This window comes from Nocardia wallacei, from assembly GCF_014466955.1.
Lineage (GTDB): Bacteria > Actinomycetota > Actinomycetes > Mycobacteriales > Mycobacteriaceae > Nocardia > Nocardia wallacei.
Window position 1 is genome coordinate 1,753,674 of record NZ_AP023396.1, and the last position, 115,343, is coordinate 1,869,016.

Annotated in this window: 100 protein-coding genes, 7 pseudogenes and 1 other annotated feature (2 of these 108 cut by a window edge); of the genes and pseudogenes, 66 read left to right on the forward strand and 41 right to left on the reverse strand. The window is 65.7% G+C overall.

Annotated features, from left to right (window positions below; translation table 11 throughout):
* Nucleotides 1-1,029: the 5' portion of an MFS transporter gene (locus tag NWFMUON74_RS08135; RefSeq protein WP_054811359.1), read on the reverse strand. Its footprint begins 609 nt before the window's first position; only the first 1,029 of its 1,638 coding nucleotides appear in the window; its start codon is at nucleotides 1,027-1,029; its stop codon lies off the left edge, out of view.
* 54 nt (nucleotides 1,030-1,083) lie between these two features.
* Nucleotides 1,084-1,419, reverse strand: a complete 336-nt coding sequence (locus tag NWFMUON74_RS35910) for a DUF4873 domain-containing protein (protein WP_014349813.1) — start codon at nucleotides 1,417-1,419, stop codon at nucleotides 1,084-1,086.
* Between the two features lie 256 nt (nucleotides 1,420-1,675).
* On the opposite strand from NWFMUON74_RS35910, the gene NWFMUON74_RS08145 reads away from it, so the two are divergent.
* The 5 genes from NWFMUON74_RS08145 (at nucleotide 1,676) to NWFMUON74_RS08165 (ending at nucleotide 7,240) form a co-directional block, all read left to right on the forward strand.
* A complete protein-coding gene (locus NWFMUON74_RS08145; RefSeq protein ID WP_014349814.1) occupies nucleotides 1,676-2,662 on the forward strand; it encodes an AurF N-oxygenase family protein in 987 nt (328 codons plus the stop codon).
* A 198-nt stretch (nucleotides 2,663-2,860) separates the two neighbouring features.
* The gene (locus NWFMUON74_RS08150; RefSeq protein WP_081597586.1) at nucleotides 2,861-4,459 is read left to right on the forward strand and encodes a flavin-containing monooxygenase; all 1,599 of its coding nucleotides are present in this window, start codon (nucleotides 2,861-2,863) and stop codon (nucleotides 4,457-4,459) included.
* The gene (locus NWFMUON74_RS08155; protein ID WP_036542664.1) at nucleotides 4,456-5,313 is read left to right on the forward strand and encodes an SDR family NAD(P)-dependent oxidoreductase; all 858 of its coding nucleotides are present in this window, start codon (nucleotides 4,456-4,458) and stop codon (nucleotides 5,311-5,313) included. The genes NWFMUON74_RS08150 and NWFMUON74_RS08155 overlap by 4 nt, the downstream gene beginning before the upstream one ends.
* A 45-nt stretch (nucleotides 5,314-5,358) precedes the next feature.
* Nucleotides 5,359-6,390 (forward strand): ferredoxin--NADP reductase, encoded by a 1,032-nt coding sequence (locus tag NWFMUON74_RS08160; protein ID WP_014349817.1) that lies wholly within the window; start codon nucleotides 5,359-5,361, stop codon nucleotides 6,388-6,390.
* 106 nt (nucleotides 6,391-6,496) lie between these two features.
* The gene (locus tag NWFMUON74_RS08165) at nucleotides 6,497-7,240 is read left to right on the forward strand and encodes a TetR/AcrR family transcriptional regulator (RefSeq protein WP_051016986.1); all 744 of its coding nucleotides are present in this window, start codon (nucleotides 6,497-6,499) and stop codon (nucleotides 7,238-7,240) included.
* Between the two features lie 476 nt (nucleotides 7,241-7,716).
* On the opposite strand, the gene NWFMUON74_RS08170 is transcribed toward NWFMUON74_RS08165, so the two are convergent.
* Nucleotides 7,717-8,373 (reverse strand): TetR/AcrR family transcriptional regulator, encoded by a 657-nt coding sequence (locus NWFMUON74_RS08170; RefSeq protein ID WP_174184796.1) that lies wholly within the window; start codon nucleotides 8,371-8,373, stop codon nucleotides 7,717-7,719.
* Nucleotides 8,374-8,595: 222 nt separating this feature from the next.
* On the opposite strand from NWFMUON74_RS08170, the gene NWFMUON74_RS08175 reads away from it, so the two are divergent.
* The 4 genes and pseudogenes from NWFMUON74_RS08175 to NWFMUON74_RS08190 all read left to right on the forward strand — a co-directional run bounded on the left by NWFMUON74_RS08175 (nucleotide 8,596) and on the right by NWFMUON74_RS08190 (nucleotide 12,791).
* A complete protein-coding gene (locus tag NWFMUON74_RS08175) occupies nucleotides 8,596-9,126 on the forward strand; it encodes a PaaI family thioesterase (protein WP_048833156.1) in 531 nt (176 codons plus the stop codon).
* A gap of 38 nt (nucleotides 9,127-9,164) precedes the next feature.
* A complete protein-coding gene (locus NWFMUON74_RS08180) occupies nucleotides 9,165-10,343 on the forward strand; it encodes a cytochrome P450 (RefSeq protein ID WP_178128353.1) in 1,179 nt (392 codons plus the stop codon).
* Complete coding sequence (locus tag NWFMUON74_RS08185) at nucleotides 10,337-11,377, forward strand: BtrH N-terminal domain-containing protein (RefSeq protein WP_054811360.1); 1,041 nt, start codon at nucleotides 10,337-10,339, stop codon at nucleotides 11,375-11,377. The genes NWFMUON74_RS08180 and NWFMUON74_RS08185 overlap by 7 nt, the downstream gene beginning before the upstream one ends.
* Nucleotides 11,378-11,544: 167 nt before the next feature.
* A pseudogene (locus tag NWFMUON74_RS08190) lies at nucleotides 11,545-12,791 on the forward strand (IS3 family transposase).
* Nucleotides 11,826-11,957, forward strand: a sequence feature (AL1L pseudoknot). Its footprint overlaps the pseudogene before it by 132 nt.
* A gap of 29 nt (nucleotides 12,792-12,820) precedes the next feature.
* Here the strand turns inward: NWFMUON74_RS08190 and NWFMUON74_RS08195 are convergent.
* From NWFMUON74_RS08195 to NWFMUON74_RS08205, 3 genes and pseudogenes are all read right to left on the reverse strand, one after another.
* Nucleotides 12,821-13,204 (reverse strand): hypothetical protein, encoded by a 384-nt coding sequence (locus NWFMUON74_RS08195; RefSeq protein ID WP_127516259.1) that lies wholly within the window; start codon nucleotides 13,202-13,204, stop codon nucleotides 12,821-12,823.
* A gap of 25 nt (nucleotides 13,205-13,229) precedes the next feature.
* A pseudogene (locus NWFMUON74_RS08200) lies at nucleotides 13,230-14,743 on the reverse strand (MFS transporter); the annotation flags it as partial.
* 259 nt (nucleotides 14,744-15,002) lie between these two features.
* Nucleotides 15,003-16,337, reverse strand: coding sequence for an NtaA/DmoA family FMN-dependent monooxygenase (locus tag NWFMUON74_RS08205; RefSeq protein WP_043737848.1), 1,335 nt, complete (start codon nucleotides 16,335-16,337; stop codon nucleotides 15,003-15,005).
* Nucleotides 16,338-16,569: 232 nt separating this feature from the next.
* Here NWFMUON74_RS08205 and NWFMUON74_RS08210 point away from each other — a divergent pair, with 232 nt between their 5' ends.
* A complete protein-coding gene (locus tag NWFMUON74_RS08210; protein WP_043737874.1) occupies nucleotides 16,570-17,760 on the forward strand; it encodes an IS110 family RNA-guided transposase in 1,191 nt (396 codons plus the stop codon).
* A gap of 262 nt (nucleotides 17,761-18,022) precedes the next feature.
* On the opposite strand, the gene NWFMUON74_RS08215 is transcribed toward NWFMUON74_RS08210, so the two are convergent.
* The 7 genes and pseudogenes from NWFMUON74_RS08215 to NWFMUON74_RS08250 form a co-directional block, all read right to left on the reverse strand.
* Nucleotides 18,023-18,721, reverse strand: coding sequence for a nitroreductase (locus NWFMUON74_RS08215; RefSeq protein WP_043737850.1), 699 nt, complete (start codon nucleotides 18,719-18,721; stop codon nucleotides 18,023-18,025).
* Nucleotides 18,722-19,075: 354 nt separating this feature from the next.
* Nucleotides 19,076-19,983 (reverse strand): annotated as a pseudogene (locus NWFMUON74_RS36840) (SMP-30/gluconolactonase/LRE family protein).
* 69 nt (nucleotides 19,984-20,052) lie between these two features.
* Nucleotides 20,053-20,646, reverse strand: coding sequence for a TetR/AcrR family transcriptional regulator (locus tag NWFMUON74_RS08230; protein ID WP_043737852.1), 594 nt, complete (start codon nucleotides 20,644-20,646; stop codon nucleotides 20,053-20,055).
* 1,021 nt (nucleotides 20,647-21,667) lie between these two features.
* Nucleotides 21,668-22,476, reverse strand: a protein-coding gene (locus tag NWFMUON74_RS08235) for an IS5 family transposase (RefSeq protein ID WP_098085337.1) whose coding sequence is annotated in 2 segments (ribosomal slippage) — nucleotides 21,668-22,126 and nucleotides 22,129-22,476 — 807 coding nt in all. Because the reading frame shifts where the segments join, the coding sequence is not laid out codon by codon here.
* Nucleotides 22,477-22,501: 25 nt separating this feature from the next.
* Nucleotides 22,502-24,280: a recombinase family protein gene (locus NWFMUON74_RS08240; RefSeq protein ID WP_187687319.1), complete on the reverse strand. Its 1,779-nt coding sequence runs from the start codon at nucleotides 24,278-24,280 to the stop codon at nucleotides 22,502-22,504.
* Nucleotides 24,281-24,418: 138 nt separating this feature from the next.
* Nucleotides 24,419-24,775 carry a hypothetical protein gene (locus NWFMUON74_RS08245; protein ID WP_068049976.1) on the reverse strand — a complete coding sequence of 119 codons (357 nt, stop codon included), beginning with the start codon at nucleotides 24,773-24,775 and terminating at the stop codon, nucleotides 24,419-24,421.
* A gap of 360 nt (nucleotides 24,776-25,135) precedes the next feature.
* Nucleotides 25,136-25,741 (reverse strand): GNAT family N-acetyltransferase, encoded by a 606-nt coding sequence (locus tag NWFMUON74_RS08250; protein ID WP_232110912.1) that lies wholly within the window; start codon nucleotides 25,739-25,741, stop codon nucleotides 25,136-25,138.
* Between the two features lie 205 nt (nucleotides 25,742-25,946).
* Here NWFMUON74_RS08250 and NWFMUON74_RS08255 point away from each other — a divergent pair, with 205 nt between their 5' ends.
* The 6 genes from NWFMUON74_RS08255 (at nucleotide 25,947) to NWFMUON74_RS08280 (ending at nucleotide 31,950) form a co-directional block, all read left to right on the forward strand.
* On the forward strand, nucleotides 25,947-26,936 hold the full coding sequence (locus NWFMUON74_RS08255) for a cytochrome P450 family protein (protein ID WP_156371219.1): 990 nt from the start codon (nucleotides 25,947-25,949) through the stop codon (nucleotides 26,934-26,936).
* Nucleotides 26,933-28,114: a GAF domain-containing protein gene (locus tag NWFMUON74_RS08260; RefSeq protein WP_138456825.1), complete on the forward strand. Its 1,182-nt coding sequence runs from the start codon at nucleotides 26,933-26,935 to the stop codon at nucleotides 28,112-28,114. Before NWFMUON74_RS08255 ends, NWFMUON74_RS08260 begins: the two co-directional genes overlap by 4 nt.
* Before the next feature lie 148 nt (nucleotides 28,115-28,262).
* Nucleotides 28,263-28,709, forward strand: a complete 447-nt coding sequence (locus NWFMUON74_RS08265; protein WP_138456826.1) for a hypothetical protein — start codon at nucleotides 28,263-28,265, stop codon at nucleotides 28,707-28,709.
* 90 nt (nucleotides 28,710-28,799) lie between these two features.
* Nucleotides 28,800-29,306: a hypothetical protein gene (locus tag NWFMUON74_RS08270; protein WP_043735740.1), complete on the forward strand. Its 507-nt coding sequence runs from the start codon at nucleotides 28,800-28,802 to the stop codon at nucleotides 29,304-29,306.
* Nucleotides 29,303-30,511, forward strand: a complete 1,209-nt coding sequence (locus NWFMUON74_RS08275; protein WP_043735742.1) for an MAB_1171c family putative transporter — start codon at nucleotides 29,303-29,305, stop codon at nucleotides 30,509-30,511. The genes NWFMUON74_RS08270 and NWFMUON74_RS08275 overlap by 4 nt, the downstream gene beginning before the upstream one ends.
* Nucleotides 30,512-30,516: 5 nt before the next feature.
* Nucleotides 30,517-31,950, forward strand: a complete 1,434-nt coding sequence (locus tag NWFMUON74_RS08280; RefSeq protein ID WP_086007582.1) for a cytochrome P450 — start codon at nucleotides 30,517-30,519, stop codon at nucleotides 31,948-31,950.
* 70 nt (nucleotides 31,951-32,020) lie between these two features.
* On the opposite strand, the gene NWFMUON74_RS08285 is transcribed toward NWFMUON74_RS08280, so the two are convergent.
* The 4 genes from NWFMUON74_RS08285 to NWFMUON74_RS08300 all read right to left on the reverse strand — a co-directional run bounded on the left by NWFMUON74_RS08285 (nucleotide 32,021) and on the right by NWFMUON74_RS08300 (nucleotide 35,376).
* Nucleotides 32,021-33,328, reverse strand: coding sequence for a DUF2130 domain-containing protein (locus NWFMUON74_RS08285; protein ID WP_054814853.1), 1,308 nt, complete (start codon nucleotides 33,326-33,328; stop codon nucleotides 32,021-32,023).
* A gap of 91 nt (nucleotides 33,329-33,419) precedes the next feature.
* Complete coding sequence (locus NWFMUON74_RS08290) at nucleotides 33,420-34,121, reverse strand: class I SAM-dependent methyltransferase (RefSeq protein ID WP_051047160.1); 702 nt, start codon at nucleotides 34,119-34,121, stop codon at nucleotides 33,420-33,422.
* A gap of 132 nt (nucleotides 34,122-34,253) precedes the next feature.
* Complete coding sequence (locus tag NWFMUON74_RS08295) at nucleotides 34,254-34,916, reverse strand: hypothetical protein (RefSeq protein ID WP_043735744.1); 663 nt, start codon at nucleotides 34,914-34,916, stop codon at nucleotides 34,254-34,256.
* 127 nt (nucleotides 34,917-35,043) lie between these two features.
* Nucleotides 35,044-35,376: a hypothetical protein gene (locus NWFMUON74_RS08300; RefSeq protein ID WP_043735745.1), complete on the reverse strand. Its 333-nt coding sequence runs from the start codon at nucleotides 35,374-35,376 to the stop codon at nucleotides 35,044-35,046.
* Between the two features lie 514 nt (nucleotides 35,377-35,890).
* On the opposite strand from NWFMUON74_RS08300, the gene NWFMUON74_RS08305 reads away from it, so the two are divergent.
* The 9 genes from NWFMUON74_RS08305 (at nucleotide 35,891) to NWFMUON74_RS36845 (ending at nucleotide 44,892) form a co-directional block, all read left to right on the forward strand.
* On the forward strand, nucleotides 35,891-36,391 hold the full coding sequence (locus NWFMUON74_RS08305) for a hypothetical protein (protein ID WP_138456828.1): 501 nt from the start codon (nucleotides 35,891-35,893) through the stop codon (nucleotides 36,389-36,391).
* A gap of 20 nt (nucleotides 36,392-36,411) precedes the next feature.
* Nucleotides 36,412-37,137, forward strand: coding sequence for a DUF8176 domain-containing protein (locus tag NWFMUON74_RS08310; protein WP_138456829.1), 726 nt, complete (start codon nucleotides 36,412-36,414; stop codon nucleotides 37,135-37,137).
* Nucleotides 37,138-37,211: 74 nt separating this feature from the next.
* Entirely contained in the window at nucleotides 37,212-38,981 is a 1,770-nt protein-coding gene (locus NWFMUON74_RS08315; protein WP_054814851.1) for a BTAD domain-containing putative transcriptional regulator, read from the forward strand.
* A 1,001-nt stretch (nucleotides 38,982-39,982) separates the two neighbouring features.
* A complete protein-coding gene (locus NWFMUON74_RS08320; RefSeq protein WP_043735057.1) occupies nucleotides 39,983-41,158 on the forward strand; it encodes an AAA family ATPase in 1,176 nt (391 codons plus the stop codon).
* A 43-nt stretch (nucleotides 41,159-41,201) separates the two neighbouring features.
* A complete protein-coding gene (locus tag NWFMUON74_RS08325) occupies nucleotides 41,202-42,902 on the forward strand; it encodes a VWA domain-containing protein (protein WP_054814850.1) in 1,701 nt (566 codons plus the stop codon).
* A gap of 81 nt (nucleotides 42,903-42,983) precedes the next feature.
* Nucleotides 42,984-43,229, forward strand: a complete 246-nt coding sequence (locus NWFMUON74_RS08330; protein ID WP_043736129.1) for a hypothetical protein — start codon at nucleotides 42,984-42,986, stop codon at nucleotides 43,227-43,229.
* Between the two features lie 170 nt (nucleotides 43,230-43,399).
* A complete protein-coding gene (locus NWFMUON74_RS08335) occupies nucleotides 43,400-44,092 on the forward strand; it encodes a hypothetical protein (protein ID WP_156371218.1) in 693 nt (230 codons plus the stop codon).
* Nucleotides 44,093-44,168: 76 nt separating this feature from the next.
* Nucleotides 44,169-44,630 (forward strand): hypothetical protein, encoded by a 462-nt coding sequence (locus tag NWFMUON74_RS08340; protein ID WP_043736127.1) that lies wholly within the window; start codon nucleotides 44,169-44,171, stop codon nucleotides 44,628-44,630.
* Nucleotides 44,631-44,652: 22 nt separating this feature from the next.
* Entirely contained in the window at nucleotides 44,653-44,892 is a 240-nt protein-coding gene (locus NWFMUON74_RS36845) for a DUF4314 domain-containing protein (RefSeq protein WP_218017685.1), read from the forward strand.
* A 201-nt stretch (nucleotides 44,893-45,093) separates the two neighbouring features.
* Here NWFMUON74_RS36845 and NWFMUON74_RS08350 read toward each other — a convergent pair whose 3' ends face one another.
* The 3 genes from NWFMUON74_RS08350 to NWFMUON74_RS08360 form a co-directional block, all read right to left on the reverse strand.
* Nucleotides 45,094-46,047, reverse strand: a complete 954-nt coding sequence (locus NWFMUON74_RS08350; RefSeq protein WP_138456831.1) for a hypothetical protein — start codon at nucleotides 46,045-46,047, stop codon at nucleotides 45,094-45,096.
* A 309-nt stretch (nucleotides 46,048-46,356) separates the two neighbouring features.
* Nucleotides 46,357-47,712: a cutinase family protein gene (locus NWFMUON74_RS08355; protein WP_043736125.1), complete on the reverse strand. Its 1,356-nt coding sequence runs from the start codon at nucleotides 47,710-47,712 to the stop codon at nucleotides 46,357-46,359.
* A 523-nt stretch (nucleotides 47,713-48,235) separates the two neighbouring features.
* Nucleotides 48,236-48,904 (reverse strand): hypothetical protein, encoded by a 669-nt coding sequence (locus NWFMUON74_RS08360; protein WP_051047221.1) that lies wholly within the window; start codon nucleotides 48,902-48,904, stop codon nucleotides 48,236-48,238.
* Between the two features lie 546 nt (nucleotides 48,905-49,450).
* Here NWFMUON74_RS08360 and NWFMUON74_RS08365 point away from each other — a divergent pair.
* On the forward strand, nucleotides 49,451-49,843 hold the full coding sequence (locus NWFMUON74_RS08365; protein ID WP_043736124.1) for a hypothetical protein: 393 nt from the start codon (nucleotides 49,451-49,453) through the stop codon (nucleotides 49,841-49,843).
* A gap of 505 nt (nucleotides 49,844-50,348) precedes the next feature.
* On the opposite strand, the gene NWFMUON74_RS08370 is transcribed toward NWFMUON74_RS08365, so the two are convergent.
* The 7 genes from NWFMUON74_RS08370 to NWFMUON74_RS08400 all read right to left on the reverse strand — a co-directional run bounded on the left by NWFMUON74_RS08370 (nucleotide 50,349) and on the right by NWFMUON74_RS08400 (nucleotide 61,576).
* Nucleotides 50,349-51,362 carry a C40 family peptidase gene (locus NWFMUON74_RS08370; RefSeq protein ID WP_051047220.1) on the reverse strand — a complete coding sequence of 338 codons (1,014 nt, stop codon included), beginning with the start codon at nucleotides 51,360-51,362 and terminating at the stop codon, nucleotides 50,349-50,351.
* Nucleotides 51,362-52,243 (reverse strand): replication-relaxation family protein, encoded by an 882-nt coding sequence (locus NWFMUON74_RS08375; RefSeq protein ID WP_197986985.1) that lies wholly within the window; start codon nucleotides 52,241-52,243, stop codon nucleotides 51,362-51,364. Before NWFMUON74_RS08375 ends, NWFMUON74_RS08370 begins: the two co-directional genes overlap by 1 nt.
* 186 nt (nucleotides 52,244-52,429) lie before the next feature.
* A complete protein-coding gene (locus NWFMUON74_RS08380; RefSeq protein WP_082393322.1) occupies nucleotides 52,430-54,946 on the reverse strand; it encodes a type IV secretory system conjugative DNA transfer family protein in 2,517 nt (838 codons plus the stop codon).
* Between the two features lie 12 nt (nucleotides 54,947-54,958).
* Complete coding sequence (locus NWFMUON74_RS08385) at nucleotides 54,959-57,991, reverse strand: PrgI family protein (RefSeq protein ID WP_082393304.1); 3,033 nt, start codon at nucleotides 57,989-57,991, stop codon at nucleotides 54,959-54,961.
* Nucleotides 57,988-59,988: a TrbL/VirB6 family protein gene (locus NWFMUON74_RS08390; protein WP_479687449.1), complete on the reverse strand. Its 2,001-nt coding sequence runs from the start codon at nucleotides 59,986-59,988 to the stop codon at nucleotides 57,988-57,990. Before NWFMUON74_RS08390 ends, NWFMUON74_RS08385 begins: the two co-directional genes overlap by 4 nt.
* On the reverse strand, nucleotides 59,916-60,323 hold the full coding sequence (locus NWFMUON74_RS08395) for a pilin (RefSeq protein WP_228792423.1): 408 nt from the start codon (nucleotides 60,321-60,323) through the stop codon (nucleotides 59,916-59,918). The genes NWFMUON74_RS08390 and NWFMUON74_RS08395 overlap by 73 nt, the downstream gene beginning before the upstream one ends.
* Nucleotides 60,314-61,576 (reverse strand): replication-relaxation family protein, encoded by a 1,263-nt coding sequence (locus NWFMUON74_RS08400; RefSeq protein ID WP_162240368.1) that lies wholly within the window; start codon nucleotides 61,574-61,576, stop codon nucleotides 60,314-60,316. Before NWFMUON74_RS08400 ends, NWFMUON74_RS08395 begins: the two co-directional genes overlap by 10 nt.
* A gap of 536 nt (nucleotides 61,577-62,112) precedes the next feature.
* Between NWFMUON74_RS08400 and NWFMUON74_RS08405 the strand changes: the two genes are divergently transcribed.
* The 9 genes and pseudogenes from NWFMUON74_RS08405 to NWFMUON74_RS08445 all read left to right on the forward strand — a co-directional run bounded on the left by NWFMUON74_RS08405 (nucleotide 62,113) and on the right by NWFMUON74_RS08445 (nucleotide 71,822).
* Nucleotides 62,113-62,781 (forward strand): hypothetical protein, encoded by a 669-nt coding sequence (locus NWFMUON74_RS08405; protein WP_043737879.1) that lies wholly within the window; start codon nucleotides 62,113-62,115, stop codon nucleotides 62,779-62,781.
* Between the two features lie 104 nt (nucleotides 62,782-62,885).
* The gene (locus NWFMUON74_RS08410) at nucleotides 62,886-63,839 is read left to right on the forward strand and encodes a TRM11 family SAM-dependent methyltransferase (protein ID WP_082393303.1); all 954 of its coding nucleotides are present in this window, start codon (nucleotides 62,886-62,888) and stop codon (nucleotides 63,837-63,839) included.
* Between the two features lie 81 nt (nucleotides 63,840-63,920).
* Nucleotides 63,921-64,445, forward strand: coding sequence for a hypothetical protein (locus tag NWFMUON74_RS08415; protein ID WP_138456832.1), 525 nt, complete (start codon nucleotides 63,921-63,923; stop codon nucleotides 64,443-64,445).
* Nucleotides 64,446-64,579: 134 nt separating this feature from the next.
* The gene (locus tag NWFMUON74_RS08420; protein WP_082393302.1) at nucleotides 64,580-65,179 is read left to right on the forward strand and encodes an NUDIX domain-containing protein; all 600 of its coding nucleotides are present in this window, start codon (nucleotides 64,580-64,582) and stop codon (nucleotides 65,177-65,179) included.
* Nucleotides 65,151-65,660, forward strand: coding sequence for an AAA family ATPase (locus NWFMUON74_RS08425; protein ID WP_043737884.1), 510 nt, complete (start codon nucleotides 65,151-65,153; stop codon nucleotides 65,658-65,660). The genes NWFMUON74_RS08420 and NWFMUON74_RS08425 overlap by 29 nt, the downstream gene beginning before the upstream one ends.
* Before the next feature lie 280 nt (nucleotides 65,661-65,940).
* A complete protein-coding gene (locus tag NWFMUON74_RS08430) occupies nucleotides 65,941-66,375 on the forward strand; it encodes a GNAT family N-acetyltransferase (protein ID WP_068049986.1) in 435 nt (144 codons plus the stop codon).
* Between the two features lie 64 nt (nucleotides 66,376-66,439).
* Nucleotides 66,440-67,546 (forward strand): DUF4238 domain-containing protein, encoded by a 1,107-nt coding sequence (locus NWFMUON74_RS08435; protein ID WP_157227746.1) that lies wholly within the window; start codon nucleotides 66,440-66,442, stop codon nucleotides 67,544-67,546.
* 128 nt (nucleotides 67,547-67,674) lie between these two features.
* Nucleotides 67,675-68,583, forward strand: a complete 909-nt coding sequence (locus tag NWFMUON74_RS08440) for an IS5 family transposase (RefSeq protein WP_043737886.1) — start codon at nucleotides 67,675-67,677, stop codon at nucleotides 68,581-68,583.
* A 223-nt stretch (nucleotides 68,584-68,806) separates the two neighbouring features.
* Nucleotides 68,807-71,822 (forward strand): annotated as a pseudogene (locus tag NWFMUON74_RS08445) (Tn3 family transposase).
* A gap of 19 nt (nucleotides 71,823-71,841) precedes the next feature.
* Here NWFMUON74_RS08445 and NWFMUON74_RS08450 read toward each other — a convergent pair.
* Nucleotides 71,842-72,489 carry a TetR/AcrR family transcriptional regulator gene (locus NWFMUON74_RS08450; protein ID WP_043737888.1) on the reverse strand — a complete coding sequence of 216 codons (648 nt, stop codon included), beginning with the start codon at nucleotides 72,487-72,489 and terminating at the stop codon, nucleotides 71,842-71,844.
* A 188-nt stretch (nucleotides 72,490-72,677) separates the two neighbouring features.
* Between NWFMUON74_RS08450 and NWFMUON74_RS08455 the strand changes: the two genes are divergently transcribed.
* The 4 genes and pseudogenes from NWFMUON74_RS08455 to NWFMUON74_RS35915 form a co-directional block, all read left to right on the forward strand.
* The gene (locus NWFMUON74_RS08455) at nucleotides 72,678-74,201 is read left to right on the forward strand and encodes an MFS transporter (protein ID WP_210747209.1); all 1,524 of its coding nucleotides are present in this window, start codon (nucleotides 72,678-72,680) and stop codon (nucleotides 74,199-74,201) included.
* The gene (locus NWFMUON74_RS08460) at nucleotides 74,198-74,641 is read left to right on the forward strand and encodes a universal stress protein (protein ID WP_043737890.1); all 444 of its coding nucleotides are present in this window, start codon (nucleotides 74,198-74,200) and stop codon (nucleotides 74,639-74,641) included. Before NWFMUON74_RS08455 ends, NWFMUON74_RS08460 begins: the two co-directional genes overlap by 4 nt.
* Before the next feature lie 21 nt (nucleotides 74,642-74,662).
* Nucleotides 74,663-75,190, forward strand: a complete 528-nt coding sequence (locus NWFMUON74_RS08465; protein ID WP_051047383.1) for a PaaI family thioesterase — start codon at nucleotides 74,663-74,665, stop codon at nucleotides 75,188-75,190.
* A 138-nt stretch (nucleotides 75,191-75,328) separates the two neighbouring features.
* Nucleotides 75,329-75,454 (forward strand): annotated as a pseudogene (locus NWFMUON74_RS35915) (recombinase family protein); the annotation flags it as partial.
* A 94-nt stretch (nucleotides 75,455-75,548) separates the two neighbouring features.
* On the opposite strand, the gene NWFMUON74_RS08475 reads toward NWFMUON74_RS35915, so the two are convergent.
* The 3 genes and pseudogenes from NWFMUON74_RS08475 to NWFMUON74_RS35925 all read right to left on the reverse strand — a co-directional run bounded on the left by NWFMUON74_RS08475 (nucleotide 75,549) and on the right by NWFMUON74_RS35925 (nucleotide 78,958).
* The gene (locus NWFMUON74_RS08475; protein ID WP_051047384.1) at nucleotides 75,549-77,771 is read right to left on the reverse strand and encodes a tyrosine-type recombinase/integrase; all 2,223 of its coding nucleotides are present in this window, start codon (nucleotides 77,769-77,771) and stop codon (nucleotides 75,549-75,551) included.
* Nucleotides 77,768-78,109: pseudogene (locus NWFMUON74_RS35920) on the reverse strand (tyrosine-type recombinase/integrase); the annotation flags it as partial. The pseudogene NWFMUON74_RS35920 and the gene NWFMUON74_RS08475, both read right to left, overlap by 4 nt.
* A 54-nt stretch (nucleotides 78,110-78,163) precedes the next feature.
* Nucleotides 78,164-78,958 carry a site-specific integrase gene (locus NWFMUON74_RS35925; protein WP_232110913.1) on the reverse strand — a complete coding sequence of 265 codons (795 nt, stop codon included), beginning with the start codon at nucleotides 78,956-78,958 and terminating at the stop codon, nucleotides 78,164-78,166.
* Nucleotides 78,959-79,318: 360 nt separating this feature from the next.
* Between NWFMUON74_RS35925 and NWFMUON74_RS08485 the strand changes: the two genes are divergently transcribed.
* The 5 genes from NWFMUON74_RS08485 (at nucleotide 79,319) to NWFMUON74_RS08505 (ending at nucleotide 83,212) form a co-directional block, all read left to right on the forward strand.
* Nucleotides 79,319-79,873: a GNAT family N-acetyltransferase gene (locus NWFMUON74_RS08485; RefSeq protein WP_043737892.1), complete on the forward strand. Its 555-nt coding sequence runs from the start codon at nucleotides 79,319-79,321 to the stop codon at nucleotides 79,871-79,873.
* 341 nt (nucleotides 79,874-80,214) lie between these two features.
* Complete coding sequence (locus NWFMUON74_RS08490) at nucleotides 80,215-81,000, forward strand: phosphotransferase (RefSeq protein ID WP_253807870.1); 786 nt, start codon at nucleotides 80,215-80,217, stop codon at nucleotides 80,998-81,000.
* A gap of 17 nt (nucleotides 81,001-81,017) precedes the next feature.
* Nucleotides 81,018-81,746, forward strand: coding sequence for a HalD/BesD family halogenase (locus NWFMUON74_RS08495; protein ID WP_054814845.1), 729 nt, complete (start codon nucleotides 81,018-81,020; stop codon nucleotides 81,744-81,746).
* A gap of 42 nt (nucleotides 81,747-81,788) precedes the next feature.
* A complete protein-coding gene (locus NWFMUON74_RS08500; protein ID WP_232110914.1) occupies nucleotides 81,789-82,553 on the forward strand; it encodes an alpha/beta hydrolase in 765 nt (254 codons plus the stop codon).
* A 41-nt stretch (nucleotides 82,554-82,594) separates the two neighbouring features.
* Entirely contained in the window at nucleotides 82,595-83,212 is a 618-nt protein-coding gene (locus NWFMUON74_RS08505; RefSeq protein WP_232110915.1) for an acyltransferase, read from the forward strand.
* 13 nt (nucleotides 83,213-83,225) lie between these two features.
* On the opposite strand, the gene NWFMUON74_RS08510 is transcribed toward NWFMUON74_RS08505, so the two are convergent.
* Together NWFMUON74_RS08510 and NWFMUON74_RS08515 are read right to left on the reverse strand one after the other, a co-directional pair.
* A complete protein-coding gene (locus NWFMUON74_RS08510; RefSeq protein WP_043737899.1) occupies nucleotides 83,226-83,960 on the reverse strand; it encodes a glycosyltransferase family 25 protein in 735 nt (244 codons plus the stop codon).
* A complete protein-coding gene (locus NWFMUON74_RS08515) occupies nucleotides 83,957-85,177 on the reverse strand; it encodes a hypothetical protein (protein ID WP_082393300.1) in 1,221 nt (406 codons plus the stop codon). Before NWFMUON74_RS08515 ends, NWFMUON74_RS08510 begins: the two co-directional genes overlap by 4 nt.
* A gap of 401 nt (nucleotides 85,178-85,578) precedes the next feature.
* On the opposite strand from NWFMUON74_RS08515, the gene NWFMUON74_RS08520 reads away from it, so the two are divergent.
* Genes NWFMUON74_RS08520 through NWFMUON74_RS08530 form a run of 3 tightly spaced genes read left to right on the forward strand, consistent with a single transcriptional unit; the run spans nucleotide 85,579 to nucleotide 91,046 of the window.
* A complete protein-coding gene (locus tag NWFMUON74_RS08520; protein WP_043737901.1) occupies nucleotides 85,579-86,583 on the forward strand; it encodes a PqqD family peptide modification chaperone in 1,005 nt (334 codons plus the stop codon).
* Nucleotides 86,584-86,607: 24 nt separating this feature from the next.
* Entirely contained in the window at nucleotides 86,608-88,002 is a 1,395-nt protein-coding gene (locus NWFMUON74_RS08525; protein WP_051047388.1) for a radical SAM protein, read from the forward strand.
* Nucleotides 87,999-91,046 (forward strand): glycine--tRNA ligase, encoded by a 3,048-nt coding sequence (locus NWFMUON74_RS08530; RefSeq protein WP_051047389.1) that lies wholly within the window; start codon nucleotides 87,999-88,001, stop codon nucleotides 91,044-91,046. Before NWFMUON74_RS08525 ends, NWFMUON74_RS08530 begins: the two co-directional genes overlap by 4 nt.
* Before the next feature lie 116 nt (nucleotides 91,047-91,162).
* Here the strand turns inward: NWFMUON74_RS08530 and NWFMUON74_RS08535 are convergent, their stop codons facing one another.
* Nucleotides 91,163-91,573, reverse strand: a complete 411-nt coding sequence (locus tag NWFMUON74_RS08535) for a DUF397 domain-containing protein (protein WP_051047393.1) — start codon at nucleotides 91,571-91,573, stop codon at nucleotides 91,163-91,165.
* Nucleotides 91,574-91,575: 2 nt separating this feature from the next.
* Nucleotides 91,576-92,457 (reverse strand): helix-turn-helix domain-containing protein, encoded by an 882-nt coding sequence (locus tag NWFMUON74_RS08540; protein WP_197986986.1) that lies wholly within the window; start codon nucleotides 92,455-92,457, stop codon nucleotides 91,576-91,578.
* A gap of 480 nt (nucleotides 92,458-92,937) precedes the next feature.
* Between NWFMUON74_RS08540 and NWFMUON74_RS08545 the strand changes: the two genes are divergently transcribed.
* Nucleotides 92,938-93,756, forward strand: coding sequence for a hypothetical protein (locus NWFMUON74_RS08545; RefSeq protein WP_147265986.1), 819 nt, complete (start codon nucleotides 92,938-92,940; stop codon nucleotides 93,754-93,756).
* Nucleotides 93,753-94,088: a hypothetical protein gene (locus NWFMUON74_RS08550; protein WP_157112997.1), complete on the forward strand. Its 336-nt coding sequence runs from the start codon at nucleotides 93,753-93,755 to the stop codon at nucleotides 94,086-94,088. Before NWFMUON74_RS08545 ends, NWFMUON74_RS08550 begins: the two co-directional genes overlap by 4 nt.
* Before the next feature lie 29 nt (nucleotides 94,089-94,117).
* Here the strand turns inward: NWFMUON74_RS08550 and NWFMUON74_RS08555 are convergent, their stop codons facing one another.
* Entirely contained in the window at nucleotides 94,118-95,053 is a 936-nt protein-coding gene (locus NWFMUON74_RS08555; protein WP_082393299.1) for an SUMF1/EgtB/PvdO family nonheme iron enzyme, read from the reverse strand.
* A gap of 66 nt (nucleotides 95,054-95,119) precedes the next feature.
* Nucleotides 95,120-95,899 carry an aminotransferase class IV family protein gene (locus NWFMUON74_RS08560; RefSeq protein ID WP_043737908.1) on the reverse strand — a complete coding sequence of 260 codons (780 nt, stop codon included), beginning with the start codon at nucleotides 95,897-95,899 and terminating at the stop codon, nucleotides 95,120-95,122.
* A 200-nt stretch (nucleotides 95,900-96,099) separates the two neighbouring features.
* Here NWFMUON74_RS08560 and NWFMUON74_RS08565 point away from each other — a divergent pair, with 200 nt between their 5' ends.
* From NWFMUON74_RS08565 to NWFMUON74_RS08630, 15 genes and pseudogenes are all read left to right on the forward strand, one after another.
* The gene (locus NWFMUON74_RS08565) at nucleotides 96,100-96,303 is read left to right on the forward strand and encodes a hypothetical protein (RefSeq protein WP_043737910.1); all 204 of its coding nucleotides are present in this window, start codon (nucleotides 96,100-96,102) and stop codon (nucleotides 96,301-96,303) included.
* A gap of 6 nt (nucleotides 96,304-96,309) precedes the next feature.
* Nucleotides 96,310-96,591: a hypothetical protein gene (locus tag NWFMUON74_RS08570; protein WP_068048176.1), complete on the forward strand. Its 282-nt coding sequence runs from the start codon at nucleotides 96,310-96,312 to the stop codon at nucleotides 96,589-96,591.
* Nucleotides 96,569-97,537: a nucleoside hydrolase gene (locus tag NWFMUON74_RS08575; protein WP_157227750.1), complete on the forward strand. Its 969-nt coding sequence runs from the start codon at nucleotides 96,569-96,571 to the stop codon at nucleotides 97,535-97,537. The genes NWFMUON74_RS08570 and NWFMUON74_RS08575 overlap by 23 nt, the downstream gene beginning before the upstream one ends.
* On the forward strand, nucleotides 97,537-97,764 hold the full coding sequence (locus NWFMUON74_RS08580; protein ID WP_043737912.1) for a hypothetical protein: 228 nt from the start codon (nucleotides 97,537-97,539) through the stop codon (nucleotides 97,762-97,764). Before NWFMUON74_RS08575 ends, NWFMUON74_RS08580 begins: the two co-directional genes overlap by 1 nt.
* 28 nt (nucleotides 97,765-97,792) lie before the next feature.
* Entirely contained in the window at nucleotides 97,793-98,587 is a 795-nt protein-coding gene (locus tag NWFMUON74_RS08585) for an SAM-dependent methyltransferase (protein ID WP_054814843.1), read from the forward strand.
* 92 nt (nucleotides 98,588-98,679) lie between these two features.
* Nucleotides 98,680-99,222: pseudogene (locus tag NWFMUON74_RS35930) on the forward strand (D-sedoheptulose-7-phosphate isomerase); the annotation flags it as partial.
* A 96-nt stretch (nucleotides 99,223-99,318) separates the two neighbouring features.
* Nucleotides 99,319-100,683 carry a PfkB family carbohydrate kinase gene (locus NWFMUON74_RS08590; RefSeq protein ID WP_232111129.1) on the forward strand — a complete coding sequence of 455 codons (1,365 nt, stop codon included), beginning with the start codon at nucleotides 99,319-99,321 and terminating at the stop codon, nucleotides 100,681-100,683.
* Entirely contained in the window at nucleotides 100,680-101,657 is a 978-nt protein-coding gene (locus NWFMUON74_RS08595) for an NAD-dependent epimerase/dehydratase family protein (RefSeq protein ID WP_043736640.1), read from the forward strand. Before NWFMUON74_RS08590 ends, NWFMUON74_RS08595 begins: the two co-directional genes overlap by 4 nt.
* A 14-nt stretch (nucleotides 101,658-101,671) precedes the next feature.
* Entirely contained in the window at nucleotides 101,672-102,781 is a 1,110-nt protein-coding gene (locus NWFMUON74_RS08600) for a hypothetical protein (RefSeq protein WP_138456835.1), read from the forward strand.
* Between the two features lie 152 nt (nucleotides 102,782-102,933).
* Complete coding sequence (locus tag NWFMUON74_RS08605; RefSeq protein ID WP_138456836.1) at nucleotides 102,934-104,058, forward strand: cytochrome P450; 1,125 nt, start codon at nucleotides 102,934-102,936, stop codon at nucleotides 104,056-104,058.
* On the forward strand, nucleotides 104,055-105,329 hold the full coding sequence (locus NWFMUON74_RS08610) for a PLP-dependent aminotransferase family protein (protein ID WP_051047262.1): 1,275 nt from the start codon (nucleotides 104,055-104,057) through the stop codon (nucleotides 105,327-105,329). Before NWFMUON74_RS08605 ends, NWFMUON74_RS08610 begins: the two co-directional genes overlap by 4 nt.
* A 122-nt stretch (nucleotides 105,330-105,451) precedes the next feature.
* Complete coding sequence (locus tag NWFMUON74_RS08615; RefSeq protein ID WP_067510745.1) at nucleotides 105,452-106,477, forward strand: glycosyltransferase family 9 protein; 1,026 nt, start codon at nucleotides 105,452-105,454, stop codon at nucleotides 106,475-106,477.
* 4 nt (nucleotides 106,478-106,481) lie between these two features.
* Entirely contained in the window at nucleotides 106,482-108,206 is a 1,725-nt protein-coding gene (locus tag NWFMUON74_RS08620) for a carbamoyltransferase family protein (RefSeq protein ID WP_051047263.1), read from the forward strand.
* The gene (locus NWFMUON74_RS08625; RefSeq protein WP_051047264.1) at nucleotides 108,203-109,573 is read left to right on the forward strand and encodes a GDSL-type esterase/lipase family protein; all 1,371 of its coding nucleotides are present in this window, start codon (nucleotides 108,203-108,205) and stop codon (nucleotides 109,571-109,573) included. Before NWFMUON74_RS08620 ends, NWFMUON74_RS08625 begins: the two co-directional genes overlap by 4 nt.
* On the forward strand, nucleotides 109,570-110,271 hold the full coding sequence (locus NWFMUON74_RS08630) for an HAD family hydrolase (RefSeq protein WP_043736648.1): 702 nt from the start codon (nucleotides 109,570-109,572) through the stop codon (nucleotides 110,269-110,271). Before NWFMUON74_RS08625 ends, NWFMUON74_RS08630 begins: the two co-directional genes overlap by 4 nt.
* Before the next feature lie 156 nt (nucleotides 110,272-110,427).
* Here the strand turns inward: NWFMUON74_RS08630 and NWFMUON74_RS08635 are convergent, their stop codons facing one another.
* Both NWFMUON74_RS08635 and NWFMUON74_RS08640 read right to left on the reverse strand, forming a co-directional pair.
* Nucleotides 110,428-110,787, reverse strand: a complete 360-nt coding sequence (locus tag NWFMUON74_RS08635) for a hypothetical protein (protein WP_043736650.1) — start codon at nucleotides 110,785-110,787, stop codon at nucleotides 110,428-110,430.
* A 237-nt stretch (nucleotides 110,788-111,024) separates the two neighbouring features.
* Complete coding sequence (locus NWFMUON74_RS08640; RefSeq protein WP_043736653.1) at nucleotides 111,025-111,528, reverse strand: HIT family protein; 504 nt, start codon at nucleotides 111,526-111,528, stop codon at nucleotides 111,025-111,027.
* Nucleotides 111,529-111,640: 112 nt separating this feature from the next.
* On the opposite strand from NWFMUON74_RS08640, the gene NWFMUON74_RS08645 reads away from it, so the two are divergent.
* Both NWFMUON74_RS08645 and NWFMUON74_RS08650 read left to right on the forward strand, forming a co-directional pair.
* Complete coding sequence (locus tag NWFMUON74_RS08645) at nucleotides 111,641-112,414, forward strand: class I SAM-dependent methyltransferase (RefSeq protein WP_043736656.1); 774 nt, start codon at nucleotides 111,641-111,643, stop codon at nucleotides 112,412-112,414.
* Nucleotides 112,415-112,467: 53 nt separating this feature from the next.
* On the forward strand, nucleotides 112,468-113,412 hold the full coding sequence (locus NWFMUON74_RS08650) for a dihydrodipicolinate synthase family protein (protein WP_082393294.1): 945 nt from the start codon (nucleotides 112,468-112,470) through the stop codon (nucleotides 113,410-113,412).
* A gap of 12 nt (nucleotides 113,413-113,424) precedes the next feature.
* Here the strand turns inward: NWFMUON74_RS08650 and NWFMUON74_RS08655 are convergent, their stop codons facing one another.
* Both NWFMUON74_RS08655 and sbcD read right to left on the reverse strand, forming a co-directional pair.
* Nucleotides 113,425-114,036 carry a P-loop nucleotide/nucleoside kinase family protein gene (locus NWFMUON74_RS08655; protein WP_051047265.1) on the reverse strand — a complete coding sequence of 204 codons (612 nt, stop codon included), beginning with the start codon at nucleotides 114,034-114,036 and terminating at the stop codon, nucleotides 113,425-113,427.
* Nucleotides 114,037-114,091: 55 nt separating this feature from the next.
* On the reverse strand, nucleotides 114,092-115,343 hold the 3' portion of the coding sequence (gene sbcD, locus NWFMUON74_RS08660; protein ID WP_113975353.1) for an exonuclease subunit SbcD. Its footprint extends 251 nt past the window's final position; 1,252 of the gene's 1,503 nt are visible here — the last part of the coding sequence; its start codon lies off the right edge, out of view; its stop codon occupies nucleotides 114,092-114,094.

Sequence of the window (115,343 nt, forward strand, 5' to 3'; positions counted from 1 at the left end):
GATGGTCAGAAGACCGGTCGCTGTCGTCACCCGCAATCCCGCCCATGCAGCGATTGCCGGCGACACGAGTGACATCACGATAAGCGGAACGACCATCGGCGCCAGCGCCAGCGCCGAGCCGAGGGCATCGAACCCGAGGATGAGCTGGAAGTGCTGTACCAGTAGGTACATCACACCGAAAGTCACGAGGAACTGGATGGTTATCGATAGCGCGCCGCTCGAGAAGCCCCGGCGGCGGAACAGGCTCACGTCCAGTAGCGGGTGCTCGGCACGCACCTCGGTGAGGATAAATGCCACGGTGCCGATTACTCCCGCCGCACCTGCGACAAGAACCCGGACATCCGTCCAGCCGCGCGACGGACCCTCGATGACCGCGAACACCGACGTGCCGATGGCGAGCACGACCCAGAACATGCCGAAAAGATCGAACGGCGGGAGTTCGGCGTCCTGTGAATCAGGCACGGTGAAGGCCAGAACCAGCAGTAGTAGTGCGACGACGGTCAGACCGACGAAGATCGAATGCCACGACCACTGGGTAAGAAGCAGACCGGATCCCACCATGCCGATCACGCCACCCGAGCCGGCGATCCCGGCCCAGACTCCGACCGCGTACGACCGCTTCTCCACTGGGAGGTTGCTTGTCAGAAGCGAGAGGGTCGCCGGCATGACGAAAGCTGCTCCTGCGCCCGCCAAGGCCCGGGAGGCAATGAGTGCCGCAGGAGTATCGAGAAATACAGGCACAACTGAAGCGGCCGCGAAGACCGCCAGGCCGACGATTAGAACGCGTCGGCGCCCATACCGATCGCCGATCGCGCCAGCGGGCAAAACCAAGCAGGCGAGGACCAGCGTGTATCCGTCGACGATCCATGTGAGAGCATTTTGATCTGCGCCGATGTCGAGCGCAAGGGCAGGCAGAGCGGTGTACAGCGCTGCCATGGCCGCAACAACCAATGCTACTGCGGCACAGGTTATGGCCAGCGTCCAAGCCGCGGAGTTGCGGTCGCGAAGCCGGTCTCCAAAGCTGATCATGTCGGTATCCTGGTCCCTTCGGGGCGTCGTCGGCATTCGCGTAGGTCCTACGGCTCAGCTTTGCGTAGCTTCTACTTCCTCCAGCGTCGTCGGCACGTGATAGGGCGGTCGTCCTCTGCCCTGAACTCGATAGCGGCCCCAGAAGTCACGATCGCCGATGGTCGCCGGCGCCTCGCCCGTACTGGTCCGGATCAGCACGGAACGTCGGCGTCCCCCTAACAGATTGTCGAGTTCGTCGTTCTGGCGGATGCGCCCGTACCAGCTGAAGCGGCCGTCGATGGGTTGGAAATAGCCGCGCAGTTCGACTTGCACCTCGACGTCGTCGGTTGCGATCACCACTGTGGCCGGCCCGATGTAGTCAGAGGCATCGTGCGGACTCTGAGACTTCACTGTGAACTCCTCCGTTTGGTCGATAGTCGACGCCAGCGATCGGATCGCCCGGCACTGGGGCCAAGTAGCCCGGCGTCGGGATCGGGGCCGGCCCTTGACAAGCCGCGCCGCCGGGGTCAAAGTTACCTCATACCCAAAGTATCCGCTACTGCCCGTATTGCACTCTTGAGCGGATACCGGGTTACTGCCACCGGACGTTGATCCGGACTGGATGTATCGATGCAGAGTCATCGATCGAGTCTCAAAGGAGCGACAGATGACGACCAGTGACGTCAGGGCCGAGACCAACGGGCAGATTGCCGTAACCACCGACGGTATGGCGCGCGTGAGCGGTCGGCGACCCATTGACCTGCAACGATCGGCCGGACGACTGCTCAAGACTTCCGTAGAGAAGTTCTACGACGCCGAAGTCGACATCGACTGGGATAGTCCGTGGTTGCCGGATAAGGCGTGGTTCCCCGAGCATCGCCTGTCCCTCTACGGCACCGGTCTGTGGAACCGGCTTTCCGAGGAACAGAAGATCGACCTGGGCAAACATGAGTTGGTGAGCATCCTCAGCTTCGGGATCTACGCCGAGAATTTGCTGAGTATGGCGTTGCTACGGCTGAACACGACGGGTGATCTCGTCGACAACAAGGCCCTATACGCACTTGCCGAGGTTGGCGACGAGAGCCGCCATTCCACAATGTTCGCGCGTCTGATCGCCAAAACGGGGATCCCGCCCTACAAGCTTCCGCCGGGGTTTCTGTCGCTGGCGAAGATCCTGCATTTCGTCCCGCTCGGGCCCTCGATCCAGGGCGCGACCTTGCTGATCGAGGAGATTCTCGATCGGGCACAGCGTGAAGCGATGAACGACGAACGCCTACAACCGCAGGTCCGGCAGTTGATGAAAATTCACGTGCTCGAGGAGGCCCGCCACATCACGTTCGCGCGCTCCGAGCTTGTCGAGGGTATGCGGTCGCGAGGCCGGATCTCGCGGGCATGGCACCGCGGCGTCCTCGCAGTTGTCGCGAACCTGTCCTACCCGATCTTGATCAATCCCAAGCTGTACCGTGCTGTCGGCGTGCATCCTCTGCGGGGGTTCCTCGCTTGCCAATTCGGCCCGCACTACCGGGAGAACCTGCAGTTCATGTCCGAGCCGATGATCCGATTCTTCGATGAGGCAGGAATGATGGAAGGTCGCTTCACCATGTTCCTTTGGCGCCTGACGAGGAGCCTGCCCGACGATATCGCCCGGCGGTGAACAGACTCGGACCGGCGTGAACAGCACCACGCATATTGCTGAGCGCAAGTCGCGCCGTGATATGTTGCGGCGGGCACTCGTCGAATCCCGCGAACTCCTCGGTCCTGCCGCCGGTCCGACATATCCGCAGTAGCTGAGTAGCTATCGAAAATTTGTGGCCACCTGTACCGCACGTGAGCCAACGTCCAGAGGAAATCGATGAGTAATAACCGTTCTGCCAAATACACGGGAAAGACCAATGGTTCGGGAGGTCGTGCAGCGAGCGAGAGGGTGCACACAACAGAGGTCCTCATCGTCGGGAGCGGATTCTCCGGCATGGGAATGGCGATTCAACTGCTGAAATCGGGAATGAATGACTTCTTGATAATCGAGAAGGATTCCGAAATCGGCGGAACCTGGCGCGACAATACATATCCGGGCTGTGCCTGCGACGTCCCTTCTCACATGTACTCGTACTCTTTCGAGCCCAAGCCGGATTGGAGTCACTTGTGGGCAGGACAGGATGAAATTCAGCAGTATCTCCTGAGTCTCGCACGCAAGTACGATCTCTATAGCCGCACGCATTTCGGGCGGGCCTTGCAATCCGGATACTGGGATCCTGGTGATTCCGCGTGGCATGTTACGACCTCCGACGGCAACGAGTACGTTGCCCGATTCCTGGTTTCAGGCGTAGGCGCACTCCATATACCGAATATCCCCCAGATCAAGGGGCAGAAGAAGTTCGCTGGTGCAGCATTTCACTCGGCGCAGTGGGATCATGACTGCACACTGGATGGCAAGAAGGTCGCTGTTATCGGGACGGGTGCGAGCGCAATCCAATTCGTTCCGGAAATTGCCAAGGTAGCCGATGAACTGCATCTATACCAGCGGACGCCGGCGTGGGTACTGCCCCGTAGGAACGTCAAGGTCCCGAAGGCGATCCAAGCCCTGCTCACGAGGGCGCCGATCCTCGCCAAAGCCCTCCGGACTGCCATCTACTGGTCAGCGGAGTCACTGTCGATAGGACTGAACGGACATATCAATTTCATGCGTCCGCTCGAGAGTGTCGCAAAGTGGAACATAGCGCGGGGAATTGATGATCCCGCGCTGCGCAAGAAGCTCACCCCCACGTATCGCATCGGGTGCAAAAGAATCCTCGGTTCCAGTGACTACTACCCAGCGCTGAATCGGCCCACTACATCCGTCATCACCGACGGGATCGCCGAGATCACCGAGGACGCCATCATATCCCAGTCCGGTGACAAGCGTCCGGTCGACGTGATCATCTATGCCACCGGTTTCCACGTAACCGACGGGTTCGACCACCTCCGGCTCAAGGGTGCGTCCGGTCGTGAACTCTCCTCCGTATGGTCGGACGAAGGGATTCAAACCCATCTCGGCATCACCACCGCAGGTTTCCCGAACTTGTTCTTCCTGCTCGGCCCCAACACCGGGCTCGGTCACAACTCGGTGGTATTCATGATCGAATGCCAGATCAGGTACATCATCGGCGCGATTCGGCTCGCGAAGCAACGTGGCGCAGCTGCGCTCGAGGTGCGTGAACCCGTTCAGCGGGAATTCAACTCGGACATCCAGCGGAAATTGGTGAACGGGGTCTGGAGCAGCGGGGGGTGCACCAGTTGGTACCTCGATGCACAGGGTGTCAATCGGACGGTCTGGCCAGGTTTCACCTGGCAGTATTGGCGGCGTACCCGCAATGTCGCGGACTCTGATTTCGCGTTGGTCGGCGAGTCGACAGGTGATCGAAGCGGCGACCTCCTTCCGAATTCGATCAAGAAGGGTAGCTTGCCGCGATGAGAGAGTTCAGCGACCGAGTCGTCTCGGTAACCGGGGCAGGTTCCGGAATCGGCCGTGCAGTTGCAATTCGACTCGCCGGCGAGGGCGCGCGGCTGGCCATTGCCGACATCGACGGCGAACGGGCCCGCGAAACCGCCTCCATGTGTACCGCGCTGGGTGTCGAATGCCAGCACTATCAGCTCGATGTGGCCGATCGTAGCGCATTCACGGAATATCGTCGTCAGGTCCTCAGCGACTTCGGTTCGGTCAGTATGGTAATCAACAATGCCGGGGTCGCACTCGGCGCCGACATACTGGATATGCAATGGATCGACTTCGAATGGTTGATGTCGATCAATTTCTGGGGAGTCGTGAACGGCACGAAACTATTTCTTCCGGATCTGATCGACTCGGGCGACGGCCATGTTGTCAACGTGTCGAGTGTCTTCGGACTGATGGCCATTCCCAGTCAGAGCGCATATAATGCTTCCAAATTCGCCGTCCGAGGCTTTACCGAGGCGTTGCGCCAGGAGATGCGAATTAACCGGCTACCGGTGGGTGTAACATGCGTGCATCCGGGTGGTGTTCGCACAAATATTGTGCGCGGAGCTCGAGGTGTCGGCGCGATGGGTGATCAGGAGAAGATTGTCGCCGGTTTCGATCGTATAGCGCTCACCACTCCGGAAGGCGCCGCCGAAACGATCTTGAAGGGCGTGCGACGGAACAAACCTCGAGTCCTTATCGGACCCGATGCCCTGGGTTTCGATTTCGTCGCCCGCGCGGTGGGGCCGAGGTATCAGGACCTGAACGCTCCGCTGGCCCGTGTCGGCTATGCGATCGGCCGTCGTTACGGCCTTGTCAAGCGCGACAGTTGAATCTGGGCCACGGGCCGGAATAATAGAGAAGGAATATCCTGGAAGATGAGCATGCCATGTGAACTCACGGTCTCCCGTGTAGTGCAGGAAACAGCGGATGCGGTGTCCATTTGGTTCGAGGTGCCCGAGCAGCAATTGGGCGTATTTGCCTACGACCCCGGGCAGTTTCTTACGTTGCGTATTCCCGGAGCCGGTGACGGGGAATATGTGGCCAGATGCTATTCGCTCTCGAGTTCCCCGCATGCAGACGACTCGCTAGCTGTCACAGTGAAACGCACGGAGGGCGGGTACGGATCTAACTGGCTGTGCGACAACATCAAGGTTGGAGCTGAGGTAACCGTTCTGCCGCCCACCGGGCACTTCACACCGAAAGACCTGGATGCGGACATGGTTCTGTTCGCAGCTGGTAGCGGAATCACCCCGGTGTTATCCATCGTCAAGTCGGCTCTGCTCGAAGGTGGCGGCCATCTCGTTCTCTTCTATGCCAACCAGCATGCCGAGAGCGTCATCTTCGGTGAAGACCTCCGTTACCTCGCCAAGCAGTTTCCCGAGCGACTGACTCTCATCGAGTGGCTGGAGAGCGAGCGTGGGCTACCGGACCGAAGCGCAATCCTTGAAATCTGCCGTGAGTACCGAAATCGGATGTATTTCTTGTGCGGGCCGGCGGCGTTCATGGATTTGGTGGTAGACGCGGCGCGCGAAGCCGGCGTGCAGCACCGGAACCTACACCGAGAAGTATTCCAATCTCTGCACTCCGATCCCTTCGACGTGGAGAACTACGTCAAGGAATCAATGACGAACGAACAAGCCCGTCTAGTAGTATATCTCGATGGTGATCGCGCCGAGCTGGAATGGCCGAAAGATTTGACCCTGGTCGAGGTCTTGTTGAACGAGGGGTACTCGCCTCCGTATTCCTGCCGGGAAGGCGGATGCGGTGCATGTGTGTGCAAGGTTATCGACGGCGATATAGAGATGAGAGTAAACGAGGTACTCGATGATGATGATATCGAGGAAGGTGATCGGCTGGCATGCCAGTCGGTACCCGCCACCAATTCGGTGACTGTGACATTCGACTGACCATGCGTTCGCGCAGGCCCCGTAACGGCGTTCATGCTCGCCCGATCCAGCGCGCAATCGCCGCCCGCGATATCGGTCACTTGTCCGATAGCGTATACTCGGCCAGATGGCGGGCGCACAAAAGCGGATTCGGGAGGTCGGTAGCTCGGTGGTTCGGCGAATTGACGCACGCTCGAGCCGATGGGAAGAGCACCGGGTCCTGGTTCGAGCAGAACTGGTCGACGCAGCGTACCGTGCCTTCGGCAAGTACGGTCCGGACGCGAGCATGGACGACATCGCTCGGGAGGCGGGTGCGACAAAACCCAAGCTGTATCGCCACTTCAAGGACAAACTGGGCCTTCGTGCAGCTGTTATCGAACGTGCGAAGGAACTCATGTGGTCGAATGTGCTTGCTACCGTTGATTTCGGATCCGATCCGATTCGAAGTGTGATGAATCAGCTCGTCGAGCAATACTCGCAGCTGGTCGACGAGCACAAGAACGTCTTCCAGTTTCTCGTTCGTAGTCATTTTAGCGACAATTCATCGGGATCGGATCCAGCTCTTGAGAACGCACGTGAACTGGCAGGTTTCATTGCGGGTCATTTCGTCACGGTTTTGGACACCGCTGGGGCTGACACGTCGGGCATAGACTTGGTGGTGCAGTCGATCGTAGGGGCGAGCCTCTCCGCGACGGATTGGTGGATAAACTCGCAATCCGATCCGACCTCGGCTATGCCGAGAAAGGCTTTCGTCGAGCATCTCAGCGCAATCATTTGGGGGATTATCGATTCCTCGGCGCGAGCTCGTGGAATCCGGATAGACCCGGATTCGACTTTGCGGATTGAGAATATTGGACTGATCGAGGCTTAGCTGAGCGAATTCGAGCCAAACGCCGGTCGAAGACGACGCGGGATGAGCTTATCTGCCATAGCGCGGTGACACTGCCGGATTGCATCCCCGCGGGGCAAAAGACCCGTGAGCAATGCCGTGGTCGCGCCATCGCCGGTGGGCGGGACGACCGCCGATCGGCCTGGTCCGCATCGATTGCTCGGTGCGTCAGCGTCGTCGGTGCTGCTCTACCCAACGCAGCAGCTGGTTGGGCTTGCCCGGCTTGTGCATGACAGCTCATGTGTCATTTGATAGTTTCGGGATTGCTTTCGTGCGAACCTGCGGACCCGAATCGATGGATCCGACGCGAACTTGGTTCAGACCGCCCGCAACCGCTGGCGACCACTTCGCGCTCGACGTTCCTCCGGCCGAGTCCGAGCTACGTTTCGAGAGCGTCGCCGCCTACTTGTCGTTGAACCAGCTGCTGTGGAATCAAGGGAAACGAGGGTACCGCTGCTTCAATGGCTCGGTACCGCGTTGTGGCATGCAGCTGAGGCATCTGGTCTGAGACCCGCAGAGCCCACCCCGAGATAACGTAGGGCAATCTCGGAGATCCGGCGTGCCGTTTCGGCGCTGTCGCTGGCCGGTAGTACGAGATGGCTGATCGTCAATCGAATGAGCGCATCGACTGCGTCGGCCACGTCATTGGCGTCGATGGTGGGGTAGTGGTGGAGGAACGCGGTGACCAGTCGCTCGGACGCGAGTTGAAGCATGGAGGCAGAGGTTGTCAACAGGGGGAGGACGCCGGTTTCATCGCGCGGGCCGCTACCGGGTGTAGTCAGGACGGCTTTGAGTAAGGGGCTGGCTGCAGCCTCGTCGAGCGTGTAGCGAACTATCGCTCGGATCGATTCAGGCAACGCGCTGCGGTTGGAAGCAAGCAAATCCTCGATCCCGGTCAGGAATTGCTCCGCTTCGTGCAGAACGAGTGCATCTCCAAGCCCTTGCTTGTCGCCGAACTCTCGATACAGCGTGGCGCGTGATACTCCGATCAGACCGGCTACCTCGCCGAATCGTACACGTTCCCAGCCCTTCTCGACCGTCAGGGCGCGGGCGGCGCGGATTGCTGCCTCGCGGAGGTGTCGCCTGAACGACAGCCTCACCGATTCTTCCACCACCCCTCGGATGGTAACAGAACGTGGGTTTTGTTCATGAGTGGACAAACTCCCGGACACTTCGTCATGTCCGCGCGCGTTGCTTGATCGCGAGCTATGTGCGACAAGCAGCGGAGATCTGATCAATTGTTGACAAAATGGTTCTGATTGTCTCCAATGTAGTTGTATCGCGGTCCTGCTCGAGTCTTATGTTGGGCGCGCGTTAGTCGACAGAGAGGTCTGGCCATGGACAAGGCTTCGGATGCGGTCAGTAGGTTGTCTGACCCAGGCGTGGAGGACTGGGTGCGCTCGTTCCGGCTCCTGGAATCCGGATCGCCAGAGTTGCCGCCGCACCATCCCGACTGTCTTGGTTGTGGGCCGGCCAACCCGCACGGACATTCCCTATCGGTGCGGCGTTGCGAGGGCGGCGTCGTTGCTCACCATCTTTTCGACCAGCGTCATGTCGGAGCGCCGGGGATCGCGCACGGTGGCGCGGTGGCGACCGTCATCGACGACCTGTTCGGCTTCTTGCTGTACACGGTCGGCGAACTCGCCGTGACCCGGAATCTCGACATGGATTATCTCGCCCCGGTACTGCTCGATACCCCCTACACGCTGCACGCCGAGGTACGGTCGCGGCATGGCCGTAAGTTGAATCTCGCGGCCAGGATGGAGGATCTAGAAGGGCGCTCGGTCACTACGGCAACCGCCGTGTTCATCGTGGTCGAGGCCGAACACTTCCTGCAGTCGCGGGCGAAGGCTCGGAGGCAGGCGTGACTGCTGGACCAACTGAGAGGGAACTACTCCTCGACGTCTTGCTGACCGATCACGGCTCAGCCGGCCCCTACGAGGCGTTCCGACGCTTGCGCGAGACTCAGCCCGTGCTTGTCACGCGATCGGGGGTCCTGGTACTGAGTCGCTACGACGACTGCGCAGCTGCGCTCCGTAACCGTAGCCTCGGCAAGGCCGACGAGTCGCTGGGATTCGGCTTGTCGGAGATTCCCGAAGAGTTGCAACGTCAGGCTATGCATCGATTCCGGCGCACCATGCTGTTCCGCAACCCGCCTGACCACCACCGGCTGCGTCGGCTGGTCGCTGACGTTTTCACCCCTCGGCACATCGACGAGTTGCGAGGCCGCGTTGTCACGCAGATCCGTGATCTGATCGATGTCATCGAGGACCAGGGTTCCGCCGATATCATCAGCGATCTCGCCCTCCCGCTGCCCGTGAATGTAATAGGCGATCTTCTTGGAGTGCCAGTGACCGATCGAGCCGTGGCCGCTCCTCTGGTACGCGCCCTGGTCGCCTCGCTCGAGCCCAGCGCGGACGCCGCGGCGCTGACTGCCGCGTGTGAAGCGGAAGACCAACTCGCAACGTACTTCACAGACCTCCTGGCGGCCAAACGCGCCCACCCGGACGACGACCTGCTCAGCCGTCTCGCCGTGGCGCATGGCGACGACGTCTTGGACGACGACGAATGCGTTGGCACCGCGATACTGTTGTTCGCGGCAGGGTTCGAAACCACCACAAACCTCATCGGTAACGGCGTTGCTGCACTGCTCGCCCATCCCAGCCAAATGGACCTATTGCGGGCCAGGCCCGATCTGGCGAGCAACGCCGTCGAAGAATTGTTGCGTTACGACTCGCCGGTCCAGACCAATGGGCGCACGGTGCTCGAGCCAACACGGGTGGCAGGAGTCGACCTGGATCCTGGCCAGGTTGTATTGACCTTGCTCGGGGCGGCCAACCGAGACCCGGACCGATTCTGCGACCCCGATAGCCTCGATATCACCCGAACCGGGACCCCGCCGCTATCGTTCGGTGCCGGCATTCACTTTTGTCTTGGCGCGCCGTTGGCGCGGCTCGAAGGAGCCGTACTGTTCCCACTCCTCACGGCGCGTTTTCCCGGTCTTAGGCTCGTCGAACAACCTCGCTGGCGTACGGGGTTGTCCTTTCGCGGGCTGTCGAGTCTGAAGGTGGTCACCGGATGCTGATCCAGCCTTACCCGCACCTGAAGGGCGGCCATTGTGGTTCGGGTGCGTTGCGCGATCTTATGTCCTGGGCCGGGCTTGGCTGGGACGGCGAGCTGAGCGAAGGACTCGTGTTCACACTCGGCGGCGCACTCGATTTCGCTTACCTGCGCGCCGATGCGATCAATCCTCCGATCTACCTGGTGGGGCGTGGTGGGGATTTGGAGGTCGACCTGTTGAGGCGCCTCGGTGCGAAGACCGAACTACGTCAGACCGAGGATCCCGACCTCGGTTGGAAATGGGTGAGGACCGAACTGGACTCCGGACGGCCCGTCATGGTCTGGGCCGACATCGCTGAACTCCCATACCTGCGGGTACGACTGCGCATGAGCCGCCACGACATCGTTATCGTCGGCTATGATGACGAGGCTCGCGACGCGTATATCGTCGACAACGACCGCGATGAGATCCAGACGGTGTCGTATGACGCATTGGCACGGGCACGAGCCTCCACGGGGTTCCCGACACCCACACGCCACGCCACGTACATAGTCGATTGGCCGTCCGACGTGCCTGACCTCCCGTCCATGGCTGCCGCAGCGCTCGAACAATCGGCGGCAACCCTGAAACATGGGGGCCCCAGTTCGATTGCCGCGCCGGCCTCGAACGGTGTCTCCGGCACCGGGCTCGACGGCGTTCGCCGCTTCGCTGAAGACGTCTCCCGTTGGCCCGACATCTTCGGAAACGAAGACCTCGAGGCTGTGCTCAGGTCACTCGCTGCCTTCATCGAAAAAGCGGGTACCGGAGGCGGTCTGTTTCGACGCCTCATCGCTCAAGGGTGCGTCGATCTCGCCGATTACACGCGCAATCCGAAGGTTCACGCGGCCGCACGCGCAGCACGGCTGGCCGCACAGTCTTGGACGAGGCTCGCCCATATCGCCGTCTCCGATGAAACCCCATCGCGACGCTCGGTTCAGGTAGCCCGGCATGCCGCCGTGCTGCCAGAGTTGGAGGAAACCTTGGCAGATCTTCTCGCCGCCGCCGCCAACTCACTCTGAACCAGCTTGTCTGCAGACAGGTACATCCGCTACGGCTTCGAGACCGGTGGTGAAGTGCGCCTGTGGGGGATGGGGTAGCCCCAGGCGGTGGCCCGGGACCGGGCCGACGACGTGAACCGTCCTGGACTGGCTGGAGACTCCTGATTTAGCAAGGGAGACTGTCAGCCATGGCGGCACCACGGAAGTTCGACGAGGAAACCCGCGCTCGGGCGGTGAGGATGTATCAGGATCGGATCCGCGAGCACGGTGACTCGATGGCCGGTGCGCGCCGGCATGTCGGTGCGCTGCTGGATATCAACCCGGCGACTCTGCGGAACTGGGTCACCCGCGCCGAGCAGGGCGAGACCGGGCCGGCGGCCGCGGCGGAATCGGAGTATGCGGAGTTGAGGGCTCTGCGGCGTGAAGTAGTCGAATTGCGCAGGGCGAACGAGCTTTTGCGGACAGCGAGTGCGTTTTTCGCGGCGGCGGAGGTCGACCGCCGACTGCGGTGATCGTCGACTACATCGACGACCACAAGGGTTGCTTCGGGGTTGACCCGATCTGCCGCGTGCTGACCGAGCACGGGCTCAAGATCGCCCCGTCCACCTACTATGCCGCCAAACAGTGCGGTATCAGCGACGCCACCTGGGCCGATGCTCACACCGCGAACGTGTCGTTCGACCTGTGGAGCGCGAATCGGGGCCTGTACGGGGTGCGCAAACTCTGGCACACCGCCCGCCGCGCCGGTCACAATATCGGCCGCGACCAGGTAGCGCGGCTGATGCGGCTGACCGGGATAGACGGGGTTGTGCGCGGGTGACGGACCACGAGAACCACCGAACCCGGGCCCGCGTCGACGCCGCGGCATCCGGACCTGATCGGGCGCGCCTGGTCGACGCCGATGCGTCCAGATCAATGGCGGGTTGCCGATTTCACCTACTGCTGGACTCTGGCCGGGTTCTGTTACACCGCGTTCTGCGTGGACGTGTATTCGCGACGGATCTTGGGCTGGCGGGTTATGTCGTCGAAGACGACACCGTTGGTTATCTCGGTGCTCGAACAGGCGTTGTTCACCCGCCGTAGAACCGCTTTCCGTTTCACCGCAACAGGATTGATACATCATTCCGATGCGGGGTCGCAATATACGTCGCTGGCCTTCACCGAGGCATTACGGGATTCGGGAATCGCCGGATCCATAGGCAGCGTGGGAGATGCGCTCGATAACGCGCTCATGGAATCGGCGATCGGGCTCTACAAAACCGAGTTGATCGACCGGCACACCACGTTCTCGGGGCGGGCCGAGCTCGAACGGGAAACCGCATCATGGGTGCACTGGTACAACACCCAACGGCTACATTCCGCGATCGGATACCGGCCACCGGTCGAATACGAACACCTCTACCATCAACAGACCATCTCGGCCGAGGTGGCCTGAACTAGGGTCTCCACCGCATCCAGGACGGTTCAAGGCGACGCGACCTGCGCGGCGAATTCGTCGAACGTGGCGATCTGGTCGCCCAGCGCGTTGGGCGTCTGCCACCCGAGGCCGGGGTAGGACCCACCGGCGAGGGCATACCCGTCAGCGAGCAGTATGCTGCTCACCTCGGCCGAGTTGGCGTTCTGGGCGGGGTTCGACGGTCCGGGGTTGTAGCCATGGGAGAAGAGCAGCACGGTGCCGTTCCAGTTGGCCGGCACCTCGAACAGATAGGTGGATCCGTCGGGCAGTGTGCCGGTGATCTTGCGGGCAGCACCGTCCGCCGTTTCAGCGCATCCGACGTTACTGCCGGCGAGTGCCGCAACTGTGATGGCGGCCGCAGCCGCGATAAGAAACTTCTTCTTGGTGCGCATCAGGAACAGACCTTGCTTTCTCTGAACTATGAGGGATATGGGTTGCCGGCCTCGCCGGCGGCAGGGGGAGAGAAAGTGCTGCCAGGACGAGATTCAGGAGCGCTGCACCCGCGGCGATCAGGAATGAGATGCGGAAGCCGTCCAGCGTGGGTATCTCGGTGTTCTCTACGTGTTGAGCCGTGCCGGCGAGGACCACGCCGACGACGGCGCTGGACATCGCCGTGCCGATGGCGCGCATCAGTGAGTTCAGTCCGTTGGCCGCGCCCGATTCCGACGGGTCGACGGCGCCGAGGATGAGGGCGGGCATTGCCGCGTAGGCGGTGCCGACGCCGCTGCCCGCGAGGACGGCGACGATCACGATCTGCCACACCGCACCCAGCAGCATGGTGCCCGCGAGATATGCGACGGCGAGCAGTGCGAGCCCTGTCATCAGGGTGACCTTCGGCCCGCGCGCGGCCGAGAGCCGGGCGGCGAGCGGGGCGGCGATCATCATCGCGAGACCCATATGGGCAGCGCAGAGGCCGGTGACGATCATGGACATCCCCAACCCGTACCCGGTGGACTCGGGAAGCTGCAGTAGTTGCGGCAGGACGAGTGTCACCGCGAAGAACGCGAGGCCGGCGGTGATCGCGGCCAGGTTGGTCAGGAGGACCTGGCGGCGCGACGCCGTGCGCAGGTTCAGCAGCGGGTGCTCGGTGCGCAGTTCGAAGAGGACCCACAGCGCGAAGATCACGACGGTGGCGGCGAAGAGTCCGAGCGTGGTGGTGCTTGTCCAGCCCCAGTCGGCGCCCTTGGAGATGGGCAGCAGCAGGGCGACGAGGCCGAGGGCGAGTCCGAGCGCGCCGATCACGTCGAAGCGGCCGGGGGCGCGCTGCGCGCTCTCGGGGACGACGGCGAAGATCGTTGCCATGGCTGCCGCGCCGAGGGTGGCGGCGCCGAAGAACAGCCAGTGCCAGTCGAGGTTCTGGGCGACGACCGCGGCCAGCGGTATGGCGAGCGCGCCCCCGACGCCGAGCGAGCTGCTTATCAGGCGCCATTGCCGATCCGTGCCGTTCGGGCGGTAATTCGTCCCGGATGATGCCGATGCCTAGCGGGATGGCGCCCAATGCGAAGCCCTGTATGGCGCGGCCCAGGACCATCGGCACGAGGTCGGAGGTGAATCCGGAGATCAGCGAGCCCCAGCACCATCAGTGCGAGGCTGACGAGGACGAAGCGGCGCTTGCCGTAGAGGTCGCCGAGGCGTCCCATGACCGGAGTGGCGACGGCGCTGGACAGCAGGGTCGCGGTGATCACCCAGGCGGCGTTGGACGTTGTGGTGTCCAGCAGTCGGGGGAGGTCGGCGATGACGGGGACGAGTAGTGTCTGCATGACGGCGACGACGATGCCGCTGAAGGCGAGGACGGGGACGAGCCCGCTCGCTGTGGGAGTTGTGGCGGCGGGGGAGGCCGATATGGCCGATGTGGACACCGCGGCGGCGCCCTGGGGCGGTTCGTCACTACGGAAGGTGCCATGGTCGGTGGCCAGCGGAGCGTGAACCATGCGGGGGTCCTCCCGGGGCGGCGCGAATGGTCCGCCGTGCTGCGCCTGGTCGCTGCCGGAAGTGACGTCGGGAAATTGGGCGAATGAGCGTTTCATGGTTGGTTTCCTTGCTGCCGGCCCCGATGAAGGTCGCGGGAGATGTGTTCTGTGGCGTCCTGTGGTCAGGCGGCCCGCGTGGTGTGCGTACCGAAGGAGCGCTCGTGGGTAGATGAGGGGCCACGGGCCGTCCGCGCCCGCCTCGCCGGTGGGGTGGTCATGCTCAGGCCGGCTCGGTGAGGCGCGGGTCGAGGCCGTATTGCGCGTGGGCGCCGAGGTTCTCGCGCAGGGTGGATCCTTCGTAGTCCTCGTGGAACAGGCCACGTTCCTGCAGGATCGGGACGACCTGGTCGACGAAGGCGTCGAAGCCGTCGTGGAAGGCGTCGAGGGCGATCGAGAAGCCGTCACAGGCCCCGGCCTCGAACCACTCCTGCATGTGCTCGGCCACGTCGGTGGCGGTACCGGCGACCACGGGGTGATAGTCGATCACACCGTGGGCGATGACATCGCGCAGCGTCCAGCCTTCCCGGGCCACTTCCAGGGCGCGGCCGGAGCGCGGGTCGCGCGGACTGGGCACCGCGGCGGCCAGCTGCTGCACGGTGAGCGGCTGGTCGAGTTGTTCGGGGCCGAGCCGGAGGCCGATCATGGCCCCGAGATAACGGACGCGCTGGTCCAGGTCGACGACCTCGTCCAGGAAGCGTCGTCGCTCCAGAGCGGCAGCGCGGGAGCCGGCGATGGTCGGCATGAAGCCGGCGAGCATTTTCACCTCGTCCGGGTCGCGTCCGGCGCGCTCGGCGGCGTCCCGCAGGGCCTGGCGCTGAGCCCGGGCATCCTCGATGCTGTACGGGTTGGCGTACACGCCACTGGCGTAGCGGCCCGCGATCTCGAGGCCGTAACCGCCGCCGCCCGCCTGGAAGATGACCGGCTGACCCTGTTCGGACGGGGGGATGGGCAGCGGGCCGCGGGAGGCGACGTGGCGGCCCCGCAGGTTGACCGGCCGGATCCTGTCCATATCGGCGTAACGCTTGTTCTCGACGTCGAGCAGCAAGGCGTCCTTCTCCCAGCTGCCCCACAACGCCTGCACGATCTGGATGACCTCGTGGGCGCGCTCGTACTTCTCCGCGCGCGGCGGGACCTCGCTGCCGAAGTTCGCCGCGGCAGCGGGATCGGAGGTGGTCACCGCGTTCCAGCCGGCTCGGCCGTGGCTGATCACATCCAAGGCCTTGAACTGGCGGGCGAGGTTGTAGGGCTCGTTGAAAGTGGTGGAGGCGGTGGTGACCAGGCCGATCCGCTCGGTCTCCCGCGCGAGGACGGTCAGCAGCAGCAGCGGCTCGATCGCCTGGCGCGGTGCGTGGTGGGTGAGGTCCATATCCAGGACCGGGGTGTCGGCAATGAACAACAGTTGCACCTTGCCGCGTTCGGCGGCCTGCGCGTAGCGGACGAACTGGTCCATGTCCGTGTAGCTGTTCAGGTTCGCACCCGGCAGCCGCCAGGCCCCGGGCTCGGCCCCGTAGCCGCCGCTGAACTGCATGCCCAGGATCATCTGCCGGCTTGTCATGGTTGCCCTACCTTTCTGAGTAGGTCGTAGGGGCGGGTCGTAAAGTCCCTGAGGCCCAGGGGAATCGGGTGTGGCTTACATGGTTGTGCCGCGTGTGGCTCCAGGAGCTTGGCCGCCCGGTTCCCCGTGACGACCCGGCCGCATATTGGGATGTGCGAGCGAATCGCTGTGTAGGGCAACGTCGGCGCGGTCGTCTGTGGCGTGAGGTTCCAACGAGCTGATGGAGGCGGGCATGGCCCAGATCTGGGCTGGTGTGGACATCGGGAAGACCGGCCACCATTGCGTGGTCATCAACACCGACGGCAAACGACTGCTGTCGCGGCGAATAGCCAACGATGAACCCGAGCTGGTAAAACTCATCGACGAGGTTCGGGAGCTGGGCCAGGACACGGTCTGGGCGGTGGACCTGCCCGATGGCGGTGCGGCGCTGCTGATCGGGCTGCTGGTCGAACGCGATCAGCAGCTGCTGTATATCCCCGGCCGAACGCTGAACCGGGTCGCCGGCGGCTACCGGGGCGAAGGCAAGACCGACGCCCGCGACGCCGCGATCATCGCTGATCAAGCACGGATGCGCCGCGATCTGCATCCGCTGCGCCCCGGTGACGAAGTCACCATCGAGCTGAAGCTGCTCACCACCCGCCGCGCTGACCTGGTGGCCGACCGAACCCGCGCGATCAACCGGCTGCGTGGCCTGCTCAGCGGGATCTTTCCCGCGTTGGACCGCGCGTTCGACAACCTCACCCTGGTCGGACCGCTGACTCTGCTGACCGGCTATCAAACCCCTGCCGCTCTGCGCAGAACAGGTGCGTCCCGACTCGAAACCTGGTTGTCGACCAGAAAAGTGAGAAATCCCGGCAAGGTCGCCGCCGCAGCGATCGAGGCCGCGGCCCGCCAGCACACCCGCTTGCCCGGCGAAGCGCTGACCGCGTCGATGGTCGCGGCGCTGGCCGAGGAGGTGATGGCCCTCAACGAGCGAATCAAAGAAGCCGACAAGCTCATCGAGGGCCGATTTCACCGCCACGAACTCGCCGAAGTGATCATCAGCCTGCCCGGCATCGGCACCTTGCTCGGCGCGGAATTCCTCGCTGCCACCGGCGGTGACATGGACTACTTCGGGACCCCGGACCGACTCGCCGGATTTGCCGGGCTCGCACCCGCTGCCTGGGATTCCGGTCGAATACGCGGAAACCTGCACCGCCCCAAGCGATATCACCGCGGACTCAACCGTGTCTTCTACCAGTCGGCGATGATCTCGATCAGCTGCAGCCCCGAATCGCGCACCTACGACAGGAAACGCGGCGAGGGCAAAAAACACACCCAAGCCGTCCTCGCCCTGGTCCGCCGCCGCGTCAACGTGCTGTGGGCACTCATCCGCGAGAAACGGCCCTACCAACCGCTGCCACCCGTCGCGGTGGCAGCCTGATCCCGTCATCGGAAATCAACTTCCGAGGTTGACAACTTCATTGGGAAGCTCCTCCCAACGAGGCAATGGAAACGGAGGGTGCCTCCGTGGACTCCCAAGAATACGGAGGCAGCCTCCGAATTGTCAAGTGGTGCGATCTGCCGGCGGGAGGAACCCGAGACGGATGCCGCGCGTGTGGACCGAAGTGAGCGCGGGCTCCGGATCCGGGCCGGCCGTGTGGCGGCCCGGATCCACGCGCCGGGGGCATCTGTGGGCTGACGGACTATTGACCTTCGAGGACGCCGGGAGTGCCGTGCAGGATCACACTCTGCTGGAGCAGGATGCGTGTCCTACCGAACGGATTCACCGGCCCCGCAGGGTCGGCCGTGCCGAAGGAGATACCGAACAGCAGCTTGAGATCCTCACGAACATCCAGGAACTCGCGGACGGTATCGGCATAGATCCCGAGCATGGTCTGCGGAATACCGGCGAACCCCCGGGATGCCAGCGAGAGCAGGAAGTTCTGCGCGTACATACCGATGTCACCGGCCGTCCGCACCCCGTCGCCCAGGGCTGGCATGAACAGGAAAGCGACATGGGGAGCCCCGAAGAACTCCAGGTTTTCGCGGACCGCCGCCCTCCTGCCTTCGAGATCCGTGCGCGCGACGCCGAGGGATCCGTAGTAGCTCGCGGCCAGGGCCTGCGCCCGCTCGAGATAGATGCCGTCGCCGTAGCCATCGGTGAAATCCGGGGAGGTGCGTCCCTCCGTGTCGGCCTGAAGCAGTTCCTCGGCGAGCGCGTCGCGCTCCGCGCCCGAGACAACATGCACGGTCCACGGCTGGGTATTGCTGTTCGAAGGGGCCGTCTGCGCGTCTTCGAGCACGCCGCGGATGTCCGCCGGGGAAAGCGGGGCGGGCAGGAACTTGCGGGGGGAGCGCCGGGAGCGTACGAGGTCGGTGAAGAGGGACGCTGTGCCGGACAAGGCGTTTCCTTTCCAAGGCGCGCAGTCGCCGACAGGGCGGCCGGGCACAATGCTGTCTGCTCCAAGGCGACAGCCGTCGTAAGGGCCGGGTGTGGCACGCACTTTGCAGGTACCGGCAGGCTGCTTGCAGACCGCGGCACGGCACGACCACCCGGTCGAAGTGTGGGGACTGCGCGCTCTTCGTGTTCGTGTATGTGACGTGTTGGGTGTACGTGACGTACCAGCGGGGTCGGTCGGCGGCGGGCGGGGCGCGATTCATCTCCACGATGGGCTGCGAGATGGCAGTAGCCGGGAGGGCGCGAAACGCTCCGGGACGCTGTCGCGGAGACGATCGCGCCGACGCATGCGTTGCCGTCAGTCCCGGATTCCCGCCACCTCGACCTCGATGGCTTCGATCCGGCCCGTGGTATCGAAGCCGTTGACGAGGCGCTCGGGGCTTGTATCCGAGATGAGCAGGTAGAGGGTCCGCATCTCCGGTCCGCCGAGGATCGCGTCCACGGCGAATGTGCCGCCGTCGGGATACGCGGCGTCGGGTTCGATCCGGATGACGTCGGTGACCTCGCCGCCTTCGCGGACACGCCGGAATTCACCGATCCATGGGAAGGCCGCCCACACCGCACCCTCACTGTCGATGCCGATGCCATCGATGGACTCGGTGTCCGTTGACCCGAATTCGGCGAACACTCGCTGGTCGGTCAGCGCACCGTCGTCGGTCACGGTGAACGCGGTGAGCCTGGTACGTGGTGCCCGGAACGATTCTGCGACGACCAGGGTGCGCCCGTCGCCGGAGATCGCGATGCCGTTGGGAATATCAGGTCCTCGCCGCCCGTGTCGATCCGGCCGTCGGGATGGCGGATGATCAAACTCACGCCGACGGGATCGGTTCCGAAGGGAAAGCCCTGCGGGCCGATATATGCGCGGCCCTCCCGGTCCACTGCCATATCGTTGGGATGGAACGCGACCGGCGCGAGATCGGCGAGTTCCTCGAGCCCACTACTTCCCACGCGCAGCAGCCGTCCGTCGTCGATGGAAACAACCATCGGTGTCCCATCGGGGCCGAACCCGAGACCCGAGGGGCGCCCGGGTACATCGGCGATATCCTCGGGTGGCTCGCCAGGGGAGAGGCGACTGATCTTGCACCGGGTCATATCCGAGAACCAGAGCGCCCCGCGGTGCCACCGGGCGCCCTCGAGGTAGCCGAGATCACCCTGCGCCACAATGCGGCGAGCGTCGGCGGGCCAAACCCTTGGCGAATGACTCATAAATCCTCCTTGATGAAAACTGCGGTCCCGGACGTCGGCGGCTCGAGCCTGAGCGCGGGGCCCGGCGTTTTACGCCTTCTCGTCCCGCTGGCGGTAGCCGCTCGCGAGGAGGGTGCGGAGCCGGTCGAGTGATTCCTCGTCGGCGCCGTTGCCCTTGATCCAGGCAATGGAACAGGCTGCGAGGAACAGGTCGTAGCCACGCACCGACGCGCGTACCTGTCCCGTGCTCTGGGCTGCTTCCACGTATTTGTCGGTGGCGGCGATGAAGATGTCGCAAGGAATGGTGAGCGGATTGTCCGGGTCCTGCTCCTGGGCCGCGGCCATGAGCGGGTCCGGGAGCCCGCTGAAGGCGCTGAAGTACTCCTCCATTGCCCGTAGCCACAGTTCCAACGCCTCGCCGGCATCGCCCAACTGTTCGATGTCCGCTCGGCGGGCCACCAGCTCCTCGGAGCGTGTCTGCAGAACGGCCGCCAGCAGCGCTTCCCGGGTGGGGAAGTGCCGGTACAGGGTGCCGGGCCCGACGCCCGCCTCCTTGGCCACCGCCTCCAGGGAGGTGCCGACCCCATGCTGGAGGAAGTGACGCTGCGCGGTCTCCAGCAGAGCCGCGCGGTTGCGCTGGACGTCCGCGCGGGGCTTGCGCCCCCGTTGCTCACTGACGTTCATGTGCCCTCCTACCTCCGGTGATACTGCTGCCATTCAAAACGGATGCGACCTCCGTATGAAATTCGAGCATAAAGCGGAGGTGGCATCCGGTCAACTCGTGGGTCGGTCACCGAGGTCTTACCGTGACCCTGGGGACGGTTGTCTTATGTCCGAGGGACTGTTCCTGCTGGACGATGGGCGCGACCTTCTGGCCTCCGCTACGGCGGAAAATCGGACCGCTCCTGACACCGTGCTCGCAATCGTCGGCGGCACGAACACCGGTCCGCACCGCCAACCGAATCCGCCTCCACAAGCGGCGATCGACAACGCAGCCGCAGTTCACGCGGTTCACCACTGCACGATCTGGTCGAGTTCGGCGCGACGCGTTGGTAACTGTTGGCCGGGTGGTCACGGTCCGGGCGGCCGAACGAGATTCCGAGAAGTACAGCGCGGTCTGCAAGGATTTCGAAGAACTGCCGCAGGAACGGGGCGTAGGTGGCGAGTGCTGCTCGAGGTGTGGCCCACAGGCTCAAAGGTGGGCGCAGACTTGAGCAAGCCCCGCGGTTACCCCGCGCTTTCGTTGTCGAGGTGGCGTCGGCGTCAGGTGTCTATCGGGGGAGGGCGATGCTCGTGGAGTCGAATGCGCATCGCCGGTCGTGTAGCTTTTCCCTGGTCGGCCGTCTGTTGAGGTGTCGTGCGTCGTCTTGGGCGTAGCCGGCCGGCCGCTGTGTGGTTTACGGGTCGACTTGACGTCTGACGACAGGTCATCGAGGGGCGAGTGTTCGTTGTTGCGGTAGCTTCCGGCTGGTTCGCCCCGGGGCCCGTGCGGTAGGGTCCCGGCGGTAGTTTCTCACTGGGACGCTGTATTCTGTTGTGGCTGGACGTAATTGCCCGGATTGCCGCGTGCTGGTGTGCCCGTCTGCGTTGCCATCGCAGGGACCGGTCGCTGGGGTCGATGCCGAACGTCGATACCGCGCCCGGTCGATGAGTCTTATGAACCTCTTTGTGGGGGTCAGGGGTTCGAGTCCCCTTAGAGGACGTCTTACGTGGTGAGTTTCTTGTAGCAGGTCAGCGCTGCGGCGAGTTGTAGAAATGCTGCGAAGAGGCGGCCGTGTCGTTCGTAGCGGATCGTCAAGCGCCGGTATCCGGTCAACCATGCAATGGTCCGTTCGATCTTCCAACGGTGCTTACCCAGCCTCGTGGGATCCTCGATCCCACGACGAGCGATCCGAGGCACGATCCCGCGAGCACGCAGCCACCGGCGATGGACATCGAAGTCGTAACCCTTGTCCGCCCGCAGTTTGGCGGGCTTGCCGCGACGAGGGCCGCGCTGCGAGCGCACCCGCGGAATCGATTCGACCATCGGGGCGAGCATCACCGAGTCGTGGGTGTTCCCGGCAGAAACACCGGTGACCAGCGGTATCCCGTTCGCGTCCGAAATGACGTGGATCTTGGATCCTTTCTTGCCACGGTCGACCGGGCTGCGGCCGGTCAGCGATCCCCTTTTTTCGCTCGCACACTCGCCGCGTCCAGGATCGCCGCGCTCCAATCGAGATCGCCGGCGAGGCCGAGCCGGTCGAGGATCGCCCGATGCAACGCCTCGAATACCCCGGCATCAGCCCACACCATGAACCGGCGATGTGCGGTCGGAACGCTCACACCGAATGACGGCGGCAGATGCCTCCAAGCGCAACCGCTGGTCAATACGAACACCACCGCAGTGAAGACCGCTCGCTCGTCCGCCGGAGCTGTCCCGCCGCCCTGAGGTCTCGGCGTGAACTCGGGGAGCAGCGGTTTCACGATGTCCCACAACGCATCCGGGACCAGCCGTTGAGCAAGCCTGTCGACCACGGGTCACATCATGCCGGACAACGAATTACACCCACGTAAGACGTCCTCTTAGCTCCACCATAGGGTCACTACTAGAACCCGGGGCTGAATGAACGCCCTGGAGTAGGACCCCTACTCCTCCCTTCATTCGGGAGTTGCCTGATTCAGGAGCATCCCGGCTTGTCTTGTGCCGGGTTGCGCCGCATGTTCCTGCTTGTGCCCGTTGGGCGGCGTGTAGCTGTCCGAAGGGTTCGTGCAGGCGGTGGCCGTTGATCTGCTCGTCGTCGATGTAGAGCTGTTGGAAGATTGCCTGATTGAACAGGCGGCGCTGGTGTTCGTTGCAGCGGCGATACAGTTCTTGGGGGTTCTCCAGCAGTGTGAGCGCGGCGTCGATGAGTCGGGCGCTGGATGACAGGTCTTCGGTCGTTGTTGCCAGGCGTTCGGTCAGTCGTCGCCGTTGGTGGGCGATGTCGCGGAGTTTGGCTTTGATCTTGGGCTGCGGAAGGGTGGCGTCGGCTGCCAGGTCGATGAGGTTCTCTTCCTGGGCGTCGAGTGCCTGCAGTTCGGTGGTCAGTTGTTTCTGGAGGAGTCGGTCGGCGGTCTCTTGAGCGTTGATGGCTTCGGCGATCTGGTTGCGGATGCTGGTGATGAAGTCGCTGCGGAATCGGATCGTCGCGTAGTGCGCCTCGACGGCGTCTTCGACAAGGGCGACGTTGATGTGTGGCGCGTTGCAGGTGCCCTTCTGTTTGTTGCGGCAGAAGAAGTAGAGGTATTCGTTGCCGTGTCGGTTGGTTGTTCGCTGGATGATCATCCGCCCGACGGTCCCGGTCCGCTGGCAGCGTCCGCAGAACAGTGACCCTTTGAGGTAGTGGTGGTGGACGCGTCGGCGTTCGTGGGCGTTGGTCCGGGATTCGAGGATCTCTTGGACGTTGTCGAAGAGGTTCTCGTCGATCAGCGGCTCGTGTCGGCCCTGCATCTCCTCGCCCTTGTAGATGACGTAGCCGAGGTAGTAGCGGTCGCGCAGCATCGTCGAGAGCTTGTTTTTGGATACTCGTTGGGCGGGGTGGCGGTGGGTCGGTCGGGTGCGCAGTCCGCGGTCGTAGAGTTCCTCGGATAGTTCGTCGAGGGTGTAGTCGCCGGTGGCGTACAGCTGGAACGCGAGCTGGACGAGCGGTGCGCGTTCGGGGTCGACGCCGATGGTGCGGATCTCGCGGCCGTCGAATCGGTCGAAGATGTTGAGGTACCCGAGCCGGGCGCGGCCGAGTGTGCCGCCGTTGCGGGCTTTCTGGCCCATCTTGTAGGAGATGTCGGCGCCGGACTCGCGGGACTGGTACTCGTTGAAGGTGGCGAGGATGCCGTGCATGAGCTGGCCGACCGGCGAGTCGTCGATGGATTCAGTGGCGGAGACCAGGGTGACGTTTCGCTTGCGGAGGTCGGCCATGACGATGGCGTCGTCGAACCGGTTTCGGGCCATACGAGACAGTTTGTAGACGATGACGTAGTCGACGTCTTGATGGTTTCGAATTCGAGCGAGCAGTTTTTGGAACTCGACTCGTTTCGACATTTCGGTCGCACTCCGGCCAGGCTCGATGTATTCGTCGACGATGGTCAGGCCGAGTTGATTTGCCTTGTTCTGGCAGGCGACACGTTGAGCGGGAATCGATATGCCTTCCGGGTCGTAGTCTGTCTTGAACTGCCCCGGCGATGAGACACGTAGGTAGATGACAGCACGGTCGCCCGCCTTCAAAGGTGCTGGCAGTGATGGGAGTTCGGATGCCAAGTCGTCATCCGCATCGTTCCCCGGGCCTACGTACGCGCTCACCATGGAGATTCCTTATTCTCGACGTCACGGTATTTTCGCGATCGATATTATTATGATTCGACAGAGGGTGTTATATTCCTTGTGGTCCTTAATTCTGTGGTCGTTAATTCGAGATCTATCAAATTTGTGAATCGGGGGATTTCAGGCGGCCTTTTTGTTGGAGTTGAATTCTGTAGTTTCATCCAGGATTGATGAATTCTTCGGAGGTTGTGCCGCGTCTTCATTGCGTGACTCTTCTGCCGTGGTCAAGAGGCTGGACAGCAGGCGGGCAAGCTTGCGGGTATCGGGCGGGTCTCGGCGGGTGTCACGTACAGAAACGCGCTGCGCCCGTGGCTTCGCCTGGCTATCCCGATGTTCGACCCGACCGGCCGGATGCTTATCCGGGCGTGGCTCATCGGTTTCCGCAGGCACGGGCTCGACAGCGGCTTCGGTCGACGAGTCGATCGGGTCGTGCCCCGATGGCAGGTTCACTCCGATATGGGGGTCGGGTCGGTTCACGGTGGTCCTCCAGTGTCCAGATCTGTCCACCGGCACCAAGGCGGTGCCGAGGCGGCCTCTACGGGTAACTCCTCGTTTTCGGCCCCGGATTGGACACACCAACCCCCGTAAACCACTCCACCGACGGCCGGTGGAACGGCCGGATTCGACGTAGTGGCATGCCCGGAGGCCCTGCGTCGCGGCGATCGAAGCACACCTCGGCGCGGGTCCGCAGGGCTGTGTGATGGTTGCGGCCTTGAGCGGCAACCGTAGGCGTGGCCAGGCTCGAGGCGCTCGATATCAGCCCGGCGCCTCGCATCGGGCAATCGGCTTCTCCGGCTGGCTAGTTGTCTTCTCGCCCCGATTCCGGGGCTGGCGGCTTCACATGTTGATGGTCATGGCCCACATGGTGGGCCTGGCACCTACTGGTAGATGGAAGCTTTCAGTGGTCGCGAACCCCAGTCGCTGGTAGTAGGGGGTGTTGTCTTCCCGGGTGCATACGAGGTAGGCAGGGGTGGCGGGAGCCGATGTCAGGCGATCGGTGATCAGGCGTGTCGCGTAGCCGTGCCCTTGGTGTGCGGGTGAGGTTCCGATGTTGGCTAGGTACCAATGTTCGGGCTGGTGGGGGTGGTGTCGATCGAGGGTGCGCCGGACGGTGATCGCAGCGAATGTGCGGCTGGTGAGGGCGGGCAGAAGGTCGGGTGCGGCACGCAGGGTGGTGCTGACGGGTTGGTCCCATCGGGCGGGTGGGTCCCAGACGGCGACTGAGCGGATGACTCCGTCGGGGTCGGTGGCGACGCGAACTCCTCCGCCGGGGAGGTGGAAGTGGCGCAGGGAGGCGGTGAAGTACCTGGGCAGGGCGCGGTGGCGCTGCTGCGGGTTGGGCCAGATCGCGCTCATGAGCGGGTCGTCGCGGAAGGCGTCGGCGAGTACCTGGGCGCAGTCGGTGATGTCCGCGGTGGTGGCGGCACGGGTGGTGATCGGCACGGCGGACTCCTGATGGGTTGGCACACTGATGGGTATGAAGATGGGGCGGTGCCCGTTCACGGCGGGAATTCATGCGGTCGACGAACTTCACGAGGATCTCAGAACCAGTGAACCCGGTGTGCACGAGGCCGAGCTACCGGACGGGTCACCGGTGTGGGTGGTCACCGGATGGGACGCGGTGACCACACTACTGGCCGATCCCCGGATGTCGGCGGCCAAGGCCGACTCCACCACCGGCTTCCGAGGCCAGAACCTGCCCGCGGCATTGGAGGCGAACCTGCTCAATATCGATGGGGAGCAGCATCGACGTGTACGGAAACTGGCGGCCGAGGCGTTCGCGCCCGCACATCACGCCTCACAGGAACAGGTGGTGCGGGCTGCCGTGACGGAGTTGGTCGACGCATTGCCGGCGACTGGCGATATCGACTTGATGGGCGGGCTGTGCGAGCCGTTGCCGCCGCAGGTGATCGGCACCTTGCTCGGGTTGCCCGCCGACAAGCTCGATGCCTTCCGTGCAGCGGCCCGGCCTCTGTTCTTGATCGACACATCGACGCACGGCGCGGCGGTGCAGGGTGCGATGGGGACGATGTTGATGCTGGTGGCCGGGGTGATCGACGACAAGAGGCGCGATCCTGGCGATGATCTGCTCTCGCGCTGGCTCTCAGCCCGCGACGGGCAGGACCGTCTCAGTGAGGACGAGTTGATCAGTTTGGCGTTTGCCGTGATCATCGGCGGATTCGAGAACGTCACCTCGCTGACGTCTGCGGTGCTGGATGAACTGGTCCGGTACCGCTGCGAGGAGGCGCGCGAGTTACTGGGGTCACCGCCGGAGTTCGCCCGGCTGGTGCGCAAGGTGATGGGTGCCGTGGCGCCGGTGAACTATGCGCTGCGCCGGTTCCCGCTGACCGACATCGATGTCAACGGAATCCGAATCCCCCGAGGACACACCGTGATCTTGTCCCTGCGGTCGGCTCATCTCGACCCCGCCCGGCGGGAACGTCACGACCTGGTATTCGGACACGGTCGACATTTCTGTATCGGTGCCGCCTTGGCGGAGATGCAAGCCGTCCATGTCGCCCGCGCGGTCTTGGAGAAGTACCCGGTACTGAAACCGGTCAAGCCGCGCGAGCAGTATCTGTTGCGGCCGTCGTGGCTCACCTATGCCCTCGCGGAACTTTCCGTATCCACCGCGTGACCTGCGGTTCGAGCACCGTTGCGGCGCGCTGTTCTAAGATCGTTGAAAGATTCAACCAGGAAGGATCAGCGACCTCGGAGATCGACGCGATGCCGAAAAGCGGATGGACGCTCATCGAAACCTTGGAGCCGGGTCGGCTCACCGTCGTTGCGCGCGATCACGAAGCCCGAGATCGAACCTCCTTCGAGCGAGCCGTCACCGACCAGCTGGGAATCGGCAAAGCCCCAGGGCACGAGGCTGCACAATGGCTGGAAGCGCTGATCGCCGACATGCGGTCGCATCCCGAAGCGGCGGCCACGCATCGCGTCCTGCGCAACGGTCACACGGTCAGCGCCCGTCTCGTGCCGGTGATCGGGCCGGACAATGCGCTCCACGGCGCGCATGTGTGGTTGGGTCCCGATGGGACCCAACCACAGCAGCGGCCGGTGTCGGCCTTCGCGTTCACCTGGGACTCCCACCTGCGGCTCGCGGAATTTCCGGCGGCGCTGACCGGCGGGACGCCGCGCTCGCAACTCACGGCACCAGAAATCTTCCGCTTCGTCGAACCAGCAGACGGGCTTTCACTGATCAGGGCGCTGCTGTCGTCACAACCGGGTGACAGCTGGAGCGGTGCGGTCACCGTAACAGTCGGCAAGAACAACAGGCCGGGTCATGTCGTCATGGCCGCTGGCACGCCCCCACAGCCTCCAGCGAAGTGGCGTGGACTGCTGTTCGAAACCTCGACTCCGATGGCCGGGATGAGCTTGGAGGCAGCGGCACTGGCCGCGATACCGCGCATATCGCAGGTCCATATGGTGCTGGTCGACATCGCCAAGATGCGGTTGATCCGCTGGATCACCGATCCGCTACCCGACGTCCAGTGGAAAGGGCAGGTCGACCAACGCGACACCCCACACCCTGACGACGTGAAACGCATCTTCGCCGCCGCCGCCGACGTGTTCACCGGCAAAGCCGAATCCGCTGAAGTGCACGATGTGCGGTTGAGGCGCCGCGGGGGTGGATGGGTTGTCGTTGACGGCTCCGGTGCCATAGTCGGAACCTCTGACGCGGGTCCCGCGCTTGCCGTGCTGCAACTGCGGGTGACAGGGCACTCCGACGAACCCGACCCGGTGGCCCCCACAGATGCAGGGCATCCCGGGCTTGACGATCCAGAACAGCCGGACCCGCTCCCGAGCTGACGGAATGTGAACACCTACCACCTCGGATAGGCGTTTGTTATGATGGCGAAGTTCTGATTCCCGGTACCAGTCTCTGACGGACGCCGGATGAGCGCTCGAGTCCTGCGGACCGAGCGTGGTCTCATCCAGGCAACCAGGGAGGGTACCGATGAAAAGCTCGCCCATTGATCAACGGCAGTCAGCCACAATGGCCGACGAGATCATCGAGTTGCCGACGAGGGTGAACCGGCTGTTCAGCACGTTCCACCCTCGCACGGAACCCGAGCAAGACCCGGCAGATGTCGCTCGCAGTGTCAGCGCCATCGTCGGCGAGACCATACTTGCCGAGGAAATCATCGCGCTGCGGACCGGCAGCACGAGCGGTGGAGTCGACCCCACGGTGCTGCAGGCCATTGCCCAGCACTTCCACGTCCTGCCGGTGTATCTCACCGGTACCTCTGACGAGGCTCGCCCCGTCGACCGCCAGTTGCGGTTGCTATCGGCGGCACGCGATGCCGGCGTCAGGCATATGGCGTTGCGCGGCAACGACATCGATATCACCGCTTTGACTCGCGAGCTGTCCAGGCTCGCGCCTCCAGACCACAGCGCAGCCTGACCAGAGGGACCGGGCCGTGCTTTACCGACACAACGCCGAATGCGAAGGAGATCGCCGCACACGCGACGCCACCGGGAGGGATGAATAGCAATGAACGACACGGCAGTACATGTCCAGGAGACCGCACGGATCGTGCCGGTGCCATGGCCGTGGGATCCGAACGAGTACGTGAAGCGGGTCGCGGAGTATCGGCAACGGCCGATCACGGTGTGCCCCATCGACGCGAATGCGTTGTCGGGAGCCGGGTGCGGGACCGGTAGCGGGTTGTGGATCGCTCGGGAGTACGACGACATCATCATGGTCGGGGCCGAAACCGAATGGCACGCTGGACACATCATCGCCCACGAGATCGGGCACATGCTCCTGGGACATGGCTCGTCCACTCCGGAGCCCGACGGTGATGTACTGCCGTTGCAGACATTGATGCCCTTACTGGATCCGGCGTCGATCCGCAGCGTTCTCTGGCGCCGGGACTATGGGACCGCCCGCGAACAGGCTGCCGAATCATTCGCCGGGTTGGTGATGGTCGAGGCGACCTTGCCGCGGCGACGACCCTCGCCGTTCCGATCCACCTTCTTCCTCGGGCGGCACCGATGACCTCGCCGATTCCCGGCCTACTGGCCTGGCCCGTGCTGTTCGCTGTCACCGCGATCACCGCCGGACGGTGGTGGCTGCTGGGCGACAAGGTCGTCGATCGGCTGATCAACCGGGCTCTGCTGGCAGCGATTGCGGGACTACTGATGCGGGAAGCGTGGGCCGAAGACCTGGCCGCGCGCCTCGTGTGGTTCGTCGGTGATGCCGAGATGGTGCAGCTGTGCCGCCAAGCTTCGTTCGGGGCAATCCTGGTATCGGTCTCCTATATCTATGGCATTGCGAAATTGTGGGACGGAGCGGACCCTGCAGATACCTGGCGTCGACAGCGCGTTTATGACCTCGTCGCCCTCTCGGCGTCCGCGGTGATCCTGATCGCCGGCACCCCCGCGCGCCGTGCCGATCAGCTGATCGACGAGGCATTGGGCTGGCCGGCGGTGATCGCGTGGGTGGCGTTCTATCTGCCGCTCGGAATCACCGCATGGGTAATCGCCCGCATCAGCTTCCGCGAGTTGCGCAGCGACGCGTTCCTGCGCGAGCGTGTGCTGTACCTGGGTGTACTTGTTCTCGCCGCCGGACTCGGGCTCAGTTCGCTCGCAATTCCATTCCAGACCGGGTTCGCCGTCGTGCAGAACCAACCGTCTGCGGACCCGGATATGAGCAGCAAAGGCTGGACCTTTTTCTTGGCCAATGTTGTCGCGTCTGCTGCAGTAGCAGTGCCGTTGGTGAGCACAATCCTCATAAGAACCGGACACGACCGGACCAGCCGCTATTGCCGCCGCCTGCAGCCCGTGTGGCGCGACCTGACCGCCAGTGTCCCCGAGATCGTGCTCGCCCCACCAGGAGATGGCGGCGGGGTGGAACCGGCGCTGCGGCTTCACCGGATGATCGTCGAGATCCGCGACGCTCTCCTGCACCTCAAGCCTTACACCACAGCCAGATACCCGGCCGGCCCTGACCGTGAGGGCATGCTGTCCTATGCAGTGGCAATTCTCGCGGCGATCGACCAGAAGAACGCCGGGCGAGCACCGCAGGACGAGCCCAGCCCCGGGCTCCAACCGGTTCGGCTCGGTCCGCGAGACTTGACCACCGACCTGAACGAACTGCTGGACCTGGCCGGTGTGTGGCCGACAGCCCGACATATCGCCTCGATCGAAACGCCCTTGAGCACTCGGTGCGCGACACCTTCGACCAGTAGGAGCACGATGTGATGGCGATGAGTCCGCCCCGGACCGGCAGGGACGAGGCGGCAGTATTGCCGCATCCGAGGTGGAGGCTGCCTGTCGTCGGTGACCTGTTCACCATGAACGTGGCCAAACCCACCCAGACATCGCGGCGGGATGCCCGAAGGCTGGGGCCGATCTTCGAGCGGCGCATCACCAATTGGCCGATGATCGTGGTCTCCGGCGCCGACCTCATCGCGGAAATCAACGACGAACACCACTGGACCAAGCACCTCGGAGTGCCCCTGCGCAAGCTGCGCCGAGTCGCCCGGGACGGACTGTTCACCGCCCGCAACGACGAACCGGCCTGGTCGGCAGCACACAACATCCTCGCGCCAGCCTTCACCCAAACAGCAATGCGTTCCTACCACCAGACGATGGCCGCCACCATCGGTGAATTGCTCGACACCTGGGGCGACACGCACCACATCGCCGACATCGCGGAGGAAATGAACCGGCTCACCCTGGAAATCATCGCCCGCACCGGGTTCGGCTACTCGTTCGATTCGTTCTCCTACACCCCCGGCCAAGCGCACCCCTTCGTCGAAGCCATGCTGCGCGGCCTGACTTACATCAACCGCAACGCCAACCTCCCCCCGCTGTTGCAGAACACCCTGGGACGGCGCGCCGCCGGGCAGCATCGCCGCGACATCGCCTTTATGCACCGAACCGTCGACGACGTGATCGCCGCACGCCGGACCAGTGGCACCGTCGGCCAGCACGACGATTTGCTCGACCGCATGCTCACCACCACCGACCCTGACACCGGCGAGCATCTCGATGCCACCAATATCCGCAACCAGATCCTGACGTTCCTGGTCGCTGGCCACGAGACCAGCGCGGGCGCACTGGCCTTCGCGCTCTACGAGCTGGCGAAGAATCCCGAGGTCGCGGCACGAGCGCGCGCCGAGGTCGACGACCATTTCCCGGGGCGCGACCGGCCGATAACCAGCTACGAGGACGTCGCGAAGCTGCGGTATCTGCGGCGGGTGGTCGATGAAACGTTGCGGTTGTGGCCGGTCGCGCCCGGTTATTTCCGCGAGGCGCGCCATGAGGTCACGATCGGTGACGGCAAATACCGCTTCCAGCAAGGCGATTGGGTATTCGTGCTCACCTGGTATGCGCACCGCGACCCGGAAACCTGGGGTCCGGACGCAGAACGTTTCGACCCGGACCGATGGGCCCCTCAGCGGCAGCGTGAGCTGGACCGCCGTCGCGTATACAGGCCGTTCGGGGTCGGGCACCGCGCCTGCATCGGCCGCCAATTCGCCAATCACGAAGTCCTGCTCACTCTCGCCCACGTCCTCCACCAGTACGAGATCCACATCGACGGTGACTACACCCTCGACGTCGCAGAGCAGATCACCCTCAAACCAGCCGGACTGCGGGTACGAGTCGACCGCCGCACGGATCTGACGACGCATTAACCGGCCGACCCTGCGATCAAGCGTGCCCGCCGTCCAGGCCACCTGTCTCAGCAAGTAGATATCGCCGGATTCAGTTTCGAGTCCGGGAGGCCGTCGATGTCGGGTGTCGGGTCGACGGGCCCTCCTTTCGTGCACCGTTGGGAGAGGCCGACCGATGGTCGGTCACATGTTCTGAGTGCAGAGCGGGTGGGACGGCGACGCCGGCTGCGTCGAGCTCGCCGAACATGGTGAACATTCGGTCGAGCACGTCCTGCTGGTGCTGGTCCAGCTTGGCGAGAGCAGCGTGTACTTGATTTCGCAGCTTGGCCCCGGTCGCCAGGGTTTCGCGCGCGTCTTGGACGATCCGCTGCAGGTGGGCGAAGAACCCGCCCCGGTCGACGTATTCGAGCAACCGGTCGGCACGCCCACGACGGGCCTTGCCCGCAATCGCGTGACGTTTGTTGTCGATCACCGCCTGCCGCAACGGAATGGACATGTACGTTGCCAGGTCGGCGGCACACAGGAGGATGCCGTCGCGGATTGCCACACCATCCACCGTGGCCGGCATCGACGCGCTCACGAGCACTCCGAGACCGGCGTGATCACGATCAACATCACGGACAAGCTTAGGAATCCACGCCGAGCTGAAGTGCTTGGTTCTCTTGCACTCCCACAAAATAGATCCCCAGCTTCGGCCGTCGACACGCACGATCTGGAGGACATCACCGCCCTTCTGACCGTTCCGAATCACCGAAATCTCATCTTCGGGGTAGCGGCGCTGCAGTTCCTCAGCGAATGCGTGCTGGTAGGCGACTCCCGTCGGCTGTGGTGGTGGCCCCGGCGAAATCTTGCTCTCAGCCAGAGCAAGCTGGTCCAGCGCCCGCTTCTCCCGGTTCTGGTACTCCAGAATCACCGGACGATACTTCCGTTCGGCCTCCTGCTGCGCCCGTTTGCGTTCACTGCGAGCGATCTGATCTCGCATCCGCGACTGCTCGGCCTGCATCTGCTCGAGTTGTTCCTGAGCCTCGGCCAGAGCGACCGTCGCGGCCTGAGCCCGCTGCTTCTCCGTTGCCGCGGTTTCGCTACTTCGCTGCGCTTGGTTCCGCAGCCGATTGACCTCGTTTCGCATCCCGGCGCGGACCCGTGTCAGGACGTCGTTCTCCATGGCTTTCTCTCGGGCAGCGAAATCCTGTTCCAGTTCGAGGCGCACTCTGGCGACCTGCGGTGCTGCGAGCTGTTCGATAAAGGCAGAGCCGAGCTCTGCGCCGCACCGTGGACAGATTGCTGCCGGCTGGAAGCAACCAAGACACTCGAACGGGCCCAAGTCCGGCCCCTGGTGGTAGGCGAGTTCAGCGGCCTCGACGATCACCTGCCGCCGCACATCCCACGCCACGTCCATCTCGAGCTCCTCCCCGCTCGTGCTCGCGCTGCACCTCGTGGTAGCCGAGCCCGTCCACCAGGATGGCAGCTCCGGATCGACCGCTGAGCGGTTATCGACGCGGTTGTGAGGCGGTGAACAGGGTGACGTCTCCGATGTCGGTCAGGTGATACTCGCCGAAGGCCGCGTCGAGTGCTGCGGCGAGGTCCGCCCGGGTGTCGTGGCGGTTGTTGAAGGCGCCGACGCGCCGGTAGGTGGTGGTGAGAAGCCGGCCGAACCCGGTGTGCGGTGTGTGGTCTCCGAGGATGGTGGAGCCGAACAGCGTGCCGTCATCCGCGAGCACCCGGGCAAGGTGGCTGAACGCAATACCCTTCGCGGTGAAATCGCCAGGGACACAGTGTAAAACGAAGTTGATGCCGATCGAGTCGTAACCCGCTCCGGCCGGGGCGGGCACTGGCTCGAGAACACTGGCGACGGTTTCGTGCACGGTGTGTCCTGCCTTGCGCAGTCGACGGGCGGCGTAGGCGAGGGAGGTTCGGTTCAGATCCGTCAGCGTGATCTCGGCGTCGTCGGGGAATCGGGTGTGGGCTGGATACCAGCCTGAACCGGGTCCGACTTCGAGGTGGCGGCGGCCGGCGTGGCGGTGATATGGGGCGAGCATGGTGTCCGCGGGGCACCGCCACCCGAATCGGTTGCTCAGCCGGATCACCCAGATGTCGTAGATGGCCAGAAACGGCAGGCAGTACGGTGCCGCCGCCCTGCGGACTGCATCGCCGGACACCGGCGACCCGGTGTCATTGTGGGAACCGCCCATCACCACCCCGTATTGTCTGCTCGTTGTCAGTCCCGGGACACAGCTTTGCACACGCCTACCCCGGTGCCCAGGGTGTTGTGGATTTCGCCAGAACCGCAGCCATTTCGGGCCTATCAGGGTGAGGCCCGGCGTTCAGTTCGGAGCGACCGCGCGAGATGTGGTCGCAGCGTCCTGGTTGCGTTTCTGGAAGCGCTGTTCGAATGCTTGCTGCAGGGCATCGTCGAGATCTTCCGCCCGTCCGATGAGCCAGCGCCGGTACAGCTTTTCCGTGGCGTCGGGGTCATCTGGGGAAACCGGCGCGGCGAGAGATTCGCCGAAGGCGATCTCGACGAGCGGATGGACTTGGGTGCCACGGTTGGCTTCGAGGACGCTCGTGACGAACGGGCCGACAATGCCGCTGATGGCATCATCGAGCTTGCCGATCGCGTTCGGCAGCTCGGCGATGGGGGCGGTTCGGAGAAACCGTTGGGCATCCAGTAGTGGCAGGAGCTGTTCGAGGCTGAGGCTGATGCTGGATGCGCCTGGCTCGAACGCGGGAGTGTCGGACTCGACCGGCACCGGTGGCCGACGGTCGTAGTAGGCGGCCCGCGCTGAGCCCTCCTGCCATCCGAGGCCGGTGTCGAACTTGGCGAAGGTACTCGGCCGCACATTGGCCGACAGCTCGCAACGGTCGGCCCGCTGCTGGGCAGGGACCGCTGGTCCGCCGCGCTGGTGCACCTCCGGCATCGTCAGATTGCCCAGCTGCTGACGCCGCTCGCGCACCATCCGGGCGAAGAACTCGTCGTGGGCTCCCATGAGCAGAACTGTACCCGTAAAGTTCGGAAAAGTCGCCATCAGGAGCCAAATCCCTCGGCATCCAGAGAAAAGTTACTGTTTTATTCTTGAAAAGTTCGAGATACGTGCATAGTTTGGGTGGTGTATCTCACGACTTGGTGGGAGGAGGGGCCGCCCCGGGGTCGTGACCGACGCAGAGAGCGAGGTAAGTCATGACTACATCGATGAACAGCCGTTCGGATGCTGCGGTGTCCGGCGCGGCGGTGGTGGCGGCAGCGCGTGCTGCCGGAGGGGGCCGTAGCTCCTCCGTGGGGATCTGGGTGATCTGGATGCGCGGCAGGCGAGTGGTGAGTTGCGAGGCGGTGTTCCGGCTCGACCAGGACATTCCAGCGTGCCGACCGGACGGGGTCGACGCTGCGGTGGTGGTTGTCGTCGCGCCGTCGCGGTTGGCCGACCCGGTGATCGGCCGTGCTGAGGTCATTGTCGACTACCTCGACGGGCAAGGCGTCGATGTTCGTGTGGTACACGCCTGCGCCTTGCATCCAGGGGCGTTGTGGACCTCGTTGCGCGGTCCTGCGGTCGGTGGGGTCATCGGGGCGACCGGACCGGTGGTGCACTCGTCTCGGAGGCATCGGTGGCTACCTGGATTCGGAGCCTGTGCAGGGCATCGTCTAGCGATGGCCGCGCTTGTCCCGTTGGCGGCGGCGGTGTTCGCAGCACCGGTTGCGCATGCGGGTCCAGTGGGTCAGCCGGGAGTGATCTCGGACCCCCGGCCAGGACAAGCGGGCGTCGTAGGCCCCGTGGTTCCGGAACCGCGGACCAGGACCATTCCTGTCGGGCCGGACCGGTCGACTCCCGATGAGAAGACCGATACCCCGGCGCCCGCTCAGATGCCGGCCCCGATCTCACCGGCACCCCAGGTCCTGCCCGAGCCGGAGGCCGTTCCCGAGCCCCGGATAGTTCCTGAACCCCACGTGTGGTCGGAGCCCCCGTCGGTGTCCCGGCCCGAAATGGGCTATGAGCCGCAGGTGGCGATCGAGCCGCAGGTGGCTGTGGAACCCGCGCAGCCAGTGGTCGAGGTATACCCGCAGCCGGGCACCAGCGACGGTTACGCCGAGGTGCAGGCGTCGGTGGTGGGCGAGGATTCGCTGCATTTCGGTGGGGTGAGTGTGCCGCGGCCAGAGGGGATGTCATCCGAGGTCGCGCAACGGGAACGCGACTGGAACGACATCGTGGTCGCCGAGGCCGCCGAGGTCTTGGATCAGGCTGGGCTGGCGGACCCTGATGTGGATGCTGCGCTAGGTGTCGGCACTGAGCCTGTGCCGCTCCCGGTGGTGGTCGCGGAGGTCGAGGCCGCGGTACCCCAGCCGATCGTCGAAGAGGTGACGGCGGTGGTGGTCAGCGAACCTGTCGCCGACGTGGTCGAGACGGTCGAGTCCCAGGCCGCGCAGGTGCTCAACGACGTGCTGGCGCAATGGCCGCCGGCGCTCGGCTGACCAAGCGGGGTGCATCGGTGATGAGAAGAATCGACCCCCAGGACGAGTCGAACGATGACCGGCAGATCGTGCTCGACGGGCCGCCGCCGACCGAAATAGCCGAATGGCTGGCCTCCGCCGGTGCACCCGATACCGCGGAAGATCGACGCTGGCTGACTTCCGAGTACCGCACCGGCGGGCCGGGTAGGGCGCGAGCCGTCCTGGGCGGCGTGGTGATGCTCGCTGTGGTCGCTGCCACCGTGGTGGTGGCAACCATGCTCATCTCCGGCATCGACGGCGTAGACCACGGTGTTGACGTGCCGATGTCTCTCACCGTCGCGCTTTCGCTTTCTCCCGGTGGCCTCGAACACGCACTCACCGTCACCGGGAGCACCGCCGCTTGTGGTCCCGAAACCATCGAGGCCACCGAAGCCGTAGCCGGGCCTCGCCCCCTACGGCCGGCCACCGGCGCAGCGGCAATTGCTGCGTTCGAGGCCGCCTACTACCACGCCCGCGACGGCGTACTCGCTCGCGAAGTCGTCGCGGCCGACGCCGCGATATCGGATGCCGCCACCATCCAGGCCGGCATCGACTCGGCGCCGCTGGGCACCACCTACTGTGCCCGGATCCGCCGGTTGAACCCCGGCTTGTACGCGGTCGAGATCACCGACACCCCGCCCGGTGCGGCACCACGGGTGTGGCGGCAACGGATCTCCACCACACAACTCGACCGGCACTCGGTGATCACCGCGATCGTGTCCGAGTAGCCGGGCCCCATCCCTGTACCCCATCGTCGACCCAACGTGACGATTGGATCGGCGACCAACAACCAAAGGGGGCGGTGACCGTGCTGATCGCACTCACCGGACTGAATCCTCACACCGGAGTGACTACTACCGCGGTCGCCCTCGCCAACGCATGGCCGGGCACGAAACCCGCTGTCGTGGTGGAGGCGGATCCTGCCGGGGGACGACTCGCGCGACTCGCCGACGCCGACCCGCACCGCGGACTGGCCAGCCTTGCCGCTGCCACCACCCAGTCACCAGGAGATTCTCCGGTTTCGACACAGTTGTGGGAGCACGTCCAGACGCTGGGTTCGGGTGTGCCGTTCCTCGCCGCACCTCCAAGTGCCGATGCCATGGCAGCGACGCTGACGGCCCCGGTGAGCATGCCCGCCGCCGCAGTCCCAAGGCTGGCAGATCTGGTGGTCATCGCCGACTGCGGTCTCGCCGATCCGGCCTCGCCCGCCACTCCGATCGCCGCTGGCGCCGACGTTCTGATCGTCGTGGTCCGTGGCGACCTCGCCGACCCCGTCCGCGCCGGCCGGCGCGTCCGCGAGGTCACCGCCGGCTGTCGGCGCTGCGCGGTGCTGCTGGTCGGCTCGGATCGCACGGGCGAGTTCGCCGAGCCTCTCGGAGTCCCGGTGCTCGGCAGGCTTCCACTCGACCGCCTCGGTGCCGAAGCGCTGCTGACCGGCGCCCGATACTCCCGCCGAGGACGCAACGGGCTCGCAGCGGCTGCCCGCGTCGTTGCCGCCGCACTGCACACACAACTGACCCCAGCACACTCGAATCCGCTTCTAGGCCGGCAACCGTCACCGTGGCCCCGGTTACCGGGCCGGTGGCGTCACGGTCTCGGGGTCTGCATCCGGGCGGATTCGCCCCGGGTGTATCGAGCCCGCCAGCCAGTTCCCGATCGAATCCCGGGCCAGGACGCCGCCCCGGCCGTATCCCCAGTAGACGACCTCGGTCTCGAGGTCACCGAGACCGGCCAGCCCCCTACGGAGACAGTGCCCGTTGCGCGTGATGCTACCCCCGTCGCCACCACGGCAAACGAATCGGCACCGGGTGGGCCGACCCTGGCAGTCGAGGTGTTCGGGCCGCTACGTGTCTGCTGGCACCGCGACGACGGCGTTGTCGACATCACCACCCACTTGCAGCCCCGGAGCCGCGAACTGCTGGCCCTGCTGACCCTGCACCCAGAAGGGATTTCCCGCGAGGCCCTGATCGCCGATCTGTGGGGGGAACGATGCCCCCGCCGACCGGTCAACGCACTCAACACCGCGATCAGCCGACTCACCGCCTCCATCAGAGACGCGACCGACGGCACGGTGCCCCGGATTCTGGCCGGCGACCACATCCGCTATCAGCTCGACCACACCATCATCGCCACCGACTACCAGCAGTTCGCTCGCGCGGTACGTCAACGCCGCCACGCGGGCAACGGCACGGAGCGCGGTGAAGCGTGCCGCCACATCATCGACACCTCCTGCCGAGGGATCCTGGCCGCAGATCTCACAGCGGACTGGGTAGCACCGATCCGGGAATCCGCCCGCCGCGACACCATCACCGCGGTCGGCGCCCTGGCCGCCACCGTGGTCGAGCAGGACCCACGCCGCGCCCTGGACCTCCTCGAAACCGCCCTCGACCACGACCCGCTCAACGAACTCCTGTGGCGCGACATCCTTCGCCTGCACGCCCGCCTCGGCGAACACACAGCCATCGAACGCACACTCGGCCTCCTGGCACACAAACTCTCCAAAATAGGAGAAGAACCCACCGCAGAAACACGAGACCTTGCAGAAAGGCTCCAAAAACAAGCCCGGCACTGAAACCGGAGTCTTCTATCCGAGATGCGTAATGGCCGAGAAAACGCCTCGGCGAACACTCGAGATGAGATAGGCGGAAACGCTGGGTCTAAGGTAAAAGCTCGTCTGATGAGGCGGAGGCGAGGATGGGGAAGTCTCTCGCCTGACTCGAGTGCGGAATCCGCGCGGGACAAAGGCTAACATCCGCCTCGGGAATTCGAGGCGACACCCGCCGCCAAGTATTGACGGTACGCAATAATAGCCAGAAGGTGTGCGTGCTTCTCGGCGTTCGTCGGGTAAGGTATTAGCCCAGTAGGGTTTGCGGATATCTGATCGCTATTTGTGGAATTCAATTGAGAATGGGATTCCGTACGGCAATTTCACGGCACAACGGGTGGATGTTCGCAATTTCTTCGGGTTGTCGGAGATCGCCGCCACGGGGGGTGCAGCTCGCGTTATCGCGGCCTGGCTGATCGTGGAGATCGTTAGGTGGGTCGTTAGGTGGGTCCATTGGCGGGTCGCTAGGTGGGTCAGTCAAATCAACCCACCCCGATGCCGCAAACTACCAGCTAGAAGCCACTATCCGACCCAACTGGCTCCCCAGGATTACCCGCAGGGAACAGAAAGAACACGTTGGGGCGGGCGTGGCCCGCTGGCGTCGCTGCCATCGTTCGGCTGGCCCTGCTGATATGACTCCGCTATTCAACTATCGATATCCGTCCTCATTCGATGCATTCCAATCGGTTTCAAATCAATAGTTTCCTCATGTACGGTCTGCTGCCGGCCTGGCCGCGTTAACGCATTCCATTCTGTGCTTGCCATGCAATTGTTGCCCTGATCTGCGGAAATTGGTTGAGAAAAGGTTGAAAACGGGGTTGAATTCCCGGGATGAGTCGAGATAGCGTCGACCCACACCCCGGGGAAACGAATTGTCAACCAATCCGAAATGACCACCGCGCCACCGCTGTGCCAGGATCCGCCGTGAGCGGCGCAACAAAATTCGTGCAGTGCGAAGGAGAAACGAGATGACTTCCCCCACCGGCCCGGCCCCCGCACCGGCCAACCGCCTCGGCAATGGCGAACTGCGCCGCATGGTCGCCAAAATCCTCACCGACAACCCCGGCACCGAATACACACCCCGCGAAGTCGCGAAACTCACCGGCCGTTCATCCGGTGCGATCGGAAACGCGATGAAAACCCTCACCGCCGCCGGACACGCCGACCAGACCAGCGCCAAACCGCTGCGCTACCGCGCCAACACGAACACCAGCAGCGCCGCGACCGGAGCCCCCACCCCGGCACCCGCCACCGGCACGCCCGCCGCAACCCCGGCCAAGCGGCCCGCCGCCCGTCGGGCGCGTAAGGCCCCCGCCGCGCCATCGGGCACCCCGAGCCCGGCCCGCACCGGTTCGGCCGTGACACGGCCGAACGGGCAGCAATACCACCTGCGGACCCTGGCGGGCCGCGCCGATGTGGACGTGCTGCGCACCATGCGCGACCACGAGGTCCCGGTCCTGCTGTACGGCCCGCCCGGCACCGGCAAAACCTCGCTGATCGAGGCCGCCTACGGCGACCTTCTGACGGTCCAGGGCGACTGCGACACCACCGTCGCCGATTTTGTCGGGGAATACACGCAAAACCCCGACGGGACCTTCGCGTTCGTGCACGGGCCGCTGGTCCGCGCCATGCGCGAGGGCCGGGTGCTGTTCATCGATGACGCCACCCTCATCCCGCCGACCGTGCTGTCATGCGTGTACCCGGCCATGGACGGCCGCCGCGAGATCGTGATCAAAGCCAACAGCGGCGAAATCGTGACCGTCGCGCCGGGGTTCTTCGTGGTGGCCGGGCACAACCCCGGCGTTCACGGCGCGATCCTGTCCGACGCCCTCGCCAGCCGGTTCGCGTTCCAGGTACAGGTCGGCTCCGACTACGACCTCGCCAAACAGCTCGGGGTGGACCCGAAAGCAGTCCGCGCCGCGCGGAACCTGGCCACCCGACAGGACAAAGGCGAGATCGGGTGGGCACCCCAGCTGCGCGAACTGCTGGCGTTCCAGAAAATCGCCACCGCCACCGACACGAACACCGCCGCCGCGAACCTGATCGGGGCCGCACCCGAAGACGACCGCGCCATCGTCGCCGACGTGGTGCGCACCGTGTTCGGCACCCGGCTGGAACCCCTGGCCCTCGGCCCCCGCATCTAACCCACCCCGGCCCGCCCGAACACGCCCGGAAGGAACCCCCGCGATGACCGGCCACCTGATCGCCGACCCCACCACCACACCCACACCACCGCCCGCCACCGCCGGATGGGATGCCCTGTCTGCCGCCCTAACCGATGAAGCCCCACCGATCGCAGACCGCGACGACCTGGTCGTCACCATTGCCCCCGGCGCGGCGCACGGGCACCCGGCGGTGTTCATGCCCCACAGCGCCGCCATCGAAATCGACGGCACCCGCCTCGGCATCGACCCGGCCACCGCGCGGCCGGACCGCAACAGCGACCGCGCCCGCTACGCCGCCGTGTGGGGCGCGTTCGTCCACGAATGCGCCCACGCCCAACATTCGGTGTGGGAAGCGCCGCCGGTGGCGAATCCGGCCGTGGTCGAGGCCGCCCTGCTGTTGGAGGAATCCCGCATCGAGGCCGCCCAGATCCGTCGCCGCCCCGATGACCGGCACTGGCTGCGCGCCAGCGCGACCGAGATCGTGATCGGCGACAACGGCGGCACCGATGCCGCCGCCCAGATCCCGCCCACCGATTATGCCGCCGCCCACAACGCCGCCCTCCTGCTGGGGCGCGTGGATGGCGGCATCCTCACCGCGTCGGAATGCGCGCCCGCCGCCGGGGTCATCGAGTCCATCCTCGGCAGCGACAAGCTCGAGAAGTTGCGCGCGATCTGGCAGCAGGCCCACACCGTGGCCGACGACGACACCAACACCATGCTCGAACTCGGGCAACGGTGGCTCGATATCGTCGGCCCCGACCCGCACGCCGACCCGGATCCGAACTCGGTCCTGTCCGCCGCGATCGGTGACACCGTCACCAACATCAGCAACGCCGTTGCCGCGCAACCGGTCCCGGTCGACCCTGCCGAAGCGGCGGCCACCGCGCAACGAGAGGCCCAGCGTGCCGCACGGCGCGCGGCGGCGCGGGCGCAGAAGGTGTTCGGCAACGGCAACGGGACCGGCACCAGTGCCAGCACCCGCGCCACCCGCACGCCGCACCCGGACGAACGCGCCGCCGCCCGGGTGCTGGCCCGCGCCCTCAACAACGCCGCACAGCGCGAACGCGCCACGATCAAAACCACCTCCGCGTTGCCGCCCGGCCGGTTGCGGATGCGCGGCGCACTGGCCCGCGAAGCCCAACGCGCCGCCGGGGCGCTGCCCACGGCCGAACCGTTCACCCGGACTACCCGCAAAACCGTGCCGATCCCGCCGTTGCGGGTCGGTATCGCCTGCGACGTGTCCGGTTCCATGAGCGACTACGCCGACCCGGTCGCCTCGGCCGCATGGATCATCGCCCGCGCGGCCGAGCTGGCCACCATGCCCGCCGCTACCGCCACGGTCACCTTCGGCGCATCGGTGGCACCGATCACCTACCCGGGCACCGCGCCCGCCCGGGTCACCCAATTCAGCTGCCCCGATTTCCTGCACGCCATCGACAACGCCATCGAGGCCCTCGACGGTGCCCTCGAGCTGTCGCGCCCGGAAAACACCCGCCTGCTGGTGATCATCTCCGACGGCTACTACGACGGCAGCAACCGCGACCGCGCCCAGAAACTCCTCGATCGGCTCCGCGCCACCGGCTGTGCCGTGCTGTGGCTGGCACCCGACACCGGCACGGCACCCGACCCCCTCAACGGCGCGAACCTGCACCTGATCACCGACCCCGCTACCACCGCCCACGCCATCGGCCGCGCGGCCACCGCCGCCGTACGCACTGCCTGACTCCCGTAGCGGCAGCCAATCAGCCACCAGCGGGATCCAACTGCCCGCGCCGAACCCACCACCGAACGAAGGGGCAAGAACATGGACACCCACGGCACCACGCCAACAGCAGCGGAAGCACCCGATCCGCAGTCACCCACCGAATCCGACAGCGAAACCTTGATCGGCTCGACCACCCGGCCGATCTGGTTCCACGGCGTACAGCTACCGGCCGGAACCCTGGTCCGCATCGTCCGATTCCGCCGCGACGGCACCGCCGAGATCATGCGCACCGACGTGTTCGGCCTGTCCAAGCGTGTCGCAACGGATGCCCTCGACTGCCCATAGCGCACCGACCGAGACGAAATCGGCACACTACCAACCTCTTTAGGAGTTCGGCCATGATGAACAGCGACACCACCCCGACGGTCAACCAGGCACCGGTCAGCGCGGCGAACACCACCGGCGATCAGGTCAGCCGATTCGGGGCCGAGTGCCCGATCCGGGTCGGTGACGAGGTGACCGGTCGTGACAACCCGACATGGCGCGGCCGGGTCCGCTCCATTTACCTCAACGACGAGGTCGCGGAATGCGCGATCGAAACAGCCGACGGCAGGCGGGGCTTCGCGCCACCGTGGGCCTTGGTGCCTGCCGATACGGAACCGTCCCGCGAATGGCGAGACCGGATGCAGACCTTCAAGAAGGCCCAACGTGACCAAGCGATGGAGGCGCTGCGCCGAAAGCGGCACGAGGCCGCTGAACACGCCGAAGACCTCGCCGGGCGGCTGAACACCATCGCCACCGCACTCCGAGATGGCGACACCCCCGACCCCGGCGAACCCGTGGAAAACCTCGCCCATACCTTCGCCTTCGCGCTGCATGAAGTGACTGAACTCGATGACAGGGTCGTCGCCGCCGGGCTGTCGGCCACCGACGAGCCTCAGCGACACAGCGCCGCCGAACCGGCCGGTTCCGACGAACTGCTCGCATGGTTCCGCGTCCTGCAACAGCGCATCCGCGACGAGATCGACTGCTACAGCACCCGCGAAGACGGCACCGAGGACTCGTCTGCCTGCGCCGACCACCACGACCGGCTCGAAGCCCTGTATGCCGAGGCCAACGACACCATGGCCGCGCTCGATAGCCACCTGGACACCGGCGGGCCGCTACCCGCCGCATGGGCACACATGCCCACGCCCCACCCCCACTGATCCCACTCCGGCGGCCCCGCCACCCACCGCGTCCAAATCACCTGCGGCCACCGAAAATGCCCCGAGGAGCCACGTCATGAACTGGAACGAATCTGCGACGAGCAGCGCATCGGCCACCGGTCCTGCCCCAAGCCACCAGCACACCGACGCATTACGCGCCCAGCTGGAAGCCGCGTACGACCTGCCCTTCGGGCGTGCACGGGAACAGCGCATCACCGACCTTGTCCTCGCGATCATCACCGCCGAGATCGGCCGTCGCAATCCCTCGATCAGCACCGTGCTGCTCGACTGGGCACCCTACGGCGGGCTCGGCGTCGCCGGATTCCGCGACCACGACGGCAACAACATTCGCGACCACGAACTCGACCTCGACATCAGTTTCTACGCCAGCGATATCCGCGCCGCCGACAGCAACAATGCACTGACCCAGCCACCACACGAGCAGGGGCTATTCCGTCTCGACCTGCACGACACCATTCCCGCCGCCGATGAACGAGAAGAAGGAAACAACCGCGATGATCACACCCCGCGTCGGTGACCGCGTTCGTATCACCGGGCTCATGCCCGACGATCCCGCGCCGCTGGAAATCGGAACAATCGGAACGGTGACACGGATCCCCAGTTCATGCCCCGGCCAGATCTTTGTCGACTGGGACAACGGGAGATCACTGATCCTGCTCGAATCCGACCCGTTCGAGATCCTTCCGACGCACTCGCCGCCACAACCTGGCGATCGAGGGGCCGCTTTACCCGGCCCGGCTGCCGCCGACACCAGGAGCAGCAGACGCGGGCCATATTGACCCGCGCGGAATGCAGCACCGCTGATGCCCTGGGGCCGCCATACCAGCGGCCCCAGGGCATCGTCAGCGCCCTGTTCAGCTGTCTGCGTTCGGGTGTCCCACCACGCGCCTGGCGACCGGCTGGCCCAAATCAACTGGGGCACCCACCCCGCCGCCGGGTATGACACCGGCGAACCTGTCATCGAAGGGCCCGACTGGCGATCACCAATAGTCCGCGCCACGTCGCCACGGCGGCACGGGTACCGTCCAGCTCCCGGACTTGTCCTTTTCCCTTTCTCGCCGGAGTTCGTCGCGCTCGCGGCGAACCTGTTCGGTGATGTCGTAGATCACATCGAGGTCCGCGGTCGTGCCGCCCATCACCTCGATACCGACCATGCCGTCTTCGACCTCGTAGTCGAAGTAGACGATCTCCTCGGCAGCGTGCCGGGGGCACCCGGGGACGGTGACGATAACCTCGTCATCGAAGATCCGGACGCGCACCCGGACCTCACCGCCACCACATGGTGAGTACCCCCAGCCCAGGCGACGGGAACGGTCCGAGCCGAGCAGGCACCCGCGATTGTGGACGGCTTCAGCCGTCATGGACAGCACGGCAGCCGAGTCCAGGGCGGAATCGAGCAGGTCGCTCAGCCGCTCCCCGGTGATTCGATCCAGCCCTCGCAGCTTGACATCCACTCCGTAGTAGGCGGCGGCAACGGTCCTCCACTCGACACAGCGGATCTCGGCGTCGGCACGCACGCGCTTCAGGTCGTCGAGTACCTGCGAGACCTTCGTGCGGAATTCCTCGTTCAACTCGCTTTGGCTCAGTGTGTCTCGCTGCCAGTAGGGCACGACCACGGTCGTCGGCGTCAACTTGGCGGACTGAAGTGCGTGGACCTTCGGCAACAGCACATCAGCTGCGGCGAGGACATCCTCGCAGGTGGGATCCGCCAGGCCGTCAGGCCCCAGCTGTTCGGCATCGGCACGGCGCCAATACTTCCCGGTCCCGTCGACGCTGATCTTCAACGGACGCAGCCGTGAGTTCCTCTCGGCCTGCTCGCGTGCCTGCGCGGCCTGCTTTTCGCCGCGTCGGAGAGCTTCGGCATATTGCACGCCGTCCTCGGCTGCGATCCTGCGAGCGCGACGGCGCCGCCGCGCACTGCTGTTCTTCGGCATGTTCTCGTCCATTCCCGGCAGAGGCGCCCACGCCACCCTGCCTGCAACGAACAAGCATGCGAACAGGGGAAGTGTGAACGCGGGCCCCGGGAAGGACCTTGGCCATCAACGTCACCGAACCGGCGTGGGCGAGGCAACTCAGGCGAGAACGAGGAGCGCGTGCGCGGCCTGTCACTCCGCAGGAGAGCTTATCCTCTCGCGTGCTCGTCGAGAACCAACTTCGCCGAGACCACCATCCACGAGCAGGGGCCCGGCGTCTGCCGGGCCCCAAGCTGGCCGCCCTGTGAGGGTCCGGCCGGATTCATAGGTTCACTTGCTGTTGTCGATGCTGCTGGCGAGCGAGTCGAGAACGTCCTGGACGCCGGGGCCGTAACCGGTTTGGTGTACTCCCGAGGTGTAGAACTCGGCCGCGTCGCTGCCTTGGCGGACAAGGTCGGCCATGTCGGACAGGGCAGCGCTGGTCGCGGGGTCGGTGCGGGCGGTGAGGTCGGCGACCAGACCGGTGAGCTGGCTGGCTCCGTCTCCGACGAGCGCCGAGGCCGCGGTGGCGGCGAGGTCGGCGGCTACCGGGACGAGTCCGGTCAGTTCGAGGCCGGCGCCGACGGGATCGCCGAGGGCGAGTTTGTCGACGGCGCGCCAGGCGACTTCTTGGGCGAGACCGATGTCGGTGGCGACGCGGCCGAGGTCGACTCGGCCGATGATGCCGACGACTTGGGCGGCTACGGCGGTCCAGCCGCTGGGGTCGGCGGCTGCGGCCATCGAGAGTGCACGTGCGACGAGGCGTAGGTCGACCTGGTCGGCGATGCGAACCAGCGGGCTGAACAGGTTGTTGAGTTCGCCGCTGATGCGGTGGGTGCCGCCGATGTCTCCGGCCAGCACGGTGGGCGGCAGGCGCAGCACGTTGTCGCCGATAGCGGGCAAGTTCGCGGCGAACTCGGCGAGACCGCCGAGCACGAGGATGACCTGCCGTGTCACCGAGGAGGGATCGAGCACACCGGTCGAAGACGAAGTGGTGGTGGTGTCGTCGAGGAGGGAGGAGTTGCCGGTGAACGCGCGGCCGACAGCGGCAAGTCCGGGCGATTCTTCCGGCGAGGTGGCGCAGTAGAGGTCGCCGGCGGCGCAGACGGTGCGTACTCGGTTGGCGAGGCTGCCGAAGTTGTCGCGGGGGCCGGCGATCCCTTGCCCGTCGACCGGTTGTCCGAGCTGCGGTGTGCTCGGGTCACGGTTCGGGTCGGACAACAAACCAACGGCGAGCACTCGCGAGGCCGGAATCGGATCTTGGCTGCGGCCGATGGTGGAGGTGACGTCGCCGACGACATCGGCACCCTGTGAGTACCCGGCCATGACGACCTGAGTGGTCGGACACAGCCCCGCCAGCAGCCCGGACAGAGCTTGTACTCCACCGGATTCCGACTGCTGGTACGGGGCGGGGGCAGCGGCATAGGCCAGGGACCGTACGTCGATGTCGTTGCCGTAGCGGGCGCGCAGCCCGTCACCGATCGGTGCCAGCATGCCCACCGATCGGGTGGGGTCAGCGCCCGGATTGGTTTCGCCGGTGCCGGGCACCAGGACCGCCGTCCATCGGGGGCATGCCGCGCTGCCAGGTTCTGCGGTGGCAACTCCGGTCGCGACGGTGGTGACGGCGGTGGCGCCGACAACCACCACAGCCGCAGCCGCTACCGCACGCGCGGCGAACCGAGGGGCTGTTGCACGGTTGCGGCGGGCGGGCGCACGCCACGGTGTGAGTCGGAGATTGAACATATGGGGCTCCCAGGGACGTCGTATTCGGTCGTGCGGGTGAGTTCTCTCGCCGCACTGGGAACTCCGGGATTTCAGGGGTCTTTTGGACACAACGGGTCAGCAAAGCCATCGAGAGGAACGGACGGGGCGAACGGAAGACGCCCTTCAGCGGGTCTGACGGTGGGTATGCGACTCAAAGGGGTGTTCGGATGCGTTGCCCGGCGAATCAGGATGGTCAGGGTCGGCGCGCAGAACCCACCGAATCTGCGCCAGGCGGTTGTCGTTCGCGCGCCACAGGAGACGGGGCGATGGGGATCGGGGACGCGCGTTCGCGACGGCTGGGCGGGCATCGACGGGCGTACGTCCTGGAAATGGCGAGAGCGGGAGTAGGGCGGTTGCCCTTTGACAGGGTGGCCGCTCTACTCCCGCCGGGTCCGGGTGGTTCGGTTCAGGACTGGGAGGACGGTGCGAGTGCGAACTTCTTGGGGCGCGTGGTGGTCATCTCCGCGACCCCGGAGTCGGTGAGCCGTACGAGGGCATTGTGGACTGCGCCCGAGGACCGACCACCGAGCGCCTTGCCGATCTGGTGCGGGGTGAACTCCTGGCCCGGGTGGTCACGCAGGTGATCCTCGACCAGCCCCCGCAGTGCACCGGGAGCGAGTTTGTCCGGATGCGGCGACCCTTCGCCGGTATGACCGGCTGGTCCCGCATCATCGGTGTCGGTGTCGGTGGCCGGTTCGTCCGAAGTTGTGGCGTTGTCAACGATTTCGTCGATGTTCGGCGGGGGCGGGGTGGAGTCATCGAGATGCGAGGCGTCGGTCTCCGGTGTGCGGGGCTGAGTTTCAGCATCGTCAGGGGCTTCGCCGTCGCCGGAGGTGTCGGTGTCGGGTTCGGTGGTGGGCGCGATGCTCCAGCGGGCGGCGGCGTGGGGGTTGGTCTCGTCGGTGTGGCGGGAGATGCTGCCGTCGGCGGCCCACATGTTGAGGAGCTTGCGGGTCTTCGACTGACTGATTCCTGCGGCGGTCGCCAGTTCGGCGGCGGGTTTGGGGTCAGCGCTGATGACCGCCCACAGGGCGTCTTCGACGGCGGTGCGGGCAGATTCTGTCGTGGTGGACATGACATTCTCCTGGGAAATGGTGGCTGGTGGTGTGTTTCGTCATGTCCCGGCCGGGACGGCACCCCGGGAATTCGGATTCGTGGGGCGCCGGTCTCCATGGACGCTCGATACGGGGTGAATTGTCAAGCGGAATCGGGAACGAAGCGGTCATATCGGCGGTATGTCACTGAAATGGCCGTGACTGTCTGCATGGGAATTGATTCCGTTTCGGTGTGGTCTTGACAAACCCGGGTCTATCGAGCGTCGATGGTCGTGGAAACCCGTGGTTCGGCAATCCTGCCGATGAATGGGTGACCACCCCGGCCGGGTCGCCAATCACGATTCCCTCGATCGAACTCCGGAGAAGCCGCATGCCCACTGACCACGACAATCGCGAAACCAGCTGAGTCGCAGCATCTTCTCAAGTCGGGCTCGGGAACGACCGTTCCTGGCGAAGCTGACTGGCCCCGGCGTGGGCAGCGCAGATCATGTGCGCGATGTCGGCGGAGGGGCCCTCGTGAAATCACTCGCTACGCACAACTTTTCGGAACAGTTTGGAGACTTCTCATGGATAACACCGTTCTCACTGCAAGATTGGACGAGTCCTACACCGTCATCGGCACCAGTGAATGCGTCCACCGCATCCGGGAAGTTACTTTCCAGGTGACTTGTGTGGATGATTGCATCCATAGCGAGGGCAGAATCTGCACCGAGTGTGCGCCGTCGTGGCAGCTGGATTATGAATTCGACGAGCCGTTCCCGTTCGAGCGTGTGGCCCGGGTGACCGTCCGCGATCTGCTCGACGCGGGACACGTGCGTGTCGGCGATCGATTGGCCAGTCCCGACAGCGAGGTCACGGCGGTGATCACGGGCTGCGGTGGCTTGATGCTGCCCGACGGCCGCATCTTCACCAATCCTTCCGCCGCTGCCAACGCCGTCGGTGGTAACCGAAACGAGTAGCCCGCAGACGTGACCCGCGCGGCTCGCTTCCCTCGCGTGGGCCGCGCGGGTCACGTGCGTCGCGGCATGCATATGCGCCCGGCGCGAGCGGTGGATATCGCCCCTTCTGTGCCGCGATGCTCGGTGCTCTGCATGGCGGTTGGGTGTGCCGGGCCTATATGCCGTTGCCGCAGCATCCAGTGGTTGGCCCTCGTCCGGATGAACGTCTTCGCGGGCACCGTTTTCAGGTTCTGGGATTGTCGGGATGTTCGTGATCCCAGGGAAGGGGTTCGGCGAACAGGTGCTGGGATTTCCACAGGGGGGGGCGCATTCGGCGCAGATGGTGTCTTGGTGCTGGCATCGGCGGGGGTCGGCGATGGGGATCTCGACTTCGTCGATGTGGTGCACGAGTTCGGTGCCGCCGGGCGGGATGTGGGCGAAGTCCGCCAGCGCGGTGACGGTGGCCGGTAGAGTCATGGGGAAGCCTCCTGTCGAGATGTGACGGCTCGCTCTCGGACCGATCGGTCTAGAGCTGCGGTGCCGGACCGGCAGCGGGCGGCGCGAGGTCGGCGGGGCGAGTGGCCTTGTAGTAGTCATCGCCGCGCCAGCGGTATTCCGAGATTTGAACAGGCTCGTTGAAGGTCGGCGCGTGCAGCATCTTCCCGGCGCCCAGGTAGATGCTGACGTGGTGCACGTCGGCGTCGGTGCCGTAGAAGAGGAGATCACCGGGCAGGAGTTGGTCCTCGGGGATAGAGGGCCCGGTGTGGACTTGGTCGTAGGTGGTGCGTGGGATGGCGATGCCGGCGCGGGCGTAGGCGGCTTGGGTGAGGCCGGAGCAATCCCAGCCGCCGGAGACCTCGGGGCCGTTGCCGCCCCAGACGTAGGGTTGCCCGAGTTGCTGGCAGGCGAACGAGATCGCTGTCGCGGCAGCGGGACTCGCGGCCCGTAGGTCGGCGCAGTCACCGCTGCCGGGCGGTGGTGCGGTGGCGTGCGTGGAGTAGCGGTCGGCCTGGGCGAGAACGTCGCGGACGTACCAGTCGGCGTGGTTATAGGCGAAGATCGCCGCGTAGAGATCGCCCGGCGCGCCGGAATCACACAGGTAATGGGCGGCTGCGTGGACGGCGTCGTGCGGGTTGTATCGCGACGGAGGTGTCGCCCCGCCAGCGGGCAGCGGATGCCGGGCGACGACGGAGTCGAAGGTGGGGGCCAGGAACTGCATCGGTCCACCGGCTCCGGCGAAGTTCTCCCCGGCGGCGACGCCGGGCAAAGTGGAGCGGCCGTGGTCGGTTTCGATCTTGCCGATCGCGGCGAGTACCGACCAATCCAAGCCCGGACACGAGCCGGCGCCTTGCTGATACAGCACCAGCATCTCCGGCGGGATATCGGTCAGGGCCTCGGTACTCGGCGCAGTGGCCGCGCCCGGTGCCGGAGCCGGGGTGGGAGCATGGTCGTAGACGGCGACGGTGGCGACGACCGCGGCGATCACGACCGTGCAGAACACGACCGCGGCCGAACCGACACCGAGTGCTTTGGCGAACATCACGAACCTCCGGTCTCGCAGGGCGGCATCGGTGACGGCGGGTCGAGGACCGCCGGCCCACTGGTCGTGGTCGGCGCGGAGTACTGCGGGATGCTCGCCGGGGGCGGGGTGAGATGCGGCCACGAGGCGGGGAGCTGGTGCAGCGCCAGTCGTTCGCCGCCGTGACCATCGAGGGACAGCCAGACACGGTCGGCGGGGCTCGGATGTTCTGCGGTGGGATCGAGAAGATCGGCAGCGGCGGTTGCGACCGGCACCGCGCCGGGGTCGGGCAGCGTTTGCCACGTCTCGAGGAGGGCACGGCGGGCGGTGGTTTCGCGTCCGGTGGTCGGCACCCACAGCAGAACGGGAGTGACGATGCCCGTGGAGCGGGCGAGTTCGGCGTAGCCGGCGAGCTTGCCGGCCACCGAGGAGAGGGTGATGGTGCCGAGGTCGAATTCGAGGAAGAAGTCCAGGGTCGCCCCGGTGTGGGTGTAGCGGCCGTAGGCGTCGGGGCGGACGAGATCACCCCAGAGCCCTCGGCTGCGGCCTTCCGACCACCACGCCAGCACCCGCCCGTGGCCGGGAGTTGTGACGAGGGCGGTGAACCATTGGTTGACGCCGACGGTGTGTGCGAGGTGCAGGCTGTGGGCGATAGCGAGGGCGCGCTCGTGGCGGTAACGCAGCTCACGGACCTCGATACCGGCTTCGGCGGCGACCACCGCGGCGCCGGCGGGAGCCAGGACCCAGTGCCCCGGGGCGGTGCCTCGCGCACGGAGGGGCCGGAACCGGTCGACGACCCGATACCTGTGCAACAGGGTGAGGCGGCGACGGGCTTTGATGATGGTGGGGAAGGCCAACTCGGCGAGCTGGGTGGTAGTCAGGACGCGATGCTCGAGCAGCATCCGCAGAATCCACCGATCCCTGCCGGTGAGCCGCACAGCCAGACCGGCGTGGCCGATCGCCGACGGTGCCCGGGTTGGTCGGGGTGCTCGCAGATCCCTCTGCCTATCCGGGTGATTGATCATCGCAGCAACCTCCGAGAGTTGAATTACCTTGCTAGACAGGTGAATCCGTGTGGACTCACTGGGTCAGGACAGGCGGGGATCGCCGCCACCGACCGGTGGAGCAGCAGATTTTGTGAGATCCGGCCCCGGTTCGTCGGTGTCGGGTTCTGCCGGCTCCGTGGTTGGAAGCGGTGCGGCGAGGCGAGCACGGGCAGCGGCGCGTATCTCGCGGGCGCGCCCCGGCACGGCTGGTGGCAGGGGTTGGGTGGTGAGGGTGAACGGTGGCGCCTGCTGGCCGCGGACCAAGACCCGGGCGGCGGCGTGGAAGGCGTCGAGGTGGGTCAGGTCGTGCTCGGACAACCAGGGAGTCGTGTGGCGAGCCAGGTCTCGGGCATCTTCGGGGGACGCGGTGAAGATGACCTTGTTGCGTGCATTGGCCGACACCGCCGCCCGCATGTCTGTCGGCAGCTGTCCGAGGTTTTGGTGCGCGATGACCAGAGACAGGCGCAGGCCGCGGGCCTCGGCGAGCATGTCCTCGAGTGGGGTGGCGAGGTTGAGGAAGTTGTGGGCTTCGTCGAGGGCCAGGGTGGCGTCGGGGCGCTGGTCGGGGTGGGTGCCGACGCGGGCGGTGGTGGCCTGCCAGGTGCGCGCTACGAGCAGCGATCCCATCAGGCGGCTGGTGTTCTCGCCGAGAGAGCCTTTGGGTATCCGGGCCAGGCAGATGCCGCCGTGGTCGAGCACGTCACCGAGATCGACGGTGGAGGGTCCGGCGGCGAGTGCGTCGCGTACGAATTGCCGGAACAGAAAGTGCCGCAACTTGTTCAACAACGGTCCGATGACCTGGTTGCGTGCGGAGTCGGTCAATTCCTCATACGAGGACCAGAATCCACGCAGGACGGGGTCGGTGGTGGCGCGGGTGACCCGGGTGCGGAACGCGGGCTCGGTCAACAAGCGCGGTAGATCGGTGAGGGTGGCGACGCCGGGTTGGCGGCACAGGGTGAGCAGGCTTGCTCGCAGGACGTCGTCCGTGCGCGGGCCCCACCATTGGGCGAAGGTGCGGTGGAAGATGGTGGCCAGGTTGTCGACCGCGCGGTCGGTCCCCGCTCGGTCGGCGGGGGTGTCGAGCGGGTTGAGGCAAGGCGGGCGGCTGCGGGAGTCGGCGTCGAACAAGACGACTCGGTCGGCGCAACGCCGGGGCAACCGGGCGAGGATGTCGGTGATGAGGTCGCCTTTGGGATCGACGACGACCACGCCGCGGTCCTGATCAGCCTCCTCGAGGATCAGCCGCCCCAGCAGTGTTGACTTCCCGACGCCGGTTGGGCCCAGGACGTGCAGGTGGTGGCGGGCGTCGGCGACGCGCACCGCCACCGAGCGTCCACCGGGACTGTCGGCAACGCCCAGGGGTTTCGAATACGGTCCCGCCGCAGGGATTTCCGGGGTCGGTGCGATGGCGCGGGCTCCGGCCCGCTGCACACCAGGAATGGCCGGATCATGCGGAAGATGGGCGAGTGCGGCCAGCTCCGGCACCGACAACAGATCACCGCGGCCCAGCCGCCGCTGCGAGAGCGCCGAGCCGAGCCGCCGCGTGCGGCGGTGCCGGTAGTAGTTGTGATCGGTGCAGGACCCGAACACCACCGCCAGCGCATCCGCCCGACCCCGCGCAACGGCCCGCGCCGCGACCCGGTCACCGGTATCGGGCACCGACACGGCATAGCGGATGACGGTCTCCCAGTGCGCACCACGGGCTTTACCGGCGGCGGCCCGCTGCTCGGTCGTCTCGCGCATCGCGGCCTGCCGATCACTCGACTGGGCCGCCGCCGCGGCACGGACGCGGCCAGCGCGGCGGACCGGGCCCGGGGTGAGCAGATCGAGCACCTCCCGCAGCAGCGGGATAGGCCATGCCGCACCGGTCCCGGTTCGGGTGCCGCGCCGCACGCGGCGGCCGGTGACCGGTCGCGCCAGTACCTGCACGCAGGCGGCCTGCCCGGGGCCCAGATCATCGGCGGCGGAGATGAGATCACGAACCAGGTCCGCGCCGCCGTAGTCGGTGCGGATCGGCAGTGCTTCCCGGCGCCCGAGCCGCAGCTCACCTCCGGACAGCAGCCGACGATCCTCAAGCCCAGGAGGTGTGAGCGGCGGGGAGACCGTATGGGCGGTGCGGGTGTGCGCGCCCGGCCACGCGGAGGCCACCGCCCGCTCGACCAACCCTGGCGGAATCCGGCCGGGTACCCAGAGCCGAATCGCCACCCCGTGCTCGGGGGTGATGCTGTACTCGAACCCCAGATGCGGTTGCCCGAACAGCATCCGCCGCCAGGACGGGCGCAGCTGCCCGGTCAGATGCGCCCACAGTGCCTCCGCCCCCTTCGGATCGACCTTGGGAGGCGTGAGGACGGTGACCTGGCGGGCGTCGGTGGCCAGCCGGTGCCGGCGCAGTCGCTCGGCAACCCTCGCCGCGGCGAGCACGCCCACCATCAGCCCCACAGCGATCACCGCCGCCGGACCGGTCACCACCCGTAAAGCGGTGTCGGCGAGTTCGCGCATCGCTGCGGCGGGGTCGAGCAGCAGCTCGCCCACGATGCCGTGGTCCGCCGCAAACAGCATGAGGGACATGGCCTATGCCGCCTGCACATCGACGTAGACGTCCCCGTCGCCGTCCTCATCCGCCAGTCCGGTGTCGACATCGGCGTTGTCGTCGGTGACAATCGGAGTGAACGGGGCGGGTTCGGTGATGTCGAGACCTGACTCCTCGGCATCTGCGGTGTCGGCGAGTTCGCTGGGATCGGTGGTGACCAGCGCGTGCTCCTCGACGGAGGCCATCGAGGCGAACACGGCTCTGTCAGTGCCGTCGAGAGCGATCAGCCCTTGCCCGCGGGCCGCCGACAACAAGAACTGTCGTTCTCCGTCCGAGAGCTTGAACGCGGTCGCGACCTCGTCGATCGCCTGCGGCGCTTGATGCAGCAGGATCTGGGTGGCCGCATTGGACACGATCGCCTTACCGAGTTCGGTGCCCAGCACATCCGCACAGTCCTGGGTGGCGACCGTGAGGCCGGCCCAGTACTTGCGGAACGACTTCGCGGCCCGGAACAAGAACTCCGCACCGGCGGTCTGGCGCATGATCAGCCACGCCTCGTCCACGGTCACCATCCGCGGCCGACGATTCGCCGGGTTGGCGACTCGCCGCCAGGTGGCATCCAACACGAGCAGCGTCCCGATCGTCTTCAACTCATCGGGCAGCTCCCGCAACGAGTAGGCGACCATCGCCGCATCCGGGCTGACCGTCGTCGGCCCATCGAGCAGGCCCGCGAACGCGCCCTCGCCGACGAACGGAGCCAACGACGCGGCAAGGTCATCAGCCACGGCCGAACCGAGCGCGGCCAACTGCTCACACAGGACACCCAGGGTCGGGGCGGGCCTGGTCCACGTCGCGGGGTCCTCGGTGATCCCCGCACTCGCGTAGGTGGCGGTCACAGCGGTGTCGAGCGTGGCACGCTGCGCAGCCGTCTGGTCACCGAGCAGGACCCGGATCACGGTGTGACAGAATAGTTTCCGTCGATTCAGTGCATCCGACGGTGCGGTGCGGCGGCCGTCGGGGCGGGTATGGACCTCCAAATCGAAGGGATTGAGCCGGATCCCGGGGGCGCCGAGGTGGATATAGGTGCCGCCGACCGCCTCGGTCAACGCGCGATACTCGTCTTCGGGGTCGATGATCACCTGTTCGATCCCGCGATACAGCGACCGCAGAATATCGGTCTTGACCAGGTAACTCTTACCGGCGCCGGAACGGCCGAGCACGACGGCGTTATGGTTGTGCGCCTCGGGACCGAACCGGTCGACGAACACCAGCCCGGATGCGGCGTCTCGCCCGTAGAGCACCCCTTCTGGCGATGCCGCGCGGGCCGGATCACCAACAGGCAGTTGCGGACTGGAGAACGGGAACGCCGCCGCAAGGGCATTGGTGTCGAAGGTGCGGCGCACCTTCACCAGATCCAGACCCAGCGGAAGCGTGGAAACCCAGCCCTGGGTGGTGCGGTAGGACAGATGGCAGGTGTCGACGAGCAGACTGGCTGCCAGGGCGCGGACGGCGGCGACCTCGTCGGCCAGCTCGGCTTCCGAGCGGGCGTGCACGGTCAGATACAGGCCGATTCGGAACAGTCGAGCTTCGGCGCGTGCCACCCGGGAGGACAGTTCTGCGGCATCCTCGGCCGCGACCTCCACCAGGGGATCGGTGCGGCGGCCGTAGCTGGCATCGTGAAATCGGGTCGACTCCAGCCGGGCGAGCTGGCGCCGCAGCCGGGAGGCGGCGGTGACCGGGTCGACCGGATCGATATGCAGGGCAACGTCGAGGCGGCCGGGGTGCGACAGCAGCGGAGCCAGCCAGCCGGCGGTGACCTCACGCGGATACCCGGTGACGGCGAGCGTCGCCACCCATCCTGTCCCTACTTCGAGGTGCCGTGTCCCGATCGCCAGCGAATCCGGCCCGAATCCAGCTGCGGCACCGGCGATCTGGCGACGTCGGCGACGCAGGGATCCTCGCCGATGCGGGTGTGCGTCGATATCGTCGGCCAGTTCGATATCGGTGGAGGTCTCGGTGTCCGGGCCGTCGGTGGTGATGACGGTGTGGGGGCCGGCGATGTCTGCGGAGGAGGGAACGAGACTGCCGGGGTTGCAGGCGCCGGTTACCACGGCGGTGGCCTGCGCGTCATCGAGCGGTGTCACGGTGACACCCATCGGGGCGAGGAGGTCGGCGGCCTCATGCACCCGCCGCAGTAGCCGGGCCTCCGCGGCGCGCCGTGCCGCGGCCGACAATTCCCGTCGAGCACGCCGACGCCCCGCGACCAGCCAGCCCAGCATCGCCGCCGGCGTCGGTCCACCCAGCCTGTCGCTCGTCGCCGGGAGGTCGAGGGGTTCACGCCAGACCAGCAGTACTTGCCGGTGCATCAGGTCCTCCCCGGCCGCGAGTCCGGCCAGGTGGTCGGCGTGACCGTGCGCGGCAGCGGCCAGCTCCGGTGACATCTCACCGACCGAACGCCACAGACTCTGCAGCTGGCCGGTCAGATCCAGGCGCGTCGACCGCAACAGGATCTGCACCGGTTGGCGCAGCGTGTGCAGCCAGCCCCCGAGCTGTGAGACCAGGGCATCCTGCTCCTCGGGAGTGCGCAGGGCGAGGTTGACCGTCCCGGCCGCTGCGACCACAGCCAGCCCGTCCGGGCCCAGATCGACCACCCCGACCCCGTTGGCGCTGGTGACCGCCTCGGGTAGCTGTAATGCTTTGGCCGACAAAGGCTGCGGCACCAGCGGCTTCTTCCCTCGACCCGCAGCGCGGGTGAGCCACCGTGGTGCCGTAGCGATCCCTTCGGGCGCGGCTACCAGGCGAGAAGGCCGCAGACGTTGCCGTACGGCGGCCAGCAGCAACCGGTCGCCCGACAGGCCGTCGCGGGTGGTCAAGATCAGCACCGCGACCGCGGTGCCCAGCGGGACGGCTCCGGCCAAGAACGCTGCGGGGGCGATCACTTCACGAGTTGCGGTCCACGCGAGATACAGCAGTAGCGCGGTGACCGCGAGGACTGCGAGCTGGCGGGCGGTGAATGGGCCGATCAACCGGTCTTGCCGGTCGACATCGGCAGGAATACGAACGGGCGTGCTCATCTGGGGTTTCCTCCTCGGGGAGTGCGGCGTGCGCGCCGGCGGACAGGGAGATCGGGCAGCGGCAGATGCAGCTGACGACCTGCCGGTGTCGAGGGACGTGGCGGCGGAACCGGTGGCGGCGTGCTCGCTCGCTCGGCGGGCCGGACCCGGGTCACCGGGAACGGCAGCCGGTACTGGCCGCTGCGCAGCGGCCGGTTGCCCTCATACGGATCGGGCGGATCGAACTCGAACGCCAACTGCGTGCCCTGCCGAGGACGCGGCGGCGGCGACGCCGACGCCGGTGCCGGCGCTGCGGGAGGCCCGGCAGGGGCGGGTGTCCGTCGGACCCGGGCAACAGGGATCGGCAGCGGGTACTGGCCGCGGTGATTGGCGCGAATCCCGCTGTAGGGGTCTGGCGGGGTGAAATCGAACGCGAGCTGGCGGCCTCGCGATCTCGGGCGGGTCGTCGGCCCAGGGGCGGTGCCGGGTGAGGCCGGAGCCGATGTGGTGGTGGCCGACTGCGACGGTGGTGTTGCAGGACCCTGCGTTCGCCGGACCCGGTGGACTCCTTCGAGGGGCAACATCAGCTGGCCGTCCCGCGTCGACCGTGTCCGCGCATACGGGTCGGCGCTGCCCACTGCAGCGGCGGCACCTCGGCGGCCGTTGCCCACCCTGTTGGCAGTGGCTGCGTTGCCCTGTGGGGTGGGGCGTCGAATCGCCGTGGCGGCAGCCTTCTCGCCGCTCTTGAGTAGGCCGAAGGTCTTGTAGGCGACGTATCCGCGGACCAGGGATCCGACCATGCTGCGGCCGTGGCCGATTCGCATGGTCGACATCAGCCAGAACGGGATCTTGATCAACACGCCCATCAGGGCGAGCCCGATGATCAGGCTCACGACGCCGTCCATGTTGGGCCCGAAGAATCCCCATCCTCCCGGGGTGAGGAAAACCCGCAGGGTGGTGACCAACACCAGCGACTGGACCACCTGAATCGCCAGACACGCGGCGAAGGAGCGCCACCACCAGCGAGCGATCGAGTCCAGACCAGGCAGCGCATGACACATCAAAGCCAGTGGTGCCGCTACGATCAGGATGATGGTGATCGCGACGCGCACGACGTAGGTGATGAGCAGTACCACCAGCATCACGACAAGCGCAGTTCGCAGCAGAACCAGGAAGATTCCGTTCCCGGTGACCGACCCGGTCAGTTCCTTCAGCGCGGTGGTGGCAGAGTCGGACTCGACCCCGCTACCGGCGAATGCCTCGGCCAGCGCGTTCGCGAACACGATCGCCTGGGTCGCCAGCAGCATGCTCATGGCACCGGCAATGAACCCGACCACGATCCGTGGCAGCAGTTCTTGCAGTGACCAGCGGGTCTGCAATGTTTCGCGGACCATCAGCAGGATGCCAGCGGCCACCACCAGCAGCCCGTACATGGCCAGCATCAGATGCCACGACGAGTCCCACAACTCACCGACCCGCGGCAAGTCACCGGGCTCCGGGGTGGTCAACAGTGTTTGCGACAGTAGCTCGAGCAGCGGATTGAGCGCCGAATCCACCAGGCGGGCAAAGAAACCGTCGATAGCATTCGCGACACAACCGGAGATATTGCGAATTCCGCAGTCGGAATCACCTGTATCCGACGGCTCAACCGGTACTTGACTGGAGTCGCCCGGCCAGGAGCCGCGCGGAGTAGGCGACGGAGTCGCGGGTGTGCTCGGACCTTGCGATGTGGGCGGAGGCGTGGGCGTCGGCGCGGTCGGTGCCGGTTGCTGGGGTGTCGTCGCCACCGGCGGCGGTGGCGGTGGGGCGGTGGGCTCGGCGGCGGCAGTCGCACCGATGCCAACCCCGACCACCAGCATCGCGACCACGGCCGCCACCACCCGCAACGGCCAGCCTGTTCGGGGGTTCGGTGGTGAGGTGCCGATTGGGAAGGCCGCGGTCATGGTCAGGCACCCACGATCGACTTGAGAACGGCGACGATCACCGGCGCGAGCATCGCCAGGCCGTAACCCAGGCATGCAGCGCGCAGCGCGGTCTTGGACTTCTCGACCTCGCTGGGGTCGCCGGAGGCCAGCACATAGCGGGCGCCGCCGATGGTCAGGAACACCGTCGCCAGCCCGGCAAGGATGCCGACCAGCCAGTTCCGGATATTGTCGAGTACCTGGTCGAACGACTCAGCGATGGCGAGTACCGAAACGGGTTCTGCCGCAGCGGTACCCGCGGTCGCTATGGCGGTCAGCGCCACCGCCGCGAATACCGCGATCGGGGCAAGGGCCCGCCGGATGGTGCCGGGCTGGGCCGTCCGGTGTGACGAGGTCGCAGAACGAACTTCAGGGAAACCGATCATGCGCATCGGCGATTCACCTCCACCTGGGTTGCCGGTTGTGCGGGGGCAGCCGATGTCCGCCCGCACTGGCTACTCCGCGTTTGCGAGCCACATTTGGACCTGGGAGTGTCCGGAAAATCGCCAGATCGGCCAGCGCGGGTAGTCGGCTGCGAGGTGGTGAAGGCGGTCTCCGCCGCGGGAGTACCTGTTGAACCCGACCGCCGCGGTGCGTGCTCGCCAGTGATCTCGCCGTGCCGTGTGGTGTTGTGCAGGCCGACAGCGAGGATCGCCGAGCCGAGCGGGCTGAGGGCGTACTGCCACGGCGGCACACCACGACGCCCCACACCGGGGCGGGTACGACGGCAACGGGTGAGCACCCCGCGACGGGTCAGCGCCGTCAGCCTTTTCCGTGCGGTGTCGACGCTGGGGAACAACAGGTCGGCGACCTGGTCGGCACTCAGACCCTGCTCAGCATCGAGCAGCCGCAGCACTTCCAGGTCCCGCTCGGTGAGTCGCTGTCGCTGCGCGGCCACTTCTGAGCCCTGGTCGTCGGCCGAACAGGACAGGAGTTGCAGGGCGCGGTGCTCGACGGTGCTGGTGCGTGCCGGATCGGTGGCTGCCGTGCGCGCGACCAGCCAGTCGAGGAGATCGTGTTCGCCTCGCTGGCGGGTCTTGCGCAACGCCCAGTGCGACAACCCCGTCGAATCGCTTGCCAGAGAGGTCACCGACCGCCCCTCCAGCCGGGTGGCGGCGATCAACTCGGCGACCTCGGCGGTAATCACGTTCTCCGCGACCGCCTCGGCGAGAATCTGTTCGGGATGCCCCGCCGGGGCCCACATCACCTGCACCGGTTCGTCCGCTCTGGTGTCGATGTCGGCTCCAGTGCCGACATCCGCACCGGGCACGGGGGCAGCGGCCTCCCGCCGCACCCAAGCCCGGCCACCACGGAACAGCGCCCACCGCAGTCGGAACCACAGAAACGGGCGCTCGACATCTATGCGCGGCAATTCGGCGAAGAACTCGGCCAACAGATCGGCCTCGATGTCAGCGCGGTCCTCGCGCCGGCGAGGTCCGAACACGCTGGCCATCCCCGCCAACATCGGTGCCGCCATCCCGGCACACGCCAAGGCTGCATCCGAACCGTGGGTTCGAGACCGGCCGATCAGCCACACCCAGACCGCATCCACGGTCTCGATCGGCAGCGCCGGGTCCGACAGCACCTGCCGCAACTGGCCCCAGGTATCGACCTGCCTGCCGAGTCCCGATACCTGATTCCTCACGACAGGTAGCGGGTGATCGGCTATCCGGTCGAGCGCCGACCGCACGACCGCCAGCGGCGAAGCTTCCGCATGATCCGGCCTCTCCGCAGAAATACTGTAATTCGCATTCATTGCCATTCCCCTTGCTCGAAGCGTTGATAAATCCGACTCGGCAAGGACACAGAACGGCCGCCACCAAAAAGCCTCCGAATAACCTCCAAACGACCTCGAGATGACCTCCGGCCGATCACCGATCAGCCGGATTCGACCACACGGAACCGGTACGGGAGCTTGAGCGCGGTGCCGGGAAACTGCTATCTACCAGGGGTTGTGTACGTTTGGTGGCGTTCCGGTGGCGCTGTACACCGCGCGAGAAGCTTTCGGGTGGACCGTCGAAAAATTGGCGTCAGATGTGGCGCTCTACAACTGTGGATATCGAAGATCGATCAGTCGATTTGCATAGTTTTCGGGACGGTTCGATGTCCAAAAACGGCGAATTCGTGAGGAGTTGACCAGTGCACACATCCCATGCACTGGAATCGACAAGGACCGCGCCGATGACCGAACACACCCCAGTCCGCCGCCGTCGCCACACCGGCTCGTCCGGCTCGCGCCGCGCTCCGGCGGCCGAGGTTCCCTCAACCATCTGGGCCTCCGGAACCGACCCGATCGACCCCACCGACCAATGGCCGACGCCGATCGTCTCCCGCGCCGTCACCGAGTTCTCCCGCCCCGGAGACCAAGTGCTGCTGGCGCCCCCGGCCTCAACCGCCCCCGACACACCCTTCCCGACGCCGGACACTGCCGACGTGCTCGCCGTGATCGACAGCCTCGGCCGCGACAGCCTGATCGAACGCCCCGATGCTCACCAACATCGGCCACCGCACGAAGGAGCTGTTGCCCTCGTCCTGGCCAGCCTGCTCGCTCCCGAGGCCACATCACCTTCGGCAGTCGACGAGATCGTCGCGCTCGCCGCAACCCGGTTGAACCCCGGCGGCGTGCTTGTCGTGTTCACCCGCTGCACGCACACCCGCGACGGTGTCCTGCTCGATCCGACCGGCTGGACAGTAGCCGCCGGTCAGGCCGCCGACCTGCTGTTCCTTCAGCACATCGTCGCCGTCCCGATCGCGGGCGACACCGTCGCGGCACCCGGACTCGACAACACCGGGCACGCCCGCACGCACAGCATCGTGCATACCGATATCACCGTTCTTTTGCGCCCCTGATCGCCGCAGTGGCCCTGCCGTACTGGGCCCCGCCGTACGACGCTGGGCACACGATGGCGGCATGTAGCTCCTGACCACCGAATCTCGAATCGAGGCACCTTTCGATGACCGCAACCCACAAAACGGAGAACAACATCGCCGCGGTATCGGTATGGCCGACCGCGCAGGCCGCGCCCGCTACTCAACGCACCGGCCGCTACCACCCCGACAGCGTCAAACACCCCGCGAAAATGCTGCCCGCCATCGCCGCCCACGCCATCGAGGCATACACCCACCCCGGGGACCTGGTCCTGGACCCGATGTGCGGCATCGGCACCACCCTCGTCGAGGCCCTGCACCGAGGCCGCCGCGCCATCGGCGTCGAATACGAAACCCGATGGGCCGACCTCGCCCGCACCAACATCGACCTCGCCTACGGTGCCGGCATCGACCTCGACGCTGCCGTCTACCAAGGCGACGCCCGAAAACTTCCAACTCTGCTTCCTGCCGACCTGCGCGGCCAGGTCGACCTCGTCATCACCTCACCCCCATACGGCGACTCCACCCACGGTCACGTCCGAGTCAAGCCCGGCGAAGGCGTCCGCAAGTACGACCACCGCTACGGAGCCGTCCTCGACCGCGGCAACCTCGCCAACGTCGGCATCGGCCGGCTCCTGACCGGATTCACCAGAATCCTCACCGGCGTCGCCGACTACCTCAAACCCGGCGGACACGTCGTCATCACCGCTCGCCCCTGGCGACAGCACGCCGAACTCATCGACCTACCCACCCACATCACCACCTGCGGCACCCTTGCCGGACTCACCCCCGTCGAACGCTGCGTCGCACTCCTCGGCCGCCTCGCCGACGACGACATCATCGCCCGAAGCAGCTTCTTCCAGCGCGACTTCATCGTCAAGAACCGCCGCGGAGGGCTTCCCGTTCACCTGATCGCACACGAGGACGTCATTGTGCTCGAGCGCAGGGACGTGCCAGATTCGTTGCAGCTCAAGCAAACTCATCCAAACCGGAGTTTGGTGTCGACGGCTGCCTGGGTCGACCGCAAATGGGCGGCATGAACTACGAGAATAGCCACGCGGGAGAACCGGGTTCGCCGGAACCCGGTTCTCCCTGCCTCCGGAAGCAGGTCTCGCGAGGCCGTGGCCGTGCCGGAATGGACATCGCCGCCGCGTTCTAGGATCAAGCCAGTGGGGAACGTTGTAGAAACCGCTGAGCTGGCCTCGTCATTGACAAGATGGCTCTCCGAAGTCCGGGTCACCGGCCTGTCCGCGCGGGAAGCGACAGCGTTGATCACCCAACACACGGTCCGGTGGGGGCACGCCAACGGTTGGACGGTCGACCTCGAGCGAGAGGCATTGATCGCCAGGCGTACCGGACGGCGGATGTACCACGGCCATTTGGACGTCTTCTGCTGGCGCGACGACCATTTGCCGTGCATCGCCATCGAGATCGACCGCTCGAACAAGCGATGGTCGGTGGAGAAGCTGCTCGCCGAGGCCGACACCGGCAACATCGCACTCTGGGGGCGCTGGTACGGCACGACACGAATCGCCGTGCCGGACACCGTCGGCCTCGTCGACATCAGCGCTACGGCAGGGTTCGAACGCCCCAGAAAGGAAGCCCGCCGGAGGGAACGGCGAGCGCCCGGCGCACCCGGCGCATGACCACCCTGCCGCGTCAACCGGCCATCTGTCCAGGCTGGTGTACCGGCAGGCCCGGGTTGGTGAACCGGAGGCGGGGAGCACCGAAAGGGCAGGGCATTCCGAGGTGTCGCAGGGCGTGATTATGCTCGCGCGACATGGAGCCCGCCACCGCAGCCATCGCTGATCTTGTTGCCGCGATCACGCCTATCGACGAGGTTGAACAGCAACACATCGAGCAGACACTGGCCTGGCTCGCCCAAACCAATGACATCTTCCGCCGAGTTCCACCAGCGACTCCACCGCAGCACTTGGTCGCGTACGTGGTCTTGGTCGACCCCACCGAGCGCGGCATCTACCTCGGTAGACACCGCAAATCCGGTCTCGAACTCCCGATGGGCGGGCACCTGGCTCCCGGCGAAGACCCATGCACTACGGCGCGGCGGGAAGCACGCGAGGAACTCGGGTTCGACCCGAGATTCGATGTCGTTGGGGATAAGCCCCTGTTCCTGACAGTGACTCCCACCGTCGGCCCCACCGCTGGCCATGTTGATATCTCTCTGTGGCATGTCGCTCGGGGTGACCGGGCCCAGCACTACGACCTCGATCCCGCCGAGTTCGACGGGGGCCGCTGGTGGGACCTCGACCCCACGGCCTGCCGAGCACCGATCCCCACCTCCCACGCTTCATCCGCAAGCTCGACACCGTCCTCCAACCCGCTGCCGCTCGATGACTACGCTGGTCGTCATCCGCGGTAATTCCGCGTCGGGCAAATCGACCGTCGCCGCCGGCCTCCAACGTCGCTTCGAGCACGGCCACTGCGCGGTCATCGGTCAGGATGTAGTGCGACGGCAGATTGTCCGTGAGCGCGACGAGCCCGGCGGGTGGAATATCGAGCTGATCGAACATATCGCGACACTGTGCCTGGCCCGTGGGATGGTGACGATCGTGGAAGGCATCCTCGACGCCGATCGCTACGGGGCGATGCTGCACCGTCTCGCCGACACCGCCGGCTGTGCACTCCACTACGGCTTCGACCTCACCTTCGACGAAACTCTCGCTCGCCATGCCGGCCGGCCGCAGGCCGCAACGATTCCTCCTGACCAGATGGCCGAGTGGTATCACGGTTGGCAACCCCTGTCCTACGTTGAGGAGGTCCGCATCGACTCCAGCTGGAGCCGCGACTCCATTATCGAGCGGATTCACACCGACATCCTCGCCACCGACCGACTCCGCTGACGGTCAAATGAGGCGCGGCAGGCAATATTGGATTGCCTGCTGGCGCAGTGAGTCCTGATCGTTCTGTACATGATCGTGCGCCGCCTGACCGCCGACGGCTGGCAGACAGCCCGAACAGTGCGCCTCGACGCACTCGCTGGTAGCCCCGCAGGCACCTTCTCCACCACCTACGAGCAGGCACTGGCTTGGAGCGTCGACCAGTGGAAGCGCTGGACCCGGACTCGGGCGATGTTCGTCGCTGAGGAGCACGACACAGTGCTCGGATCCGCCGCCGTGCGCGTTGCAGGAAACGGACGAAAAAGTTGTCCGCGCCGCGCATCTCGAATTGGCCGAGGGCGATAGCTTTCCGTTTGCATTGGGTCTTGAACCCGATATGAGCTGGGCGGACTATCTCCGCGCCCGGGAGGAACAGCGGCAGGGTGCCAATCTGCCGGATGGCATCGTGGCCTCCACATATCTGCTCGCAACTGTTGACGGCCAAGTAGTCGGTCGAACCTCGATCAGACACACCCTCAACGAGGGCCTACGTCGACGAGGCGGGCACATCGGGTATGCCGTGCTGCCCCAGTACAGGCGGCGTGGGTACGGTGGCGCCATTCTCCGCCGCAGTATCGTCGTTGCCCGGTCGATCGGTATCGACCGGATACTGCTCACCTGCGACGATTCGAATCTCGGATCGCGACGGATCTTCTCTGAACTGTCTGGGCTTCATTGACTGCCAGAGTTCGTCGCACTGCCGAATTGAGTCGCTCGCGGCTGCGCGACCTACAATGCAGACTGTGACTACCGTCAATCGTTGGCTAACCGACGTCGAGATCGAAAAATCCAAGGAAGAGACTCGTAAAAACGCCCAAACCACATTCCGACACCACTACGTGCCAAGAATGTATCTCAAGCGGTGGACTACCGACGGTAGCGGGGAAATTCAGGTCACAAACGTTGACACCAAAGAATCAAATTGCGTACCCATAGAATCGACAGCCGTCGAGGATAACTTCTATCAAATATCGGCACCCGACATCGATGCCGACGCAAATCCAGACATGTGGTTCGAGACCCACATGGGACGCATAGAGGGCCGGGCCGCGAACTGGCTTCGCGCGCTCGACGGTCAGCCCGATGGGAGGATCAAGGATAAAAACCTAATCTCCAACCTAGCCGTATACATCAGCCTACAAAGCCAGCGCACCCAGCGTGGGCGACAGACCGACGTGGGCATCGACGCAGCAGTGAACCGTTACGGAGCCAGCCATATTCTGAACATTACCGGCCTGCTTCCGATCTTATGTCGCGAGTACGGCATTGAGTACTCAGAAGCGAGACACCAGGCTATCGTGAATCAGATACTCGCCAAGCGGGCCGTCAGCAGCGAAACCAAGCCCAAGGCAATCGATGCAGCCATCGGCGCCTGGAAGAACGTTCTCGCCCCGCTGATTGAAAACGATCGAGACTACTGGCTGGCAAGCTCCACAGGCGATCTATTGACCTGCGATGAACCCGTACTCGGAATTCCAACGAAGCGAAACACTCGCCAGTTTCCGGTCTCGATAAGAAATTCTGAAATAATTGTATTTCCGATCAGTCCTAATCGACTCCTAATTCTGAGCCGGAAGAATGTGAAGATCAAGCCCCCGTTCGAACTATCTTCGACTGAGGCAAAGTTTCTAAATCGCGAATTCTGCTACAACTGCAATCGGCTGGTTTTCGAAAAAAGCGGAACCTCGATCGCATCGCAGATTCAGATCCCCAACTACCCAGAGAAGCAGGACTGGTCAAGTAGCATCACCTCCGCTCCGGAGTTCGCTCGCGCCGTTCTCCTGCCGACCCGATGGACCGACGCGCCCCATTCGCCGCAGTGGCCCTTATCTCGATGGACCACTGACTAGGCCGCGTTTCATAAGCCCGATGGTGTGGGGACGGAACCCGTTGTCCGGGTTGAGAAGTTGGTGATATGGCGAGGTCTCCGGTAGTTGGTTGAACGACCAAGCACAACCGGAAACCAACCGGAGACCTCGTGAACAGCGTAACGGCAACGTGCCGTGCGGATCTGACCGATGCTCAGTGGGCGAAACTGGAACCGCTACTACCTGCTGGTATGAAGCCGGGCCGGCCACCGCGGTGGTCGAAACGACAGTTGATCGACGGGATCCGGTGGCGGATCCGGACCGGCAGTCCGTGGCGTGATATTCCGAGCGTGTATGGGCCGTGGCAGACGGTGTATGGGTTGTTCCGCCGCTGGCAGCGTGACGGCACGTGGGAATCGGTGCTGACCGCACTGCAAGCCCACGCCGATGCGGGCGGTGAGATCGAGTGGACGGTGAGCGTGGACTCCACGATCGCCCGCGCGCACCAGCATGCGGCGGGTGCGCGCCGCGACTTCGCCGGCCAGGTCGAGGCGGCGGGTGGTTTCGACGACGAACCCGCTGACCACGGGCTGGGACGGTCGCGGGGCGGGTTCACCACGAAGCTGCACCTGGCCGCCGACCAGGGGCAGCGGCCGCTGGCGCTGGTGGTCACGCCTGGTCAGTGGGCTGATTGCCCACAGTTCACGACGGTGCTCGGCGATATACGGGTGCCGCGGCTCTCGGTCGGTGGTACCCGGTCGCGGCCGGATCGGGTCCTGGCCGACAAAGCCTATTCTTCGGCGGCCAACCGTGCTTACCTGCGGAAACGCGGGATCAAGGCAACCATCCCGATCAAGGCGGACCAGGCAGCGCATCGTGTGGCCAAGGGCAACGCCGGTGGCCGGCCGCCGGCGTTCGACCCTGGTCTCTACAAACTCCGGCACGCCGTGGAATGCACGATCAGCCGCCTCAAACAGCACCGCGCTGTCGCCACCCGCTACGACAAACTCGCTGTCCGTTACCTGGCCACGGTCCGCGTCGCCGCAATCAACCTGTGGTTATCCGGCCAAGGCTTATGAAACGCGGCCTAGGAGCACGATGCGGACACCCTGGCCACCGGAGTCGGCGGCGCTACCACCTATCGATCCCCTAAAGGGGTAGCCGTAGCATCCGCCGAAAATCAGGCGGATATGGCGTAGCCGCCTGGTAGGCATCGGGTTTCGGGTTCGGCATGCGCTGTCGGCTGGTTGGTGCTTGGCTGCCGGTGTTGGTGTTGGTCGGCGCTGGTGGAGGCTGGGGTTCGTGGCGACGCGGATGTTCGCGGACGAGGAGTTGGAACGTCTGCGGGGATTCCCGGAGATCAGCCGCGAGGAGCTGTTTCGATACTTCACGCTCACGTCGGCGGATCTGGCGTTCGTGGATCCGGGCCGCGGCAGGGGACCGGCCGAACGGCTGGGCTTGGCGATCGCGTTGTGTACGCTGCCGTGGCTGGGATTCGTGCCGGATCGGCTGGTCACGGCCCCACCGGGGGCGGTGGCCCGCCTCGCCGAGCAGCTGCGGGTCGACCCGGTGGTGATCGGTGCCTATGGCAGGCGAGCCAAGACCCGCACCGAGCATGTGCGCCTGGCCGCGCGGTACCTGGGATGGCGTGCGGCCGGTGCGCTGGAGTTCAAGGAGCTCGACGAGTTCCTGCTCGCGCGGGCGATGGAGCACGATTCCCCGACTCTGTTGTTCCGGCTGGCGTGTGAGTATCTGATCTCGGCGAAGGTGATCCGGCCGGGCCCTGTCACCGTGGTGGAGCGGGTCGCCCACGCCCGGCACCAGGCCCAGACCGAAACCTATGACCGGCTCGCTCACGAGTTCACTGCGGCGCGGTGTGCGGAGTTGGACGGCTTGCTGGTCACGGACGCGTCGCTGGGGATCTCGCGGTTGCGGTGGCTGTCGACCGGGCCGGTGGAGGCGTCGGCGGCTGCGGTCCGCGCCGAGGTCGACAAGCTGGGGTTTCTGCGGGGTTTGGGTGCTGATCGGCTGGATCTGTCGGTGCTGCCCGCCGAGCGGCGCCGGTTCTTGGCCACGATGGGCCGGCGTCTGAGTCCGCAAGCCCTGGAGCGTCGGGATCCGCAGCGCCGGTATCCGATCCTGCTCACGGTGCTGGCCCAGTCGGGCACCGATGTGCTCGATGAGGTCGTGGTGTTGTTCGATCAGGCGATCTCGGCGAAGTTCGGTGCCGCCGAACGGAAGATGCAGCAGCAGCTGGCCGAGCGCGGCAAGACCGGCGAGGACCGCCAGGCGCTGCTGGACGATCTCTTGGAAATCGTCACCGACCCGACGGTGGCTGATGAGGAGATCGGCGCGCTGATCCGCGGCGAGAAGATCGGGTGGGAGCGCCTGCGCGCGGCGATCGCCCAGGCCAAACCCAGGTTGCCGCGTGATCACGGGCATCTGGCAGCGCTGGATTCCTCCTACAACTACCTGCGCCAGTTCACCCCCGCAGTGCTTGAAGCGGTGCGCTTCGCCGGCGGCACCGCCGCTACCGAGCTGCTGATCGCGGTGAACATGCTGCGCGAGCTGAACGCGACCGGGCGGCGCAAGGTCTTCGACGACGCCCCGACCGGGTTCGTGCCGACGAAATGGCGCGGCTACCTCGACGAGGCCCGAAAGACCGGTAGCGCCACCGCGTACCGGCACTACTGGGAATTGTGCGTACTGCTCGGACTGCGCGACGGGCTGCGCAGCGGGGATGTGTTCGTGCCCGGCTCGCGCCGCTACGCCGACCCGGCCGCCTACCTGATCACCACTGGGCAGTGGGAACCGCAACGCGGCGAGTTCTGCCGCCTGGTCGGGCGATCCGCCGATCCGGGCGTCGCGCTGGCGGCCGTGGTCGCCGAACTGCACGATGCGGTCGGTGAGCTGGAGGCGGTGCTGGCCGGCGGGGACGGCCCGGTCAGGGTGGACGAGGGCGGGGATCTGGTGATCTCGCCGCTGAGCGCGGAAGATGTTCCCGCCGAGGCGATCGCGCTCAAGGCCGAGCTGACCGAGATGCTGCCGTTCGCGCCGATCGTTTCCTTGTTGATCGAGTTGGACAAGCGCACCGGCTACCTGGACTGCTTCACCCACGCCGGCGGCCAGGCCACCCGGACGCCGGAGCTCAAACGCAATCTGATCGCGGTACTGCTGGCGCACTCGACGAACCTGGGGTTGACCCGGATGGCGCAGGCGTGCGGGATCACCTACGACATCCTGGCCTGGACCGATGAGTGGTATGTGCGCGAGGAGACCCTGCGCGCGGCCAACCTCGTGTTGATCGGCTACCATCAGCGGCTGCCGCTGACCGCGGTGTTCGGTGCCGGAACGCTGTCGTCGAGCGATGGGCAGCGGTTCCCGACGCGTGGGAAATCAACCACGGCCAGGCCGTTGAGCCGGTATTTCGCCAGCGAGGGCCTGTCGACCTACACCCATGTCACCGATCAGCATGCCACCTACGGCACCAAGGTGATCGTGGCGACCAAACGTGAAGCCCATTACGTGCTCGATGAGATCCTGGGCAATGCAGCGGATCTGCCGATCACCGAGCACGCCACCGACACCCACGGGGTCACCCTGGTCAACTTCGGGTTGTTCGACCTGCTCGGGATGCAGCTCTCGCCGCGGATCCGGGATCTGGGCCGGATCACCCTGTACCGGCCGGGCCCGCGCGCGCAGGCCGAGGCCCGGTTCCCGCACGCGGGCCCGCTGATGACCCGCAAAGCGAATCTCGGGTTTGATCGCCGAGCACTGGGACGATCTGCTCAGGTTGGCCGGATCGTTGAAGTTCGGGCACGCCACCGCGTCGCTGCTGGTCGGCAAGCTCTCGGCGTCGGGGCGGCAGAACACTCTGGCCGCGGCGCTCAAGGAGTACGGGGCGCTGCGGCGCACCATCTACGCCGCGAGGTACCTCTCCGATCCGGACTATCGGCGCAAGATCTCGCGGCAGCTCAACAAGGGCGAGTCGCTGCACGCGCTGCGGCGCGACCTGCTCTATGCCCATAAGGGGATGATTCGGGCACGCCATCTCGAGGACCAGACCGAGCAAGCCTGGTGCCTGACCTTGGCGACCAACGCTGTGATCGCTTGGACCACGGAGTATTACGGGCTCGCTGTCGATCAGATGCGTCGGGCCGGGCAGCGTATCGATGACGAGGTCCTGGCCCACATCAGCCCGGCCCACAGTGCCAACATCAATTTCTTCGGCGCGATCGAGGTCGACATCGACGCCGAGCTGGCCCAGCTGGGCCCGACCGGGTACCGGCCGCTGCGGGTGCGTGACACCTTGTTCTGACTGCGCGGCCGATCTGTGGTTACGGCCTGCCGGTGCCGGTCGGGCTGGTTGATGCGGTGGCTGTTGAGTGAGCGGTGAGGAAGTTGTCGACGAGCCGGGCGCAGTCGTCGTGGTCGATGGTGCGTAGTCCGGTGAGGCGGGCGAACACGATCGGGCCGAGGAGTTCGATGATGGCGAAGGTGGTGTCGAGTTCGCCGAGTGTGGCGCGGGCGTCGGGGCTGGTGAGGATCTGGTCGAACGGTCGGCGGTATTGCTCGATGACGCGGGCGCGTAGTGAGGTGAGCGCGGCCGGGTCGGTGTGGTTGTCGTCGATGGATCCCATGGCCAGCCAGGCCAGGGTGGTCATCTGTACCGGGGCCTGTTCGATGAGGTCGGCTTGGGTGGTGAGCAGCGTGAGGAGCTGCTCGCGTACCGGGGTGGTGCCGGTGAGGGCGTCGACGTGGGGGAGCAGCCGTTCGAAGGTCGCCGCGAGCAGATGGGTGGTGCTGCCGAAGTGCCGGTAGAGGGTGGCGCGCGCGACTTTCGATACGCGGGTGACCGCTTCGACGGTGACCGCCTCGACACCGCCGGTGGACAGCAGATGGGTGGCCGCGTCGAGCAACCGGTTGCGTGAGCGTGCCAGCCGCGGATCGGCCTGCTCGTCGTCCGCGGGGTGCGGGTCGGTCATGGACGCGTGTTCCTCCGGATTCGTGCCGTGCGGCTGTGGGTGTGAGTGGACTCTATCCCACACCCCGACCCCTATGATACGAATGGTCTCGCACAGAGACTATCGGTCTCTAAAGTCGGGAGGTGCCGGTGGACACGCCTGGGACGGACACTGTCGAGATCGCCCGGTGGACCCGGGCCGAGTGGTGGATGCTGACGGTGTCGTGCCTGGCGGTGGCGCTGGTGGTCGCGGCGATGGCGGCGTTGTATTCGGCGTTGCCGCAGATCGCGGTCGCGACCGGGGCCACCCAAGCTCAGCTGACCTGGATCGTCGACGGCTACACACTGGTGCTGGCGTGTCTGGTGCTGCCCGCCGGCGCCGTCGGTGACCGTTACGGGCGACGTGTGGTGCTGGTGGCGGGATTGGTGGTGTTCGCCGCCGCCTCGGCGCTGCCGCTGCTGCTGGACGAGCCGGTGTGGCTGATCGCGACGCGCGCCCTGGCCGGGGCGGGCGCGGCGCTGGTGATGCCCTCGACGCTGTCGATCCTGACCGCGGGGTTCGCCCCTGTTCATCGCGGCCGGGCGGTCGGGATATGGGCCGGGGTCGCCGGATCCGGGGCGGTGCTGGGGATCCTCGGTGCCGGGGTGCTGCTCGAACGATGGTCGTGGCCCTCGGTGTTCGTCGGGTTGACCGTGGCCGGGACGGTGCTGGCGGTGCTGGCGTGCACCATCGCCGAATCCCGCCACCGTGAGCATCCGCCGGTGGACTGGGTCGGCGCGGGCACGGTGGCGGTCGCGGTCGCCGCGATCGTGTTCGCCGCGATCGAGGTCCCCGCACGCGGCTGGGCCGACCCGCTCGTCGCCGCCGCGGCCGGGATCGGTGTGGCCGCGGCGGTGGCGTTCGTGGTCGTCGAACTGCGCAGCGCGGCGCCGCTGCTGGACGTGCGGTTGTTCACCCGCCGCGGTTTCGGTGCCGGGTCGCTGTCGGTGACCATCCAGTTCCTGGTCACCTTCGGAGTGTTCCTGCTGCTGGTGCAGTACCTGCAGCTGATCTTCGGTTACGGGCCGCTGGCCTCGGCGCTGGCACTGGCACCGATGGTGGTGCCGCTGGTCGCGATCTCGGTGATCGCGCCGTGGCTGTCGAGCCTGGTCGGATTACGGGTGATGACCGTGACCGGCCTGCTCACCATCGCCGCCGGGCTGGTGCTGGTGAGCCGGTTGACCCTGGCCGCAAACTATCCCGACCTGCTGTGGCCGCTGCTGATCATGAGCGCGGGCCTGGGATTGTGCACCGCCCCGGCGACCTATGCCATCGTCGCCGACACCCCAGAGGCCAAACACGGGGTCGCCGCCGCGGTCAACGACGCCGCCCGCGAGATCGGCGCCGCGATCGGGATCGCCGTGGCCGGCAGCGTCCTCGCCGCCGGCTACACCCACCGCATCCAGCCCGCCTTGGCCCGGCTACCCGAGCCCGCCCGCGGCCCGGTCGCCGATTCCCTGGCCGCCGCCCTGCAAGTCGCCGACCAGGCAGGACCGGTAGCCGCGCCGCTGGCCGAGTTCGCCCAAGCCGCGTTCGTGCACGGCAGCGGCCAGGCCGCGCTCGCACTGGCCGCCCTCACCACCGCCACAGCGATCGTGCTGGCCGTCCTGGCCCCCGGCCGCACGCCACGCCCGCACATGAGAACCTCTCCCCCCTCCTCACACGCCTCTCCTCGTGAAAGACGCCCGTCATGACGGCCTACCACACGATCATCGTCGACACCGACGGATCCGACCGCTCCTACCGTGTGGTCGAGCACGCCGCAGAACTCGCCCACGCCACCCACGCCCGGCTACTGATCGTCTGCGCTCGCCACCGCATCGACGAACACACACCCAAGGCCCACCTCGACCGGCCCGGACCCGAGACCTCCCCGCTGCACGGCAGCACCCCCGCCGACACCGTCCTGCGCATCGCCCACCAGCACGCCCTCGCCCACGGCGCCACCGACGTCGACACCCACATCCTGGACGAACCCGCCCTACCCGCGCTGCTGCACCTGGCCGCGGCCACCGCCGCCGACCTCATCGTCACCGCCAACCCCCACCGGTCACCACTGCTGGCCCAGCTGCTGTCCACCCCACCGATCGAGCTCGCCCGCAAAACCCACTGCGACATCCTCATCACCGCCTAAACACACTCACAGAAAGCACCCATGACCGAGAACACACCCAGCACCCACACACCCGAGCCCCGCCAGGTCCCGGACTGGATCCCCGCCTTCCCCGTACACGCACCCGACTCCGCCGACCTGCCGCCCCACCACGACCACTGCCTCGGCTGCGGACCGGCCAACCCCCACGGCCACCAGCTACGCGCCCGACGCGACACACACGGCGTCTACGCCCACCACCGCTTCGACTCCCGCCACGTCGGCGCCCCAGCGATCGCCCACGGCGGCGCGGTCGCCACCGTCCTCGACGAACTGTTCGGACTCCTGCTCTACACCGTCGGGGAACCCGCCGTCACCCGCCACCTCGCCATCGACTACCTCGCCCCGATCCTGCTCGACACCCCCTACACCCTCCGCGCCCACATCCACTCCCGCGACGGCCGCAAACTCCACCTGAAAGCCACCATCGAAAACGACCACGCCCACGTGGTCACCACCGCCACCGCACTGTTCCTCATCGTCGACGTCAACCACTTCCTCACCCCACAACAAACCCCCACACACCGATAACACCCCCTGACCTGTTCCGTAACCCGATCGTCCACCGGAACACCACGCAGAACGAACATCGGCCCAGCACACCGGTGTTCCGTAGAGGTGTTCCGCAAACTGTGCCGGTCAACCCCCGCCATCTGGAACACTTTCGGCATGGGTGAGCCGTTCCGCATCGGATACTGCCGCTGCTCCACCGACGAACAAGACGTCGAGATCCAAACCGAACAACTACTGGCGCTCGGAGCGCCGCGCGAGCGGATCTTCATCGACAAAGGGTTCTCCGGGACCACCCGCAAGAACCGGGCCGGCCTGGACAACGCACTCGCCGCCGCCACCTCCGCCGCAGCGGCCATCGACGAGCGACAGGTAGTGCTCATGCTGGCAGGTAGTTCCGTATGCGCGCCCGCATTCGCCGAGCGCAACCTTGCGGCGCTCGAAATGGCCCAGGAATTCCTCCCACTCGGCATCGGTAGGGGTGCGGTATTCCTCGCTCGGCCGCGTTCCTCGGCGCCGCGTGATGAACGCGCGGTGGCCGTTGATTGCTTCTTGTGGGTAGACGGCCTTGTAACCCATGGTGGTGGATATGTCGTTGTGACCCAGCAGCATGCGCAATGTGCGGGGGCATCCCGTTCAGAATTGCGTCCGTGGCAAATATTCTGCGCAGGTCGTGGGGCACGAAGTAGAGCGGTTGGCCGCCGGCGTCTTTTATGTCCGTCGACTCGAGTATTTCCCTGATGCATTTGCGGATCGTCGACGCCGCTATGGCTCGCGTATGGCTGCCGTTGTTCCACTGGAACAGCAGCGGAGCCGGCGTGGCCCAGCATCGTTCGGAGAGGTCATAGAAGGGGACCAATGGAATGGCTCCGTCCTTCTGCCGAACTCGGGCGATGATCGCGGATATGACATCGGCCAGCTCCGGACTGACGACGAGGAGGCGTTCCTCGTCGGTCTTGGACGGCGCGACGTGCAGCAGCGGGATGATCTGCCCTGCTTGGGGGTGTCGATACTGGATGATGCTGTGATGGCTCGTTTCGAGCATCTCCTCGACCCTGACGCCGGTGTGCCGAAGAAACTCGACTGCTGCCCAACCCCAGAAGGCACGATGGTCCTCGGCACGAAGGTGGCGGCGGCGGCCGGTCGAGTCGAAGACGCCCGTAACCATACTGAGCCGCTGATTTTCGTTTCTGCGTGCGGAGACTCTGGTGAAGGTCTCGCCGAAGACGGTGAACGGCTTGCCGGGTTCAGAATTCAACGCTGCGTCCAGTCGGAGGCGGGCCTCCTCGGTGCGGCGTTCGGCGGTCCGCACCAGAACTGGCAGCAAGGGCAGGCGTTCGCGGGTCCGCTGGTCCATGCGCGCCTTTCGGCGCGAATTGACCTTCCTGGTCGAGTGCGCGGTTTCCGACGCGCGGATGGGGCACGGAACGGCCCATCGCGGCCATCGCGCAGAATCCTCGGTAGCCCATTGCGCGATGTCCAGGTAGAACGCCCGGACTGTGGTCAGGAGTTGGAGGTAGTTCACCCGTGGGACGGTGACCTCGACGGTGGTCCCGTCCGGCAGGCGCTTATTCTGGATCTTGACGCGGAGGCGTTCTTTCCACGCATGCGCCACTTTCGGGTCGAGGTCGAGCGAGTCGATGCCTGGATGGTGTGCTTCCAGATCCGTCCAGAAATTCATAACCAGCACCCGCGACAACGAGTCGAGTGTGGTGTAGTCCAGGGCGACTTGCCGTTCCGCCAGGTAGCTGACCAGCAGGTTGCGGACCTCGGGATCAGCGACGTGATACCGATCCACGAGTCGCTCGATGCTGGATCGTCCGCCATAGTTCATGATTGCGCGCAGGGTCACCGGCGCACCCTGCGGAAGGAATCCCGCAGCCTCGAGCAGGGTGTAGAACAGATAGCGCCCCTTTCCGGGCAAACCGATGGCTATCTCCTGCTTGCGTAACTCGACACAGTCTCCGACGGTGATGTCGCGAACGCCGCCGCCCTTGGTCAGCAGCAGGACACAGAGCTGCCATCGGATGACGGGGAGGCAGGTGCTCGACCGGATTTCGGGCGTCATCGCCGTCTTGAGTAGCCCGAAACCCGACGGATCGCGATACTCGGCGATCCTAGTCGTCCAGGTTCCGGTTCGGTTGATAGTAAGCAGGAATGTCGGGCTGGGACAGATGATCCTTGCAATGGACAGCAGCATCAGCGCGGTCAGCAGCTGGGACTTGTCGCCTACCCGGCCGTGTGCCCGGTGCCATTCCGCGGCGGCCGCAGTCCAGTGCGGCTCAGCGGTTTCGGCACCGCTGGCCTGCCATCGCTGCTGCCAGGTCTCGCCAGGGAAGATCTCCAGCCTGCCGAGCAGCCTCTTGACACACAGTCTGCGACGAAAGCGCATATCGTCCGACACCGGAGGAAGCCGTAACCCCTCGAGCCGTTCAATGGTTTTCTCGACGGTCAGGGCCTGACGCGAAGCGGAAAGCACTGGTCGAGCGGGAAATTGATCCAGGATGGTCTCGGCGAGCACTCCACGCGCTTCGCGCGTCAGTTCCTGCTTTCGGCTGGTCGAACCGACCTCAGCCGTCGCTGTGGTTGTCGATGATTTCACTGCGTCCTGCCGAATATGACGTCGAGAGAACGTGGGTCGTAACCCGACGCTGGCGGCTCCGGTGGGGCTGCCGCGCGCTCGTTCTGGCGCGCGTGGTGGGCGAGCGCAGCCGTGATCACCTCACCGTGGGTAGGGGTGGTGTAGAGCTGCGTGGTCGTCAGATCGGCGTGGTCAAGGATCCACTGGACGTCGGTGATGTCCATGTCCGGGTCATCGGCCATGCGGTAGGCCGCGGTGTGCCGAAGGGCGTGGAGCGGATAGTTGGAGCCGAGCGCTTCCTGGGCGCGGGTGAACATTGCTCGGGCCGCGTGATAGGACAGCGGCCGCCAAGGTCGGCGTAGCGTGAACCAGAGTGGATGGCGGTGACCGCGGGAAGCGCCCTTGCGCCAGAGTTATTCCTGGTAGAGCCGCAGCCAGACGAACGCATCAGGCGAAGCCGGCAACTGCTGAGCTTTGCGAGAACCCTTTCGTGTAACCGTGATCAGTTGCTGGCCGGGATCCTCATCGCCCTGGCAGGCGGACAGTAGTTCTTCGGCGCGGGCGCCGGTGGACACCCAGAGCGCCAGCAGGGCGCGGTCCCGGTTCGACTTCAGTGCCGCGAACACCGTGTTGAATTGCTCGTCGGGGATCTTCTTCGGGATCCGCTTGGGAACCTTCGGCCGATAGCGGCCGACCCGCTCCTTCCGATGCGGATCCATCGGGTTGTGGTGCGCGTGAGCCCGCCTTGAGCGTCGTGAGCGGTCCAGCGGGAATGGGTTGATCAATGGGCCTTTGCCGAGTTCCAGCTGGAAGTCGTAGAACGCCCGCCAGACGGTCTCGGCGTGCGCCCGCGACGCTGGCGAGTACTTCGGTCCCGGGCTCGGCCTGCCAGTGACGGCATTGACGACCTGGCTGGGGCGGCCGCGGGGCAAACCGGGCAACTGGCCGTCGGTCCGGTGCCGCCAATGAACTCTCATCGGCTTGTCCGCCAACAACCTCCATCGTCCGAAGTCGCGCCCCTCCATTGGCGTTACTTTGTCCCACGACATGCCGATCGCGGCGAGGAACCGCCACCAGCGAAGCAGATCGCTGCCATATGACCGGATCGTCGACGGCTGCTTGTCGGTGGCCTGTAGCTCGGCGAAGTACCTCGCCGCGGGTTCGATGACCGCGCCGTTCGCGTCGAGAAGCTGGTATGGCTCCCACACGTCACCGGTCCTTTGGAGCCGACCGACGTCCGGCACAACGAGTCTCGACAGATATCGCTCGCCGCCCTCTTCGCACATGGCGAGGAAAGCTAGCAGAAACCTAAGCTGACCTGCAAGGATTACGAAGTTAGTTCAGTCAATACGTCATCGAGGCTTGCGGCGGGGTCTTGGAGGGGGTCGAGCTTTGGGCCGACGGCAGCACGATGCGACGGTACTGGATCGACTAGAGGCGCCATTGCTCGATCGTGGTCCCACCGCCGTCCCGCACCTTGGCGGTGAAGCCATTCCGTTGGCCGAACCCGCAGATCTCGGGTGTGAAATGGGCGTGCGCCTGCGTGGGCATCTCGGCAGGATGCGAGCATGGTTGCCCCGTTGGATATCCCGCGTTTGACTGCAAACGACAGATTTGTGCTCCGCTCCTGGGAGATCAGCGACCTGCCTCTGGTTCGAGAGGCGTCGAGCGACGATCACATCCCGTTGATCACGACCGTTCCGGCGGTGTACTCGCGAGAAGCAGGCGAAGCCTTCGTGCGTCGGCAGTGGGAGCGTGTATCGACCGGCAGTGGGTATCCGTTCGTCATCGTGCGGGTTGAGGACGGTCGGCCGCTCGGGTCGGTCGGTCTGTGGTTGCGGGACCTGGACGAGGGGCGTGCGATGCTGGGCTACTGGGTGGTCAAGTCCGCTCGTGGTCAGCGGGTCGCTGCGGAAGCGCTTCGAGCGGTCACTGCCTGGGCCCTTACTGACCTGGAGATCCGCCGCCTTCACCTATATGTCGAGCCCTGGAATGCCGCATCCCAGCGGACGGCTGAGCGTGTGGGTTTCCAGTGTGAGGGCCTGCTCCGCAGTTGGCAGCTGGTCGGCGAGGAGCGTCGGGACATGATCATGTATTCGATGTTGGGTTCTGATCTGTCCTGATCGGCCGCCTGTTGGCTGACCTCGGTGGGCACCTCCAGATTCGGTACCGTCGCTTACGACCATGACGGCCTCCTACTCGGTCAGGGCTACTATGACCCGCTATCGCCCGGGACGACGATCATCCCGGACGGGCTGCCGAGCGGGAAATTAGCTGGTGAAGGCCGCTGTTCGCGCGGCACTATTGTCCGATGACCGAGATCGAAATCCCGGTGTCCCGGATCGCGTGGAGCGAGCTGCCCATCTCGGTGCGAGGCGAGATCGAGAGTCGCTTGGGCGCGGGAGTGCGTTCGGGATCGACCCAACCGGGCGGATTCAGCCGCGGAATGGCATCCCGGCTAGCGATGGTGGACGGTCGCACGGTGTTTGCCAAAGCAATCCCCATCAGAGACCGTTTCGCCCACCGGTACCGGATCGAAGGCGACACCGCGACTCAGCTCCCAGCAGAGATCCCGGCACCAGCGGTGAGGTTCATGCTGGAAATCGACGGGTGGCGAGTCCTGGTATTCGACGACGTCACCGGTCGCCATCCCCGTTTCGACCAGCCTACGGAATTGGCGGCGGTGCTCGCCGTGGTCGAGGACATGGCACGGATGCTGACACCGAACCCACTACCGGACGTACCGACCCTGGCCGATGATCTCGGATCGGACTTATCAGGTTGGCGGAAGCTGGCCGGCGGCGAGCTGGCCGGTAACTTGGACGAGTGGTCGGCCCGGAACGTGGATCGGCTCGCTGTTCTCGAATCCGGGTGGGAGCGTGCCACGGTCGGGCAGACGTTGCTGCATACCGATCTTCGCGCCGACAACATGCTGGTGCGCCCCGATGGCACGGTGATGATCGTGGACTGGTCCTGGCCATCCGTGGGTGCGGCGTGGGTGGATCTGGTGTTCCTGGCGACCGCCTTCGCCCTGCATGGGGTCGATCCCGAACCGATCCTGGGCTCGCACGCCCTCACCCGGGGCGTCGATCCTGATGCGATCTCTGCGCTGGTGTGCGCGCTGGCGGGGTACTGGATCCGAGAGAGCCGTCGGCCTGGAGGGTCGCAGTCGGTGGCTCTGCGTCGGCACCGCGCCGAGTCAGGTCGCGCAACGGTTGCGTGGTTGCAGCGGCGGGTCGGGTGGAAGTGAGCGCAGCGCGGTCCGCTATGACCGGTGGTGTGAACACGAGGTACGAAGTCGAACATGCGCAGCGGATCGCCGCCGCGCATGACGACCTGGAGCGGCACGGTGCCGCGGTGGTGTCCTGGCTCTTTCCCGCGTCAGTTCGGTATGCGATTGCGGCTGAGGCCATCTGGTTGGCGGAGCAGTTGGGCGTCCGTCGGGACTTGGCTTTCGCCGAGACAGGTTTCACGCCTCGCCGGATGAGGAACGTGAGGCGGGCGCAGATCGCGGAGAGCGGAGTTGTGATCCGGGAGACGTATGCATCACCCGAGGTCGCCGAGGTTGTGGCTGCCGTGGCCGGTCAAGCTGTGTATTCATGCCCGTATGAGCCCGAACAGTTCGTGGTTACCCAGCTGGACCGGGTGGGTGACACGCATGGATGGCATTGGGACGATTACAGTTTCGCGCTGGTGTGGGTGGCCGAATGCCCGGACACCGTTGACGGCGGATTCGTCGAGTGTGTCCCGGGCACGGTGTGGGATAAGCAGCAGCCGGGCATCGAGCAGGTACTTCGTGATCGCGCGATCCACCGGCTGGAGGCCGGTCCGGGACAGGTGTATCTCATGCGGGCGAGTACGACGCTGCATCGGGTGCACCCGATTCGGCGGGGCCGCCGCACGATTGTGAACATGGCGTTCGCGGCGGAGGATGAATTGTCGCGGCCCGTATCGCACGAGACGATGGACGCACTGTGGTCCGAGCCTGGGGATTGAGCGGAGGAAACCTTGCCGGTTGAGAGCGTCACATTGGGATCAGTGGACGGTGTGCGGCTCGACGCAGCGGTCCATATGGCATCCGTTCCGGCCAAGGGGGTCGTGCTGCTGGTGCACGGGATCACTGTGGATATGGACGAGGGCGGTGGGATGTTCGTCCGCTTGGCCGAGCGACTGACCGCTGTGGGATTTGATGTCGTGCGGTTCTCGTTCCGGGGGCATGGAAACAGCGGTGGGACGCAACGCGGAGTGACCATTGCTGGCGAGTGCCTGGATCTGGAGGCTGCGGTGCAGTTCCTCCAGGGGCGGTTTCCGGGCCGGTTTTCGATTGTGGCGGCTAGTTTCGGGGCCGTGTCCACGGTGCTGTCGCTGCCGTGGCTTGCTGATGGGCTTGATCGGTTGGTGCTGTGGAATCCTGTCCTCGACCTGCGGCATACGTTCCTGGAGCCGGATTTGGCGTGGGGTGAAGAGAACTTCGGCGCGTCGCAGCGCAAACTATTGCACGACACCGGAGTCCTGGTGGTCGACGGGGAATTCGAACTCGGCCGCGTGTTGTTCAGCGAGTTCGCCCACTACGACCCACTGGCACGATTCCTCGACAGCACCGTGCCGTCGCTGATCGTCCATGGAGACCGTGACACCGCGGTCTCCTACGAGATTTCCGCTCGGGCCGCGATGTCGAGGCCGAATACGGCGCTGCGTACCATCGCTGGTTCGGATCACGGCTTCGACTCGCGGGAGCGCGAAGATCAGGCGATCTCGGAGACGGTTGACTGGCTGGTCGGCCAGGTCGCGCCCGCCTCGTGACTCCCAGGGACCTGCACGGGCCGATTCGGCTCGGTGATGATGTGATCATCGGCGAGCACTGCGTTCTGGGATGCCCGAAGGAAACGCGTCTGCGGGAAGCTCAACGTGGGCGATGGTCGGCGGGTACTCCTGTCGTGATCGGAGATCGGAGTCTGCTGTTCAACCAGGTCATCATCCAGGAAGGCACAGCTCTTGGCATGGAGTGCGTGGTAGAAGACCGGGCACGGATCGGGTACGGGTGTGTGATCGGCGACCGGACCCGGGTCGTCCACGGCGCCTACATCTGTGATCGCGTCACGATCGGCGCGGACGCGTGTGTCGCTGGGTTCGTTTGCGATGCGACGGTGATCGGTGACCGCGCGACCGTGATGGGCGAGCTGGTCCACGAGTACACGAGTCCGCATCTGGGTTGGTGGGGAGTGGATGAAGAACCGCCCGTGGTCGAGGCGGATTCGGTGGTCGGGTTTGGTGCACGAGTGGTCGGCGGCGTCCGGATCGGGCCTCGCAGCTACGTCGCGGCCGGCGCGGTCGTGACCAAGAACGTGCCGAGTGAGCACGTCGTCACCGGCGTCAATGTTCACACGCCGATCGGCGAGTGGCCCGGTAAACGTCTTTCGGCGCTGATCGAACACTGGACGGCACCGCGACCGATGCGGTGATCGAAGCCGCGCATCACCACCGAATGAAGTCGGAATTCTCGGTGTCGCTGCCGGCGTCGTCCTTCGGTCGTTGTGTGACCAGCGGCGGATCGAACGCTAGCGCGGTGAGTCGCGGTGCGAACCGTGCCCGCACATCGGGTCGTGGATGTGGTGTGTAGAGGGCGGGAAGGAACTCGTCGACCGGCACGATGGCCTCGGTGAGTTCGGTGGACAGTGCGGTACGCAGGCCACTGCGAGTGAGCAGATAGGCGTAGCTGCAGTGGCTGTAGCCGGGGTGGACGATCCCGGGAACCGGCGTAGGGGTGTCCGGCCGGAGCAGGTCGCGCCCGAGGTACAGCATGTCGAATGCGATATCGACTTCGTCGATCAGGTTCAGGGTCTGGAGAAGGCGTGGTGCGAATTCCGGTGGGAGGGTCGCGTCGTCTTCGAGGATCAGAGTGTACGGGGCTGCGCTGTGCTTCTCGGCGTGGTTCCAGCATGCGAGATGAGCGAGAGTGCAGCCTATTTCGCCGTATTTGAGCGGTCGATTCCACCACGGGTTGTCGGAGTCGATTTGCCAGTCGAACAGCTTGATTCCAAGCGCCTGGAGGTCGCTGGTGGCGAGTTGCCGGCCGTCGATGACCACGTCGAGGTCCGAGGTGTAGGTGACCGTCATTGCCGAAGGTAGCCGGGCGCTGATCCATGCTCGGCGGTCTTTCCGCCGTGGCAGATTCACGACATAGGTGGCGATGTCGTCCAGATTCGTCACGCCGTTTGCCCGGGGGAGCAGCGGTGATGGCAGGTGAAGCGTTTGGTGTTGTCGATCACGACTCCCCAGTTCGCGCCGTGGGGGCGGGACATGAGCAGCAGGGGCTCCATGACGGTGAGGTCGGCGACGTCGGTGATGCCGCCGACGCGACGGGCTTCGGTGACCACGACGAAGTCATCCTGACCGACGTGGTCGGAGAGGTATTCGACATTGGTGGGTCCTCGTCGTGGATCGAGTAGTGCGCGGGCCGCGCCGAGGACCCCGAGGGTGAGGCACCCGCCCAGCAGTAGCGCGGTGGTTCCCTGCACGGTGAGCCGGGTGAGCACGGCGAGGTCTTCGATCAGCTCGCCACCGGGTGTCCACCGTGGAGCCATACAGAGGTTGTCCAGTTCGGGTACGACGAGCGGGTCGTCCTCACCGAGCGGATTCGCATCAAAGTAGAAGGGTAACTGAGGGAGGAACTCCCGGTATTTGGCGTTCCACGGTGGGCCGCCGATCACCACGAGAACCTCGACCTGGGTATCGAAGTACTCCGAGGGCGCGAAGTCGCGCACAACCGCGGTGGGAGCGAGTTGCGCCAGTTGGGTGCGGACGAAGATCAATGTGTCCAAGTCAGCGAACTTGGCATACCGCAGGTAGTTCCGATCCTGTGGTGACGCATACTCTGGACGTTCGTCCACGGGGATTTCGGAGCAGACAATGTCGACGCCACCGCTAGGACGCAGGCCCCAGAACCGGCGCACAGCATCGTAGGGATCCTGTTTGCTGGCCCGGCCGTGGTGGCTCGGGCTGCGGTCGATGGCCTGCGTCTGTGCCCCGTCAGGAGCCGACGAGATCGTTACCAGGAGATAAGCCAGGGTGTCGAGGGCTTGGTCGGAACGGCGGCGCACGGTCTTGACCGCGCACTTGAGGTGCTGGGCCAGGGACTCTTGCCTGTCGGTGAGCGTCGGGTAACTGTGGTCAGGTCGAACGTTGAAATCCACTTCGGCGTAGACCCGCTCGCTCTCGGTGAGCTGACCGATCGCCTGACGCAGGATTGCGGCGAGATGTTCGATGTGTTCGGCAGAGCCAGGCTCGGTGTCGGAGTCGCGGCACAGATATGCCTGCACAGGTTCGTCGATGATGGTGAGCAGTGCTGTGGGCCGCGCCAATCCGAGTCCGCGGCGCACCCGTCTCAAGCTGTCCTTCACCTGGTCGATAGAGGGCGGCGCCAGCATCTGTCCACCTTATGTCCAGCGAAGGCGAATGCGACATCGGGTTTCCCGAGCGGCCGTACTACCTGTGTCCAGAAAATGTCCACTCCAGTCCAGGGTGTCCAGAAACTCGGGATGCAGCAGGGATAGCACATACAGCGCAGTGGACAGACACTCGAATCGTGGCTGATCGAAAATCTGTTCGGAAGTAGCAGGATTCGTGCACTCCAGCCACCGTCCAGGAGACCGACGGAAGGGAAAAGTCATGTCGGAGCACGCCACCACCACGGCCGAGCGTGGGGAGTACGAAGCCCCCAAGGTGGAGACGAAATCGATGATCAGCCGCCAGTGCGACTGAGATGACAACCCTGGTCGGCCGCGGTGTGGTCGGCCAGGGACCGGCGGCAACAACAAGGGGTGGTCGAATGCTGACCTTGTACGTGGGTGATCTCCACTTTTCGGGATGGTCGATGCGCGGTCGAGTCGCGGTGGCCGAGAAGGGCCTTCCAGTGGCCGAAAGGATCGTGGAGCTGGATTGGCCGATCCGGGAAAGTCCGGACGGGGTGCTGTTCGCCGGCGACGGGACCGACGAACGCGAGGCCGGTATCGGCTGCGCGTGTGATGCCGACGAACTCGCGGAAGCCGATGTCGAAGGCATTCTGGAGGACTCCGCGATGTCGCTGCTGCCTCGGGTCCCGATTCTGGCCGACACCGAGACCGGAGCCGTTGCCGGAGATGTGGTCTCGATCGCCGAATACCTCGATGAAATCGCACCGGACTCCGGTCCCAGCCTCATGGGCACCACGCGACGCCAACGGGCCTTGGTCCGCTCTATCTCCGCCTGGGCGAGTCACGACCTGCCGTACCTGCGCGAGGGCGCGTCCTACGCACGCTCGCTCCGTACCGCCCCCGGCATTCCTGGGCCCGGCGCGGTGGAGCAGGCACGGTGGCTGTGCGATGTAGTGTCCGGATTGTTGCGCCGTTCGGGCGGTCCGTTCCTCGTCGGAGACTTCGGGCTCGCGGATGTGATGGTGTCGACCTACTTCCAGCAGCTCCGCGGCTGGCATATCGGCATCGACGACCCCACCGTGCGCGACTACGCGGGTCGACTGCTGGAACGACCGTCGGTCGCTGACCACATCGACCAGGCCCGCGCGATCTACCGGGCCATCGACGAAGCCCCGACCGGGTCGCCGCAGTGGATCCTGCGCCACTACCGCTATCACCCGGGCAAGCAATTGCTGCACGACTGGCAACGCGACCGCTGCGAACAACTGGTCAACACCACCGCCGCGGAGGCAGTACAGCTGGCCTATCAGGGTCTCGACCTCGAGCAGATCACGCAGACGCTCGCCCAAACCTATGAGGTGCCGCCGGAGCGCGTTGCCGACGACGTCACCACGTTGTTCGCGCGGCTATCACCCGCCTGACCGCTCGACGCGAGGAGCATCGCTATGCCCGCCACCCTGTCCCGGGCCCTGACCCAGCAGCTGAGATACCGTGCCGACCTCGGCCTGCTGTTCGACCCACACACCGGCACCTTCCATCGACTCCGCAACGCGGTCGCCGAATCGATGGTGTCCCTGATGTTCTCCGGCGCCGATGACGACACCGTCATCGGCGATATCGCGCAGCGCTACAACGCCGCCCCCTCACGCGTCGCCGCCGACGCCGCCGACCTGGTCGCCACCCTGACCTCCCCGCAGCCAGCAGCCGTCCAGGACGACGGCCGCGGATCGTTGCTGGGCGTCGACAAGCGGTTCGACACGAAGCTGGACTTCCCGCTGCGGCTGGAAATCGAGCTCACCGCCGTATGCAACTGGGCGTGCGGATTCTGCTACAACGTGTGGAAGATCGACCCGGACATGAGCGACGCCGAGGTCCGGCGCGCGGTAAAAGCATTGCCGGAAAAGCATATTCCGACCGAGCTGGCATGCTCGATCCTCGACGAATGCGCAGACCGGGGCTGTTTCGTCATCCGCTACAGCGGCGGTGAGACACTGCTGCACCCCGATGCGATGGAGATCTTCGAACACGGTGGACGCCGCGGCCTGTACCAGGTGGTGTTCACCAACGGCCACTTCCTCACCGCCGAACGGGCGAAGCGGCTGGCAGCAGCGAACGTGCGCTGTGTCCTCGTCTCGATCCACGGCGACCGCGACACCCACAACGAACTGACCGGCCATCCCCGCGCCTATGACCGCGCGATCGACGCGATGCGACTGCTGATCGACGCCGGCATCACCGTGGTCGCGGAGATGACACTGGTCAAAAGCAACATCGACGGTGCGCTGGACGTCATCCGCGATGTGCATGCGCTCGGGGTGCGCGAGTTCGGCGTCATGCGCTACGTCCCGACCGGCCGCCACGACGACCGCTACGGCATTCCGGTGTCGGTCACCATGCCGCTGATCACCCGCATCGACCACCTCCTTGCCACCGAATGCCCCGGGATGACGGTGGCGTGGCCCTGCGCGCAGAAGGTGTGCACCTCCGATACCGACACCCCGTTACGGTCCGACGACCCAACCCTCGGATTGCGGCTGTCGCAGATATCCGGGCACTGCGAATCGGGAATGGTGTGGGGCAGCGTCTCCTACGACGGCCGATTGCGGAACTGTCCGCACTCCAACGTCTACTTCGGTTCCCTGCACACCGAACCCCTCGCCGGAGCATGGCCCGCCTTGACCGACGCCGTGCACGCAGCGGTCGCCACCAGGCCAACCTGCACCGGTTGCGCAGTCGCCGACGCCTGCCGCGGCGGCTGCCACCTGCCCAGCTTCTTCGCTCCAGCGACCGGAGTAGCGCTCGGAATGCCCGCTCTCGCCACCGATAGGATTTCCGGATGACCACGGCAACTGCCCACAACGACAACCCCTCCGTCCCCGTATCGATGCAGGAAGCGATCCTTCGTCTGCAGGCGTACTGGTCGCAGCGAGGTTGCCTGCTGGGTCAGCCGTTCAACACCGAGGTCGGTGCCGGCACGATGAACCCCGCCACGCTGCTGAGTGTGCTGGGTCCGGAAATCTGGAACGTCGCCTACGTCGAACCATCCGTACGTCCCGACGACTCTCGATACGGTAAGAACCCGAACCGCTTGCAGACCCACACCCAGTTCCAGGTGATACTCAAACCTGAACCGGGTGATCCGCAGGAGTTGTACCTGGGTTCGCTGGCCGCGCTCGGTATCGACCTCGATGCCCACGATGTGCGGTTCGTGGAGGACAACTGGGCTCAGCCGGCGATCGGGGCGTGGGGTCTGGGCTGGGAAGTCTGGCTCGACGGTATGGAGATCACCCAGTTCACCTACTTCCAACAGGTCGCGGGACAGAACCTCGACCCGATCCCGGTCGAGATCACCTACGGCCTCGAGCGGATCCTGATGGCGATCCAGGGCGTCACACACTTCGAGCACATCGCCTACGCGCCCGGCGTCAGCTACGGCGAAGTGTTCGGCCAGTCTGAGTACGAGATGTCGCGCTACTACCTCGACGACGCCGACATCGACACCACCCGTGGCCTGCTCGCCGCGTACTCGGCCGAAGCCGACCGGATGATCACCACCCGGCTGCCGGTCCCTGCGCATGTACATGTCCTGAAATCCAGCCACGCATTCAACATTCTGGATTCGCGCGGTGCGGTGAGTACAGCCGAGCGCGCGAAGTGGTTCGCGGTGATGCGCAAGCAATCCCGCGAGATCGCCGCCCTGTGGACCGACTTACGTGCGGAGGCCGGGTATCCGCGCGGAGTACACGCCCCGCCGCCGCTGGCCACTTCTCCCGTCGATCCCGCCACGATCACTTCAGCACCCGGATCGGTGCTGCTGTTCGAGATCGGCACCGAGGAACTACCGCCGCATGTCGTGACCGCGAGCATTTCCAGCGTGCGCGCCACACTCATCGAACTCCTTGATTCCACTGCCCTGCCGCATGGTGAGATCACCGTGCAGGCGACCCCACGCCGGATCGGCGTGCGAGTCGAGGGCATCGCCGATAGGGAACCCGACAGCGTGAACGTGCGCCGGGGCCCGAAGGTCGCCGCAGCCTACGATGCCGACGGTAAATCCACTCCGGCTCTCGCCGGTTTCCTTCGTGCGCAGGGTGTTTCGGCCGATGATCTGCAACGGATCGAAGTCGGCGGTGCCGAGCACGTCGCGGTCGAGAGCACTCGCGCCGGCCGTTCGGCGGCAGTGGTACTCACCGATGTCCTGTCCCGGCTCACCCTGTCGTTGCGGGCGGACAAGAACATGCGCTGGCGTGATCCGGAATTGAGTTTCTCCCGCCCTATCCGATGGCTCACCGCGCTACTCGGCGACCAGATCCTCCCGATCACCGCCGGCACATTGGTAGCGGGCCGCAGCACCCGAGGCCACCGCCAGTCCGCTACACCGACGTTCGATCTCCCTGCCGCCGACCACTATCTCCCAGTACTCGAGGCCGCGGGAATCGTCGTCGACCCGGTCGAGCGCCGCGCACGCGTCGTGTCCTCGGCCGCCGCTCTGGCTGAGGCCGCGAACGGCCGGATCGACGTCGACGGCGACGCCGACCTGATCGATGAGATCACCAACCTCGTCGAATCCCCGACCGGTATCCTGGGCCATTTCGACCCGAAATACCTCGACCTGCCAGAACAAATCCTCATCACTGTGATGCGCAAGCATCAGCGTTACCTCCCGGTCCGCTCCGGCGCGGGTGACCTGCTGCCGGTCTTCGTGACGATGGCCAACGGCGACTGCGACGCCGACGTCGTCCGCGGCGGCAACGAAAACGTGCTCCGCGCCCGCTTCGAGGATGCCGCGTTCTTCTGGAATGTCGACCTGACCATCGCCCCTGACCAGTTCCGGGCCCGGCTCGGGGCACTCATGTTCCACGAGAAGGTCGGCACCATGGCTGACCGCGCCGACCGCATTGCCACAGCGGCCTCCATACTTGGCACCCGCAGTGGCCTCCCTGCTGCTGACGCGGCCACCTTGACCCGCGCTGGTGCCCTCGCGAAGTTCGACCTCGCCACCCAAATGGTGATCGAAATGACCTCCCTCGCCGGCACTATGGCGCGCGAATACGCGACCAAGTCCCGCGAATCCGAACCAGTGGCCACGGCACTGTGGGAAATGGAGCTGCCCCGCTCGTCCGGAGACGACCTCCCCACCACCACACCCGGCGCGCTCCTTGCATTGGCAGACCGCTTCGACCTCCTGGTCGCGATGCTCGCCGTCGGCGCCAAACTCACCGGCAACGCCGACCCCTACGGCCTGCGCCGCGCGGCAGCCGGAATCCTGGCAATCCTGCGCGACCACCCCGAACTCGCCGACGTCACCATCCCAATCGGCCTCAGGACCGCCGCCGACCAACTCCGCGGCCAGGGCCTCACCATCGACCCCGCGGTCCTGTCCACTGCTGAGGAACTGATCACCACCCGCTACGAGCAGCGACTCCGCGACGAAGCAGTCGGTCCAGGACTCATCGCCGCAGTCCGTCCCTCCGCCGAGGCCCCGCATCGCGCGGACATGTTGATCGACCAGATCAGCGAAGCCAGCGAGGACAACCGATTCGCCGACCTTGTGGAAGGACTGCAACGGATCATGCGGATCCTGCCTCCCGCCGCGCCCACCACCTACGACCCCGCTAGGCTCATCGGCCCCGCCGAGCAGCAGCTCCTGACCGTGATGGGTTCGGTGCCTGTTGCCGATGGCAAGCCGTTGACCGAATGGATCCCCCACGGCCACACCCTGATCGAGCCACTGACCACGTTTTTCGACGATGTCCTGGTCATGGCCGACGACCCCGCCGACCGCACCGCACGGCTGGGTCTACTGGCCGCGATCCTGGCGAAAGCTCCAGCCGGAATCGACTGGCGAGAAGTCCACCAAATGCTGCAGAAGCGGGATGGATGACACTCGTCGACCCGGCACCGCGCAGGCGGCTGGAGCCATGGCGGATCGCGACGTCATTGTCAGACGGTCAGAGCTTCCGTCATGAGTTACCGCTGCCGCCGCGCGGGCCGCCGCCGTCAATTCGTGTTCGGCAGGAAATCGAATTCGCCGTCGCGGGCTCCGGCAACGAAGGCGGTCCATTCGCCATCGTCGAAGCGGAGCCTGATCGCGCCATCCGCAGTCTGGACGAGGGTGTCCGCTCCGTCCTTGCGGACATTGACGATGCCGTTGGCGCTGCGCGAGCCGCTGCGCGATTCGTCGATAAACGCGGTCCATGCGTGGAGATCGAAGGTGATCGTGCCGTGCGAGGGGTGCTTGCTGTGCCGCAGGTAGACGCGACTATCGCGGGGGGCGACGTCCACGCAGTTCTCACCGGCCCCGCTGTGGCTGGATGTCCGCCAGCCGGCGGAGGGGGCGACCTCGACGCAGTTCTCGCCGTTGCTGCTGTAGCTGGATGTCCGCCATTCGAGGCGGGTGCCGGTGTTCACCGTCACTCCTTGTCTGTCAGGGTGCTGATTCGGGCTCTGATGACTTCAGCGGAGTCGGACTCCGACAGCGCTGCCTCACAGAGCCGGTCAGCTGCCATTTTATACAACTGCACCTGGTCCTGTTCCTGCATGTACAGGGCGCCAGCCGGGTATTCGACATATCCGATCGATTGGGCATTGTCGAAGTTCAGCAGCATGAAGTCGCCGTCGAGTCCGTCGTGGACGGTGACGCTGAGCGGCATGATGTGCAGCTCGACGTTGTCGAGTTCCTGCAGTTCGAGTAGGCGCTCGAGTTGCGGCCGCATCACCGTAGAACCGCCGACCAGGCGATCGAGTACGACTTCCTCCAGGACGGCGCGATACCGCAGCGGGTTGTTTGCTGCGGTGAGGCGTTGTCGTGCCATCCGCGCCTCCACAACCTGAGGTGCATCGATCGGCGGAACTCTCAGGTTCCCCTGAAGAAGCGCCATTGCGTACTCGGGTGTCTGGAGCTGTCCTGGGAGCAGTGTCTGTTCGTAGGTGAATACCGAGGTCGCGAGCCCTTCGAGTCCGACGAAGGTGCGGAACCAGTTCGGGAAGGCGTCGCCGAACGGCGCCCACCAGATTGTCTGGTCGGCCTGGGACGCGAGCGCGGCGAGGCGTGTGATGTGGACGTCGTCGGCGCCATAGAGCTTGAGTAGGTGAGTTACCTCGTCAGGTTGTTGCTGATTACGGCCCGATTCGAGGTAGTTGATCTTTGTCTGGGTGCAGCCGAGGTGTTCGCTGGCCTGGCGCTGTGACATGCGGGCTCGTTCCCGAGCGTCGCGTAACTCCCGGCCGATGAGGAACCGCAGGGCATTCGGATCTGACCGGTCCCATCCTGGCGTCGTCATCGCGGCCTCCATTCATCGATCGTGCGTTAGCACCCTATCCCGCCTCTCAGGGTGGATCGCCCCATCCCTTGCGGCTGGTATATATACCAGCTACATTACTCTCAATGTCGTGGCATGAGTAACACATCAATACCGCGCACTCAGCGAGTGTTCGAGTGATCTCAGGAGTGATCAGCCATGCAACTTGTAACTGGAGCCGATACTGACCGGCTGTCCGCGTGGTATGTCGGGCAACAGTCGTGGACGTTGCCGTGGATGCAGGGCAGGACGGTGGACACCCTGGCCGCGAATGCGGCTGTTCATGCGGGTGAGGCACTACAGGCTGCGCCTCCACCCGGCGATCCCCGCTGGAGAGATATCCGCTTCGGTGCTGACGCGCTGGGGCTGACCGTCCATGAACTCGCGGTTGTACTGGGTGTCACCTGCACCATTCCTGATCTCCCACCGCGTCGTGCGCGGATCTGGCTACCGGGCGAGCGGAGGTGAGCGCGGGTGTTGTCGAACGCGGACCGAGAACCGTCGTTGATGTACGGGTACCTGCGCAAGGAACTGCTCGGTGACCACCAGAGCGATGTCGAACATCGACTGCGGGATCTGGCTGGGCTGAACGGGTTCAATATCGCGGCCCTCTTCTGCGAGACGGGCGCGGGGACCGGTGCGTTGTGGCAGTTGATGCGGGCCATCGAATCGACCGGTGCCCGCGATGTCGCCGTTCCGTCCGAAGCGCATTTGACTGCGGGCCGTAGTCAGCAGCGGACGAAGTTCCTCCACGATCTCGATGCCGTCGACGGCTTGCGTGTGTGGTGTTTGGACCTGAGCAACCGGTCGGTTGTGCTGAGCGGATTTCGCCGCAGCGTCGTCCTGCCGCGTGAGCGCACGTTGGCTCGACTCCTGCTGCGGACCGGTTCGGTGACTGTAGTGGAGGAGGCCCGCATGGACATCCTCAATACCCTGTCGAGAGCCAGGCTGCGGCACATGGTCGACGACGTCGAACACTTCGTGCTATCTGCTCTGTCCGACTTCATACCCGCAGACAGCGGCGGCAATCCGCCGATCTTCGCCGATCTCACAGCCACGCTGCCGAATCTGACCGAGTCGATCGTTCTGACGGTGTGGCTGTTGCTTCGGGGCCCGGCGTTGGAGGTGCAGGTTCTTCGGTCGCCGATGCTTTCTCTCGAACCGATCGGTCCCGACGTACTTGGCCCGGCAGCGGCTGGCCGACGCTCGCTACGCGGGGGCGCCCGAATCTCTTGGATCCGGCTGCCGATCGAGCCTGGTCAGTCACCGCTGGCGGCGGGGCGAGCATCATGAGGCGGGCATTGGGGATCGTCCGTCGCGATATCGCGGGGGTGGCGGCCGAAACGGTGGCTGCGGGGATCAGGGCGCTGGCGCGCGTGCACCGCATCCAGCTGGACGAGATCGTGTTTCGCGACTCCAGCGAAGGCTTGGTCCGGCTGCTCGCGAATCTGCCCGACTCGGTCGATTTGGTGATGATTCCGTCGGAAGCCCACTTGGGCGCGTGGATTCCCGCCGCCCGGCGCACAGCTGAGGTGTGGTCGGTCGATCGGGGCGTGTGCTGGCCCCAGGGTGAAGGCAGGACGCGGTTGATATCGCGCCCCGATCGCCTGCGGGAGATCCGATGACATCTCTCGCGGGCCACACGGAGTATCCGCTATCGGTCGACTTGGTCCGCCTCGTTCGCGAGGCCGGTTGCGACACATCGGAATCCGGTGTCGTCGTCGAGCATCGAATGCGCGGCGTCGTTGAATGCCGACGGTTCGCCTCGGTCGAAGGGGCTGGTGAAGGCACTGCCTTTGAGTTCGTACCGGCCGCTGGTGGTTTCGGTGGCGGTCCATTCCCAGGTGTTGTCGACGAGGTCGTATACACCGAATGGACTGACACCGCTGGCGTAGGTCGCGACAGGGGTTGTCGTGCCAGGGCCGGAACCGCGAATATTGCATTTGGCTGGGGTCGGTTGGTTTCCCCAGGGCCAGACGTTGCCGCGGGTACCTCGAGCAGCTTTCTCCCACTGCTGGCTGGTCGGCAGGGACTTCTGGGCCCATCGGGCATAGGTGGCGGCGTCGTCCCGGCTCACCCAGACCACCGGGTGATCGGCGATCTCACGGGCCGGAGCCGGACCGCCCCAGTGGTGGGGTGCGGAATACCCTTGGGCCGCCACAAATCTCGCGTAATCCGCGTTGGTGGTCGGGAAGACATCGATCCAGTACCCAGCCACCCATACGGGTTGGTCCTGTGGCCCCGCGAGGTAGATCCCTTCGGGAATCCAGGTCATGAGCTTGCCGTCAGCGGGATGGCGGGTGTCGGTGCGTTGCTCAGGTACGTCGGTATCGCGGGCGTCGCTGAGGACGGCCGGGGATATCGCTTCGACGAACCGGGTCAGTTCGTCGCTGCCCAGCCGCGCCAGGATGGTGTCGAGTGCTGCTTGGTTGACCGGGCGGGGGCGGATGTTCTTGCCGCCGGCCTCCCAGCGGGAGATCAGCCGAGGATTGACGCCGATGTGTGCGGCGAATTCGGTGATACTCATTCGCCGTGCGTCTCGCAGTGCGCGCGCTTCGGCGCCGGTCCAGCTGCGGACCACGATGCCCATCGCCTGTGTGCTCCCTTCCCCGAGCGGTGGGTTCCGAGCCTAGTCACAATAGTGGCGCAAAGCAGGTCAGATGCGTTGCGGGGGAATGGATTCGTACTCTGTCCGGAGCCTGGCGATCATCTCATGGTCGACGGGCAGGTCGACGTTGTCGATGCGGGCGATGGCGCGAACGCCGACCGCTGCGTTGGTCGCGACCGCGCCGTCGACATGCGGCAGTTCGGCCAGCGTGATGGGTTTGACGACGACGTCCTCATCGAGGGTCTGGCTGAGCAGGCGCATCGTGATGCCGGGAAGTACCTCGGCCTGCGGCCAGATCAGCTGGCCATCGGAGATCACACCGATATTGGAGGTCGCGATCTCGGTGATGGTCCCATCGGCCAGGGTGAACAGGACGTCATCAGCGCCATCGCGTTGCGCGAGGCGACGCTGGTAGAGACTGCCGAACAACCCGACATGCTTGGTTTTGGGCAGGTCGCGGGTGTAGACGGCCGACCGCAAAGTCAGCGGGGCCTGCGGGACGGCGGGAGCCTCCCGCGAGGTGACGAGGATCTGCGGGTCGGCGTCGGCTCCAGGTTTGCCGAGCCCGAGGTGCGGGTCGAACACAGTGACGCGAACAACCACCGGAGACGCCGTGTCCGGCAGCGCGTGACGGATGAGTTCGCGTACCCGGTCGGGGTCGAGCTCGGTGTCGAACACGGTGCGGCAGTCGCGGATGAGTCGGTCCATGTGCTGGCTGAGTCCGCGAACAGCGTGGTTCTCGACCCGCATGGACGTGAAGTGCCCGTACCCGACCAAACCCAATGCAGCGAGATCGGACTCGGTGATCGGCGACCCGTTGAGTTCCATGGGGCCAGTCTGTCATCGACCGGCCTGCCTGGAAGCAGCGCTGGGTGCTCAACGTCAGCGAAACGTCAGTGCAACGCCGTGAAGCGACAGTTCCGGCCAAGCGCCCGCACACCGATTCTGAGGTTCATGGAAACCACCGAGGGCAGGGCCGGGTTCGGTGCCCGGCCAGGCCGCTCGATACATGCGCAAGGGGTTCAGTGATGACCGACGATCTGCCGCAGCGTAATCCAGGAGCGACGTTGCCCACGCATTTCGAGCGGCTGGGCGAGGCGCTGGCAACGGTCATCGTCGCCCGAGACGAGTCCGGCGGCCCGCTAGCGCGGTCGTTCTCGTGCGACGAGGCGACGATGCGACGGGTCGCTGAGCAATTACCGCTATGGACCGGCGACCCTGCGGCCGATTGATCCGCCATGGAGCGCCGCCTGGTCGTTGACTTCGACATCCCGGGAGTGCCGGTACAGCACTACCGAGCAGAGCGGTGTGCCGCAGAGGCATTCGCCGCCGAAGCAACACGACAGGGACTGGCGCGTGTGACGGTCGACGATCTGGCGACCGACGAGATGAAACAACTTCCGTACCAGCGGCTTTTCCTACCCAGCAGAAGGGACGACCACACTGATGGACTCGATACGAGCACCGATGCGGCCTGGCATGCGGCCGATGGACCGCATGCCCGCCATTATCTGCACTGATGTCGGGCACGACCCGGACGATTTGCTGGCGCTCATCCTCGCTGCGGCGGCGCTGCCGCTGCGGCTGGTGGTGACCAGTGACGAATTCGGCGGCGGTCAACGCGCAAGGCTGGCGCGGTTCCTGCTGAACTTGTGCGGGCGAACCGGGGTCGTGGTGGTCGCCGGCGCGGAAATCGAGGGCGCGCAAGCGCGATGGGTGTGCGACGGTCTGGTGCCCGCCGGATTCCCGCCAGTCTCGGCGCCGGTGACCGGGTCGGTAATCGACGCCGTGCGCGCGGTGCTGGGCGAGACCGGGCGTGCGGCGTGGATCGGTCAGGGACCGATGAGCAACCTGGCCCACCTCTACGCCGACGCACCGGGGTTGGCGCGGCGGCTGACGATCATGCAGATGGGCGGCGGCTTCGCCCATCTGTACAGACGGCCCGATCGTGCCTCGCACAACCTGCGCATGGACCCCGCAAGCGCCCGGACGGTGCTGACCGCGCCCGATCTGGACGTAGCCTTGGTGACCTCCGATGTCACCTTCACCCCCGAGACCGCGATCGACGCGGACAGCGAGGTGTATCAGCTGCTCGCGGCGGCCAACGCGCCGAAGTGGGCGAAACTCGTCGCTGCGGGCTACGACCGATGGTTCGCCGGGGAACGTTCCGCGTCGATGGCGGCCGACCCGCTGACCGTGACCGCTGCGGCCGGGATGGGCTTCGTCGAGTTCGCCACCCATCACGTGACGGTGGCGCCGGACGCGCGCATGTACGACAACCCCGACGGTGTGGCCCTGTCCATGTCGGTGGCGGCGGACTATGCGGCGTTTCGGGCGTGGGTCACCACGGTGGTGCAGCATGCTCTCGAGGTCGGGATGCGATACGACCCCGCCTTGATCGGGCATAAGCCGGGGAACACCCGACCCGTGGCCACCGGGCACGCCATGCCGATCGGTACCCGGTAATGGCCGACAGCCTGGTGCGAGGGCACCTGAACCCGGCCACCTTGACACACACCCAATCCAATATCGGCGACTGCTTCGCCGACCCCGGCGCACTGACCTACGGCCAGGCCCTGCATGCCCAGACGCTGCACCAGTACTGCTCACCGAGCTGCGGTGTCCGCAACCGAATCGATGAACAGCTCGGGACTGCGGCCAGTGAAATCGGAGAGGCGAGCTCAGATGACTAGTCCCCGTCGCGCAGACAATGAGGCGATCGTGCTCGATCCGTCTCAGGCACACAGCGGACGCATTCACGACGTCCTGTTGGGTGCGGGCAAAGACGCCTATCTGGTGGACCTCGAGGCCGGTCACAAGCTGATCACCCACTCCCGCGCCTTTCTGGTCGCGGCCCGCGCGACACGTTTGTGGCTGCTGCGGGCCGTGCGGTACCTGGCAAGTGAACAGCTGGTACGGCAGTTCGTCGAACTCGGCAGCGGCTACCCATGCTCGCCGAACCTGCACGAGGTAGCCCGCAACTGCGCGCCGACCGCACGCATGGTCTACGTCGATCACGACCCGGTGGTCGCCGCCCACGGCCGAGTATTTCTCGCCGACGAACAAACTGAATTCGTCCACGCCGATCTGAGCGACACCGACGCCCTCGTCACCGAGATCACCGCTGCCATGGATCCGAGCGAGCCGATCGCGGTGTGTCTGTCGTTCGTCGCCGAATTCCTGCCCGACCCGGGCATGGTCGTGGACGCGGTCACGACCATGCTGCCGAGCGGCTCGTTCCTGGCACTCAGCCATATCACACGTGACGCTGATCCCGGCCCCGTCGACCGCGCGGCCGATATCTACACCGGATTCGGCATCGAATTCCGTTCTCGCAGTCGCGACGAGGTCGCGGCACTGCTGGCCGGCTATGACCTCGTCGAACCTGGGCTGGTTGCGCCACACCGTTGGTGGTCACCCCACGACGTCGACCAGCGTCGTGCCCGCAACCTCGGCTGGGAGCCGCCGCAGGCCGACGACCTGTGTTGCCGCGCCGCCGTCGGGCGACTGCGATGACGAGGTGAGCCCCGGCGAACGCCAACCCAAATGAGCATCAAATGTGCTGATGGACAAGGAGATCCGTAACCATGATCGAGGCGGGGAGACAGATGAACGAATCCGGCGCGGATCGCGTCGCGAAGTTGTCCGAAGCCCTGGAACGCACCGATCTGGACAAGGTCCGGTCGTGGGGCCAGATGGTAGCCAGCCGACTACGGCGCGGCGGGCGAGTGCTAGCCGTCGGAAATGGTGGAAGCGCCGCGCAGGCGCAGCACCTGGTTGCTGAGTTGGTGGGCCGGTTCGAGACGGAGCGCAACCCACTCGCTGCGCTCGCGCTCACCACTGACTCCGCGGTGGTGACTGCGATCGGCAACGACTACGGCTTCGACCAGTTGTATGCCCGGCAGGTCCGTGCACACGGTCGGGAGGGCGATGTGTTGATCGCGATTTCCACTTCCGGGTGCAGCACGAACGTGATCGCTGCCGCCACAGAGGCGAACGAGCTAGGGATGCTCACCTTCGCCTTGACCGGTCCCGCTGACAGCGTATTGGCGCGAGTATGCGACGAGGTGGTGTCAGTCGATTCGTCGGCGACCTCAACCATTCAAGAATGCCACCTTCTGATCGCGCACGAACTGTGTGCGGCGGTCGATGCGGCTTTGGCATCCGCCCCGTCGACGTCGCAGCCGACCGAAGCAGAGACCGCCGAGTCCGTCCCGCCGCCGACGGTTGAGCACGCTCGGCGCCTGGTGATTGTCGGTGACGTGCTGGCCGACTGTGACTGGTGCGGTGAGGTCACGCGGGTATCGCCGGAAGCGCCAGTGCCGGTGCTCAGCGCGGTGTCACGGCAGTGGCGACCAGGCGGGGCAGGCTTGGCCGCGATCCTTGCCGCCCACGATGGCTGCGAGGTCACGCTGGTGACCGCGATCGGCGCCGACGAGCCCGGCCTGCGGATTCTCAGCGACCTCACCGAGGCGGGGGTGTCGGTGATCGATCTGGGCATCGAGGCGCCGACCCCGGTGAAGATCCGGATGCGGGCACGCGGACAGACCCTGGTCATGGTCGACGACTCCGATCCGGCGGTGCCGGTGGGCGATCCGCCCCCAGAGGTCGCGCACGCCCTTGTCGAGGCACAAGGCGTACTCGTCGCCGACTACGGGCGCGGGGTAGCCGCCCAACCACGACTGCGAGTACTGCTGGCCACCGTGGCGCGGCGTGTGCCGGTGGTGTGGGATCCCCATCGTCACGGCCCGGCACCGACCGACGGGGTGAGCGTCATCGTCCCGAATGCGGAGGAAGCCGATCTGCTCACCGCCGAGGACGGAGCGGCCGGCGACCTCGACAGCGATGTCCGCCGGGCGCGCAGCCTTCGATCACGATGGCGATGCCAGTACGCGGTGGTCACCCGAGGCGCCGATGGCGCTGTCCTGGTCGGCGCCGACACCGATCCCGCGCACGTATTCCCGGCCCCACGCCGGGAGCAAGGCGATACCTGCGGGGCGGGTGATCGGTTCGCCGTGAGGCTGCTCGGTGAACTGATCGGTAATCGCACAATGTCGACAGCTGTGCAACGCGCCGTCACAGCGGCGGCCGACTACGTCGCCGGGCAACGCGCTACGGCGGGCAACCACCCGCGACCGGATGGCGCGGGTGACGGGTTCGCTGTGGCCGATCGGGTGCACGCAGCCGGTGGCCGGGTGGTGGCCACCGGCGGCTGTTTCGATGTGCTGCACGACGGGCACCGACAGCTGCTGGAGGCCGCTCGCGCCATGGGCGACTGCTTGATCGTGCTGCTCAACAGCGACGCGTCGGTGGCCAATTTGAAGGGACCGAACCGGCCGCTGGTACCGCAAGCGCAGCGGGCGGCGATGCTGACAGCATTCTCCTTCGTCGACGCGGTGCTGGTGTTCGACGAGGACACCCCGGCTGCGCTGTTGGAAAGGTTGCGTCCGCATGTGTGGGTCAAAGGCGGCGACTACGGAGCGACCGAACTACCCGAAACGGCCGTGGTGCAACGTCATGGCGGCCAAGTTGTCGTCGGCCCGTACCTGGAAGGGGTGTCGACGAGCGAGCTGATCGAACGCGCTGTCGCCGGGCGGGTGATGCAGCCATGACCCGCTCCGTGCTGGTCACCGGGACGGCCGGGTTCATCGGCGGGCATGTTGCCACCGGTCTGCATGCGGCCGGGTGGACGGTGACCGGAGTCGACCAGAATCCCGCGGCTACGGCGTGGCCGTGGGAATCGATCACCGTGGACGCTGCCGACCCAGCTGTGCTGGCTCGGATCGCTGGAGGGGAGTTCGCGGTGGTCGTGCACCAGGCAGCGGTCAGCGACACCCTCGCCGCAGATGACGAGCGGTTGCGGTGGGCCAACGCCACGGTGCCGCTGCGGCTGGCTCGCGCATGCACCGACTCCGGGACACGACTGGTGTATGCCTCCTCGGGCAGCGTGTACGGCGTGGTGCCGCACGGGGCGTCGTCCCGCGAATCCGACACCGAGGATCGTGGGCGCTGCTCGGGCCCCCTGAATTGTTACGCGAAATCCAAACTCGTCCTGGATCAGTCGATGCTGCGCCGCGCGGCGGTGTTCGGCCTGGATTGCGTGGGGTTGCGCTACACGAACGTCTTCGGTCCCGGCGAGGAATCCAAAAGCTCGATGGCCTCGATTCTGTGGCAGATCGTCACGGCCGTGGCGGCGCGGCGGCCGGTCCGGTTGTTCGACGACACCTTGACCGCCGCGCGGGACTACCTGCCGGTGCAGGTGCTGGTGTCGACGCTGGTGCGGCTGCTCGATACCCCGCAGGTCGCAGGCGTCTACAACCTCGGTTCCGGGACCGCGATCCGGTTCGAGACCTTGCTGGGCTGGTGTACGGAGTGGGCGGGCGCACCGGTGCCGCTGGTGGGGGTGCCGAACCCGATCCGTGACCGCTACCAGTACTGGACGTGCGCCGATATGCGGCGACTGCGCGCCGCGTTGCCTGGCCTGGAGCCGGTGGACACCGAGGTGATCCACCGGTACGCCCGCGACCTGTTCGACCACGCCCGCGCCGAAACCTTCGGCGTCGGCGAGCTTGTGAAGTCCCTGTGATCGGAGGAAACGCAATGTCTACCAGCACAACCGGCGTGCTCGCTGGCGAGAAGGCGCTACGCCACCGGCTCACGGCCTTGTCGCGGTCGCTGCGCGAGGTGACCGCGGTCGAGCACCTCCAAGAGCCGCGGTACATCAGCTACGACACCGTCCGCGATGCCGACGGCACCACCTACGGCCGCAAGAAGGCGATCCTGATGTCGGGCGGCTGTTCGGTGCCGACCTGCACCATGTGTCCGTTCACCAACTACAACAACTTCGGCCTGCACGGCGCGAACCCCCGGGGCTTGCGCGAGCAGGTCGCCACGCTGCTGGCACGCACCGATGACGAGCCGGACTACGACATGCTCGCCCTCTACAACGACGGGTCGTTCTTCGCCCGCCGCGAGGTACCGGCCGAGGTCCAGCTCGATATCGCCCGCCGCGTCGCGGTCACTGGTGTGCGCCGCCTGGTCGTCGAAAGCCTGCCCCAATTCCTCACGCCCGAGACCCTGGCACCTTTCGTCGAGGCCCTCGGCGATGTCGAGCTCGAGGTGGGAATCGGGTTGCAATCGGCCGACCGGCTGGTCCGCGAAACCCTGGTCAACACCCGAATCACCCGTGAGTCGTTCGAAGACGCGGTGGCGTTGATGCAGGCACACCACGTAATTCCCAAGGTGTACCTGATGATCAAGCCCCCGTTCCTCACCGACGGCGAGGCCATCACCGACGTGATCTCCTCCACCGAGTACGTGGCCTCGCTCGGCATCGGCGGAGTCACCGTGTGCCCGACGAGGCTGGCACCGAACACCGTGGCGTGGTGGCTCTACCAACGCGGGCACTACCAGGCGCCGAACCTGTGGACCGTCGTCGACGCCGTGCGCGGCGCGCACGCCAAAGCGGCGGTGCGGGTGGCCTGTATCAACATGCGCGGCACAGACTTCGACTCGGTGTACCCGGACTCCTGCGAGCGCTGCGCGAACGGCATCGTCGACGGGCTGGTGTCCTACAGCGTCACCGGTGACCTCGCCGATTTGCCCGTCACCTGCGACTGCCGGCCTGACATACGAGCGGTCGACCTCGACCATGACGCGATCCTTGCCCGCACCGCGGCATCCCTCGACGTCGGCGAGGCCACCCCGTGAAACCGCCACCTACCATCGCCGAACCACCACCAGGGTCGCACCTGCCGCAGATTCTGGCTGCTGCGCACGCTCGGCATGGCCCCGTCTTTGGTGTCGGCTCAACGACGGGGCCGCCGACGGTGTTCTGCATCGGGCCGGACTCGGTGCGGTAGATGTTCGACCAGGAACGCGCAGGCACGCTGAGGGTGTACAACACTGCGGCGGTGCAGGCGCTGTTCCGCAGAGCGGTGTTCACCCTCCACGGTGCCGAACACCTGCGGGCGCGCAGTTTCCTGTCGACCGGGTTGCGCCACGGTGCGGTCACCGCCTACCTGCCGACAATCGGCGCTATTGCGCACCGCCATGTCGCCCAATGGGCCACCCTGCCGACCATCGAGCTCTATCAGGCGGCGCGCGACTACACGATGGCAGTGTGCCTGGCCGCGATCATCGGCCTGGCCGTCGACGACCCCATCGCACAGCGGGTGCCGGACCTGTTCGACCGATTCGTCGCCGGAACCGAACTCCCACCGACCCGCACGACCGGCAGCGACCCGGCATACGCCGCCGCACTCGCCGCCGCCGAGGAACTGCGCGCCCTGCTCGAATCGCCCGCAGTGCGCATAGAGGGCAGGGCCGAGTCGGTGACCTCGAAGCTGGTCGCCGCCGGTCACGCCCCGGGCGGAAGCTTGGCTGATCATCTGCTGGCCCTGCTGATCGCCGCGCGAGAAACCACCGCCAGCCTGGTTACCTGGTTGCTGGTCGAGTGCGCGCTCGACGACCAGCTCGCCACCGCGCTCACCGCTGAAGCCCGCAGTCTGGTCGAGAACCCGTTGCAGGTGCTCCAGCACGGCGCTATCCCGCAGTTGCGGCACGTGCTGACCGAGTGCACCCGAGTCCATACACCCAACACGATCGCGACCCGGCGGGCCACTACGCCGGTGACGCTCGGCGGCTATCTGGTCCCAGCAGGCTGGCACGTCGCCTACAGCGCTCCCGTCACCCACCTTCTACCGCAGGAATATCCGGACCCGGAAGCGTTTTGCCCGCAACGCTTTCGCAGTGCCGAGGGCAGGCGCCGCGCCGCGGGGCTGCTCGCGTTCGGACGCGGCCCGCACGCCTGTGCAGGTCGCGGGTTCGCCGAGGCCACGACACTGTTGCTGGCGGCGGCTGTGCTGGCCGAACACTGGATCGACCTGCCGGCCCGACGACCAGAGGTCGGCCGATTCCAGCCGGTCCGGGCGCCAGCGGGGCCGGTCGAAGCCCGCATACGCACAAGGGAGGTGGCTGGCCGGTGAACATCGACGACATCGTCGACCGGCTCGCCCGGTTCGAAACCGCGACAGCAGCCCGGCTTCATCTGATCGCCAGCGAGAACCAGATGCCCGCCGACGCCCGGCTGCCGTATGTGAGCGCTGCCGCCGTCCGCTACTGCTTCGGCAGCGCCGAGGACACGCACTGGGCGTGGCCTGGACGCGACGAACTCGCCGAGCTGGAATCGGTAGCGGCCCACGCCATCGGAGAACTCCTCGGCGCCCAGCATGTGAACACCAAACCCGTCTCGGGATTGTCGGCGATGACGGTGGCGCTCTCGGCGCTGGCCGGGCCGGCACACACCGTGCTCAGCCTCGCCGAAGCCGATGGCGGTCACGGCTCGACACAGTTCGTCGCACACAGGTTCGGGTTGAACTGGCAGCCCCTGCCCGTCGACCCAGCCACTATGGGCGTCGACCTCGAGCTGCTGGCCTCCCAGGCCCGCCGGACCAGCGGGCCCGTGCTGGTGTACCTCGACTCGTTCATGGCGTTGTTCCCCCATGACATCGCCGGCATCCGGGCCGCGGTCGGCGAGGACGCGGTGATCCATTACGACGGCTCGCACACCCTCGGCCTGATCGCGGGCGGCGCGTTCCAGAACCCCCTAACCGAAGGCGCCGACAGCCTCGGTGGCAGCGTCCACAAGACCTGGCCCGGTCCGGTCGGCAAGGGCATCGTGGCCACCAACGATCCGAACCTCGCCCACCAGATCGACACCCACGCCGCCGGATGGATATCGCACCATCACCCCGCCGACGTCGCCGCGCTGGCGATCTCGACGGCATGGATGACCGCCCATGCCACCCACTACGCGACCGCGACCGTCACCCACGCCCGCCGCCTGGCTTACGCCCTCGCTGCAGAGGGGTTCACCGTGTGCGCGGCCGACCACGGATACACCCGATCACACCAGGTGTGGATCGACATCGCTCCCACGTGCCCGGCTGATACTGCCTCACGGCTGCTGTATGAGGCCAGGATCGTCGTCAACGCCATCCCGTTGCCCTACCTGCCCGAGCCCGGCCTGCGGCTGGGAGCACAGGAACTGACCTTCGCCGGTCTCGACGCCGCGGGTTTCGACGAACTCGCCGCGCTCATGGCGCGCGTACTCATCCACCGCGATCACCCTGAACAGGTCGCCCGCAACGTCGCAGACCTGCGCATCCGCTACGGCATCGGCGACGCCGCTGCGGCCGACCATACGGCGCAGGAGGTGCTGCGCCGAGCGTGGCGGCAGGAAGAGAGGACTTCATGAACGCCACTGATCTGCCACTGACCACCAGCGACTTCTTCTGGCGACCCGACTGTCGTCATTTCATCGGCGGCCTGCCGTGCAAGCACTGGCGTCCTTGCCCAGGGTGCACACTGTATGACCCGGTGACCCACCGCATCCTGATCGTGATGCTCAAACGGATGGGCGACATGCTCATCGCCTCCCCACTACCGGCCCGCATCAAAGCCGAACACCCCGGCGCACACATCACCTGGCTCGTCGGCGCCGAATCCGCCCCCATCGTGGAGATGATCCCGCACGTCGACCGCGTCCTGACCTGGGAGACCGAGACCGCCCACACAGTGCTCGCCGAACACTACGACGCCGTCTACAGCTTCGAACGCCACCCCGCCGTGGCCGGGCTCGTGCCCCGGATCAGCGCCGAGCACCACGCCGGCCTCGCCTACGGCGGCGAGAACAACAGCCTCTATCCGATCGGCACAGCGGCCCGGCACTTCTTCGCCATGAACACCTGGAACGACTTCCGCACCAGCGGAAACAGTAAGACGTGGACCGAGCTGTACTTCGAGGTCGCCGGCTACATCTACACCGGCGAGCCCTACCAGCTGTCGGTGCCGGACGCGGCCAAAGCCCGCGTCGCCGCGCGGCTAGGTACCAGCGGCGGCTGGGTCTGCCTTAACGTCGGCGGCTCCAAGACGACCAAGCTGTGGCCCACCGGTCACTGGGCCGACCTCGGGCGGCGACTGCTCGGCGACGGGCACCGGCTGGTCATCACCGGCGGCCCCGCCGACGCCCGCACCTGCCACCAGCTGTTACGAGAACTGGACACCGGAGTGGGCCGAGTGCGTCACGACGCCATGACCCTGCAGGAATTCGCCGCGGTCCCGGACTTCTGCGACGCGATGGTGACCGGCGACAGCCTCGGATTCCACCTCGCCCTCGCCTACGACCTGCCGGTGGTGCTGCTCCTGGGCCCGAGCAACGGCGCCGAAGTCATCCCCAAACACGCCGACAATGTCACCGCGCTGCGGTCGACTCTGCCGTGCTCCCCGTGCGCACACCGGGTCACCTGCGGCGGGATCGGCGGCTGCATGGACACCATCACGGTCGCCGACGTCCATGGCGCGGTCCGCAACTCACTGTCCACAGCCGCCGTGCGGGAGGGCTGACCGCGTGGGATACGTGCTCGGGCTCGGCGGCCCCTACCATCACGACGCCTCCGCCTGCCTCGTCGCCGACGGCCAACCCGTCGCGTTCGCCGAAGAGGAACGGTTCTCCCGAATCAAGCATCACCGCGATTCCCGCTCGGCCGCCTCCTCGGCCGCATGGTGCCTGGCCCAGGCCGGAATCCGGTGCGGTGATATCGACGAGATCGCGGTGGCCTGGAACCCGTACTGGCCGAACCCCGCCGATGAGATCACCGACCCAGACCTAATCGCTGAACTCCTCGGACCGCTCGGCACCGGCCCGGAAAGACCACGTCGACTGACCATCGTCGGCCACCACCTCGCCCATGCCGCCAGCGCCTTCTACCCCGCAGGTGTCGCCGACGCCGCGGTCATCGTGGTCGACGGCTCCGGCGACGGTGTCTCCACCAGCATCCATCACGGAACCCGAGCCGGTCTGCGATGCCTGCGAACCTTCCCGTTCACACAATCACTGGGCTGGTTCTACCAATTCGCCACCGAACACGCCGGGCTCGGCGACTGGACCCACGCAGGCAAACTGATGGGCCTGGCCGCCTACGGAAAACCGACCATCGACCTGAACTTCCTGCACCCCACCCGCGACGGCTACCACCTCGACCTCACCCCCTACGGCCTCGCACCCGAGGCCGACCACACCGCCGGCTACACCGACCTCACCTACTACCGAGCCCTGCGCCACGCCTACCGCAAGGCATTCACCGACGCCGGAATCCCGCGCCAAGCACCAAGATCGGACGACGCCCACCAAAGCCTCGCCGCCGACCTCGCAGCATCGGCCCAATTCCTGCTGCAACGCTGCCTGATCAGCGTCGTCTCCACCGCTCTGGAGGAAACCGGCGCGACCGCGCTGTGTCTGGCCGGCGGTGTTGGGCTCAACTGCACCACCAACGGCATCCTCGCCCGCACCCCCGACACCGACACCTTGTTCGTGCAACCGGCCGCCGGTGATGCCGGATGCGCTCTCGGCGCAGCCCTGGAAGTCGCGCACCGCCGCGGTGACCACACAGTGCCCGGTCCTCGCCAAGCACACGCCTTCTTGGGTCCGGCCTACGACAACCACGCCATCGAGACCGCCCTGCACGATGCCGGCGCGAACTTCACCACCCCACCCGATATCGCCGCGACCGCCGCCCGCCTGATAGCCGAGGGCAAGGTCATCGGCTGGCACCAGGGCCGCGCCGAAGCCGGTCCACGGGCACTCGGTGCCCGCAGCATCCTCGCCGACCCCCGCACCACCAGACTGCGCGACCGCATCAACCGCGACATCAAACACCGCGAACTCTGGCGGCCCCTCGCACCGAGCATGCTCGACCCGACCGGCTGGACCACCACACCCGACGGCCCGGCAGAATTCATGATCGTCGCCCACGAGGCCACACCCCGAGCACGCCAACAGATCCCCGGCGTCGTCCACGCCGACGGCACACTGCGCCCACAACACGTCGACCCCGCACACCAACCGGAATACGCCCGACTCCTGCACGCCCTCGAAGCCGAGACCGGGATCGGCGTCGTATTGAACACCAGCTACAACGGCCCCGGCGAACCGATCGTCGACACCCCAGCCGACGCACTCGCCAGCGGCGCCCGACTCGGCCTGGACGCCCTCGTGATCGGCGACTACCTCGTCACCACACCACCATCGGCACCCACCCATCAACAGCACCGACCACCGAGAAAAGGATCATGACCAGCGTGACCGACACCGACTCGATTGCCCTCACAGACCGAGTCCGCGCCCGCTACGGCGACGCGGTACACATCGGCGCCGACTGCGACATCGCCGACGACGTCGACTTCGTCGTCGACACCGACGCCACCATCACCATCGGTGACCGTGTCAGCATTCGCCGCGGCACGACCCTGCAAGCCAACACCGGCGGACACATCACCATCGGCGACGACACCGCCCTCGGCGAGAACGTCGTCCTGTCCGCCATGACCCGCATCCACATCGGACGCGGCGCAGGAATCTCCAACATGGTCGACATCCACGACCACAACCACCGCGCCCGCACCCCCGACACCCTCACCCCGGGTGAGCCCATCACCCCGTGGGCCAGCGGATTCGACACCGCTCCAGTCACCATCGAGCCCGGCGCGATCGTCGCGAACAAAGTCTCGATCACCGCCGGCGTCACCATCGGCCAAAACGCCCGCATCGGCGCCAACGCCGTCGTCACCGCATCCGTGCCGCCGAACACCACCGCCGTCGGCGCGCCCGCCCGCGTCACCGCCCGCCACCCCGGACCCCTCGACCCCGAACACCCCCGACCCCAACTGCGGATCGGCTGGTTCGGAACATCCCTGATGGAACACTACGAAGCCCACAACCCCCGCCTCGCAGTCCAAGCCGATCTCCCCGAGATCGGCGAACAGATCACGGTCACCGAATGGCGCAAACGCGGCTACGTCCATGTCCTGACCACCGGATGGTCCACCCGCTACCCATGGATCACCTTCACCACCGACAACCACGGCGAAGGAGGAGCAACCAGCCGCGACGTCCTGACCAACCTCCGAGCCGCAGTCGACGCCGGCGGCCGATGGGACCTCGCCGTCCTCGGAGTCGGCCTCAACGACGTCTGGCGACACCACCAAGGCCGGATGAGCGAAGCAGTCGGCATCGGCGAATACGACACCAACATCCGCACCGCCCTCGGGCTCCTCAGCGCCTGCGCCCGCCGGATCGTCGTGATCGGTGAACCCCCGATCGGCTGGGACCCCACCATCGACGTCGCCGCCGCCAACGGCGATCTGACCGAATACAACCAGCGCGCCCGCCGCGCCGCCGCCGACCACGACGCGGTCTTCGTCGACATCTGGGACGACATCACCTATGTCGCCACCTGCTTCGGATGGTCACCCGCCACCCCCACGGCCCCAGCCGCCGAAGCACCCAGCGTGTGGGCCGACGGAGTGCACCTCTCCGAACAAGGCGACGAAACCGTTCGACACATCACCGACCAAGCCATCACCGCCCACCGAGTCCTCGATGGCCTGCTCACCCTCGACAGGCTCGACCGCGCGACCGCGGCTCGGGAATACGCCCAGTGACCCTCGCCCACCCGGCGATCAAGACCATCGCAGACGTTATGCGAAGTGCGGACCCTCCTCGCGTCGTCTTCTGCGATTGGCACGGAGTGCTGTGCCGGAAACCGTTCTGGCACAGCATTACCGACGATCCGGATCACTCCCTTTACGCTGTTCTGAATCGAGAACTGGACCGGCTGTTCACGACAGGCAATCGGGAGGGCCGCGAATGGATGTGCGGAAAGCGCAGCTCCCGCGACATCCTCACCAACCTCGCTGCCACGCACTCGGGCCTCGATGTTGACCAGCTCCTGACGCAACTCGCACACGACATCGCCCACATGCCCGTAAACCAGTCGCTTCTCCGAGCACTGCGTGACGCCCGGTACCACTCGACCGTTGTCCTGGCGACCGACAATATCGACGCGTTCACCAGCACCTTTCACGCCGTCACGTCCAGTCATAACGAACAACCATCAGGCACGGAGACGCTGAAAGAGGCTGCCGCCGTATTCGACGACATCATCAGCTCGAGCGACACCGGCGTACTGAAATCCGAAGACCCTGAAGCCTTCTTCGGCTCCTGGCTGACCACCGCAGGGCTCTCCTTCGGCGAGGCGCTTCTGATCGACGACCGCGCCGACAACTGCGCGGCATTCGAACGATGCGGCGGTGCCGCCATCGAATGGACCCGATATCGGCTGGAAGAGCTGTCCGCCTGAACGAGCCACCGTAGACCTGCTGCCAAATGCAAACCGGAGCGTTCAACCGAGCAGCAGCAAGAACACGAAGCATCAGAAGAGAGCCGACGACCGATGGCCGGTGGATTGATCGGCCACCGGTCGAAGCCCTCTGATTTCTGTGTGGCAGGCCAGCCCCTACTTCAGCGCTTGCAGGGCGGTATGTACCTCAGCGACCTCGTCGAGCAGCATGTCGAGACGGTCGAGCAGGTCCGCCCGCCGTTGATGGGTGCTCACAACAGGCAGTTCCGAAGCCTCGCTGGTGCCGACTTCGGAGCGGTCGAGCGGCTGGTCCGTCGCCGGGGTCGTGCCCTGGTCTTCTCCGAAGATTGTGCTGCATAGTTGGCGGACACGTTCTTCGTCGTTGCGGGAGAAGCGCCACGCTTCACCATCCGAGGTGGGTGTGCCACCGAGTTCGTCCGCCGCGTCGTGGAAACGGCGGTCGTATGGTGCCTCGACTTCGACCTCGGACCCGACCGAGATGATTACACTTTGCATTGCGGAGCCCTTTCTCCGTACCTGCCCCGGTCTGGTGTTGGCCCACCAGCCGGGGCGTCTCAATTCTGGCGGATACGACGCTATATGTGCGCCCGGAGACCATCAATAGGTAATTCAGCGAAAAGATTTCCACAGCAATATTTTTCGCGAGTCCATCGGAAAACAATTTAGGGATTGGTCCTACACTTGGCGGTTACTCAGCTACCTGCGGATATGAATTCTTCGACGCATGGTGGTTCAGTTCGTGCCGTCGGCAGCCAAGGCGGCGCGGATGAGGCCGGCGAGTTCGACTGCCTGCTCCAGAGACCAGGACAGTATTCCGTTTTCCGCCATCAGGGCATGGAATTGCTGTTCGCGGTAGGGCACTCCAGGTGGTAGGGCGGCAACGTGCCAGTGGAGGTGAGCGTTGCCCTGTTGGCTGCCGAGACTGGCGATATATAGCCGTTCGGTGGGGACCACCGTTTGCAGTGCTCTCCCAACGCGGCGAACCATTCTCATCAGTCGCAGATATTCGTCTTCGTCCAGGTCGTCAACCACATGCTCATGGTGATGTTTCGGCGAAACGAGCACGTAGCCGGGCAGGGTCGGATACCGGGACAGGAACGCGATGTTCTCATCGTCCTCAGCAACGATCTGCTCAAGCTTCGAGTCGTGCTGTCCCGCGACGATGGCGCAGATGAAGCACGGTTTCGAGCGAACCCGCCGTTCATAGTCGTCGATGTCGAACGAGATGCGTTCCATGACAACGATTCTGCGCCGATCCTGCTCACGAAGGCGCCGGAACGGCACGATAATTACGCGGCGCGGTGCCGCCTGATCGGGGTGGTCGCGGTGAGCAGAAGGAGCTGAATCAATGATGTTCGACGACAAGTTGGGCGAGTTCCAGCAATGGCAGGCCAGCCCATGGGGCAGGCTGCGGTACACGGTGGCGATGGCGAACCTTGTCCGGCACCTGCCCGCCGAGCGAGGACTGGAGATCCTCGATGTCGGTGGTGGCAATGGTGTGGAAGCGGTTGAACTCGCTCGACGCGGACACCACGTCACCATCGCCGACCCCTCACCCCAGTCCCTCGCCGAAGCGAACACGATCGCCTCCGAGCGTGGCGTCCGCGACCACATCACCACATACCCGGCCGATATCGACTCCCTCGGCGCCACGCTGGGCACCGACGGCTTCGATGTCGTGCTACTGCATAACGTGCTTCAGTACCTTCCGGAGAGGGAACGCACCGCAACCATGCTGGCGGACCAGCTTCGGCCGGCTGGGGTGCTGTCGCTGATAGCACCCAACGCTGACACCGACCCACTGCTGAGTGCGGTGCGTGGCCTGGATCTGGACGAAGCACTGTGGCTGCTGGATAGCCCCACCCGGTACAGCGGCGCGTACGACACCAGAACTCACGCCTGCTATGCCGACCGGGTCGCGGCGGACCTGCGCACGGCGGAGCTGAGCGTTATCGGGAGGTACGGCATCCGCTGTGTCTGCGACCTCATCGTCGACGACTCCCGCAAGTCCGACCCGGATTTCTACAGCAAGCTCGAGCGGCTGGAACTCACCTTGTCCCACCGCGCTCCGTACACCCATACCGCACGGTTCTTCCACCTCATCGCAGCCCGCGCACAGTAGATGCTCCGCACGGCGTACGTCCCGAGGCGTTCGCCGAGCCTCTCGTCCGCACGATGCGCTGCGGAGAGCGTGGGAGGCTGGGGGCCGTGACCGAATCCTTCTCCTGTCCGATTGTCGCTACGGTAACGCCGTACCAACGTGGCGGTCACCTGGATCTTTCGGCGTTGAGCGACTATCTGGATCTGATTGGGGCTGCGGGTGTCGAGACGGTCCTGGTCAACGGAACCACCGGGGAATTCGCCAGTCTGACGGTGCGCGAGCGGATCCAGGTCGCCGAGCACTGCCGAAGCAGGTGGAGCGGTGTCCTGGTCGTGCACGTGGGTGCATGCGCGGTCGGTGATGCCGTGGAATTGGCGCGCCACGCCAGCGACTTCGCCGATGCGCTGGCGGTGATGAACCCGTTCTTCTTCGCCGAGGCTGCCGAAACCGGGATCGGGGCCTACTTCCGCGCAGTGTTGCCGCACTGCCTGCGCCCGACACTGCTGTACAACTTCCCACGCCACACCCAGGCACCAATCCCACCGCGGCTCGCCGCGCAGCTGGCCGGAGAGTTTCCGCAGCTGACCGGGATCAAAGACTCCGGGAAGGACCGCTCATTGACCTACGAGTATCAGCAGATCGGCCCCGACTTCCGGGTGTATCTCGGTGACGACCGGATCGGGGCCCGGATCGCGGAGATCGGGGCGGCCGGGGTGGTCACCGGCGCCGGAGGGCCGGTCGCGGAGCTGCCGGTAGCGGTCGCAGCGGCGGTGGCGGCCGGTGACATCGAGCGTGCCCAGGCCCGGCAACACGAATTCGACCGCTACACCGACGCCCGTAAACGACTACCCATCAGCGATGTCGCCTTCGCCAAAGCCGCGGTGTCGACCCGGCTGCCCGGGTTCCCGACCCTAGTCCGGCCACCGCTGACCTCAGCATCACCCGAACATGCGCGAGAGATCCACACGGTCATGAGATCGATACTTCCGCTACTCCACCGTGACAACCCGGCGTACTGATCAGAATCCGGTTCAGTTTTCGATCACGAGATCGCACACTGTGCGGGCCAGTTCCCGAACTCCGGAATCGAGAACACCGGACCGATACCCAGTCCAGTCCGCCAACTTGGGTGCGTCGCGGGCAGAACCCCGTGCGATCATCCGCTGTCGAACCTGTTCGGTGGGCGAGTCTATCCACACGGTCACGACCGGCAGGTCCGCCTCAGCTTCGGTGTGCTGTCGCATGAAAACTCCCAACGGAAGTCCTGCGGCGCCTGCCGCACGCATGGTCGACAGGAACGGTGCGTCCAGCACCACCGGGTGGTGGGTGGCCACGGTCAGGCCGGTACGGATGAGGCTGTCGTAGATGCCCGGCGCAACGACCTCGCGGTAGGTGTCGGAATCGCGATCGAACGGATCGCCGGTCAGCCGCGTCATTACCGACTCCTCCAACGCCGGTGCGAGTGTGTCCTTGTCCAACACGACCGCGCCCATCCCCGCGGCGAGCCACCGCGCGGCCGAGGACTTGCCTGATGCGGGGAATCCGCAAATCACCATCGCACCAGTGCTCCGGATCGGTGCCGCCGCCTGGTCGAGCTGCTCGCAGACCAGGGCGGCCAGGGACGTCGACTGCTGTTCTTTCATCACCGATGGACTCCATCACACTTGCTTGCGCTGGCGAATTCAAGCCGCGTGCTGGTCACGTTGCGGGAACCGGTGTGCGTGCGCGGTGGGCGCGAACACGGCATTTGCCGGAGCAGTACAGTGCTGGTCTGCCACCGCGGCGCTGTTTCAGTGGCGCCGCGCACCCCGGTGCGGCGCAGATCCCAAGACGGTTCGGGCGACCTTCGGCAAGGCCGGGCCGTTCGGCCGGCGTCGGCGGTAGGGTGTGGCAGCCGTCCCGGTGTACTGGCCACTGGCTTTCGGTGCGCCACAGCTGGCGGTGGGTGCCGTGGTCGTCGACCTCGTAGGGTTGATAGCCGAGCCGAGCCAGTTCGGCGGCGTCGAGTCCGCGTTCGCGATGGAAGGTGTTGATGGTCGAGGCGCCGATGGCGCTGCGAATCTGGAAGCAGGGGCGTCCAGGGTGCGCGCCGCAGCGTAGGCACGGCTGGTCCATTTCGCCGTAGAACCCGCGCCAAAGCTCGCCGGTCACAGGCATGCTTGTGGCGAGGGACGCGTGTGGTTCGGCTTCATCAGGATGAAGTGGAGTCACGCTCGCGGTGACGGGATCGACCCATTCCGCGCGAACCAGGAACGGGAACCGCCTGCGTAGCTGCTTCCATGCCCCGGATGGCCGAAAGGCGTCTGTCAGCGTTGCGTGCACGTAGTCCAGCGACCGCGTGGCGGCCGTGAGCTCGGTGAGGGTGCCTTCGACCCGGACCAGTCCAGACGGCATGAGTAGAGGGACTTCGGTGGTCGAGGTCAGCCCGTCTGCGCCGAGGTCGATCATGCAGACCGATTTCGGCGGGTCGAAATCGATGGGCCGCGGGCCGAAGTCGTAGACATAGGGCAGAGGCGAGCCCGAGTAGCGGACCGCGCGGGAGACCGCGTGCGGCCAGTGTAGGTCACCGAGCGCGACATAGTCGATTCCGGCGAACACCTCGACCGGGACCGTGTGACGGCTACCGACCCGCAACCGTTCCGGACCGCGTTCGGTGGGGTCGGCCACTGGAACATGACCGACCACCACCGAACGCGCTTCCGGACGGCCCGCCAGGTCCGCACGCACTCGCGTCATCGCGGTAAGCCAGCGATCGGCGTGCGACCGGCCCGCACCACAACCGAGCGCGGATCCAGTGAACTGCAGACATGGAACCCCGTACACCGCGACAGACCCGTGCTCGTCGTCGAACAACACCGGCCTGCCGATGCCGGCCACGCTGGTCACCAAGTGCAACCCGCCTGCGGCAGAGAACACTGCTCCGGCTCCCAGACGGATCGGTGAGTCATGG

Coding starts and splice junctions, on each gene's coding strand:
- NWFMUON74_RS08420 (WP_082393302.1), top strand. CDS start 64,580: ATGGAGCCCGCCACCGCAGCCATCGCTGATCTTGTTGCCGCGATCACG.
- NWFMUON74_RS08320 (WP_043735057.1), top strand. CDS start 39,983: ATGACTTCCCCCACCGGCCCGGCCCCCGCACCGGCCAACCGCCTCGGC.
- NWFMUON74_RS08325 (WP_054814850.1), top strand. CDS start 41,202: ATGACCGGCCACCTGATCGCCGACCCCACCACCACACCCACACCACCG.
- NWFMUON74_RS08385 (WP_082393304.1), bottom strand. CDS start 57,991: ATGAGCACGCCCGTTCGTATTCCTGCCGATGTCGACCGGCAAGACCGG.
- NWFMUON74_RS08365 (WP_043736124.1), top strand. CDS start 49,451: ATGGATAACACCGTTCTCACTGCAAGATTGGACGAGTCCTACACCGTC.
- NWFMUON74_RS08605 (WP_138456836.1), top strand. CDS start 102,934: ATGTTCGACCAGGAACGCGCAGGCACGCTGAGGGTGTACAACACTGCG.
- NWFMUON74_RS08380 (WP_082393322.1), bottom strand. CDS start 54,946: ATGCTGTTTGCGGCGGACCACGGCATCGTGGGCGAGCTGCTGCTCGAC.
- NWFMUON74_RS08210 (WP_043737874.1), top strand. CDS start 16,570: ATGGCCCAGATCTGGGCTGGTGTGGACATCGGGAAGACCGGCCACCAT.
- NWFMUON74_RS08405 (WP_043737879.1), top strand. CDS start 62,113: ATGACCGAACACACCCCAGTCCGCCGCCGTCGCCACACCGGCTCGTCC.
- NWFMUON74_RS08375 (WP_197986985.1), bottom strand. CDS start 52,243: ATGCTGCTCGAGCATCGCGTCCTGACTACCACCCAGCTCGCCGAGTTG.
- NWFMUON74_RS08495 (WP_054814845.1), top strand. CDS start 81,018: ATGACCGGTGGTGTGAACACGAGGTACGAAGTCGAACATGCGCAGCGG.
- NWFMUON74_RS08550 (WP_157112997.1), top strand. CDS start 93,753: ATGAGGCGGGCATTGGGGATCGTCCGTCGCGATATCGCGGGGGTGGCG.
- NWFMUON74_RS08540 (WP_197986986.1), bottom strand. CDS start 92,457: ATGGAGGCCGCGATGACGACGCCAGGATGGGACCGGTCAGATCCGAAT.
- NWFMUON74_RS08285 (WP_054814853.1), bottom strand. CDS start 33,328: ATGGACGTGGCGTGGGATGTGCGGCGGCAGGTGATCGTCGAGGCCGCT.
- NWFMUON74_RS08575 (WP_157227750.1), top strand. CDS start 96,569: ATGCCCGCCATTATCTGCACTGATGTCGGGCACGACCCGGACGATTTG.
- NWFMUON74_RS08635 (WP_043736650.1), bottom strand. CDS start 110,787: ATGCAAAGTGTAATCATCTCGGTCGGGTCCGAGGTCGAAGTCGAGGCA.
- NWFMUON74_RS08570 (WP_068048176.1), top strand. CDS start 96,310: ATGGAGCGCCGCCTGGTCGTTGACTTCGACATCCCGGGAGTGCCGGTA.
- NWFMUON74_RS08270 (WP_043735740.1), top strand. CDS start 28,800: ATGAACGACACGGCAGTACATGTCCAGGAGACCGCACGGATCGTGCCG.
- NWFMUON74_RS08465 (WP_051047383.1), top strand. CDS start 74,663: ATGACCGAGAACACACCCAGCACCCACACACCCGAGCCCCGCCAGGTC.
- NWFMUON74_RS08150 (WP_081597586.1), top strand. CDS start 2,861: ATGAGTAATAACCGTTCTGCCAAATACACGGGAAAGACCAATGGTTCG.
- NWFMUON74_RS08290 (WP_051047160.1), bottom strand. CDS start 34,121: ATGGGCGGTTCCCACAATGACACCGGGTCGCCGGTGTCCGGCGATGCA.
- NWFMUON74_RS08340 (WP_043736127.1), top strand. CDS start 44,169: ATGAACTGGAACGAATCTGCGACGAGCAGCGCATCGGCCACCGGTCCT.
- NWFMUON74_RS08565 (WP_043737910.1), top strand. CDS start 96,100: ATGACCGACGATCTGCCGCAGCGTAATCCAGGAGCGACGTTGCCCACG.
- NWFMUON74_RS08145 (WP_014349814.1), top strand. CDS start 1,676: ATGACGACCAGTGACGTCAGGGCCGAGACCAACGGGCAGATTGCCGTA.
- NWFMUON74_RS08560 (WP_043737908.1), bottom strand. CDS start 95,899: ATGGAACTCAACGGGTCGCCGATCACCGAGTCCGATCTCGCTGCATTG.
- NWFMUON74_RS08580 (WP_043737912.1), top strand. CDS start 97,537: ATGGCCGACAGCCTGGTGCGAGGGCACCTGAACCCGGCCACCTTGACA.
- NWFMUON74_RS08330 (WP_043736129.1), top strand. CDS start 42,984: ATGGACACCCACGGCACCACGCCAACAGCAGCGGAAGCACCCGATCCG.
- NWFMUON74_RS08460 (WP_043737890.1), top strand. CDS start 74,198: ATGACGGCCTACCACACGATCATCGTCGACACCGACGGATCCGACCGC.
- NWFMUON74_RS08645 (WP_043736656.1), top strand. CDS start 111,641: ATGATGTTCGACGACAAGTTGGGCGAGTTCCAGCAATGGCAGGCCAGC.
- NWFMUON74_RS08255 (WP_156371219.1), top strand. CDS start 25,947: ATGTCGGCGGCCAAGGCCGACTCCACCACCGGCTTCCGAGGCCAGAAC.
- NWFMUON74_RS08390 (WP_479687449.1), bottom strand. CDS start 59,988: ATGCCTGGGTTACGGCCTGGCGATGCTCGCGCCGGTGATCGTCGCCGT.
- NWFMUON74_RS08240 (WP_187687319.1), bottom strand. CDS start 24,280: ATGGTGAGCGCGTACGTAGGCCCGGGGAACGATGCGGATGACGACTTG.
- NWFMUON74_RS08230 (WP_043737852.1), bottom strand. CDS start 20,646: ATGAACGTCAGTGAGCAACGGGGGCGCAAGCCCCGCGCGGACGTCCAG.
- NWFMUON74_RS08515 (WP_082393300.1), bottom strand. CDS start 85,177: ATGCTGGCGCCGCCCTCTATCGACCAGGTGAAGGACAGCTTGAGACGG.
- NWFMUON74_RS08425 (WP_043737884.1), top strand. CDS start 65,151: ATGACTACGCTGGTCGTCATCCGCGGTAATTCCGCGTCGGGCAAATCG.
- NWFMUON74_RS08205 (WP_043737848.1), bottom strand. CDS start 16,337: ATGACAAGCCGGCAGATGATCCTGGGCATGCAGTTCAGCGGCGGCTAC.
- NWFMUON74_RS08360 (WP_051047221.1), bottom strand. CDS start 48,904: ATGTCCACCACGACAGAATCTGCCCGCACCGCCGTCGAAGACGCCCTG.
- NWFMUON74_RS08310 (WP_138456829.1), top strand. CDS start 36,412: ATGAGAAGAATCGACCCCCAGGACGAGTCGAACGATGACCGGCAGATC.
- NWFMUON74_RS08600 (WP_138456835.1), top strand. CDS start 101,672: ATGTCTACCAGCACAACCGGCGTGCTCGCTGGCGAGAAGGCGCTACGC.
- NWFMUON74_RS08410 (WP_082393303.1), top strand. CDS start 62,886: ATGACCGCAACCCACAAAACGGAGAACAACATCGCCGCGGTATCGGTA.
- NWFMUON74_RS36845 (WP_218017685.1), top strand. CDS start 44,653: ATGCCCGACGATCCCGCGCCGCTGGAAATCGGAACAATCGGAACGGTG.
- NWFMUON74_RS08300 (WP_043735745.1), bottom strand. CDS start 35,376: ATGACCTCAGCACGGCCGATCACCGGGTCGGCCAACCGCGACGGCGCG.
- NWFMUON74_RS08370 (WP_051047220.1), bottom strand. CDS start 51,362: ATGTTCGCCAAAGCACTCGGTGTCGGTTCGGCCGCGGTCGTGTTCTGC.
- NWFMUON74_RS08275 (WP_043735742.1), top strand. CDS start 29,303: ATGACCTCGCCGATTCCCGGCCTACTGGCCTGGCCCGTGCTGTTCGCT.
- NWFMUON74_RS08175 (WP_048833156.1), top strand. CDS start 8,596: ATGGACAAGGCTTCGGATGCGGTCAGTAGGTTGTCTGACCCAGGCGTG.
- NWFMUON74_RS08655 (WP_051047265.1), bottom strand. CDS start 114,036: ATGAAAGAACAGCAGTCGACGTCCCTGGCCGCCCTGGTCTGCGAGCAG.
- NWFMUON74_RS08520 (WP_043737901.1), top strand. CDS start 85,579: ATGCTGACCTTGTACGTGGGTGATCTCCACTTTTCGGGATGGTCGATG.
- NWFMUON74_RS08525 (WP_051047388.1), top strand. CDS start 86,608: ATGCCCGCCACCCTGTCCCGGGCCCTGACCCAGCAGCTGAGATACCGT.
- NWFMUON74_RS08455 (WP_210747209.1), top strand. CDS start 72,678: ATGCTGACGGTGTCGTGCCTGGCGGTGGCGCTGGTGGTCGCGGCGATG.
- NWFMUON74_RS08485 (WP_043737892.1), top strand. CDS start 79,319: ATGGTTGCCCCGTTGGATATCCCGCGTTTGACTGCAAACGACAGATTT.
- NWFMUON74_RS08280 (WP_086007582.1), top strand. CDS start 30,517: ATGAGTCCGCCCCGGACCGGCAGGGACGAGGCGGCAGTATTGCCGCAT.
- NWFMUON74_RS08195 (WP_127516259.1), bottom strand. CDS start 13,204: ATGCGCACCAAGAAGAAGTTTCTTATCGCGGCTGCGGCCGCCATCACA.
- NWFMUON74_RS08490 (WP_253807870.1), top strand. CDS start 80,215: ATGGTGGACGGTCGCACGGTGTTTGCCAAAGCAATCCCCATCAGAGAC.
- NWFMUON74_RS08160 (WP_014349817.1), top strand. CDS start 5,359: ATGAGCATGCCATGTGAACTCACGGTCTCCCGTGTAGTGCAGGAAACA.
- NWFMUON74_RS08265 (WP_138456826.1), top strand. CDS start 28,263: ATGAAAAGCTCGCCCATTGATCAACGGCAGTCAGCCACAATGGCCGAC.
- NWFMUON74_RS08625 (WP_051047264.1), top strand. CDS start 108,203: ATGACCAGCGTGACCGACACCGACTCGATTGCCCTCACAGACCGAGTC.
- NWFMUON74_RS08350 (WP_138456831.1), bottom strand. CDS start 46,047: ATGCCGAAGAACAGCAGTGCGCGGCGGCGCCGTCGCGCTCGCAGGATC.
- NWFMUON74_RS08155 (WP_036542664.1), top strand. CDS start 4,456: ATGAGAGAGTTCAGCGACCGAGTCGTCTCGGTAACCGGGGCAGGTTCC.
- NWFMUON74_RS08185 (WP_054811360.1), top strand. CDS start 10,337: ATGCTGATCCAGCCTTACCCGCACCTGAAGGGCGGCCATTGTGGTTCG.
- NWFMUON74_RS08650 (WP_082393294.1), top strand. CDS start 112,468: ATGCGCTGCGGAGAGCGTGGGAGGCTGGGGGCCGTGACCGAATCCTTC.
- NWFMUON74_RS08450 (WP_043737888.1), bottom strand. CDS start 72,489: ATGACCGACCCGCACCCCGCGGACGACGAGCAGGCCGATCCGCGGCTG.
- NWFMUON74_RS08640 (WP_043736653.1), bottom strand. CDS start 111,528: ATGGAACGCATCTCGTTCGACATCGACGACTATGAACGGCGGGTTCGC.
- NWFMUON74_RS08295 (WP_043735744.1), bottom strand. CDS start 34,916: ATGGGAGCCCACGACGAGTTCTTCGCCCGGATGGTGCGCGAGCGGCGT.
- NWFMUON74_RS08595 (WP_043736640.1), top strand. CDS start 100,680: ATGACCCGCTCCGTGCTGGTCACCGGGACGGCCGGGTTCATCGGCGGG.
- NWFMUON74_RS08555 (WP_082393299.1), bottom strand. CDS start 95,053: ATGGGCATCGTGGTCCGCAGCTGGACCGGCGCCGAAGCGCGCGCACTG.
- NWFMUON74_RS08395 (WP_228792423.1), bottom strand. CDS start 60,323: ATGCGCATGATCGGTTTCCCTGAAGTTCGTTCTGCGACCTCGTCACAC.
- NWFMUON74_RS08530 (WP_051047389.1), top strand. CDS start 87,999: ATGACCACGGCAACTGCCCACAACGACAACCCCTCCGTCCCCGTATCG.
- NWFMUON74_RS08165 (WP_051016986.1), top strand. CDS start 6,497: ATGGCGGGCGCACAAAAGCGGATTCGGGAGGTCGGTAGCTCGGTGGTT.